This is a genomic window from Sorangium sp. So ce295 (assembly GCF_051527405.1).
In the GTDB taxonomy this organism is placed as follows: Bacteria; Myxococcota_A; Polyangia; order Polyangiales; family Polyangiaceae; genus Sorangium; species Sorangium cellulosum_B.
The window spans coordinates 10,213,878-10,329,220 of sequence record NZ_CP150324.1 but is presented as its reverse complement, the minus strand read 5'-3'; the positions used below and the strand labels follow the sequence as shown (position 1 = coordinate 10,329,220).

Sequence of the window (115,343 nt, the reverse complement as noted above, 5' to 3'; positions counted from 1 at the left end):
CCATTAGACCGCGAGAGCGGTGCAGTTTTCGGTGGTGCCCGATGTGGATATGGCCGGGGTGAAAATGATCGGCGAGGCGACGATCTACGTATGCCTCTTCTCGCGTGTCTGGACTCGGGTGGATCCGTAGCCATTCCCCAGAGCGGCCGCCTTCCGCTTGGTCGAGCTCGGGCGTGTGGACGGCGAGCGCGAGGCGAGCTCGGCGGCGTCCCCCCGGCGCTTGGCCAAGAGGGCACGGAATCACCGTGGGGCAACGCGTCAAGGTGTCGCACCCCGTCGAACCATGCAGCCGTATCTCGACCCTCGGCGCGCACATCGCCGCGCGGTGACAAGCGCGACATCGTGTCGCAGGACCTTGGCAGCCGGTGACGCTAGCCTGTTTTGCGATGATCCAGCGAGACCAGGACGGGCCTGCCAATGGCCCGGGCCGTTTCCCTCACGGCGCGCGAAAGGGAAGCGGACCGGTGGGGCTCCGGTCGCAGCGGAGCTCGCGCTGGCGCCGCGTGGCAACGCTGGCCGTCGCCCTCGCTGGTGTGGCGCTCACCGGCAGGGCCGAGCCGGCGCCGCCGACGCCCAGCCAGGCCGCCTCCGAGCTCGTCGACTCGACCCCGGTGCCTGGCGAGAGGGCGCTCGCAGCGCGTCTGCTCGCGCCTTGTTGCTGGGATCAGACGCTCGATGTCCACGAATCGGAGGTGGCGCGCGATCTTCGTCGCGAGATCCATGCGCGTCTCCGCCGGGGCGAGGTGGCCGACGCCATCGAGCAGGACCTCGTGGCGCGCTACGGCGAGCGCCTCCGCGCGGCGCCCTCGTCAGGCACGCTCGGCAAGGTCGCGCTGGGGTTGCTGCTGGGCATCGCAGTGACCTTCCTCGGGATCTTCGCCCTGCTGCGCTCGTGGCGGAGCAACGCTGCGCAGGCCGCTCCGTCCGGAGACACCCTCGCGGCTGTTCGCGACGAGTACGATGAGCGCCTCGACGACGAGCTCCGGGAGCGCGACGCATGAGCGCACCCGTCTTCCCGGTTGATGGGAGAGGAGGCTCAGCAGGGACATCTCGTTATGACCGCGGCGCAGTGGCCACGGCGGAAACCTCTTCGCCCGGATGCCGTCGACTCCCCTTGAAGGATAGCCGCAGGGTGCGACAACTTGCTGCACGCAGGAGAGCCGAGCTTCGAGTAGGCTCCGCTCCGGTGCGGTGGTGACGCCGCTGTGGCCTCGTAGCTTGAAAGGTTGCCTGATGGTTTGTTCAATGGCTCGTGTCACGTCCCTCGGTGTGGCCTGTCTCGCGGCTCTGAGCGGATGCGGCGGGAGCGATGAGGACGTCATCTCGAAGACGTTCGCGCTGAGCTTCGCCGCCAAGGTCGGCGACAGGCCGTTCTCCTGCACCGACACGTTCGACGGAGTCGGCACGACCGGATCGTCGATCAACGCGCTCGATTTTCGCATGTACGTCTACGACGTGCGGCTCGTTCGCGGCGACGGCGCCGAGGAGCCCCTCTCGCTTGAGCAGGATGGCCAGTGGCAGCGCGACAAGATCGCGTTCCTCGACTTCGAGGACGGCACGGGCTCCTGTGAGACAGGCAGCCCGGAGACGAGGACCGAGGTGGTTGGCACCGCGCCCGCCGGCGATTACGCCGGTGTCAGGTTCAACGTGGGGTTGCCCCCGGAGATGAACCACCTCGACGCGGCGACGGCCCCGGCGCCCCTGAACATTCCCGGCATGTGGTGGTCGTGGAAGGGCGGCTACAAGTTCGTGCGCCTCGACCTCATCTCGACGATGAACCCGACCTACTTCTTCCACCTCGGGGGTACGAAGTGCGAGGGTACCGTGAGCGAGGGGTACTCGTGCGCCGCTGACAACCTTGCCGATATACGCATCGACGGGGTCGACCCGGAGTCGAGCACCATCGTCTTCGATATCGCCAGGTTCTATGCCGCATCCGACCTCGACCACCAGGTCGACGGCGAGACGGATCGCACCTCCGGTTGCATGTCGTTCGAGGGCGATCCAGAGTGCCCGCCCGTCTTCAACGCGCTTGGCATGGGCTTCGATGGCGTGAACCCGTCCGCTGCGCAGACCGCCTTCCGGGTGGAGTGAGATGTACATCCTCAGAACCGCGACCTGTCTGCTCGCGTCGCTATGGGTCTGTGCGCTTGCCGGCTGCGGTGCCTCCGACGAGGACATGGACGAGCCGAGCGACGCGGAGATCCTCCCGGGGGACCCTCGCTTCGAGCGCGATCCAGCGCTCGACGTGGAGAACATCAGCGCCGCTGCGGAGAAGCGCAGCCACAACATGGGGCAGAACTGCATCGGCTGCCATCAGCCCCACGGGCCTGGCAAAGGGCTCTTCACCACGGCCGGGACGGTGTACGCGCCGTCGGGCACGACGGTGACGGGCGGAACGGTCGAGCTCCGCACGGCCGGCGGAGGCGAGGGAGATCTCGTGCTCTCCGTTGCCATCGACGGGAACGGGAACTTCTTCACGACCGAGCCGCTGCCCTTCCCGGACCAAGCGCTGTTCTTCTTCGTGCGGTCACACGACGGCGAGAGCACGAACGAGATGCCGTTTCCATCCATCTCAGGAGCGTGTAACCTGTGTCACAACGAACAGCGCCGCATTCTGCTGGAGTGATCCGCGCGAGCACGTCGGCGGCGCTCGTCGCGCTCGCGGTGGCGTCGTGCGGGGGCGAGACGGAAGCGATCTTGCCGGTCGACGGCTACGAGCTCGCCTTGCCCCTCGGCTTCCCGAGGCCGTGGGTGCCGCCCGACAACCCGATGACCGAGGCGAAGGTCGCGCTCGGGCGTGCCCTGTTCTTCGACGAGCGCCTGTCAGGCAACGGGACCATGGCGTGCGCCTCGTGTCACGAGCGCGACAGGGGGTTTGCCGACGGCAAGCCGACCCCGACCGGCTCGACAGGGGACACGATCCCGCGCAACGCGATGGGGCTGGCCAATGTCGCCTATTTCCCGCTGCTCACGTGGGGCAACCCCACGCTGTCGTCGCTCGAGGAGCAGGCGCTCGTCCCGATGTTCGGCGAGAACCCGGTCGAGCTCGGGATCACCGGCGCCGAGGATGTCGTTCTCGGCCGGCTGCGCGGCGACGAGGCGTACAAGGCCGCGTTCGCCGCCGCCTTCCCCGTCGAGAGCGAGCCGATCACGTTCGATACCGTCGTGAAGGCGATCGCGACGTTCGAGAGGACGCTCCTCTCCGGGCGCTCCGCGTACGATCGCACTACCTACGGCGGAGAGGCGGGCGCGATGTCCGATGCTGCGTTGCGCGGCATGGACCTCTTCTTCTCCGAGCGGCTCGAGTGTTATCACTGCCACAGCGGGATCAACTTCACGACCGCCTTCCGGAGCGCCGAGACGAAGCAGGCGGAGATGGATTTCCACAACACCGGTCTCTACAACCTCGGCTCGGACGGGGACTATCCCTCCGGCGGAGAGGGGCTGTTCGAGTTCACCGGCGACCCGGCGGACAAGGGGAAATTCCGCGTTCCTTCGCTGCGCAACGTCGAGCTGACGGCGCCCTATATGCACGACGGGAGCGTGGCCACCCTGGAGGAGGTCGTCGATCACTACGCCGCGGGAGGCAGGACCATCGACGACGGGCCGTTCGCGGGCGTGGGCAGCGAGAACCCGAACAAGAGCACGCTCGTCAGGGCTTTCGCCATCACGCCGGAGGAGAAGGCGGATGTCGTGGCCTTCATGAAGAGCTTGACCGATCCGGAGTTCGCAGCCGTGGTGGACGGCGCGCAGGCGCCGTGACCGGTGGGTGTCAGTTCCCTCGGTTACATCGGCCGGCCCCCGCTCGCGCGGACGATCTCCCCCGTGACCGCGGTGTTCGCCGCCGAGCACAGGAAGACGATCGTCGGCGCCACCTCCTCCGGCCGCAGCAACCGCCCCACGGGGTACGCCTTCCCGCGCTGCGCGACGAGCTCCGGTGATGCCTGCGCGCTCACCCTGTCGGTCAGCGTGAAGCCCGGCACCACCACGTTGGTCAGGATCCCGTGCGGCCCGAGCTCGCGCGCGAGCACGGACGTGAGCCCGTGGAGCGCCGCCTTGGCGGCGGCGTAAGGCCCTGCGCCCACCACCCCGTCGAGCGCCACGCCCGAGGAGACATTGACGATCCGCCCCCATCCGCGGGCCCGCATCGAGGGCACCGCGGCCTGGATGGCGGCAAAGGCGCCGTCGATGTTGTCGTGGATGACGCCCTGCCACTCCGCGAGCGGGATGTCCTCGAAGCGCGGCGCTTCCCAGGGCAAGCGCTCGCTCCAGCGGACCGCGTTGTTGACGAGCACATCGATCTGCCCGAAGCGCGCCACGGTGGCCGCGACCGCCGCCTTGACGGACTCGACCGACCCGAGGTCGAGCTCCAGCGCGACCGCCTCGCCGCCTCGCCCCTCGATCTCCCGGACGACCTCTCGGGCCTTCTCCCGCTCGCTCCGGTAGGTGAGCGCCACGCGGGCCCCCTCGGCCGCGAGCTGCAACGCCACCTCCTTGCCGATCCCCTGCGAGCCACCGGTCACCAGCGCGGCCCTCTTCTCCAGCCCCAGCTCCATGCGACACCTCGCTTTCGACAGGAAGGGTAACAAAATGGAAGAAACTTCCAAGATGAAATTGGAAGAATCCTCCAGTTGGGCCTGCTGGCCAGCGGTGCGCGGCTGGGGTAGGGGAGGGGCCATGGCCGTGGCTCGACAGAACGGCGTGGCCCGCCGGGAGGCGCTCCTGGACGCCGCGCTCCGCTGCTTCGCGCAGCGGGGACTCTTGCGCACGGGCATCGAGGACGTCCGCAAGGAGGCGGGCGCGAGCCCGTCGAGCGTGTACCACCTCTTCGAGGACTTCCCGGCGCTCGTGGCCGCGCTGCTGGAGCGGACCTTCGAGCGGCTGGTGGGGCACGTGACCGCGCGCGTGCTCGCCGCGAGGACGGCGCGCTCGGCGGTGCGGGCGCTGGTGGAGGCGCACTTGACCTGGGTGTTCGACCACGAGGCCGAGGCGCGCTTCATGTACCAGGCGCTCGCGCTGGAGCTCGACGGGCACCACCGCGCCGCGCTCCGGGAGACCAAGGCGCGGCTCAAGGCGGAGACGATCGCGCACCTCTCCGAGCTCGGCGTCTTCTCGGGGGCGCGCTCGTCCGAGGTGATGGTCGACGTCGTGCTGCTCGGGCCGGCGCACCAGGCCTGCCGCGCCTACCTCTCCGCGCCCGGCGCCGTGGACCCCGCGTGGATGAAGGCGACCCTGCCCGAGCTCGCATGCGCAGCGATGGGCAAGGTCGACCCGGCGAAACCGGCGGCCCGGACAGGGCGGCGCGCCGCTGGCGTGGAGCCGCGCCAGCAGGCCGGCGGGAGAAGGAAAGGCAAGCCGGGGTGAGGAGGTGTCCGCCCTCCAGAGCGGCGATCGTTCGCTCCGCCTCATGGTCATCCAAGTCGCGCCGGAAGTGGACAATCTGGCCTTCCATGCTCATGGCGACCCCACTCTCCGGGCGAAATCCTCCGTGGTGACCCGAAGCCCGATGATGTCGCGCAGCGCATCGATGGCCTTCGTGCGTCGCTTGTAGAGCGTAGAGAGAGGCAGCCCCGCGTCTTCCGCCACTTGGGCCATCGGGATCCCATCCAGATCGTGTGCCACGAGAACGAAGCGCAGCTTCGGATCGAGCTCGTTCACCGCGTCGATCGTGCTCGTTCTTATGTCGTCGTATTCCATCGTAGCGGCGGCGTCCGGCGCGGGATCGGCAAGTTCGATCGAATCGACGAGCTCCTCCCTGCGGTGCTTCCTGCGCTCGTGATAGTGCGAGGCGACGTGTACGGTGATCGCTTTCAACCAGCGCTCTGGCCTGCCGCGCTTCGGATCGAACCTGGGCCAGCTCTCCCAGGCGGTGAGCCAGACCTGCCCTGCCACGTCGGCACGATGGCATCGTGGGACTCCCAGCCTCCCCAGCAAGCTCAGCACGGCACGAACGTGCGCCGGGCAAAACAGGCGCGCGTGCGCGGCGGCTCGCTCGTCGTCATTCGACGGACGACCCATGGTTTCACCCTCCCCCGACGGCGATGGAGAGCCCGAGCGGCGAGACGAGCCACATCGCACCCAGCATGTCCTCCATGTTCCCTCCTGAACCGTGAGCATTCGTGTCCGACGCATGGCGGAGCGCGGCATCGTGCTGCTCGACGACAGCACCGACCTCACCGCTTGCTTGGCTGTGGATGGACAGCCGACCCGTCAGCGAAGCTGCCTGAGCATCTCTTCGCGCTCCACGGCGAGCCGACCGCGCGGGAACTCCTCCGCATGGGCCTCGAGCAACCGGTGCGCCTCGAGATCCGCCTCTGGGCTGCGAGCCTCGATGGCCGTCCGGGCCCGGCTGATCAGGCTCATCTCGCGCGCGCTGATCGCCTGCTTCGCGTGTGTCGTCGAGGACGACGCACGCGGAGCAGCCGTTACCGACGGAGGAGGCGTCTTGGTCGCACCGGCTCCATCCTGTCCGGCGCCGCGCTCCATGGGGAGCGCAGCGGCCTGCGCTGCAGGTGATGCGGAGGACGTCCCCGCCTGCCCGGCGCGGCGCTCCGCGGGGAGCGGCGCGAAGGCCTGCCCTGACAGCGCGGGCCAACCGTCATCGAGAGCCACTCGGACCCACGCCTGCAGCGTGGACGAGGAGGTCACGGCAGCGACGATGGCGCTCATGAGCACGACGCTCGCCCCCTGCGCCAGGAGCCTCCAAGTCCAGCGGAGCAGGGAGCGAATCCATATCCGGCGCGGAGTGAGCCCGAACGGAACGACGCAGGGGGTCTCGTCCCATCCGCGCGAGCGTTGCTTCGCCCTCCGGCGTTGCGCCGCCTCCTCCAGCTGCTCGAGGGCTCGACGGTGCAGCGTCTTCACGGCGTCGGGGTGAAGCCCGAGCTCCGCGGCGATCTGGGTCAGCGGGATCTCCTCGAGGTCATGCTTGATCAAGATGTCCCGGTACTTCGGCTCGACACCGTCGATGAGCTCCCACAACACGGCTTCCCGCTCGCGCCACCTGAGCAGCTCTTCCGGCGTGGGGTGATCGTCGTGAAGCTCGGGGTCGTGAGACGGCGTCAGCACCTCTCGCCGGCGGTGCGCGCTTCGAAGATAGTCGCGCGCCTGGTTGGCCGCGATCGCGACGCGGTACGGCGCCGGGTCCCCGCCTGCCTCGATCCGTCCCTCCGCGTCGAGCCCCCGGAGCAGCGCGTCCTGCGCGACGTCCTCTGCATCGCGCGCCGGGACCCCGAAGCGCGTCGCCAGGCGCCGGAAGAGCTCGAAGCTGCTGAAGGCCCCCGCTGGCTTGCCCATGCCGGTAGCACGTCTGGGCGGCCCTCCCGGGGTCAGAAAAGTGAACGGCCCGGTCCATTTTGGTGGGACAATACGCCCCAATGTGCCACCTGCGCGTTGGCTCAGTATTCGATGCCTAAAAGAGATGGCGACATTGCTGGTTCGAGCTGAAATTTCTCGCGGTAAATGCACGCGCAGGGCGATTTTACCCGCCATTGACGCCGAGCAGTTGACGCAACTACCGTCGTGAGATGCGTTGCGCTCCACAGTTCCTCTCGATTCTCCTTGCGGTCGGGGCATCGACATGCCTCACGAGCGCGGCGCGCGCCCAGGGCGGCTCATCGACGACAAGGTCGGGAGAGCGCTCGACGGTGAAGGACCATGTTCGCCGCGGCCAGAGGGCGCGCGCGGCGGGGCAATGGTCCGAGGCACACGCCGCCTACAAGGCGGCCTTCGAGGCCGCTGACCCAGCGTCGAGCACCGAGCGCGAGCGCGCGGAGATTGCCGGGGAGCTCGGCCTTTGCGAGGTCGCGTTGGGCAAATACCGCGATGCGGCCGAACACCTCGCCTGGAGCCTCGAGCAGCGCGAGGCGCTGCCGGCCGCTCTGCAGAAGCGATTCGAGGAAGGACAGCGCAAGGCAATACCGCATGTCGCGAAGCTCCGTGTCTCCGTCGACCCGCCGGACGCCGAGGTGATCGTCGACACCAAACCCATCGGCCGCGTCGCACGCGTCTACACGCTGTTCGTCGAGCCCGGCCTGCATACGGTGCGGGCCCGAGCACCGGGCCGCGAAGATGCGTTCCAGACCTTGCGCACCGTGGCGAAGGCGGAGCACGAGATCTCGCTCCATTGTCCGCGCGCGTCGGTGAGCAGCGTCAACGAGGACGCGCCGGGTTCACCGAGCGAAACGCCTCGCGCCCTGAGCTCCCCGGCGGCTGCGCAGACGCGACCTGCGAGCCCATGGGCTTCCTGGCCGGGGACGGCGCGGATAGGCGGCATCGTGGTGACGACGGCAACGGCAGCGGCCGGCGCGGTCTTTCTCCTGCGCGCTCACGTCATCCATGGCGATCTGCGCGAGCGAGACATCACGCGTCGCGCGCTGGGGTGGACGTCCCATACGTGCCGGGATGCCAGCGCACCGGCGTCGTGCGCCGGCATTCGTGACCAGGTGAACGAGCGGGATCTGTTCGCGACCCTCGGCACGGTGTCGCTGGCGACGAGCGCCATGTTCGGCGTGGCGACGGCGGCCTCGTTCTTCACGGAGGTTGCCCTTTTCGGTGGTGCGCCAAAGCCCACTGGCGTCCGCCTCGTGCCGGTGACGACGAGCGACCGGGCGGGTGTGCTCCTCGAAGGAGCCTGGTGAGGGGAAGGCAGGGTCATGCGTTCTAGAACGATGGGTCGCCGTCGAGAGGTCCTCCGTTCGCTGGCGTCTATCGCGCTCGGCTTGGCGAGCGCCGCAGGGAACACCGGCTGCTACTCCGACAGCTGTGCGGACAGCTACTGGTGCGAGGTTCCGCCGCCGAAGCCGTCTCCTTGTGACGGGGATCCGAGGACGGCGACGGCGCTCGACATGTGCGGCGTGTTCGTCAGCGAGCTGGGCGACGACAATAGCCCCGGCACGAAGGACGCGCCGGTGAGGACATTGCAGCACGCGATCGGCCTCGCCGCGCACGTTCGACGCAACGGCCAGGCGCCGACCCGGCGCGTATACGCGTGCAGCGGGTTGTTCGAGGAGGCCATCTCGCTGCCCCAGGGTGTCGATATCTGGGGCGGCCGTCTCTGTGCCGGCGGCGACTGGTCCTATGGAGGGCCGCTCGACGAGCAGAGCGCGTTGACCGTCATCGCGCCGCCTGTGGGGAGCCCGGTGCGGGTCCTCGGGGGGGACGACGGTGCGGTCATCGCGGAGGAGGATGCGACGTCGGTGATCTTCGGCGTGCGTGTCGAGGCGGCCGACGCTTCTGCGAGCGACGGCAAGTCGTCGATCGCGATGATCCTGGAGCATGGGGCCAGGGCGATCGTGCAGGGGAGTGAGATCCTCGCAGGGGACGGCAAGAACGGCGAACCCGGCGAGGACGCGCCGAGCTTCCGCGCGAAGGCCGGCGTGTTGGGGAACGACGGTGTGGACGCCTGCATCGCGAACGTGTCGCTGGGCGCCCTTCCGGTCGTGACCGCGTGCGGCGACGGGATCGAGTCGACGGGTGGCCAGGGAGGCGATGGAGGCCTCGAGACGGGCGGCGGTGGAACGTCAGGACTGCCGGAGCCGGACGGGAATCCGGACAACATCGGCCTGGGTGGTTTCGGCGCGTCGTCCAGCATGGCGTGCAAGCCAGGGGAAAAGGGAGCAGACGGCGCCCTTGCAGACCGCGCAGCGGGAGCGGTTGGCGATGGGCTCTTGGGCTTCAATGGCTGGGTCGGAGTCCGCGGGGACGACGGGAAGCCGGGCGGCGTCGGCCAGGGCGGCGGCGGAGGTGGCGGCGGCAAGGGCCGCAGCCCAATAAACGCGTGTCCGGCAGGTCGGCCCCAGGGCGGGGCGGCCGGCGGATCAGGCGGCAGCGGCGGGTGCGGGGGCAAGGGGGGCAAGGGAGGCGACTACGGCGGCGCGAGCATCGCGATCGTGGCCTTGCAGGGGAGCGCTCTCACGGTCGACGACAGCACGGTTCTCGGGGCCAAGGGCGGCAATGGTGGGGTCGGCGGAACGGGCCAGCCAGGGGGCTTTGGCGTGTCCGGCGGCCTCGGTGGGAGGCACCCTTTGGACGGCAGCTGGAACGCGTGCCGCGGCGGCGATGGCGGCAACGGCGGTCGTGGCGGAGACGCCGGCGGTGGTCTCGGTGGCCACTCGCTCGGCATCGGCTCCGTGGGCGCCTCCGTGGCCATCTTGGAGACGGCGACGGTCTTGCCCGGACAAGCCGGCACCGGGGGGCTCGGCGCCAATGCACCCCTGGAGAGCAGGCTCGGCCAGGGGCAAGGCGGGATGGCGCAGTTCTGGTATCGGTTCGATGCACCAGACCCGGGACCGCCTCAATGAACCGCTCTGTGCTGACGGCGCACATCAGGAGACGCCCATGAGGAAGACCACCGCTGCTGCCTTCGTCCTTCTTTTGTCGCCGTGGGCGGCCGGCTGCGGAACCGCGCCCGGCGTGAACGACCCTGGCGTGATGCCTTGTGAAGGCACCTCGTGCGAGCACGAGCCGCCTCCGGAGTCGGTCTGCGTCGAGCACGTCGCCACCGATATCCTCGACGACGGCTGCGGCGTGTTCCTCGCCGGAAACTACGGTTTTGGCGACGACAGGAACCCCGGCACGAAGGCGAAGCCGGTGTTCACCGTCGCGCGCGCCATCGAGCTCGCGCGCGCTGGACGAGGGCGCGTGTTCCTCTGCAACGATGGATTCATCGTGGAGCAGATCAGGGTACCCTCCGGCGTGGATCTCCTCGGGGGCTTCCACTGCCGGAAATGGGTGCGCGACCCCCTGCGCCCGCGGACCACGTTCTCTCACGCCACGGTCTTCGGCCCCATGGTGATTGTCGAGCCCGCGAGCCCCGAGGACACGGGGGCCGCGGACGGGGTGTCGACGCTCGCCGATCTCGAGGTCCCCTCGGCGGGCCCGGTCAGCGTGCTCGTGCAGTCGAGCACGGCAGTGGAGATCCTGCGGAGCGAGATCTCCGCCCGCCAAGGAGATGGAGGCATTCCCGGCGAGAAGTGGCACTACAGGCAACCGGACGGACTGGATGGCATCGTCGGTGGGGACGCGTGCTTGGCAGCCGTCGTCGCCGGCGGGCCTGCCGTCGTGAACCAGTGCGAGAGCGGGCTCACGAGCGTTGGCGGCAAGGGAGGGGACGGGCACCCCGACAGCGCCGAGGATGGAGGCGATGGGGAGCCCGCCGACCTTTTGCCGCCTGCACGCGGTGGTATCGGGGAGCAGGACAACCTCCGTTGCCGCAGCGGATCCGAAGGGGGCCCTGGGGCTTCGGGAACGCAGGGCGTGCCGGGCAAGGGCATCGGGCGCCTCACCGACACAGGGTGGGAGGGCGACACGGGGGGCGAGGGGACCTGGGGCACGCCGGGCCAGGGCGGCGGCGGCGGCGGCGGTCGTCGGGGCGGGCTCGCCGTGTGCGGCGTTGCCTCGAAGGGTGGCCCAGCAGGAGGCTCGGGAGGGGCCGGCGGTTGCGGAGGCCGAGGAGGCCGCGGGGGAGCGAACGGACAGCCGTCCATCGGCATCCTCGCGGTTCACGCCCGGCTGACCGTGCGCGACACCAAGATCACGGCGGACTATGGCGGCCACGGCGGCGACGGCGGGAAACCCCAGGACGGCGCCATAGGCGGCCGAGGCGCAGCGGGCGGAACGCTGGGAGATGAGCTCGGCGCCTGTTACGGCGGCCGGGGCGGTGACGGAGGGCCCGGCGGCTACGGCGGTCCCGGGCGCGGCGGCGACTCGATCGGCATTGCCTACCTCGACGAGGACCAGCTCACGCTGGAGGGCGTCACCATCGAGACCGGACAGCCGGGCAAGGGCGGCACCAGCTGGAACCACGATGGCAGCACGACGGTAGGAGAGAGCGGCGAGGCCCACAAGACGCTTCGTTTTTCCGAATAGCCAAAGTCACGTCATGGGAGGATCGGCGCGGAGATCGGCGACCGAGTCCACGGGCCAGCTCGCCAGGAAGCTCCGGGCCCAAGCGGCCATGGCGGCCGGCGGCTCGCCTTCACCGTCCCACGAAGCGACCAGCGCTTCGAGCTCGCGCTTGGCCGCCATGGCGCGGAGAGTCTTCGGCGATTCGTCGTGCGGACGCATGCGAGCGAGCTCCTCCAGCATTTTGGCCTTGTGTAGGAAGCCGTCTGTAGACGCCGACCGATAAAGCCCAAACGACTGTCGATAGGGCTCCGGCATCTGCTGAATCATCCTGGGCAAATCGAGTAGTATTCCGATCTGGTAGTGCGCGCGGAGCACGGTAAGCACCGTAATGAACCGTTCTGTCAAGCTACTCGGGTCGAGCGTCACGACCGCCCCGCTCTCGGGTGGCGATGGCTCCACCCACTGGCGATCTATGGTAAAAATGCAATCGTAGAGCGTCGCACCACGCATGCCAACCACCACGTCCGGCACGAGAGTGGTACCGACCTCCGGTAGCATGGGCTGACAACCGAAGGTCGACTCGATCTCATGGGCGATCCACGTCGCGAAAGGCCGTTCCTCTGGCGCCAGATCGAAGGTGATCTCATGTCGTGTGACGGTCGCGCTATGCAGCCTCTCATCCTCCGGGTTCAGCACGAGGTCGGGCCCCAAAGCACTTCGTGGAATGGAGAAGTTAATACCGTACGGAACCACGAAGCCGATAGGCGGCATAACACGATCGAACATGCGATAGCTGTAAACGACATAGTATGGGGCCAGAAAGCTCACGTGAAACCAAAGTGTTCGACGGTCGGGCGCGTTCGGCAGTTCGACTGTGAACGAATAACATGCGTCACAGGCGCCAGCGGCTAGGTGAAGTGATCGGTTCATGAGTAGCACGTCAGGGAATCGCTCTGATATGCGACGCCGCATGGCATGCCAGCGTTCGTCCTTGGATGCTTGGAGCCGCGCAGCCACGAGCCGAGCGTGTTCTTCAGTCTGTTCGCGCTGTGAGTCGTCCTGCCAAAATTGGTTCGGGTCGGGACCGCCGATCCCACGGGGGAAGTATCGGTACACGATTTCCAGTAGTTGACCGACCGCGTGCTTCATGACTTGTTGACCACCACACCAAGTTTTTTGTATTGTTCTGCAAACGTGTTCTTTACGTTTGTAAAAAACTCTGAGCAAAATATGCCAGGTGGCAGCGCAAAACGCCCCGTCCTCTCCATCTCGCCTGCGACCATATTCGTCACTTCAGCGCTGTACATTGCCGCATTGTCAGCCGATATAACTCCCCAAAGGTGATTTCTTATAGGCATTCCAATGCGAAGAAAGCACGCTGCTGCGCCATCTTCTAGGTAGATGACTAGCCCTGATTTTGCCTCCTGCCAACCACCTGCGACATCAGTCCCATCGTCCGCGACGATCGTGACAAACTTAAAGTCCGACGGCTTGAACCGCACACTTGCGCACCCCATGGTCGGAGCGCCGCCCTGCTGGCAGGGGTCCGGCGGGCTCGTCGGGCTCGCGGTTGGCCTCTCCGTGCTGTCGCTGTCGCTCGGGCGCTCCTCTTCTTCCTCTTCTTCGAGGTCCGACTCGTTGCACGCGATCTCGCGCTCGCCGCCCCCCTGCGGGTCGGCCCCGAAGTCACCGGATGCGGCGGAGGTGAAGATGGGGCGGGGCTCCGAGCCTGGACCGGCCCCTGCCCCCGAGGTCCTCTCCTCGACAGGATAGCAGTCACCGAACGTCCGGCTGCACGCCGCCAGCGCCCAAGCCGCGATGACCAAGATCAACAAGAGAGCTATTCTCGCGTTCATTTCTCACTCCATCGAAGCACAGGACCAGCAACGAGCACGACGGACATATAGCCCGGGAGCACCAGACTGCCCCGACCGACCCAATCCACGTTGACGCTCACCGACACCCCCAGCGGTCCGGCGACGTACGCGTTGGTCTGCGCGTGGCCGCCCACGGCCATGCCACCGACGCGGCCGCACAAGGTGGCGCCGCACGCCGGCATGAGGTAGAACGCGATAGACGGCCCCGCGCTGACATTGCCATCCTTCCACGCAACCCCGATGTCAACCGAGGTCTGGTTGTAGACCCCGAGCCCGTCCTCCTGGATCGGGGGTAGGATCGTGCACAGGTCGTGCACCGTGAACAGGATGTCTCGCTGGATGGGCCACGATATGCCCGCATGCGGCCCCACCGCGAGGCGCGGAATGGTACCGGCCTGGAGCCATCCGAGGCTCACTCCGGCGCTGAGCTCGGACGCCTCTCCTTGCGTGGGTACGACGACGAGCAAGGGGACGACCATGACTACCCATGGGATCCGCTGGCTCCGTGTGCCCATCGTCCCCCTCTCCCCTCTCCGCAACGGACGAGCAACGTGACGACGCGGGCGATTCTTCTGATAATGGGGATCCGGCGTCAAACGGAATCGGGACGAGAGGAACACAATGGCCGCGGGTCGTTCCGTCCAAAACGTGCAGTACTCGCAGCTGCCTGCGCGGCTCGAGTGCTCGTCCACCTGCTGGCGCCGGCCGCCGGTCCAGGTCGCAGTGAGAGCGCGCTGGCCGCCACGTGGGTTGGGCTGCACGACGTCGCGTGCGAGCTCAGCCCGTCGCGCAAAAACGTGAACAGGCGTTGGGCGAGAGGGCGCCGACGGTGGCGCGCCTGGAACTCCACGACGGCCGCCCGAGGGCCTGGATGGTGGCAAGGTGGAATGCCGCTCGGAGCTTCACGCGCACCACTCCAGGCCGCAGCGCCGAGACCTCGCTCACGCAGCTCGCCGTCGAGGGCCCGGGCTCGACAAGGTGGACCGCCCGCCGAGACGGGCTTGACACGAACCACGCCACTCGTGCTACGGTGCCCCCGAAGCCACCCGACGTTGCGATGGCGGCCCGGCCTGCGCCGGTCCGTAGCGCGTCCCTGGTGGCCTGCGCGACCCGAGACCACCGGGACGACCTTCGTGGTCGCTGAGGCTCCGCACAACATGGCTGGGACGAAGTCGGCGTCGACGACGCTGCCCCTCCTCTCGTTCGTTCTCCGCAACTACAAGAATTTCAACGCCCGCGCGACGCGCGACGCGCTCCTCGCCTACTGGGAGCACATCGAGCGCGGGGGGAAGATGTTCTGGGCCGTGGCCGGGGCGATGTCTTCGGCCCAGCTCGGCATCACGCTGGCGCCGGCCATCCGCGCCGGCCTGATCCACGGCATGTCCGTGACCGGCGCCAACCTGGAGGAGTCGCTGTTCCGCCTCGTGGCGCATGACGGCTACCGCGACTTCCCCGACTACCGTTACCTCACCAAGCAGGACGACACGCGGATCCTCGAGAACCGGATGCGGCGCGTGACCGACACCAGCATCCCCGAGGACGAGGCCTTTCGCGCGGTGGAGAAGCACATCGTCCCCATGTGGGAGCGGGCGACGGCGAGCGGCGAGCGCCGCTTCTGGCACGAGTACTTCTACGATCTGATCCGGGCGGTCGAGCCCGCGCTCCACCGCGGACCGCCCGAGGAGTGCTGGCTGCTCGCCGCCGCGGAGGCGGGGCTGCCGCTGGTCGTCCCGGGCTACGAGGACTCGACCTTCGGCAACATCTTCGCGTCCTACGTGAAGCGGGGCGAGTGCAGCGCGAGCATCGTGAAGTCGGGCATCGAGTACATGGCCGCGCTCTACGACCAGTATCGTGAGCTCAGCGCAGGCGCGGGCGTGGGTTTCTTCCAGATCGGCGGGGGCATCGCCGGGGACTTCCCCATCTGCGTGGTGCCGTCGCTCAAGTACGATCTCGAAGAGCCGGCCCGGCCCTGGGCCTACTTCTGCCAGATCTCCGACTCGACGACGTCTTACGGTTCGTACTCCGGCGCCACGCCCAACGAGAAGATCACCTGGGACAAGCTGACCGAGGACACGCCCATGTTCGTGATCGAGTCGGACGCGACCATCGTGGCGCCGCTCCTGCTCGGGGCGCTGCTCGAGTGCAAGCGCTACCCCGCCGAGGCTCGGGCCATCATCGAGGCGCGCGGCGCGTGAGCGCTGGCGGCTTTCCTTTCCCTGAAGCGAGGATGCAAGACGATGAGCAAGAAGAAGGTCCTGATCACGGGCGGCGCGGGCTTCCTCGGGATCAATCTGGTGCGGCACCTGCTCGAGCGCGGTTATGAAGTCACGTCGCTCGATCTCCTGGACTTCGACTATCCCGAGCGGTCGAGCATCCGCGAGGTGCGCGGGGACATCCGTGACGCGGCGGTCGTCGACGAGGCGGTGAAGGGGCATGACTTCGTCGTGCACACGGCGGCCGCGCTGCCCCTGTACACGGCGGAGGAGATCTACACGACCGACGTGATCGGCACGCGCGTGGTCATGAGCGCCGCGCGCCGCCTCGGCGTCGAGCGCGCGGTGCACATCTCCTCGACGGCCGTGTATGGCATCCCCGATCACCACCCGCTCTGCGAGGACGACCGGCTCGACGGCGTGGGCCCGTACGGGCAGGCCAAGATCCAGGCCGAGGTCGTGTGCCTCGAGGAGCGTGGCCGGGGGCTCGTGGTGCCCATCATCCGGCCCAAGTCCTTCATCGGACCGGAGCGGCTCGGGGTCTTCGCCCTGCTCTATGACTGGGCGCTCGACGGCAAGGGCTTCCCCATGATCGGCGACGGCAAGAACCGCTACCAGCTCCTCGACGTGGCCGATCTCTGCGAGGCGATCACCCTGTGCATGACGAAGGACGCGTCGATCGCCAACGACACCTTCAACATCGGCGCGAAGGACTTCACCACCATGGGTGAGGACTACCAGGCGGTGCTTGACGCGGTGGGCAAGGGCAAGAAGATCGTGCCCTTCCCGGCCGCGCCGGCGGTGCTCGGCCTGCGCGCGCTCGAGGCGATGGGCGTGTCGCCGCTCTACAAGTGGGTCTACGAGACGGCGTCGAAGGACTCGTTCGTGTCGATCGAGAAGGCCGAGCGGGTGCTCGGCTTCACGCCGAGGTACTCGAACAAGGACGCGCTGGTGCGCAACCTCGAGTGGTACCGGGCGCACAGGAGCGAGTTCGAGAGCCGTTCGGGCGTGACCCATCGCGTGCCCTGGAAACAGGGCGCGATCGGCCTGTTGAAAGCCTTCTTCTGAGGGGCGCGCGGCCCCGGGGAGAGCGAGATCTTCCTCACGAGTCACCCGCAGCGGACACCGGAATGAGCATCGACGACGACGCCCCCCTGCTGCAGGTGATGAGCCATCTCGGCCTGACCCGGGATGCGCTGCTCGGCATCGGCGGTGAAGCCTGCGTATTCGCGCTGGGCAGCGAGCGGGTCGTGCGCGTCCACCATCCCGGGACCGTCCGGGAGACGGTCGTTCGACGAGCCCAGCTGCTGGAGGGCTTCCACGAGGGCGCGAGCGCGGTGCCATTCTCGATCCCGCGTGTCCTGGAGATGACCGAGCTGCACGGCCGCCTCATCACCTTCGAGCCGCGGTTGCCCGGGCGGCCCCTCTTGCAGGTGCTCGGCGAGGCGGCCGGCGCCGAGCGGGAACAGCTCATCATTCGCTTCCTCGAGGCCTCGACGCGCCTGCGAGCCCTGCCCGTGAGCGCTGCCTGGTACGGCGACCTCTGCGAAGCCGAGCCGATCCGGACGCCCTCTTACCGCTCTTACCTCGAGCTGCGCGCAAGGAAGAGCCTGGCCTGCGCCGGGAGCGCGTTCGACGGCATCGATCCGGCGCCTCTGGCCGCCGCGCTGCCCGAGCCGGAGCGACCGAGCTTCGTGCACATGGACTTCTATCCAGGCAATGTGCTGGTCGAAGGCCAGGAGGTCAGCGCCGTGATCGACTTCGGGGGCCTACCCATCGTGGGAGATGCTCGGCTCGATCCGCTCTCTGCCGTCATCTACCTCACGCCGTTCATCACCACGACCGCCACGGATCGCGACCGACGCCTCGCCCGGGAGTGGCTGCTGGCCCAGCACCTGGACGCGCTGTTCGAGCCTGCAGAGCGATGGCTCGCCGCCCGCTGGTCGTTCGCGACCGACGACGTGCGCTTGCATCGATGGTGTCGTCGCGTGCTGCTCGGACACCAGGGGGAGCCGTGAAGCGGACCCTTGGACCGACGCGGCGGGCCGTTGCTCCGGCCGCCTACTCGGGGTCGCCCGCCTGCTTTGCCGATCGTCCAGGCGGGGGTGGCATCCACCTGGCGAGTCAGGGTGACGGCGCTGCGCATGAGGCCGACGCGAAGCCCGGTACGCTCCGGCGGTCGCCGCGCCGCTAGAAAGATACGGCGGAGCGCTTCGCTGACGTGGCGCTCGCTACTTTCGGTAACGTGTGAGCCGTTCGCTACTTTTGGTAACAGTGAGCCGCTCGCTACTTTTGGTAACATGTGAGCCATTCGTGCGATGCGTCGATGCGCGTGCGTCGTGCATAATCCTTTGAGCGCCTTCCGGGGGTTTTGTATCCTCACCCCATGCTCAAATCATCGCGATTCTTCCGCTTCGATAATTTTCCTGCGCCATCATCCTTGGCGCTCGGTGCGATGTTGTTGCTGGGCACGCTGCACGTCAGCGGCTGCGGCGATGACGGGGAGGACACCACCAGCGGCGGCACCACCGGTGGCCAGCAGACGACGAGCAGCAGCAGCGGCGGCACGCCGGGAAGCTCCTCCTCCAGCGGCGGGGAGCCCGGCGCGACCTCGGCGTCGGCCGGGGGGGGCGACGGCGGCTCGAACCCCGCCGGCACGGGCGGCTCGGACCCTGCCGGTGGCGGCGGCTCGGACCCCGCCGGCGGCTCGGGCGGAGCGGGTGGAGCAGGAACGGGCGGTAGCGGTGATGGAGGAGAGGCGCCCGAATCCGGCCTTCCGCCGGGGCCCGGCGCTGGCAACGTGCCGAAGCCGGCCGGCGCGGCCGGCGGGTTCAAGGTCATCGACTGGGCCGGCTTCGCGGGCGCCGTGACGTACAGCTTCGACGACGTGAACCAGACCCAGATCCAGCACTTCGATGAGATGATGGCGCTCGACGTGCCGTTCACCTTCTTCGTCTGGACCGGTAAGCAGGAAGCGAACAACGCGGTCTGGAAACAGGCTCTGATGCGCGGGCACGAGCTCGCCAACCACACGAGGAGCCACTCGAGCAACGACAGCGGCTCCGATACGGACGCCGCGACGAAGGACATGAAGGACAAGTACGGCGTCACGCCGTACACGATGGCGGCCCCGAACGGCGCGGGTGTATACGAGGGCATCGCCCGGACGCGCTTCATGATCAACCGCGGCGTGTCCAACGCCCTGATCGGCCCGAACGACAACAGCAATCCGTTCGTTCTGCCCACCTACATTCCCCCGACCAACGCCTCCAAGGCGCAGATGGACTCGGAGGTCGCGAGCGCGCGAAGCGGCAAGAAGTGGCGCACCTTCTGCATCCACGGCTTCACCGGCGGCAACGACGGCGCCTATCAGCCCATCCCGTTCCAGGCCTGGGCCGATCACGTCAAGGCCGTCAAGGCGTACGGCGACGTGTGGATCGGCACCATGGAGACCATCGGCGCCTACTGGCGCGGCCAGAAGGCGATCACCGACGGCACCAACATGAAGAACGGGAACGACACGACCTACTCGTGGACCCTCCCCACCAACTTCCCGCCGGGCAAGTACGTGCGCGTGACGGTGACCGGCGGCACGCTCAAGCAGAACGGCACCGCGCTCAAGTGGCATCCGCAGGGCTACTACGAAGTGGCGCTCGATGCGAAGTCCGTCACGCTCTCGCCGTGACGCGAGCCGCCCGGAGCCCGCGCCGTTCACCGGCGCGGCTCCGGGCGGAGCCGATCTCACCCGGGGCAGGCCCCGCAGCTGGGGCTTGACGTCTCCGGAGCGTTTGGGTCTCCTCTCCCCCAGCCAGAGCGCGTCTCATGCCTGACATCAGCGGTAGAACCATGGGGAGCTTCGCTCGGTTGCTCCGCGAGCCGGTCCTTCATTTCCTCTTCATCGGCGCGCTGTTGTTCCTCGGCCACCGGCTCGTCGCCGGCGATCCCAGGGAGATCGTCGTCAGCACGGGGCTGAAGGCGGACCTGGAACGGCAGTTCCGCGACACCATAGGGCGGGCGCCGACGGCGGCTGAGCTGGCGGAGGCGCTCGACGGGTGGAAGCGGGACGAGGTGCTCTACCGCGAGGCGCTACGGGAGGGCCTCGATCGGCAGGATGCGACGGTGCGCGTCGCGCTGGCCGAGAGGCTGCGGACACGGGCGGCTCAGCCGATGGCGGCGCGGGAGCCGACGGATGCAGAGCTGGACGCGTGGCTGGCTTCTCACCGGAGCCAGTACGAAACGCCGCTCCGGTACGATTTCGAGGTCGTGGCCTTCTCCAGGAGCGATCCGGCCGCAGAGGAGCAGCGGTCGACGTATCGACGTGCGCTGGCCGACGGCGCGGACCCACGAACGCTCGGTCGTCCGATCGAGGGTGGCAACCTCACCCGCGATTCACTCGCAGCCAAGTTCGGACCCGCGGTCGCCGAGAGCATTGGCAGCTCGCCGCTCGCCACGTGGCAGGCCCTGGAGACCCAGGACAGCCTGCTGCTCGTGCGGGTCAACCAGACAAGCGGGGGGCTGCCCAGCCGCGAGGCGATCCGCGCGACCCTCACCCTCGACTGGACCGCCGCACGGAAGAAGGAAGCCGTCGACGAGTTCGTCAAAAGCCTCCTCGCGCAGTACAGGTTCAAGGAGAGCCCTTGAATCGTTCGCGTCTGCTCCGGCTGGCTCGTTTCCTGCCGTTCTTGCTGGTCCTGCTTCTGGCGCCTGCCCCCGCGGCCGGCCACGCGCTCAACTCGGCGCTTCTTTCGCTGACGGAGGTCGAAGGTCACGACGGGCGGTTCCTCGTGCGCTGGCAGGCGAGCTCGTCCGCGCTGGCGGCCGACCTCGCGACGCCCGCCGTGTTCCCCGCGGCCTGCAAGCTCGACGGAGCAGCTCTCGACTGCGGTCACGACGGCCTGGTCGGCACCATCGAGCTCCCCTGGCTCGAGGGGACCGAGACCAACGTGATGGTCGTTGTCGAGTGGCGGAATGGAAGCCGGCTTGTCCGGGTGTTGACCGGCAACGACCCGAGCCTGGTGGTCTACGGTATTCCGGCGTCCGCCGGGCTCGGCGCGCTCCGGCCGATCATGGTCGACTACACGTGGCTCGGCGTCGAGCACATCCTGACCGGGTTCGACCATCTCCTCTTCGTCATCGCGCTCACGCTGCTCGTGAGCGGCGGCCGGAAGCTGCTCGGCGCCGTCACGGCCTTCACGGTCGCGCACAGCCTGACGCTGGCCTGCGCCGTGTTCGGCTGGTTGACGCTGCCGGCCCCGCCGGTCGAAGCGGCCATCGCGCTCTCGATCGTGCTGATCTGCGGCGAGTGCATCCGGCCGACCGACTCGCTCACCCGCCGGGCCCCGTGGGCCGTCACGTTCGCCTTCGGGCTGCTCCACGGGCTCGGGTTCGCGTCGTCGCTGCTCGACATCGGGCTGCCGGAGAGGCATGTGCCGATTGCGCTCCTGTTCTTCAACGTGGGCGTGGAGCTCGGTCAGCTCGGCGTCATCGCGCTGGTGGTCGCGCTGCGCCTCCTTGCCGCGCGCGTCCCCACGCAACCAGCGACGGTGAGGCGCGGCGTGGTGTATGCGATGGGCGCAATGGCAGGCTACTGGTCGATCGAGCGCGTCGTGGCGATGCTGACGGAAGCCAGCATGTAGAGCGGCGGCCACCCGCTTCGGATACGGGCCCACCTCGACGTTTTCGGTGCTCAGCGCACCGGAGTGCGCTTGCGCGCCGAAAACGCCGATCTGGGCCCGTCTCCTGTGCGGGAGACCGCCGCTCTGCTCGGCATGGTGCAGAGGCGGGCGGAAACCGCTCACCGCTTCTTCTCGCCGCCCGCTGGCGCAGCGGGCGCGCCGCCCCCCGGTGTCGCGTCCACCGCGCCCGGCCCGAGCAGCGTGCCGCACATCGTCTTGCACAGGATGTCGGTCGGCCTGCACTCGCACTTGCCCTGCTGCTTGAGCTCGAGCTTCCCGCGCATCTCCTCGACCGTGAACTGCGCCATCCGCTCGACGCGAGCCATGTCCCACCCCTCCTGGACTTGCCGGGGCGTCCGCGGCTCGGTGGCCTTGCCGTCGGGCTCGGCGCAGCAGCGGAAGCTCAGGAAGTAATAATAGAACCCCTCGTCATGGGTGTAGATCTTCGGCCGGCACTGGTTGCGCACGCCCTTGTACCAGGGGCCGCCGGTGTGGACGCTGTCGAACTTGCCGCGCCAGCCGCCGCTCGTCTCGCTCGCCACCACCTCGTCGGTGTTCGCGGGCAGGTCGGCGACGCCATAGTCGCTGATGCACTCGGGCTGCGACCCGCTCGGCACCCCCTTCCAGAGGCGGGCCAGCTCGCCCGGATCGCGCTTCGCGACCTTCTTCATGTCGGGATCGTCCCAGAGGTGGTCGCCGTTGCACTTCGTCGCGTCGCGCGAGTACCCGTAAGGGAACGGCTTCATCTCGGGGCCCTCGCAGGCGAGCGTCCACTCCGACTCGGTGCAGAGGCGCTTGCCGGCGGCGGCGCACTTGACCTGCGCCTGGTGGAAGCGGTTCATCACCTCGGGCCGCTCCCCCTTCTTGTTCGGCCACTCGTACGTGTCGATGCAATAGCGCTTCTTCGTCTTGTCGCCCGTGCAGCGGGCCGGGGCGGGGGCGAACTCCTCGCAGATCGTCTTCTTGTTCGACTTGTCGTACCAGCTGCGGAGGCAGCTGTGCTCGACCTCGCTGCAGTACTCGCCCTCGACGAGCTTCATGTCGGCCGGGCACGCCTGCTCCTCGGCGGCGGCGGTCTCCCCGCCGGCCGTCCCCGTCTGGGCGGCGGGCGCGCCGGCCTCCGGGGCGGCGGGCGCCGCGGCTCCGGCCTCGGCGGGGGACGCCGCGGCCGCGGGCGGGCGGCCGTCGTGCGCGCGCGGGGAGGGCAACGGCTGGGCGGGCTCCGGGGGCGCGCCGGAGCAGGCGGCGGCGAGCGTCAGGGCGGGGAGGGAGAGCGGGAGCAGGAGGCGTCGCATGCCCGGCGTCATAGTCGAGATCGCGGCGAGGGGAACCAGGCGTCGCACCCCCGGATCGACGCCGCGCGCCCCGGCCGGGCCGGAGGCGGTCCGGCGGGGGCCGTGCTCGCTCCGGGCGGCGGCGCGCCGGGCGCTCTCCGGGAGCCCCGGCTCCACGATGTCGCGCTGCGGATCTCCCCCTCTGCTCCGGCAGGCCATCGACGCGCACAGTTCGCCGTTCCCGCCGGAGGCGCGTGATATCGTGCGCCCGAAGGCAGGAGGAGTATCGCTGATGATGCGTACGGCTCGTTTCGGTTCGCTGGTCCTTGCGTTCGTCTTTGCCGCTTCGGCGGCCGCCGTTTCGTGCGGCGACGACGGCGAAGCCCCGTCCAGCGCGGCAAGTGGCAATGGCGGTGAAGGCGGCGTGGGAGCAGCGGGGGGCGGGGGAGCCGCGGGCGGCGGCGCAGGGGGAGCGGACCCTGGCGGCGTGGCGATTCCCGATCTCGACGGGGATGTCCGGGCGGTGACCGATGAGCTCGGGGTCCTTCACCTCGAGTGCGCGTCCGACGACGACTGCTTCGCCGCGCTCGGTTACTTCCACGCTCAGAACCGCTTCTTCTTCATGGATTTCATCCGCAACCTCGTCGAGGGGTCGCTCGGCGGGCTTGTGAAGGCGGGCGCGCAGGTGCTCGAGCAGGACTATCGGAACCGCCATTTCTTCACGACGCGCGACGGCGAGCCGCTCGAGAGGGTGCTCTACGAGCAGGCGAGCCCGGAGGTGAAAGGGCATCTGGTCGCGTATGCGCGCGGCGTGAACGCCTGGCTCGCCGACATGCGGAGCAAGAGGAACGGCGCGACGCTGACCGTCGAGTACAACCTCGCGCTCATGGTGAAGGACGCGATCCGCGACTGGACGCCGGAAGACAGCACCGCCGTCGGCCTCTACGTGCTCAACGACCTCTCGAACAACAGCGGGGGAGAGCTCGAGCTCGCGGCGAAGATACCGCTGTTCGACGCGGCGCTCGCCGCCGACCTGTTCTCGCCCGCGCCGGTGTTCGACGCGTCCACCGTGCCTGCGGCGCAGACGGCGGACCTCGTGCGGCCCTTCGCGCCGGTGGCCGTGTCGCGGCTCTCGCCGCACCGGGCGCTCCTCACGGGCGCGGCGGAGCGCGCGGCGAAGATCGGCGACGGCCGGCGCAAGATGGCGGGCGACGCCGGGTCGAACAACTGGGTTGTCGGCCCGGGCCGCACCGAGAGCGGCCACGCCGTCCTGGCGAACGATCCGCACCTGTTGCTCGGCAATCCCAGCACCTGGTTCCCCGTCGAGATCGACGCCAGGAGCCGGGGCGACGGCGAATACCACGTCGCCGGCGCCACGATTCCGGGCATGCCGAGCGTGATCATCGGACAGAACGAGTCCATCGGCTGGGGCGTGACCACCGCGTACTACGACCTGGCCGACGTCTACCTGGAGACGCTCACCGGGGACGGCGCGTCGGTCGCTTTCAAGGGGGGAGACGTGGCGATCGTCGAGAAGAAGTTCTCGTTCAAGGACGCGGCTTCCGGCGAGACGATCGAGAAGACCTTCCGCTGGGTCCCGCACCACGGGCCCATCGTGAGCGAGGACGCGGACGCCGGCACCGCCGTGACCATCCGGTGGCGCGGGCACGACGGCGGGACGGACCTCGACGCGCTCTTCGCCCTCGGGCGCGCCGGAAGCGTCGCCGAAGCCAGGACGGGGCTCGAGGCGGCCAGCTTCGTCAGCCAGAATTTCGTCGTCGTCGACACCGAGGGCAACATCGGCTGGTTCCCGTACAGCAAGGTGCCGGCGCGGCCCTGGGCGTCGCCCGAGGTGCCCGCGTGGCTGCCGCTCCCGGGTGACGGAAGCGCCGAGTGGGGCGACCCGATCCCGTTCGCCGAGCTGCCGCAGCTCCTCAACCCGCCTCGGGCCGCGATCGCGACGGCCAACGGCGACATGACGGGCGCGACCGCCGACGGCGATCCCACGAACGACGGGCAAGGCGCGCTCCAGGCGTGGGGCAAGGCCGACGGGACGCGCCAGCAGCGGATCCTCGATCTGCTCGACGAAGGCGGCGACGCGCATTCGCCCGACACCATGACGGCGATGCAAGGCGACACGTACTCGCTCTATGGCAGCTTCGTCGTGCCAGCCGTGCTCTCGGCGGCGGAGCTGGCGACGTTGACGGACGAGGAGCAGGCGGTCGTCGACGCGCTCGCCGCCTGGGATTACACGTGTCCGACAGGGCTCGACGGGCACGATCCGGTGGACGCGGGCAAGGTGGACGACGCGACGCTCGCCGCCGAGTCGATCGGCTGCACGGCGTTCCACGCGACGTTCTATGCGATCGTGAGCGAGGCGCTGGGCGACGAGGCGGCGGCCGCGGGCCTCGATGAGCCCGGGTTCGGGCTGACCGTCGTGGCGCGCGCGCTGCGCGATCCGGCGCGCCTGAGCTCGGGCCCTCTGCTCTGGGACGACGTGACCACCGACGGCGTGGCGGAGACGCAGGACGACATCGTGCTCCGGGCGCTCGCGAAGGCGGCCGCCTCGCTCGCGGTCATCGGCCCGGCGGACGACTGGCGCTGGGGCCGCGTCCACACGCTCACGCTCCGCAGCATCTTCGATAACTTCGGCCTCGCCGTGTACAACGACGGGCCTTATGCCGCGCCGGGCGGGCTCTTCACCGTCAACGTCGCCAACCCGAGATCGCGCGCGCTCCCGGCGGACGGCAAGAAGCCCAGCTTCGCCTTCGCCAACGGGCCGTCGATCCGCCTGGTCATCGACGCCGATCCGGCGGGCCCGAAGATGCGCTTCGGGCTCCCCGGCGGGTCGGACCTCCACCGCGAGAGCGCGTTCTACAACAACCTCCTTCCTCAATGGCTCGACAACGAGCCGCTCGAGTTCCACTTCGGGCCGGGCGCGGTGACGGATCCGGCGAGCGTGGTCAACGTCTCTCCGGCGCGCTGACCCCGCTCGCGCCGGCGCGTGATCCAGACTCCCAGGATCCCTCGGCTCCGCAGGCTCCTGGGACACCGATGATTCCATTCGAACGCGCAGAGAAGACCGTTGCGCCTAGGGTTATCCCCTGCTCGTATCCGGCCGCGCCTGGCGCCTTCTCCTGCGCTGCGATGAGGCGAGAATGAGCATTGGCCGTGAAGCGATCCCTGATTCGTGACCTGCGCCGGAGTCTGAATTACTTATCCCCCCATCGCGCGAGACTTTCCGTGTGCCTCGCGCTCACGCTCCTCTCGGGCGGCCTGCCCGCGCTCGAGCCGCTCGCGCACCGCGCGATCTTCGACCAGATCTCGGCGAGCGCCGGCGCCTTCGGCCCCGGGAGCGGGCCGGCCGCGCCCGTGGAGCAGAGCGCCCGGGCCCTCGCCTGGCTGACGCTCGCCCTGTGCGCGCTCGTCGTCCTCCGGCAGATCGCGGAGGGCCTGGGGGCGCTCGCCGTGTGGCGGGTGCGGCTCCGCATCAACCGCGACCTGCTCGACGAGACCACCGCGCGGCTGCACGCGCTGCCCCTCTCGTACCATCAGGAGAGGGGCGTCGGAGAGACGATGACGCGGGTCGATCGCGGCATCACGTCGCTCATGGACTGCCTTGCTTCGGTCGCGTTCCAGCTCTTCCCCGCGCTCGTCTACCTCGTGGTCTCGCTCGGGATCATGCTCCGGCTGAGCCCGCTGCTCGCGCTGGTCGCGGTCGGGTTCATCGTGCCTCCGCTCCTTCTCGGCAGGGCGACGACAGCGCGCCTCGTGGAGCGCGAGCGCGAGGTGCTCGACCGCTGGTGCGGGATCTACAACCGCTTTCAGCAGGTGCTCTCGGGCATCAAGACGGTCAAGGCGTTCGCGCGCGAGGCGGACGAGCATGCCCGGTTCATCCGCTCCGTCGAGGAGGCGCAGGGCGAGGTGCTCCAGAGCATCCGCCTCCAGACGCGGCTCTCCGCGGGCCGGAGCGTCTGCGTCAACATCGGCCGTGTGGCGCTGCTCGGCGTGGGGGGCCTCCTTGTCCTCCGCGGGGAGCTCGGCGTGGGAACGCTCGTCGCGTTCCTCGGCTATGTCGGCGGCCTCTATGGCCCTGCGCAGACGCTCCTCGGCGTCTACGAGACGGCGCGCCGCGCCGAGGTCGGCCTGGCGGCGATCTTCGGCGTGCTCGACGCCGAGGTCGCTGTCGCCGATCCGGAGCGCGCGTTGAGCCCGGAGCACATCCGGGGCGACCTCGAGCTCGACCAGGTGAGCTTCCGCTACCAGCACGCCGCCGGGCGGGCGGTCATCGACGGGGTCTCGCTCTCGATCCGGGCCGGCGAGTTCGTGGCGGTCGTGGGCCCGAGCGGCGCCGGCAAGAGCACGCTCGCCGATCTGCTCCTGCGGCTGCACGATCCGACCTCCGGGGCGATCCGCATCGACGGGCTCGACCTCCGGGCGCTGTCGCAGCGCGCGCTCCGGCGGAAGCTCGGCATCGTCACGCAGGAGCCGTTCCTCTTCGAGGACACCATCGAGGCGAACCTCCGCTATGGCTCGCCCGACGCGACGAGCGAGGCGCTCCACGCCGCGGCGCGCGCCGCCTGCGCGGAGGAGTTCATCGAGCGGCTCCCCCTCGGGTACCAGACCCTCGTCGGCCGCGGCGGCGTGGCGCTCTCGGGCGGGGAGCGGCAGCGCCTCGCGATCGCGCGCACGCTGCTCAAGGACCCGTCGGTCGTGATCCTCGACGAGCCCACGAGCAGCCTCGATATCGAGAGCGAGACCGCGGTGCAGCGGGCCATCGAGGGGCTCTCGCGGGGCCGCACGACGCTGCTCATCGCGCACCGGCTCTCCACCACCCTGCGCGCCGACCGCGTCGTCGTCATCGAGGGCGGGCGCGTCGTCGAGCAGGGCCCGCCCGCGGCGCTCCTCCGCCGCGGCGGGGCGTATCGCCGGATGATGGATCTCTGGCGGGCGCACGAGCCCTCCGGCGCGAGGGGCCTCGGCCACCGAGCGGGTGCGCTGGAGCCAGCGCTGATCGAGGTCGCGGCGGTGCCCGGCGCGTGAGCGGATCCCGAGGCGCCGGTCAAAGCATGATCGGGAGTTCGCCTCCGCGCGCCGGGCGCGCCCGTCAGAGCTCCGAGAACAGGCCCCAGAAGGCGCCGGGCGCGAGCGCGTCTTGCCGGTCGTGGCCCTTGCCGCTCGTCTCGCACCAGATCACCGGATAGCCCGCGTCGCAGCCCTGATAGCGAGCGCACGGCGCGGGGTCCTCCGGCACCGGCGCGGCCTCGGCGTCGCAATGGTTCAGCTCGAGGAGGCGATCGCGCTCGGCGTGATTGCGGTCGATCGTGTTGTCCTCGTCGTCCGCGTCGTGGATGAAGATGCGCGCCACCCGCCCCACGCAATCGCGCGGCGTGCCCGGCGTGCCGCCCGAGACCGTGCCGGTCGCGCGGAGTTTGTCGCCGCGCTTGCACTCGAGCATGTTGATGAGCCAGGAGCCGCTGCTGTAGCCCGCCGCGAACACGCGCGACGTGTCCGCGCAGGTGTTCGCGAGCACGTCCGCCAGCATCTCATCGAAGAAGGTCAGATCCGGTCCGTTCGACGAGGCATCCCAGCAGACGCCGTCGGAGACGCCGGCGCCGCGCACCAGGATCGCGTCGTCGCCGGTCACGTTCTGCATCGGGACGTTGTTCGTCGCGCTCGAGCAGCCGTGGAACATGAAGACGACGGGATAGGCGCGCGTCGGCTCATAGTTTTCGGGCAGCCGCACCCACCAATGCCGCTCGACCGACGCGATGGTCTTCGCGGGCTGCTCGACCCATTCGTTGAGCGCCTGGCTCGGTGCCTTTTCGCAGCCCGCGCTCGGCGTCGCGCTCATGCCTCCGCCTCCGCCGCCGCCAGCGCCTCCGTCGCCGCCAGCGCCGGAGCTGGCAGCCGTCACGCCCGACGAGCCGGCGCTGGCAGCGCCGCCGCCGCTCGTCACACCGGCGCTGCCCGAGCCGCTGGCCGAAGAACCCCCGCTGCCGGCGCCGCCGCCTGCTCCAGACACCCCGCTCGGCGAGTCTTCACTCTCACAGGCCGTGGCGAGCGCCACGGCGAAGATCGCCCCCCACGTGCTTCGGCTGATCATCGAGCTCGGCTCCTTCCCCGTCGCCCCGGACCGGCGGCGAGCGTTCCGAAGATAGCCGAATCAAAACGCTCGAAACCCGATCAATCCTGCCTCGGCGGTCTCGGTCCCGCCCTGCAAAGCCCGCCCTCGCCTCGCGCGCCAGCGCTCATGCATCAGCTCGCCGGGCGGGAGCGCAGGGCGTCGCCGCACGCCCGCCCTGAGCCGTTGCGGCGGAGGCCGGCCATCTTAGAGGCTGCCCCCCATGTCCGTGCACCTCCGCGTCGTTGGAAAGCCCCGCCCGCCGGACCGCCCTGCCGGCGCGCAGGTCACCTCACCCGACATCCTGCGCGGCCTGCACGCTCGGAACCCCGCGGCGGAGCGCCGCCTGCTCGACACCTATGCGGGCCTCGTCGAGCGGATGCTGTTTCGCATCCTGGGCGACGTCCGGAGCCTCGAGGATCTGGTCCAGGACGTGTTCGCCCGGGTGTTCTCCCGCATCGACGACGTGCGCGAGCCCGACGCGCTGAAGCCCTTCATCACAAGCGTCACCGTGTTCGTCGCGCGCGAGGCGCTCCGCAAGAGGCGCAGGCACCGCTGGCTCGCGTTCTTCGCGAGCGACGAGCTGCCGGAGGTCGCGGCCAGCGCCGATCCGGAGGCCCGGCAGGGCGTGCGTGCCTTCTACCGCGCCCTGGAGACGCTCGACGCCGACGATCGGCTGGCCTTCACGCTGCGCATCGTCGAGGGCCAGGAGCTCGCGGAGGTGGCCGCTGCGTGCAAGGTGTCGCTCGCCACCGTCAAGCGCCGGATCCAGCGCGCGGAGCTCGCGTTCGTCGAGCGCTGCAAGAAGGACGAAGTGCTGTCTTCCTGGCTCGCGGAGGGCGACCGATGGACCTGAGGACCAAAGACGTCGCGGCCGTGGGGCGCCGGGTCGCCGCGCACCAGGATGCCGCGCTCGAGCGGCGGGTGCGGCCGTCGACCACGGATCGACTCGAGGCGATCTACCGCAAGGAGGCCGCGCTCTCGCTGAGCGCCGGGGCGGCACCCCGCTCGCGGCGGCTCGGCGTCGCGCTCGCTGCGGCGTGCGTCGCCGCTTCGGTCCTCTGGTTCGTGCTCTTCCGGCCGGGAGATCCGTTGACCTACCAGGTCGCGGGGGCGCCGGGCGCCGTCGGCCGGTGGGTGGCGGCGGACGCGTCGCAGGTCGGGCTCGATTTCTCGGACGGGTCGCGCGTGGACCTCGCGCCCGGGACGCGCGCCCGCGTGACCGAGGTCGGCCCCCGGGGCGCGAGCGTCCTCCTGGAGCGCGGCTCGCTGCGCGTGCGTGTCGTGCATCGCGACGACACCCGGTGGGTCGTGGCCGGGGGGCCTTTCGAGGTCCACGTGATCGGCACCGAGTTCGACATCACGTGGAACACGGAAGCCGAGGAGCTCACGGTCTCGATGATCACCGGCCGCGTGCGCATCCTGGGCCCCTGCGTCGACCCCTCGGGGCGCGCCCTCGCCGCCCCCGAAGCGACGCGGCTGGCGTGCGCGGCTCCTCGATCCGCCGCGCCGCGGGCGTCGTCGCCGGCGCCTGATCCGGAGGCCACCCCCTCCGCGCAGCCTCCCGCGCCCCTCCCGGGCGCGAGCGCCGCCGCATCCGCGCCCGCGCCCGCCCCCGCGCCACCCGCCCTTGGCTCGCCGCGGCCCCGCGCGGATGAGCCCCTGGCCGACGCCCCCGCCGAGCGCTGGCGCGCGCACCTCGCCGCGGGCAAGCTCGGCGAGGCGCTCGCGGACGTGGAGCTCCTGGGCATCGACACGGTGCTCGGGCGCGCCGGCGGCGCGGAGCTCGTCGATCTCGGCTCCGCGGCGCGGCTCTCGCGCAAGCCGGACGTCGCGGCCAGGTTCTACGAGGCGGCGCGGCAGCGGTTTGCCGGGAGCGACGCCGCGGCCGCTGCGGCGTACCACCTCGGCCGCATGGCGTTCGACGGGCGCGGCGCCTGGGCGGAGGCCGAGCGCTGGTTCGCCGTGTACCTCGCGGAGAGGCCGCGGGGCGCGCTCGCGCCGGAGGCACTCGGCCGCTCGATAGAGTGCGCGAGGAACCTCCAGCTCCGCGCGCGCGCCCGCGAGCTCGCCGCGCGCTACCTCGCGGCGTACCCGAACGGCGCCCACGCCGGGCTCGCGGCGACGCTCGCCCATGGGGCCGATTGAGGGATCCGTTCGGCACCCTGAACGCTGGATCGAGCCTCCTCCCGCGGAGGTCGCGGCCGCCGCGCCGGCGCCGCCTGCGCTCGCCGGGGGCGCGCGCCGTGGCGAGCTCGATCGGCTGCGCGCTCGTCGCTTTGCTGGCGTTCGTGGCGTTCGCAGCGCCGTGCTCCGCCGAGGAGGCGCCGCCGATCACGGTCGTCGCCGGCGCGCGCGGGGCGCTGGCGTACCGGCTCTCGCAGGAGCTCGAAGCGGCGGGCCTGCAGGTCCACGTCCAGGCGGGCCCGGCGGCGGCTGGTGCCGGCGGGCTGCTCATCGTCATTCCCGAAGGCGAGGGGGGAGCCATCGAGATCTGGTCGGACTCGAGCGGGCGCGCGGACCTGGTCGCGAGCGTGGCGCCCGACGGCCCGCTCGACACCCGGGTGCTCCGCGCGGCTGAGCTGGTGCGGGCGCTCCGGTCGACGGCGTCGACGGCCGGGGCCCCCGCCGGAGCCGTCGCACCGGAGCCGGCGGCCGTCGCGCCGGCCCAGGTCCAGCCCTCTCCCGCCGCGCCTCCCGCCGCGTTGCCCGGTGAGGCATGGCGGAGCCCGCCGCTCCGCGCCTGGGCGACGCCCTCGCCGCCGTTCGCGGTGCCCGCGGCGCCCAGGGCCCCGCTCGTCGAGGTCGGCGTCGCGATCGCCGCGGGATGGCAGGCGCCTGGCGCCTCGCTGGCGCTCGATGCCTCGCTCCGGATCTGGCCCTCGGCCCGGATCGGCGCCGGGCTCCTGGCGGACCTGTCGATCGTCGGTCCGGACATCGAGGCGTCGGAAGGCAAGGTTCGCTTTCGCCGCTCGCTCTTCGGCGCCGAGCTCACCCTCGCGCCCATCGAGAGGAGCCGTCGGTTCGGACTCGTCCTCTCCCCCGGCGTGGGTCTCGGTTACGTGAGCGCGTCCGGCGATGCGAGACCGCCCTATATCGACAGCGACGAGTCCACGTTCACCGCCTTGGTGTACGGGCGAGGCGAGGCGCGTTTCCGGCTCGTCGACTCCGTGGTTCTCACGGCGGGTGCGCTCGGCGGCGCGGCGATCCCGCCTGTCGACATCCGGTTTGCAGGACGGGTGATCTCGACATTCAGCCCGCTCGCGTCGTTCTCGCTCGGTGTCGTCGTCCAGCGGTGAGCCGCCGCAACGACAGGCGGCCATTCATAGGAGCAAGCCACGCGCACTTCTTCAATCGAGATCGGAGAGACCTCCTTGAAACAGCTCCTCGTACCTGGATGCACCGCGCTCATGACGCTTGTCGCCGCATGCGACAGAATCCCGCTCGATCCCATACGCGATGAGGGCGCCGGGGGTGGCGCGACCGGAGCGGGCGGGGCCGGCAGCGGCGGTGCAGGCGGCGCAGGCGGCAGCGACGCCGCCGTCAGCAGCGGTGGCGCAGGCGCCGGTGGCGCAGGCGGCAGCGGCGGCGCAGGCGGCAGCGGCGGCGCAGGTGCCGGCGGCGCCGTCGGCAATGGCGATCCTCTGTGGAGCCGGCACTTCGCCGCGAACCCACGCCAACCCCACGTCTGGGTGGGCAGCCGCATCGCCGTGGACGACCCCGGCAACCTCGTCGTCGCGACGACGGTTGCCGATGGCGTCGACTTCGGCGACGGTCCGCTCTCGACCGGGGGCGCCCTGGCCTTCGCCCTCGCGAGATTCGACGGCGAAGGAGAGCCCCTCTGGCACAAGGAATTCCCCGGTTCCGTCTACCCGCATGACGTCGCGGTCAACCAGGCGGGGCTCATTGCCGCGACGGGGGTGGTTTACGGGACCGGCGTCGACTTCGGAGGTGGTTTGCTCGTGGGGCAGGAGTCGGGTGGCGACGCCTTCGTGGCCGTCTTCACGGCAGACGGAGATCACGTATGGTCGGCTCGGGTCGGCGTCGATGGTGATCAATGGGCGGACAGCCTCGCCATGGATGCAGCCGGGAACGTCGTCGTGGCAGGGACGTTCATGGGCCAGATCAGCGTCTGCGGCGCCTCGCTGACCAGCGTTGGTGACATCGACTCGTTCATCGCGAAGTTCGACCCTGCGGGGAATTGCCTCTGGAGCAAGCAGCTCGGCTACACGGAGATCCACAACGTCGCGCTCGACGCGTCGGGCAGCGTCGTCCTTGCCGGCAGCTTCGGCGCCTATTTCGCCGAGGCGATCGACCTCGGCGGCGGGCCGCTGACCACCGCGGGCAGCGAGGATATCTTCGTGGCGAAGCTCGACGCTGACGGTGAGCACGTCTGGAGCAAGCGGTTCGGCGACGAGGCGCTCCAGAGGGCGTATGGCGTCGCGGTCGACGGCGCTGGAAACGTCGTCATCAGCGGGACCTTCCTCGGGACCGTGGATTTCGGCGCAGGTCCGCTGGTGAGCGAAGGAGGGTACGGTCCTCTCGAGCCCGGCTCTGTCACGTGGGGCGGCAACGCCTTCGTGACCAAGCTGAACCCGGCGGGCGAGCTCCTCTGGGCGAAGCGCCTCGGGCAATATGGGCCGCAGACGGCGCTGGACGTCGCGGCGACCGTGGACGGCGAGCTCGCGATCACCGGCTTGATCTACGGCGACGTCGACTTCGGCACGGGCCTGATGGACTGCACCTATGGCGATGCCTTCGTCGCGAAGCTCGATGCGGCGGGCACGGTCCGCTGGGTGAAGCACACCGGCGGCAGGGAGCAACAGTACGGCTATTCCACGGCCATGGACGCGACCGGCGACGTGTACGCCGCCGGGCCGTTCCTCGGCACCATCGACTTTGGCACGGGGCCGCTGGTGGCTCCGACGTCTACCCGGGCGATCTTCCTCGCGAAGTTCGGCCCCTGAGGCCGCGGCCGGCGGCCCGCGAGGCGGCCCTCAGCGCAAGCAGGCGCCGAGCCATCGCGCGGCGTTCTGTCCGAGGGCGGGGCCGAGGAGCTCGGGGGGCAGGTGAAGGCCCTGATAGGTGCCGATGGTGCGGGCCGGCTGATCGGCGGTTTGACGAAAGAAGCGAAACTTGTCCTCTTTCAAGAGACCCATGTTCGACTCCACCTGCAGGTCCCACAGCTCCATGGACATCGGGTCGAGCCCGCTGGTCACGAGATCGGTCCCGAAAAGGAAGCGCTCGGGCCAGCGAGAGAACAGCCTGAGGAGCTGGGCGCGCTCCCGCTCGAGGCTCGCGAAGCCCTCTGTCGCCGGGCCGGCGGAGCCATGGCTCGTGTCGACGAGGAGGCGCGGAAACGCCTCCATCAGGGACTCCATGCGCGCGAGGTCGGTGCGGCTGCCGCAGAGGTGCGCGCACACGAGCTGCAGGTCGGGGAAGGCGCGCAGGACCGCCTCGAGCTCGCTCCTGTAACGGACGGTGTTGGCATGAAGCAGAACCGGAACCGCCTGATCCGCGAGCGCCTGCCACATCGCCTGGTGCGAGGGGTCGTCGAGGGGACGCTCATGGAAGAGGTTGTGCCCCTGATAAAGCTTCACGCCGCAGGCGCCTCGGCTGCGCAGCTCGGCGAGGTACGCGAGATCGTCGTGAACCAGATCCAGGGTGACGAAGGGAATGAGCTTTCCACGGTGAGCCGCCGCGGCGTCGAGGACGATGTCGTTGCCCGCGCGGTAGCCGGAGAGGCCAGCGCCGCCGCGGCCGCTGGTCAGGTCCGGGCTCGCCAGGATGACGGCGCGATCGACGTGATGCTTGGCCATGTGCGCGAGCAATGGTGCCACCGCGCTGGCCTCCGTCAGGTGCACATGGATGTCGATGACCTCCTGGCGGGCCGGCGGAGGCGGCGACGAACGGCACCCCAGGACGGCGGCGAGCGCAGCGCCCCACGCGATGCTCCGGAAGCGAGTGCCGCGAAAGGCGCGCGAGCTCATCGAATGAGGATGGTGAGGGCGGCGGCCACCACGAGCGCGATGAGAGGCGATCGAGCGATGCGGATCCATCGCCGGCAAGGATACGCCGCGGCGTGGATGGCGCCATGAGAAAGGAGAGAGTCGTGAAATATGAAGAATTGATGTGAGCGGATGATTCGCTTCTGAGCCTGCTTTGCGCGAACGCTCGATGTTCGCGCCTCGAGGGCGAAGTCTCGCCCTCGAGGTGGTTGTTCATTTGTGCCCAGTGGAGTTATCTATGTCGCTCATTCGTAGCTCGGTTCGTCTCATGGGGTTCGCGGCGCTCTGCGCTTCTTTGTTTGGAACGACATCTTGCTCGCGCTGGCTGGACGATGGCGCGGGCTCAGGCGCCGAAGGCGGCGGCGGCAGCGACGCCAGCGGCAGTACCGGCATCAGCGGCAGCGCCATCAGCGGCAGCGGCGCCACCAGCGGCAGCGGCGGCAGCGGCGCCACCAGCGGCAGCGGCGGCAGCGGCGCCACCAGCGGCGGCGGTGGCAGCGGCACGGGTGGGGCTGGTGTAGGCGGGGCCGCGACCGGGGGCGGCGGAGAGCCTGTTTGCGCAGACGACGCCTACGAGGCGAACGACGCGTCCGCCTCTGCGGCTCCGCTCGCCTATGACCATACCGACGACAGCCTCGGTCCCAGCGCGTGGTTTTCGAAGATCGACTTCGTCCTCTGCCAGGGCGACGAGGACTGGTACCTGCTCGACACCACCTCTCTCGGGATCGAGGAGGTCAACTGGAGCCTTCGTGTCCTGGCCTCCGGGGCAGGGCTGTGCGGCTCGGGTTGTGAGCAGTACACTCCGCCCCCCGGCCCGGAGAACACGTTGATCGTGGAGGTCTACAGCGCTGCCACGATGGAGCTCCTCGGGGCTGAGGAGAGCGATCATGGACGCGTATGGCTCGACGGAGGGGGCGCGGATTCGGCGAACGATCTGCTGCTCCGCGTCTATGGGCCGCCCGAGGCGAGCTACCCGTACGACATGAGCTTCGTCGCCAAGTCCTATGAAGGGGAGGACGAGTGCGAGTGCTGATCTTCACCTAGAGCGACAAACGGGTTGAAACCACGAGAAAAAGCAGGAATTTCACAGGGAGGCGGGGAGGCGGGGAGCGAGAGACAGCAAGAGGGAGAAATTCATTTCTTCTTCCTCCCCGCCTCCCCGCCTCCCTGTGAAAATTCTCCGGGTTTTGACGTGATAGGTGTTCTAGCGCCGCGACGCCCGCGTTCTTTTCTGCTTCCGTGTCCCGGGGGGCCGGGCGGCCCGGCGCTGCCCCGCGCGCCGCCGGGCACGCGCTCGGCGCCCGCTCAGCCCTGCTTCGGCGCCTTCATCCGCGCCGGATCCACGCTCACGTCCCGCGCCACCTTGCCGAACGCGATGACGCTCCGGTCGCCGTTCCGCTCCTCGATGACCACGCGCCGCACCGACCACAGCTCCGGCCCCGAGGTCATCTCGAGGCTGCGCACGTGCTTCGCGACCTCCTCGGCCCGCGGCCGCGCCGCCAGCGTGATCCCGTCCGCGCGGCTCGGGATCGACAGATCGTAGCGCGCCCGCAGCTTCCCGAGATCGCCGCCGAGCAGCACCAGGAGGTCCGACAGCACCGCCCCGAAGCGCCCCGCCGCGCCGCGCCCCGCGCCCGCCGCGCCCTTCGGCGTCGCGAAGCCGAACCCCTCGGGCGTGATCCAGTAGGTGATCGCGTCCGGCGGCTTCAGCTCCCACCGGAGCCGGTCGGGCAGCACCAGCGTCATCTCGCCGTCGCTCTTCACCGCCGTCGCCAGCAGGCCGATGCTCCGCTCCTGGGTGAACGGCGCGACCAGCGTCTTCACCGACGCGCGCGCCCGCGTGATCTCGGCGAGCGCGTCGCCCACCTCGTCCGCGCGCGCGCGGCGCGCGTGGCTGCCGATCGACAGCGCCCCGCCGCACGCCGCGAGCCCCATCAGGAAAGATCGTCGCTGCATCCTCGCCTCGTCCTCTGACATGGTCATGTCAGACGAGCGGGCCGCGCTCAATCCGCAATGGGCTTCGGCGTGTTGGGCCCGCTCTCCGGCAGGTCCGGCTTCGCGATGTATTCCTTCGGGAGATCGCCCGTCAGGGACTTGAGCCACACGACGATCTGCTCGACCTGCGCATGGGACAGGTCCTTGCCGAGCTGGTGCTTGCCCATGAGCCGCACCGCCTCTTGCAGCGACGAGACGGACCCGTCGTGGAAGTACGGCGCCGTCATGGCCACGTTGCGGAGCGTCGGCACCCGGAAGACCATGAAATCAGCCTGCTTCTTCGTGATCTCGAAGACGCCGCGGTCCATCGTGTCGGGCCACGACCGCACGAGGCCGAGCTTCTGGAACATCGTCGCCCCGACGTGCGGGCCGAAGTGGCACGTCACGCAGCCGACCTCGACGAAGGTGTTGAACCCTTCCTTCTCCGCGTTGGTCAGGGCCTCGGGCTCCCCCTCCAGGAACAGGTCCCACCGCCCGCGCGTGATCAGCTTGCGCTCGAACGCGCCGAGCGCCTTCGCGGTGTTGTTGGCGTTGACGGGCCACGGATCGCTCGGGAACGCCCTGCCGAACGCCTTCACGTACTCGGGGATGGAGCGCAGCGTCGCCTCCAGCCGCACCGGCGTCATCGCCATCTCGCTCGGGTTCATCATCGGCCCGTTGGCCTGGGCCTCGACGTTGTCGAAGCGCCCGTCCCACATGAGCGAGAAGAACCCCGCGGAGTTGTACACGCTCGGCGTGTTGCGGCGGCCGCTCTGGTGCGCGTGCCCGATCGACACCTTGGCGCCGTCCGCGCCGTAGCGGTCGAGCGGGTGGCACGAGTTGCACGAGAGGTCGTGGTTCTTCGAGATCCGCGTCTCGTAGTAGAGCATCCGGCCGAGGTTGATCTTCTCGTCCGTGAGCGGGTTGCTCGAGGACGTGATGACCGCCGGCAGCGGGTTGAAGCTCCCGAGCCGCTCCGGATCGATCTGCACGGCCGGCTCGGCCGCGGCGGACGCGCCCGGCGCCGCGGTGGGCGCGGCCGGGGCGGCGGCCGCCGGCGCGGGCTGCGTCTCGCCGGTCGCCGGGGCGGACGCGGACGCCGTCGTCTTCTGCACCAGCCAGGCGCCGACGCCGGCGCCCGTCGCCGCGACCAGCGCCGCCGCCACCACGAGCGGGGCCGCCCTGCTGCGGGGGCGCACGTGGGCGGTGGGCTGGTCGCCCGCCACGATGATCGTCTTGTGGAAGGGCACGGAGGTGCCCGAGACCGTCCTCGACGGCGGCGGGCCGTCCGGGAGCCCGCGGATCAGGAGGCCGTGCGGGGTCACGTGGTGGCCGCTCTGGGTCGCGTGGTGGTGACCGCTCTGGGTCGCGTGGTGGTGACCGCTCTGGCCGAGGGCCCCGCTGTGCGTGACGTGCTCGGGCCAGCTGCGGGGCGTCCCCACGGGCGTGGGCGGGCGCCGCGTCGAGAAGTCGCCGGGGTCCGGCCAGCTGCGGGACGTGCTCCCGGGCGTCGGCGTGCGGCTGCGGGGCGTCCCCACGGGCGTGGGCGGGCGCCGCGTCGAGGCGTCGGGGTTCGGCGGCCCCTGCGAGGGCGGCGGGATGTCGGCCTGCACCGAGTCGGGCAGGGGCCGCAGCATGCTCTCGTGGATCGAGATGCCGTGCGGCAGGAGCATCCGGCACTCGTCGAGCATCTCCGCCGCGCTCTGGAAGCGCAGGTTCCTGTCGATCTGGAGCGCGCGCTGGACGATCTCGGAGACCTCGTAGGGCACCCAGGGCGCCAGCGTCTGGATGGGCGGCGCCGGGGTCGAGCAGATCGCGACGATGAGCTCGCCGAGCCCCCGCGAGTTCCTGTAGGGGGTGCGCCCGGCGAGCATCTTGAAGAGGACGATGCCGAGCGACCAGACGTCGGTCCGGCCGTCGACGTCCCGCATGTTGCGCGCCTGCTCGGGCGACATGTAGATGGGCGAGCCGATCAGGTTGCTCGTGGCCGTGAGCTCCTTCTGCTGCTCGAAGGTGTCGTCCTGGATCTTGGCGACGCCGAAGTCGAGGAGCTTGACCGCGTACTCGCCCCCGTCGCGCCGCGCCAGGAACAGGTTGGCGGGCTTGATGTCGCGGTGGAGGACGCGCGCGTCGTGCGCCTTGATGAGGCCCATGCACGCCTGGGCCACGATGCAGAGCGCGAGCTCGGGCGGCAAGGGGCCGAGCCGCCGGAGCATCTGGTCGACGTCCTCGCCGTTGAGCAGCTCCATCACGAGGAAGGGCAGGCCGGTCGCGCGGTCCCTGCCGCTATCGAGCACGCTCGCGATGTGCTCGCTGTCGATCGCGCCGGCCGCCCTGGCCTCGCGCTCGAAGCGGGCCATCACCGCCTCGTCCTGCGCGAGCTTGCTCGTGATCACCTTGACGGCGACGCGGCGGCCGGTGCCCAGGTGCCGTGCCTCGTAGACCGCCCCCATCCCGCCTTCCCCGAGCAGCCCGAGGATGACGTACCGTTGATCGAGGGTCGTGTTGATCAGGTTGATGTCCGTCATGGTCTGGTCGACCCGGTCGCCGCTCCGATGCCGCGACCTTGGCGCCCCGAATCGCATTGTCGGACGGAAGGTCGCGCTAGGCAATCTTGCGGTAAGGCCACGCCGGACGAGAGGTGTCCCACCTCCGGTGTATGGGCGTGGGAGAGAGGGCACCCCGAAACCACGCCGAAAACTTGCGATTTCGCGCCGGGTGTGTCGCCGCTGCGCTGCGGGGAGGATCCTCGCGGGCGCGGCGCTTTCGTGCTCGCTGTGGGATGAGGCGCGTCCCGGGCGCGGGGCTGTCGCGCTCGCTCGCCACGCTTGCCACCTCCGCGTCACGGCATGGAGGCGGCGCCGCCGCGCTTGCGCGAGGGACGGAGCGGTTATTTGGTTGCGTCTGTTTATTTAAGGATTGTCGTTGCTTATTTAAGGATTGTCGTTGCCGCGCTCCCCGCCTTCGTGGGGTGAGCCCGCGCGCTCCCAGGCGGCGTAGTCGCCGCTCGTGAGCAGCGGATCCTCGGGCATGGCGTCGGGCTCGGCGGTGTCGAGCGCCGGGTCGAACGTGGGGCTGAGCAGCCGGGTGAGGTCGAAGCGCAGGAAGCGGCCCGCGAGGTGGGGGCCTTCGCTGACCCAGAGGACGCGCGCCGTGGCGTCCATGACGACCCCGTGGGTGGCGATGAGCGCGTCGATCGCGCGCCGGTCGCCGAGCGGCAGGGGCGCGCCGCCGCGCCCGCGCCGGTCGCGCAGGACGTCGATCGCCGCCTCGATCGTCGCGCCCTCGGGCAACGCCGCGAGCCGCTCGTCGAGGCGGTCGCGCCGCGGGCGGGTCGAGGTCTCGGCCTGGACGCGGAGGTTGCGCGGATCGCCCGCGAGCGGCCCCTCGAAGTGGTTGGTGAGCGGGACCTTGCCGCGGCCCCGGCGCGCGTGCAGCGGCGCGCCGGGCGCCCGCTCGGCGATCGCCGCCTCGCCGCCCGCGTCGACGAGCATCACGAGGTGGGAGACCATCGGCGCGCGCGCCTCGAGGATCGCGAGCGCCTCGTCGACGCTCCGCGCGCGGCCGAGCACCTCGCGCATCGTGTGGACGACCGGCTCGCCTGCCGCCCGCGGCTCGCCGGCCCGCCCGCCGTGGACGACGAGCGCGAGGCCCGCGGCGTTCATCCCCGTCACCGCGCCGATCAGGCCGGGCCAGGACACCGAGGCGTACGGGATCTTCCCCTGCTCGTGGACGAGGAACACCGCCTTGCCCTCGTCGAAGACGGGCCCGGCCTCGAAGTCGAAGTTGCGGGCGAGCACCGCGTGCCCGTCCGCCGAGGCCGTCCCGGTGAGCGCGAAGCTCGTGCAGCCGATGAGCGGCGAGTGCTCGAACGAGAGCGCGATGTCGTAGAGCGACTGGAGGAAGACGAAGCGGTGGTACGTGGGGAGGACGCCGTCGAACGGGTCGGGCGAGAAGGCGCGGGCCTGCGCGGCGATCTCGCGCCGCACGCCGTCGGTCATGCCCTCGTCGACGCCGCGGAACTCGAGGCGCGACAGGTCCATGATGAGCCACCGGAGCGGGGCGACCGGCACGTAGTGGTGGAACTGCTCGTAGAGGGTCCCCTCGTTCTTGACCATCTCCGGGTAGAAGAGCCGCCCGTGCTGGTGCCCGATCTCCTCCGGCGACCCGGAGAGGCGCGCCTCGAGGATCCGCCCGCGAGGGCGCACGTAGGCCGGGCCGAGCACGCGCAGCCCCCCCGGCCTCGCCTCGGGCTCGCCGGCGGCCGCGCGGATCGGGGGCGGCTCGATCCGCGTCGCGGCGGCGATGCCGAGGTGCGCGAGGACCGGCGCGGCGAGGAGCGCGGCGGCCGCGAGGAGCTTGCGGCGGTGGCGTGCGAGGCGCGGCGGCCGCAAATCAGGGAGGCGCCGTCGCCGGCTGCCGCGGGTGGGGGTCGAGCTCCGTGGCGAGCGCGCTCGCCGCGGCCGGGCGGACGGGGTCGGGGGCCAGCACCGGCTCGGTCGGCACGTGGCGGAGCCCGCGCGTGAGCGCGAGCGTCGCCACCACCCGGCGGATGATCCGCGCCGGATCGCGCACGCTGTCGAAGTGGGTGAGCCGCTCGCCCTCGGGCGGGTAGATGACCCGGATCGGCGCCTCGACAAGGCGGACGCCGGCGGCCACCGCGCGCAGGAGGATCTCCGCCTCGAAGGCGTACCCCTCGTCGCGGGCGCCGAGCGACAGCGTCGTCCGGAGCGGGTAGCGGCGCAGGCCGCACTGGGTGTCCGCGAAGGGGCGGCCGGCGAAGAGGGAGAGGAAGAAGTTCGAGATCCGGTTCGACATCTGGTTCGCGCGCGGCGCGCCTGCGCCCACGAGATCCCGGATGCCGAGCACCAGCGCCTCGGGGTCGGCGTCGGCCTCGATGAGGCGCCGCGCCTCCTCCGGCGGGTGCTGTCCGTCCGCGTCGATCGTGACCGCGACGTCGAAGCCTGCGGCGAGGGCGAACTCCATCCCGGTGCGCAGGGCGGCGCCCTTGCCCAGGTTCTCCGGGTGGCTCAGCACCGTGGCGCCCGCCGCGCGCGCCCGCTCGGCCGTCCTGTCGCTCGACCCGTCGTCCACCACGATGACGGTGCCGGCCAGGCCGTGGACCCGGAGCGCCTCCCGTGTGACGTCCCCCACGTTGCGCTCGGCCTGGTAGGCGGGAATGATGGCGCAGATCCGCATGAGACAGAGCGCGATTAGCATGGTGTGCCCTGGATGAACAGCGGCAGGCGCCCGGAGCGCCGTCCTGGCCTGTTCCTGCTCCGTTGCCGTCCTGCGTTCCGTCGCGTCTGGATGAGCGAGGTCGTCTCGCTGCTGGGCGACTGGATGAGCTTCGTCGCTGTGAGCCTGCTCGCGCTGGGGGGCGAGGGGGGCGGGGTCGTGGCGCTCGCGCTGGTGATGGTGGGGCATCACCTCCCCATCGCGCTGTTCGCGCCGGTGGCGGGGGTGCTTGCGGACCGGCTGGATCGGCGGTGGCTGCTCGTCGCGACGAGCGTGGCGCAGGGCGCGCTCACGCTCGGGATGCTGGGGGCCGCGGTCGCCGGCAGCGTGGTCGGGGTGCAGGTCCTCGTCTTCGCGCGCGCGTCGGTGGGCGCGCTGCGCTTGCCGGCGCAGAGCGCGGTGCTGCGCCATGTGGTCGAGGAGGACGAGCTGCTCGAGGCGAACGCGATCACGTCGGCGACGTGGAGCGTCATGTTCGCGGTCGGGATGGCGGTCGGGGGCCTGATCGCGGGGCTCGGCCCTGCGGCGGCGCTCGCCCTGGACGCGGCGTCGTTCGGCCTGGCGGCGCTGTTCCTCCGGGGGCTCCCCCCGATGGTGGCGGAGGGGCGGCCGTCGGAGGGCGGCATGCTGTCGGCGCTCGCGTCGGTGCGCCGCGACATGGTCCTCGCGTGGCGGCACGCGTGGGAGCGGCCTCCGCTGCTCGCCGCGGTGCTCGCGAAGACGCCGGTCCACATGGCGAACGGCGGGGCGCTCCTCTTGCTCAACCTGGTCGCGACGCAGCTCCCCTTCGCGGGCACGGGCGCGCTCACGCTGGGCGTCCTCCAGTGCGTGCGCGGCGCGGGCACCGGGGTCGGCCCGCTGGTCGGCGTCGCGCTGGTCCGCCGCGGCCTGCGGGGCGAGCTCGCGGCGACCGGGGCCGTCTGGGTCACGTTCGGGGCGATCGCGGTGTTCGCGGTGACCCGCCACCCGGCGGCGCTGCTCGCGGTCGTGCTCGTGTGGGGCCTGGGCAGCGGGGCGAACTGGGTGCTGTCGAGCACGGAGATCCAGCGGCTCTCGCCGGATCGTTTCGTCGGCCGGCTCTCGGCCGCCGACAACCTGGCCCTCACGGTGGGCCTGTGCGGGACGTTGCTCGGCGGGGCGTTCCTGGTGGAGCGCGCCGGCGCGCCCGCGGCGTCCGCCTGGCTCGGCCTCGGCGCTGGCGTCGTCACGTGGCTCGGGGCGCAGTGGATGCTGCGCCGGCGGGCCGCGGCGGTCCCGGCGGTCCCGGCGGTCTCGGCGGTCTCGACGCCTCCCTTGCCCCCCGAGACCGAGCGCAGCTAGCCTCCCGCCCCGATGATCCCGGACGTGTGGGCGCCCCTGAGCGGCCTCTCCGTGCGCCGCTGCGAGGACGAGGGCCTCATCAACGGCACCTGGCTGGCAGGCGACCCTCCGCGGTACGTGGTCCAGCGGGTGAGCCCCATCTTCGCCCCGGAGGTCCACGACGACATCGAGGCGGTGACGGCGCACCTGGCGGCCCGCGGCCTCGCGACGCCGCGGCTGCTGCGCGCCGGCGACGGCGCCCTGTGCGCGCGCGATGCTGACGGGGCGGTGTGGCGGGTGATGGACTTCGTCCCTGGCCGGACGCACCACCGGGTCGGCTCTCCTGTGCTGGCGCGCGCCGCGGGGGAGCTCGCGGCCCGGTTTCACCGGGCGGTGGACGATCTCGAGCACGTGTACCGCCACGTCCGCGCCGGCGCGCACGACACGGCGCTCCACATGGAGCGGCTGAACGGCGCGGCCACCGGGGGCGAGGGGCGGCGGCTGGCGGACGCCATCCTCGACGCGTTTCGCACGTGGCGGGGGCGGCTCGACCTGCCGGTCCGGCACTGCCACGGCGACCTCAAGATCTCGAACCTGCGCTTCTCCGAGGCGGGGGAGGGGATCTGCCTGCTCGACCTCGACACGCTGGCGCTGCAGTCGATCGACGTGGAGCTCGGCGACGCGTGGCGGTCGTGGTGCAACCCGGTCGGGGAGGACTCGACCGAGACGCGCTTCGATCTCGAGGTCTTCGCCGCCGCGGTGGCGGGCTACCGCGACGCGAGGCCGTTCGGGGCGGAGGAGCGGGAGGCGCTCGTCGACGCGGCGGAGCGGATCGCGCTGGAGCTCGCGGCGAGGTTCTGCCGGGATGCGTTCGAGGACCGGTATTTCGGCTGGGACCCGTCGCGCTTCCCGACGCGGGTCGCGCACAACCTGTACCGGGCGGCGGGTCAGCTCTCGCTGGCGCGCTCGGCGCGGCGCCAGCGCGGGGAGATTGCGCGGTTGCTCGCGGGGGGGTGACGAGCGCCGCTGCGCGGGAGCGGGCGCGCATGTCGGGAGATGGGCCGTGCCTGGCCGAATGTGCCTGAGCCACCGCCGGACCGAACTCGCGCTCGATGAACGCGACCACCTCGGGCTGAGTGCAGCGTGGATGGTCGACGAGCCACCGCGCGAAGCGCGGTCAGCACCGGCGGTTCGTTGGGCGGGAGACAGAGAAAGAGAGAGTTCACAGGGAGACGGGGAGACGGGGAGGAGAGAGATATATACAGACCAAGGTGGAGGAGAGGTGAGCCTGACGGTTCGAACGACTGATCCCCATCTCTCGTCTCCCCGCCTCCCCGCCTCCCTGTGAATCTTTCCTTCTTCCTTTTCGCCCAACATGCATTGAGGCGGAAGTCGTCGCTGAACGCTCCGAAGGGCTCGGAGGTGTTTGGTGCTAGCCCGCGGTCACGCGCACCCCCGCCGCGCCGAGCGCCTTGACGCGCTATCGTCCCAGGCGCTCGTCAGAGATCCGCCACCGCGTAGGTCATCACCGGCTGCACGCGGCCTTTGACCGTGATCTCGCTGATGGGACGTGTGTTGAAGACGTCCTTCACGAGGAGGTGCGTGTCCTCGCTGAGGAGCACGCTCACGCCGAGCTCCTTGGTCGCGCTCTCCAGGCGCGAGGCGAGGTTCACGGCGTCGCCGATGACGGTGTACTCCATCCGCGCTTCACTGCCGATGTTGCCTGCGACGACCTCGCCGGTGTGGATCCCGACGCCGGTCTTCAGCGCCGGGATCCCCCGCTTTGCGAGTCGCTCGTTGAAGCGCTCGAGCGCGGCGCGCATGCGGACGGCGGCGCGCACGGCGCGCACGGCGTCGTTCGGCCTGGGGACGGGCGCGCCGAACACCGCCATGATCGCGTCGCCGATGTACTTGTCGACGACCCCGCCCTCGTCGAGGATGATGGCCACCATCTCGGTGAAATACTCGTTGAGGAGCCCCACGAGCTCATGGGCGTTCATCCTCTCGCTGATCGTCGTGAAGCTCCGGATATCGCAGAAGAGGATAGAGACGGTGAGCGTCTCGCCGCCGAGCTGCACCTTGCCGGCGAGCAGGTGCTCGAGCACGGATTCGGTCATGTACTTGCCGAAGGTGCTGCGGAGCTTGTCGCGCTCCTTGAGGCCGTCGACCATCGAGTTGAAGCCGGTCGCGAGATCCTCCAGCTCGTCGCCGGTCTTCACCGCCTCCACATGGACGTACTGCTGTTGCTCGAGGTGCTTCAGGGCGACGTTCACGCGGGAGAGCGCGCGCGACATCGTGCTTGCGAGGCGCGCGCCGAGGACCAGCGAGAAGAGCGCCGCGACGGTGAGCACGCCGGCCGCGAACATCAGGTTCTGGCGCACGATGTTGCGGACGTCGCTCACGTCGAGCGCCATGACGATCGAAAAATCGCCGGCCTTGCCCCGGAGCGATCGGGGCGCGAACCGGGAGAGGGCCCACAGCGAGCTCGCGTCCTCGACGATCGTGGGGTGGGTCTCGTCGCCGATGACGGCGCCCTGGAGCAGCTCGGTCGGGAAGCGCGCCGTGCCCGTGACCCTCTTGCCCGACGGATCGACGAGCGCGATCTCCACGCCGAGCTTCGTCGCCACCTCGTCGAAGTAGGTGTGATCGATGGGGATGCAGGCGAGCAGCGATCCGGCGTCGCTCCTCGCATGCTGGGCGATCATGTACGCGGGCGGCGAGCCTGGCTGTCCATCGCACCCATGGACGAGCACGTCCCGCAGGTCGTCCATCTCGGCGAGGCCCGAGAGGCCCTCGGTGAGCCCGGGGACCTCGTCCGTGCTCGGCGGCGGCGCATCGAGCCCCCTGGCCGCGACCCGATTGCCGAGCTCATCGAAGGCGACGATGGCGACGTTGGGATGGGCGGCGGTGACGGCCTCGAGCGCCGTCTCCACGGCCGTCTCGTTCCGCAGCCGGAGCCCCTCGACCAGCTCGCGCGTTCGAGACGCCTGGCGTGAGGTCGCCGAGATGGCGCGCTGCTGCTGCCTGAGCTCCAGCCGGAAGTTGCGGATCGCCTGCGGGACGCGCTCGCTGATCTGCGCGAGGAGCTGCCGGTGCATCACCCACGAGAGCACGGGGAGGGCCGCGAGGGTCGCGAGCGAAGAGAGCGCGACGAGGACGGTGAGCTTGGCGCGCACGGTGCTGAGGCGGAACATGAAGACCTTCATCAAAGCAAAGTCGGCTTCCGGTGGACAGCGCGTCGACATGTCGACCTGACGTCGAAGTTCGAGCGCTCCTTGAAGGAGACCAGAAGGGCCTCGGTGTAGACGGCCAAGATGTAGCGGGCATTGGTGATGAACGTAGCGGTGCGCGTCAGCACATCTGTGAACGCGCTGCGCGCGCGGCTGTTGGCGGGGGGTGAGCGAGGCGGCGCGGGCGCTGCTGGGCCTTCCGGCGGTATGTCCGACATGGGGAAGTGCCTGCTGGCCGATGCGCCCGGGGAGGTCCGACATGGGCGGGCGCCTGCTCCGTCTCGGCTCCCGGGATGTCGCGACATGGGCGGGTGCCTCGCCGAGCAGGCCGCCGGGGATATCAGACATCGGCGGGTGCCTCGCCGAGCAGGCTGCCGGGTGTGTCGGACATCGACGGGTGCCTCGCCGCTCACGCCCCCGGCATGTCGCCGCGAGCGGTCCGGCTACAGCTCGGGATCGGCGCTTACTACGGGCGCGGCCGGAGCTGACGCGCTGGGCACCGTCGGCGGGCTGGGGGGCGTGGGCGGGGCCTGCTCGGGCGCCGCGCGCCCGCGCCCGATCCGCTCGCGATCGCTGTTGAGCTTGTCGACGTAGGCGAACAGCCGCGCCTCGTGGTCGGCCGGCAGCTTGCTGCCCTCTTCCTGGATCTCGTCCCGGAGCGCCTCCCGGAACCGCCCGAGCAGCCCGACGGCGGCGCCGCGGAGAGGGCCGGTGGCCGCGGCGTTCTCGCCCGTCGCGAGGAGCGTGGCGCGCCTGCGCAGCAGGCCATCGATGTCGTCTCCGGCGGCGACGAACGCCTTCACCCAGTCGTGCAGGGTCCCTCCGCCGGGGGTCGCGGCGGCCTTCAGCTCCGCCTTGAGCCGGGTCAGCTCGGGCCGGTTGTCGAGCGCCGCCGATGCCTCGTCGGCGTACGGGGCGCGGAGCACGTCGAGCTTCGGGACGAACGCCTGCTGCGCGGTCGCCGCCGCTTCCTTGAGCGCCGCCGGCAAGGCGGGGTGCGCCTCGACGGCCTTGCACAGGAAGAAGACGGCCGCCCCGAGGCCGTCATGCCGGGCGTCCGCCTCGGCGAGCTCCCTGGCGAGCGGCGCCTGCGTGCCCGCGGCGTCGGGGATCGCGTCGATCTCCTTCTGCTTCGCCCTGAGCCGCGGCTCATACAGCTTGCCTGTCGCCGACAGGCGCAGCTCATCGGCCTTGTCGGTCAAGAGATCGCGCAGCGCGAGCTTCAGGTCCCCTATCGTGAGATTGCGCAAGGTCACCTCCGTGAACGGCGTGATCGGCCACCCCCACGCCGCACGGGCGGTCGAGAGGGCGAGCCAAGGAGTGTTGCTTGAGCGTCACAGGATAATGAACTTCTCCGCACCCGGTAGTCCGAATTCGATGGCTCAGAGGTGCAGCGCCTTCGGGTGCGCTGAAATCGTGCTGGGAACCGGCCGAGCTTGGCGCCTTTCGTGGCGAGACCGCCCCGTCTGTTATCGTTTGTAATTGCTATTTACGATGCCGTTTGCTCCCTTCGCGCCCGCGGAGGCAAGCGATGACGTCCGGGTGGGTGAGACGGGTATGGCGGCGGTGCGCGGGTTGCGTTCTCTTGCTCATGGTGGTGAGCGCGCCCCTCGGTGCGTGGGCTCAAGCGTTGACGCTGCGCCGGATAGGCGATCCCTTGCGCGCGCGGCTCACCGGCGCTCGCGGCGGCGCCGAGCCCGCGGCGGCGCTCGCCGGGGACGCCGCCTTGCTCGCGAGCGCGGCAGAACCCGCAGGCGGCCCCGACGGCCTCGCCGTGGTCCCGATGGTGGCCTTGCCAGCGGACGTTCGCGCCGATGGCGCCGGCCCGGGGGCGGACCCGTGGGTCCTGTTCGACGGCCGCGGCGATACGGGGCTTCGCAGCGAGACCGGGGAGAAGGTGCGGATCCGGGTCTCGTTTCCGCAGCCCACCGCGCTGGAGGCGCTCGCGCTGTACGGGCGCAGCGAGGGCGCGCTCACGGTCCGTGCGGAGGACGGCGCCGAGCTTCAGGCCGTCTCCGGCCTCGCCGACGTGCCGCTCCACGACACGGGCGAGCGCTGGACGCGCCTTCCCATGGCGGTCACGGCCCAGCACGTCGTCCTCGAGTGGCTTCCTTCGGGCGAGCGCGGGCCGCAGGAGATCCTGTTCTGGAGCGCCGGCGCGCCCACGCGCGGCCTCTCGGAGGTGGAGCTCGCCGATCGCGTGCTCGCAGGGCGGCTCGCCGGGGCTTACCAGTTCGCTGCGACGTCGGAGCGGGCCACAGTGACGCGCACGGGCGGCGAGCAATCGCTGTCGCTCCATGTGGACACCGATCCACGGGCGCTCGCGCGCGCGTTCCTCGTCTACCAGCTGGAGGGCCGCGGGCACTGGTCGAGCGTGAACCGGCAGATCAACGGCACGGCCCCGCGCGGCGGCTCCCTGGCGGCAGCGCCCGCGACCGGAGGTCTGCAAGTGGAGGAGATCGCGCCCGCGTGGCTGAGGCGCGGCGAGAACGTGGTGCGGTTCCGGCCCTCCGCGGAGCAGGAGCACGGATTCACCGTGAGCGCGCTGCGGGTGGTCGGGATCCCGCACGCCGGTGTGGTCGAGGCGCGTCCCGCTGCCGAGGCGCGCGCCCGGCCGGCCGGCGGCGAGCGCGCGCCTCGCACGGAGGCGCTGAGCCTCGATTTCGGCGCGCGCGTGGCGCCGCACGCGCTCCTCTTCCAGCTGAGCAGCGCGGGCGCCGGGGAGCTCCGGATCGCGCCCAGCGAAGGAGCCGAGGGGCTGCGCTTCGACCTGAAGGACCTGCCGCCGGGCTGGCACCGGTTCGATCTCCCGCACTCAGCGAGCTGGCCGGGGGCGGCCTCCGTGCAGATCGCGCGGGCGAAGGGGAGCCACGCCGAGGTGTCGGACGTCGCTGTGGTGGCGAGCCCCGTCCCCTCCCGCGCGCGGCGGATCGCGCTGAGCACGCCGCTGCACGGCGAGTGCGCCGAGGGGAGAGCCCTTGTGCGCGGGTTCCTCGATCTGGCCGGCGAGGACGCGTCGCGAGCACGGCTGTTCGCCGGCCCGGAGCCGGTGACGCTGGGCGACGACGGCAGCTTCGAGCTCACGCTCCCGGAGCCCGAGGGGGCGAGTCACCGGACGTGGACGGCGCGCCTCGAGGCGCGGATCGAGGACGGCACACGCCTCGGTCGCGAGCTCGATCTCGGTCCGTGCGCCGCGGGCGCCGCCCCGAGCGGGCTCGTCGTGGACCACGGCGCGCCCTATGGCGCGGTGGTGAGCCCGGACAAGGGCGCGGTGCTCTCGTTCGCGGGCGCCACGCTCGATATCCCGCCTGACGCGCTGGAAGAGACGACGCGCATCACGATCCGCCCGCTGATGCCCGTCCAGGTGCAGCCGATGGGGCGCGCGATGCGCAATGTGACGCCCGAGGGGCGCGCGTTCCGCTTCGGCCCGCACGGGCTCAAGTTCAAGAAGCCGGTGAAGCTGACGTTGCCTGTCGACGCCGCAGCGATCCCGAGCGGCGCCAGGGCCAGGGAGATCTTCGGTTTCTACTTCGACGAGACGGTTCAGCGATGGACGAAGCTCGGGCGCGTCGAGGAGGGCGGGGCCCGGGAGCTCACGAGCCTGACGGATCACTTCACCGATTTCGTCAACGCGGCGATCTCCATGCCGGATCAGCCGGGCGCGCAGTCGTTCGATCCCAACGCGATGAAGGGGATCCAGCTCGCGAGCCCGTCTGCGGGCGTGTCGTTCATCGAGCCGCCGGAGGCGAACGGCCGGGGCACGGCGCAGCTGTCGTTCCCGATCGAGGTGCCGCCGGGCCGGCACGGCATCGCGCCGGATCTGGCGGTCACGTACGAGAGCGAGCTGGGCAATGGCTGGCTCGGCGTGGGGTGGGATCTGCGCGTCTCGGCGATCGAGATCGACACGCGGTTCGGCGTGTGGCGGTACACGGGCGACGAGCTCTACACGCTCGACGGCCAGATGCTGCGGGCCATCCCCGGTCAGCCGGGCAGGTACGAGCGGCGCGTCGAGGGCGCCTTCGATCGCATCGAGCGACTCGGGGCCGATCCCAAGAGCTTTCACTGGGTGGTCACCGACAAGGACGGCACCCGGTATACCTACGGGCAGAGCGCGGGCGCGCGCCTTACGGACCGGTCCAGCGAGGTCGGGATCTTCCGCTGGAACCTGGAGCTGGTGGAAGACACGTTCGGCAACCGGATGCGGATCTCGTACTTCAAGGACGCGCCCGAGGGCGAGGACTGGGTGCAGCTCTATCCGCAGCGGATCGATTACACGGAGCACGAGAGCGGCGTCCCTGGAGCGCACTATCACGTGGTCTTCTCCGTGGACGACGGAGCGCAGCGGAGAGACGTCGTGAGCTCGGCGCGCGCTGGCTTCGAGGTGCGGACGACGCGGAGGCTTACGCGCGTCGACGTGACCATGGGTCAGGCGCCCGGCGCCGAGGAGATCATCCGGAGCTATCTCTTCGCGTACGACACGCCGGACGCGCGGCACCATCACAAGTCGTTGCTGAAGAGCATCGCTGTCCACGGAAACGGCGGTGAGGAGCCGCTCTACGAGCACAGCTTCGAGTATTTCGGCCTCGAGCAACAGGACGGCGAGCTCCAGGTGTTCTCGGCGCCGACGGAGTGGAGCCGCCCGGCGGAAGGGCGCGATGGTCTCGGGGCCACGAGCTCAATCGAAGGGGGGCTCAGCGCGTTCGTCGGCGTGGGGCCGACGGTGTGTGATCCGCACGCCGGGCTGGGGGTCTCCGTCTCGTTCGGGGCGGACGATGAGGACGTCGCGTTCACGGACATCAACGGCGACGGGCTCCCGGATTTCGTGGGCAGCAACGGCGTCTGGCTGAACTCGCTCCCGGATCGGTCGAGCGGAAACGCGTTCTCGCCGGAGAGCGTGGGCAGCACGCACCAGATCACGGCCGGCCTGCAGGGGGCGATGCACCTGTTCCAGGAGCTCGGAGGGTATGGTCTCAACCGCGCCTGGAGCACCGCGACCGCGCAGAGCCTGCTGCTCGACATCAACGGGGATGGCTTCCCGGAGCTGCTGGATGGGAGCGGGGCGACGCTGAACCCGAACAACGCGCGGCTGGGGCCGGGCGCTCGCGGCGCCGGGTTCACGATCGACGAGGATTTCAGCGATGGCGAGCAGGTCGAGGCGCTCCGCAACGCGTTCTACCGGACCAGCGCGCTGGTGAAATGGACGCCGCCGATCGACGGTATCGTCGTCATCAGCGGCGGCGTGTCGCTGGCCGGGGGCGGCGCGGGAGACGGGGTGATGGCGTCGATCACGAAGACGACGCCGGCGCCGCGGCCGAATGACAAGCTGCACCGCGACCACCAGCTGCTCTGGCAGAGGGACATCGGGCCGAGCGATCCTGCGTGTGTCCCCGAGGGCCAGGCGGGGTGCGGGAGCGGCGTCCGCGTTCGCGTCCGTCCGACGGATGCGCTCTATTTCCGCGTGGACCCGAAGGAGGACATCGAGGGCGACATCACGCGCTGGAACCCGCGCATCGGTTATGCGGAGCTCTGCCTGTCGGACTCCTGCCGGCCGTTGCTTCCGCGCGACATCATGCGCCCCGACGCGCTCGGGCGTCCGATGTACACCTATACCTTCGCGGACGACTTCTCCGTGCTCGACCGGAGCGTGCCGGGCTGGGCCGCGGGGGCGGACGGGCAGGTCACGGTGCAGGCGAGCTTCGTCCGGACTGACGTGCTCGATGCGTTCGATGTGCGGCTCGTGCGCCAGGACGTCGACTCGGGGCAGAGCATCGAGCTCCATCAGACCAGGGTGTCCGGCGCGCAGCTCGGCACCGAGATCGCGTGGCAGGTGTCCGTGCTTCAGGGCGACCTCCTGTTCCTGTACGCCGAGCTCGGCGAGAACGTGGTCGACCCCTCGCGCGTGCAGTACCAGGGGTTCGCCCGGTACACCGAGGTGTGCGGCCACGACGCGGATCCGGGGAGCTGCCGCGCGGTAGGGGAGTGCGCGCCCAGGTCCGGTGGTCCGTCCGGAAAGAGGGTTTGCGGGCTCGAAGCGTTGCCCGGCGACCGCGGGCCGATCTCGGTGCCCGAGGAGTCGATCGTGGCGCCCGTGCAGCTGAGCGACAGCACGACCGGCGGGACGGCGCTTTCGCTGTCGCGGGTGGCCATGCCCGAGAGCGGGCCGGTCAGCCTGCTCGGCTCCGCCTCCAAGCGAGCGACGCAGGGGCCGGTGACCCTGCGGGTGGATCGCGGGATCGAGCGGCTGTTCCGGGAGCTGCTCGGAGCGGAGGCGATCTCGCCGGCCAGGAGCGTGCCTGGCCCGAGCGATCCGGTGGTGTTCCCGGTGACGGAGGGCGAGGAGCTCGCCTTCACGAAGTTCTTCGAGAGCGCAGCAGACATGGACACATCGCTGTCGGATCCCGGAGCGTCGGTGTCGTGGCTCCCGCAGCTCGTGTTCAACGAGACGGGGACGGTGCTGGACGTGCCCGCCGTGAACGCTCGAGCGATCCCGGATGGGAAGCTGGAAGCCCGCATGGTGGGCGGGTTCCGCGGCTTCAGCTATGGCGAGTGGACGACGGAGTACCCGTTCGACGAGAACCAGCTCCGCCGGAGGCCGGAGGAGAACAGGCCGCCTTATTTCACGCGCGTCGAGCCGCACTGGGAGGGGTACCACGCGGGCTGGTCGCCGGGCGAGGCCGGGTTTCCTCTCGTGGGCAGCGTCAGCGGCCCGGTGTTCCGGGGCTCGGGCGCGGACATGTACATCCGGGCCGGGGAGCTCAAGCCGTCGCGCGTCGGCGGCATCCGGCCGGAGGACGTGGCCAACGTCCCCGGGCTGAGGAAGAGCCACAACGGCTCGGCCTCGGGGGAGCTCGCGCTCATCGGGTCGTTCCAGGTGACGACCGGGACCACCGAGTCGAAGCTGGAGCTCGTCGACCTCAACGGCGATGGGCGGCCCGATGCCGTCACGCAGGGCGGCGTGCGCGTCCAGACGTGCGGCAGCGGCGGCCGGTGCGACGGGCAGCAGCCGGGGCAGTATGGCGCCCTGACCCTCGGGGGGCCGGGGGACATCCGGGTCATCGAGACCATGAGCGCGCGGTTCGGGTTCGGCTTCGGATCCGCGGCGTCGGTGGTCGCCGAGAAGATCGAGGCGAGCGCCGAGACCAAGGAGGTGCTCAGCGTGCTGCCCTCTCTCGGCAAGAGCTGGGGCACGTCGCAGACGACGCGCGACCTGCTCGACGTGAACGGCGACGGGCTCCCGGACAAGGTGAGGAGCGCGGGCGGTGTGCTCCATGTGCAGCTGAACCTCGGCTACCGCTTCGGGGACGAGCGCGCCTGGGCGGCGCTCGATCCGAGCGGCGATCCGTTCGAGCCGCTGCCGGAGGTCGACGGGGATCCGCTGACCGCGCTGAGCCGGGTCTGGTCCCCGGAGCAGCTCAAGTCGATGCGGGTGCAGGACAACACCACGAACAGCCTGCAGGTGGGTTATGCGGGGATCGGCGGCGGCATCGCGCACACGGTGAGCCGGACGCTCATCGACTTCGTGGATCTGAACGGCGACAGGCTGCCCGACCGGGTGATCAAGCAGCCTGGACAGGGCTACTACCGGGTCCGGCTCAACCTCGGCGACCGCTTCGGGCCCGAGGAGAGGTGGAGCGCCCCGGCGGTGAGCGGCGCGCTGCCGTGGGGCGTCGTGCTGGAGAAGGAGTTCACGAAGGAGATCAACGGCAGCAACGACGCGCTGTCGTTCTCGGAGACGACGGCGTTCAACGCGGGGTATGGCGTGCCGATCAAGATCCCGACGCCGTACGTGTGCATCGTGCTCGAGATCGCGGCGCAGCTCGGGTTGAGCGACGGACGGAGCGAGCTCGGATGGGAGGATGTCGACGGCGACGGGACGGCCGATCACGTGCTGAAGCTGAGCGAGGGGATGCTGCGCGAGAGCGACCCGGCGCTGCGGGCGCGGCTGAACCTGACGGGCAAGACCAACCGGCTGTCGCGCGTGGTGCGTCCGCTTGGCGGCAGCATGCGGCTGGACTATGCGCGTGAGGGCAACAAGGTGGCGTATGCGAGCAGCGCGGACGAGCTGAGCGTGGACATGCCCGGCGGCAAGTGGGTGCTGTCGCGGGTGGAGGTGGAGGACGGCATGGGCACGCCGGCCTACGTGCACACGTTCGATTACCACCAGAGCGGGTTCTACGACCGGGCGGAGCGCGAGGACTATGGCTTCGCGCAGGTGACGGCGACGCGGGAGGACGGCTCGCAGCTCGTGACGCGTTACCACAACCAGGACTATTACCGTCGCGGGCTGGTGGCCGAGGTGATCGAGCAGGACGCCGAGGGGCGGCTGTTCAGCCGGCAAGAGATGGTGTACCGGGCGCCCGGGGCGCAGGCGACGCTGACAGGCTCGTTCTTCCCCAGGGAAGAGCTGCGGACGATGGCGTGGTACGAGGGCAAGACGACGGACCCGAGCGCGCCCGGCAAACAGACGAGCGAGGAGCGGGACTGGGACGACCGCGGCAACCTCATCGGGGTGATCGAGCACGGCGAGCCAGGCACGCTGGAGGACGACGTCGCGACCACGATCCACTACGTGACGTACGACGGGCCGCACGTCGTGCGGGCGGACAGCGTCGAGGTGCGCGACAGCGCGGGGAGGCTGCTGCGCGGGCGCACGGCCGGGTACAACGAGGTGACCGGGGCGGTCGAGTGGATCACGAGCACGGTGATCGGCGGCAAGGATCCGGCGACGGGCGTGCCGTACACGGGAGACGCGTCGACGAATCCAACATGGGAGTTCTCGCACGACGCGTACGGCAACCTGGAGCAGGCGATCGAGCCGCGGCGCTTCACGCTGACGTACGAGTACGACGATGTGGCGGAGACGTACCTCTCGCGGGTGGACGACTCGTTCGGATACTTCTCGGAGACGTGGTCGGACTACCGCTACGGCGCGGTCAGCGCGGTGAGGGACGTCAACGGCCATGAGGTCCACTACGACTTCGACGCGTTCGGGCGCCTGCGGGCGGTGTTCGGTCCGGACGACCCGCCGACGGCGGCGGAGGCGACGATAGCGTTCGAGTATGCGCTCCAGCCGGGGGAGAGCGTCGCCCTGCCGGCGTGGGCGCGGACGCGGCACAAGGACGTGCAGCACCCGGGGGATCCGATCGACACGGTGACGTTCATCGACGGGCTGGACCGGGTGATCCAGACGAAGAAGGACCTGGAGAAGGATCCCGGGACGGGGGCCGCGCCGGTCGTGGGCATGAGCGTGAGCGGCCGGGTGGTGCTGGATGAGCGGGGGCGCGTCTGGCAGCAGGGGCAGCCGGTGTTCGCGACGGGGGAGGCGACGGCGTTCGTGGACGTGGCGCTGAAGCACCCGACGACGTTCGAGTACGATGTGCTCTCGCGCGTCGTCGAGCGGAGGGAACCGGACGAGGAGGCGGAGACCGGCGAGGCGGTGACGACGACGAGCTACGATATCGACGAGCTCGATGGCGTGGCGATGTTCGTGGCGACGGAGGTCGACCCGAAGGGGAAGGTGCGCAAGGCGTACCAGGACGTGGACAACGCGATCGTGGCGGTCGAGGAGCGCAATCGGCTGCGCGGGTCGGAGGCGTGGACGACGCTGATGACGCGGTACGGGTACAGCGCGGTCGACGAGCTCGTGCGGGTGACGGACACGCGCGGGAACGTGACGACGGCGGCGTACGACACGCTGGGGCGGATGGTGACGCTGACGAGCCCGGACATGGGGCGCACGGAGTGGCGCTACGACCGGTCGGGCAACGTCGGGGCGCGGCAGACGGCGAAGCTGGCAGCGGAGAGCGCGGGCAAGCTGATCCGGTACGAGTACGACTTCAACCGGCTCAGGCGGGTGAACTACCCGGACTCGACGGACGTGACGTATGTGTACGGCGCGCCGGGCGAGGCAGGCGATGATCACGGTAACCGGGCCGGGCGGCTGGTGGAGGAGCAGAGCGAGGCGGGGAAGAGGACGTTCTGGTATGATCGGCAGGGGAACGTGGCGAAGCTGGCGACGGAGTTCCCCCGGCTGCGGGAGCCGCACCGGGGACCGTACCAGGCGACGATGGAGTACGACTTCGACGCGTTCGGGCGGCTGCTGTCGCTGAAGTTCCCTGGCTCCGGGGCGGAGGTGGTGACGTACGGCTACGACCGAGGGGGCCTGGTCCGGTCGGCGGTGGGAACGAACACGCAGATCAACCCGCAGCACCCGGACGAGCCTGCGGTGACGCAGTACCTGCAGCACATCGGGTACGACGAGTTCGAGCAGCGGGTGAGGGTGGTGCACGGCAACGGGATCGCGACGTTGTATCGGTATTACGAGAAGTCGCGGCGGCTTCAGGAGATCAACGCGGACCACCGCGACCGGTACCTCGTGGAGCGGGGGCAGCCGGCGAGGGCATTCCAGCGGATGCGGTACGAGTACGACGTGGCGGGCAACCTGGAGCGCGTGCGGAACGAGGTGCCGTACGACCAGTCGATGCCGGGCTCGGTGCTGGTGGGGCCGACGACGCAGGAGTACGGGTACGACGATCTGTACCAGCTGCTCTCGGCGAGCGGGAGGTACCAGGACCGGAGAGACTGGCAGTACCGGTACCGGCTGTCGTTCGCGTACGACGAGATTGGCAACATCCTGACGAAGGACCAGGCGAGCTACCGGTACGTGCCGCAGGCGTGTCCCACGCCGGTTCCGGCTGGGTGCGACGGATGGCGCGAGGATCATGCAATCCGGGAGCAGACGTACCGGTCGGAGTACCGGTACCCGGGCCCGCAGCCGCACGCGCCGAAACGCATCGAGGAGCAGCTTGTGGCGGAGTCGATGCCGTGGCCGCGGGAGATGCGGTATGACGCGAGCGGCAACCAGACCGGCTGGACGTACCGTGGCTCGGACACGCGGGCGACGGACTGGAACGAGGAGAACCGGGTCACGCGGGTGACGCAGAACGGTCAGGTGCTGTCGCGGATGCTGTACGACGGCGACGGGGAGCGGCGGGTGCACCTGCACCACGTGAGCGGCGAGGAGGAGACGGCGTACCACGACCAGCACCTGACGCTGCGGGACGGGCGGTTCGTGACGAAGCACATCTATGCGGGGCAGACGCGGATCGCGAGCAAGATGGATCCGGACTGGTTCCGTGACCCGCCGACGCTGTACTATCACCCGGACCACCTGGGCAGCACGAGCTTCGCGTCGAACAACGAGCAGACGTTGACGCAGCGGGACGAGTACTTCCCGAGCGGAGAGCTGTGGATCGACGCGTCGGACTCGCGGTACGAGCTGAGGCGAGCGTACGTGTTCACGGGGAAGGAGCTCGACCAGGCGACGGGGCTCTACTACTTCGGGGCGCGGTACTACGACCCGAGGAGCAGTGTGTGGCTGAGCCCGGATCCGATCCTGGACGAGTACATGGACGGAGGGCCGAGCGGAGGGGTGTTTAACCCGGGGAACCTGGGGCTGTACAGCTACACGCTGAACAACCCGGTGAACCTGGTCGACCCGGATGGGCGGCAGGCGCAAGGAGGACACCGGAACTTCCCGCCTGGGGCCAATGGGTGCAGGCACCCGAGCTGCTTCAACGGGCCGGCGGGGCAAAAGTACCACCAGGAGCAGATGCTGCAGCGGATGAACGCTGGAGCTGCGGCGGCGGGTCGCACGTCTCGCGGTATCGGGGACGGCATGCGCCGGCTGCTGTTCAGGTTCGTCATGCAGCAGCAGCAGACTGCTCGGCCGCCGGCACAGCCAGCCGCCGCGCCGGCGCAACCGCCGCAGGCGGCACCGCCGGCGAAACCGGCGCAGCCTGCGCCTGGGGCGAAACCGCCCCAGGGGGCGGAGGCGGCGAAGCCGCCGCAGGCGGCACCAAAGGGAGGAGGATGGGCTCCGCCGGCCGAGGCTTCAGCGAAAATCCCAGGGTCGTGGGGGGCGGCGAATCCGACAAAGAAGGGAGTTGGCGTGAGATGGCAAGATCCGAAAAACCAGGGGAACGGAGTCCGGATCGATCGTGGTAACCCGAACAATAGCCAATCGCTGCAGCAGGTAGATCATGTTGTGGTTAATTCGAATGGGCGGATTATTGGGCCTGACGGGAAGCCGATTCCAGGTCCTCTGAGCGAGCATCCCAATGCGCATATCCCACTTTCGGACTGGTTGAAGTGGAAAAGCTGGAATGCGCCTTGAACGGTGGTGTCAATGAGTGACGGAAAGCATGTGCGGGAGCGTGTCCGGGAGGTGTTGGTGCTGCTGTCGAGCTTGCAGCTGCAGCGTGCATACCAGGCGCGGGTTCCTGCTGTGAACGTGGCAGAAGAGCTGTTTAATCAATGGGATGATTGGTATACGCCAGATAGTCCCCAATTTGGTGCTCTGTTCTCTGCTGATGAGATTCGTGCGCTCGGAGAGTTCTCGAAGATTATCGACGCCATCGCCGAAGAGACCCCTCAGGTGCTTCCTCCGCTGGAGGAATTCACGCAGACAGAGGCGTGGCGTCGGCTTTGTGTCGAGGCACAGAAGGCTCTGGGGGCACTGGCGGTCCAGGGGCCGTCGGACTGAGGCTCTGGCTAGATGGTCATGTCGTAGAGTGGTATTGTCGTGCCCTCTCCTCGAGGATGGTAATGTCAGGATTGGGTGGTATACGAATGAAAGTAAGATTCTGACGGTCGGCGCTGATTTGTTCCGCTCGGTTGCTGGCGAGAAGCGTTCTGTCTGCCCTCTGTGCCAACGCCGGATGAGACAAGCTTCGCCTGGAAATCTGTGGTGAGAGGGCGGAGAATGGATCGGACCCGTGCGAAGCGCATCGCTGTCCACGGAAACGGCGGTGAGGAGCCGCTCTACGAGCACAGCTTCGAGTACTTCGGCCTCGAGCAACAGGACGGCGAGCTCCAGGTGTTCTCGGCGCCGACGGAGAGGAGCCGCCCCGCGGAAGGGCGCGATGGCCTCGGGGCCACGAGCTCGGTCGAAGGGGGGCTCAGCGCGTTCGTCGGTGTGGGGCCGACGGTGTGTGATCCGCACGTCGGGCTGGGGGGTCTCCGTCTCGTTCGGGGCGGACGACGAGGACGTCGCGTTCACGGACATCAACGGCGACGGGCTCCCGGATTTCGTGGGCAGCAACGGCGTCTGGCTGAACTCGCTCCCGGATCCGTCGAGCCGAAACGCGTTCTCGCCGGAGAGCGTGCACAAGGACGTGCAGCACCCGGGGGATCCGATCGACACGGTGACGTTCATCGACGGGCTGGACCGGGTGATCCAGACGAAGAAGGACCTGGAGAGGGATCCGGGGACGGGGGCGGCTCCGGTCGTGGGCATGAGCGTGAGCGGCCGGGTGGTGCTGGACGAGCGGGGGCGCGTCTGGCAGCAGGGGCAGCCGGTGTTCGCGACGAGGGAGGCGACGGCGTTCGTGGACGTGGCGCTGAAGCACCCGACGACGTTCGAGTACGACGTGCTCTCGCGCGTCGTGGAGCGGAGGGAGCCGGACGACGAGGCCGAGGGCGGCGAGGCGGTGACGACGACGAGCTACGGTATCGACGAGCTCGACGGCGTGGCGATGTTCGTGGCGACGGAGGTCGACCCGAAGGGGAAGGTGCGCAAAGCGTACCAGGACGTGGACAACGCGATCGTGGCGGTCGAGGAGCGCAATCGGCTGCGCGGTTCGGAGGCGTGGACGACGCTGATGACGCGGTACGGGTACAGCGCGGTCGACGAGCTCGTGCGGGTGATGGACACGCGCGGGAACGTGACGACGGCGGCGTACGACACGCTGGGGCGGATGGTGACGCTGACGAGCCCGGACATGGGGCGCACGGAGTGGCGCTACGACCGGTCGGGCAACGTCGGGGCGCGGCAGACGGCGAAGCTCTTGGCGGAAGGTGCGGGCAAGCTGATCCGGTACGAGTACGACTTCAACCGGCTCAGGCGGGTGAACTACCCGGACTCGACGGACGTGACGTATGTGTACGGCGAGCCGGACGAGGCGGGCGACGAGCACGGCAACCGGGCCGGGCGGCTGGTGGAGGAGCAGAGCGAGGCGGGGAAGAGGACGTTCTGGTATGACCGGCTGGGGAACGTGGCGAAGCTGACGACGGAGTTCCCCCGGCTGCGGGAGCCGCACCGGGGCCCGTACCAGGCGACGATGGAGTACGACTTCGACGGGTTCGGGCGGCTCTTGTCGCTGAAGTTCCCTGGCTCCGGGGCGGAGGTGGTGACGTACGGCTACGACCGAGGGGGTTTGGTCCGGTCGGCCGTGGGAACGAACACGCAGATCAACCCGCAGCATCCGGACGAGCCGGCGGTGACGCAGTACCTGATGCACATCGGGTACGACGAGTTCGAGCAGCGGGTGAGGGTGGTGCACGGCAACGGGATCGCGACGTCGTATCGGTATTACGAGAAGTCGCGGCGGCTTCAGGAGATCAACGCGGACCACCGCGACCGGTACCTCGTGGAGCGTGGCCGACCGGCGCGGGCGTTCCAGCGGATGCGGTACGAGTACGACGCAGCGGGCAACCTGGAGCGCGTTCGGAACGAGGTGCCGTACGAGCAGGACATGCCGGGCTCGGTGCTGGTGGGGCCGACGACGCACGACTACGGGTACGATGATCTGTACCAGCTGCTCTCGGCGAGCGGGACGTACCAGGACCGGAGAGACTGGCAGTACCGCTACCGGCTATCGTTCGCGTACGACGAGATCGGCAACATCCTGACGAAGGACCAGGCGAGCTACCGGTACGTGCCGCAGGCGTGCCCGACGCCGGTTCCGGCTGGGTGCGACGGATGGCGCGAGGACCACGCGATCCGGGAGCAGACGTACCGGTCGGAGTACCAGTACCCTGGCCCGCAGCCGCATGCGCCGAAGCGCATCGACGAGCACCTGGTGGCGGAGTCGGCCCCGTGGTCGCGGGTGATCAGCTACGACGCGAGCGGCAACCAGACCGGCTGGACTTACCCTGGCTCGGGCACGCGTGCGACGGAGTGGAACGAGGAGAACCGCGTCAGCCGCGTGAGCCAGAACCAGCAGTTGAAGTCGCGGATGCTGTACGACGGCGACGGGGAGCGGCGGGTGCACCTGCACTACGTGAGCGGCGAGGAGGAGACGGCGTACCACGACCAGCACCTGACGCTGCGGGACGGGCGGTTCGTCACCAAGCACATCTATGCGGGGCAGACGCGGATAGCGAGTAAGATGGATCCGGACTGGTTCCGTGACCCGCCGACGCTGTACTACCACCCGGACCACCTGGGCAGCACGAGCTTCGCGTCGAACAACGAGCAGACGCTGACGCAGCGGGACGAGTACTTCCCGAGCGGGGAGCTGTGGATCGACGCGTCGGACTCGCGGTACGAGCTGAGGCGAGCGTACGTGTTCACCGGGAAGGAGCTCGACCAGGCGACGGGGCTCTGCTACTTCGGGGCGCGGTACTACGACCCGAGGATCAATGTGTGGCTGAGCCCGGATCCGATCCTGAACGACGCCCTGCGGGAGCTCGTCCAGCGCGCGCCGCGGGCCCTCCGCCGCTCAGGGCGCCGGCTGTGCCGGCACGAAGCGCTCGATGACCGCCTTGCGAAGCAGCTTCGGCGGCAGGATGCCCTGGGCGAGCACGAAGTCGTGGAACCGCTGCGCGTCGAAGCGCGGGCCCATCATGGACTCGGTCTCTTGCCGCAGCTCCATCAGCCGCGTGAACCCGTAGAAGTACGAGGTCGCCTGTCCCGGTGCGCGGAAGGTGTAACGCTCCACCTCGGATTGCGCGAGGGGCGGCGACAGGACCACCTCTTTCTCGAGGAAGGTCCGCGCGGCGGCCGGCGTGATCTTGCCCGCCTGGAGCTCCGGGTCCAGGAAGCCGCGGGCGGCCCGGACCAGGCGGTGTTGCAGGGAGACGAGCTGGCCCTCGGGCGGCATGAACGGGAGCAGGATGGCCTCCGAGTAAAGCGCCCACCCCTCCATGTTGGCGCTGTTCTCCGCGAAGACGGCCCGGGCGAGCGAGACGCCCCGCTCGACGAGCGAGGCGAACTGGAGCTCGTGCCCGGGGCGCGCCTCGTGGGCGGTGAGCGTCCATGACGCCGCGGCATAGGTGAAATCGTCGATCTTCCGCAGCTGGTCAGAGGGCCCAGGCAGGCTGAGCGGCAGCACGAACTCCCCCGCTTCTCCCTGGTTGTCGAGCAGCCGCGGCGGCAGCATGCGCGGCGCAGGCATCTCGGCGCTCTCGGCGGCGGTGCCGAGCCGGATGCGCGCCGGCCGCTCCGGCAGCGTGACGAGGCGCTCCTTCCGGAGGATCTCTTCGATCTGGGCGAGCCGCTCCTTGTAGTGCGGCACGATCGCCTCGCCCACGAGCTGCTCTTTCTTCAGGGCGCGGATCACGTCCCGGTAGTCCGCGCTCGGCAAGTTGCGCGCTTTCGCGATGGGCAGCGAGAGCTTCTGCATCTGCGCCTTCAGATCGTCGAAGGCGGCGTGGGCCAGCCGGGCGAGCTCGGTGGGCGGGATGTCGACGCCATGCAGCTCGAGCATGTACGCGTAGAGCGGCGGCGGCAGCGCGAAGTCGGTCCGCGCCTTCGGGAGGACGTCCTTGCGCAGCGCCGCGTCGTACGCCTCGAGCTGACGATTCAGCGCGGCCAGCGGCTCTTCGTGGCCGCTGATGCCGTATTTCCGGAAGAGCTCGCCGAGTCCCTCCCGCACGCGGGCGTTGGTGGCGAGGTGCCGCTCGATCTCCATCCTGGAGGGCGCCAGCAAGCCGGGCTTCCCGAACTCCTGCTCGAGCCTCTTCCTCGCCTGCTCGGCGATGGGCGCGTGGCCCGCCTCCAGCCCGGCGTACCGCCGGAGCCGCGCGAGGGCCGTGGCTCGGCGCGGCGGCGGGATGCGGTCGTCGAGCAGGGTCGAGATGCCCTCGAACACGAGCCCCGTGGCGTGCACGTAGGTGACCCGGGTCCTCTCCTCGAGCTCGGACCCGCGGACGGCCCGGTCCGCGGCGTCCAGCAAGATCTGAAGATCCTCGGCGACCGCTGGGTCCTTCTCGGCCGCTCGGCGCTTCTCCAGCTCCGCGATGGCCTCGCGGTACGCCGCGCGCAGTCGCGCCTCGACGCCGGGCGACAGATCGGAGACCTCCTGGTCGGCGCGCTCGACCCCCAGCGCGCTGGCGCGCTCCGGCGAGAACCTGGCGAGCACGTCGAGGAGGATCTTCGCATGCTGGTTGCTGCGCTCCACCCACGCTGGCCGTCGCGGCGCCGCGGCGGCCGCGCTCTGGCCCGGCGAGGCGGCCGCGCTCTGGCCCGGCGCGGCGGAGGGCGAGGGAAGGGGAGCCGGCGCGGCGGGCGGCGGCGCCTTGACGGTGCACGCGGCGACGAGCAGGGGCGCGAGGGCGCGGAGCGGGCGCAAGGTCATGAGGCACCTCTCGCACAGGCGCCCTGGAGCGCCAACCGGAAGCCGAGGAGCAACGTCCCCGCGCACCGAAGATGCCTCCCGCCGCCCGCGGCGTGAACGCGGCCCTTCCGGCGCATGGACAAGTTGTTGAATTGCACCGCTTTTCAGGGGACGTCGGAGCGCATGGAAAAGTTTCAGTCAAGCCGGGTCAGGTCCCCGCAGCTGGGGCTTGACGTCTTCGGAGACCTTGGATCTCCTTCTCCGCTGGCAGGTTTCGGTAGATGAATTCACGATGGTGAAACTGGCCCTGCGCGGCCGCGTCGACCGGCACAGCGCTGAGCCGCATGGGAAAGCGAGCGGTGGAACATGGCAGACATTCGTCATCTGGTCATCGTGATGCTCGAGAACCGCTCCTTCGATCACATGCTGGGTTACCTGCGCGGCACGGGCATGGACGTCGATGGGGTGATCGGCGCGACGAACTCGGACGATAACGGCACGCCGATCACTGGATATCATCTCGAGAGCACGAGAGTCCGGATCCGCCCGCATCACCACCGGAAGGAGGTCGTGCGGCAGATCAACGGCGGCGCGATGGACGGCTTCGTGAAAGGCTACAGCACGAACAGCCACGTCGCCGAGATCATGGGCTGGTACGACCAGCGCGATCTGCTGACGTACGATAGCCTGGCGCGACAGTACGTCGTTTGCGACCGGTGGTTCGCTTCGTTCGCGGGCCCGACGTGGCCGAACCGGTTCTTCGCGCTCTGCGGGACCAGCGGCGGGCGCACGGGCAACCTGCAATGGATCGACCACGCGACGTTCTTCGACCTGTTGCCGGTCGACTCGTGGCGCTACTACTCGCACGACATCGCGTTCTTGCGGACCGTCGAGAAATACAAGGGCCACCGCGGGCTGCCGATCGCGAAGATCTCCTCGTTCTACAGGGCCTGCCGTGAAGGCACGCTGCCCAGCGTCTCGTGGATCGACCCGAACTTCACGCTGGTCGACGTGGACGCGCTGCTGAACTGGGCGAATGACGACCATCCCCCGGCCGACGTGGCGCGCGGTCAGAACCTGATCGCGCGCATCTACAACCACCTGATCGCGAGCCCGTCCTGGCCGCACGTGGCGCTGGTCGTGACCTACGACGAGCATGGCGGGTTCTACGACCACGTGCGCCCGCCGCCGTCGCCCGCGAGCGAGGCGGCGCCGTTCGATACGCTCGGCGTTCGCGTGCCGGCCCTCGTCGTCTCGCCCTGGGCTCCGCGCGGCGTGCCGTTCCACGGAACACTCGACCATACGTGCATCGCGCGCACCGCGCTCGAGCTGTTCGCGCCCGATCGCGTGAACGCGCTGAGCCCTCGGGTCACCGCGTCTCCGAGCCTGCTCTCCTTGCTCAGCGAGCCGAGGCCACGCACCGACCAGCGCAGGCTCGATGGTATCCCGATCCTGGAGACCGCGGTCGCCCCGATCCACATGGGCTCGACCGCGCCGTCCGGCTTTCACTCGATGGAGCTCACCGACGCCCAGCAGGAAATTCTGACGCTGAAGAAGGCCGTGCTCGAGGCCGGCGTGCCCGTCGAGAACCATTGAGGCAGAGCGCGGCCATCCGCGGCCGCGCGCCCCTCAGAGCGAACCCGGCGTCGACGCGCTCTGCCTCGACGGAGAGCCCGCTCGCCGGCGAGCGGCGCCAGCTGCGCCGCCCGCGCGGTGACCTCTCCGTTTCGCGTTACGCGCCCTTCAGCGCCGCCGTGCAGTGCCCGCAGCGCACCGCCTTGATGGGGATGCTCATCGCGCACTCGGGGCACTCCTTCGTCGTCACCTCCTCCGCGTGTTGCCTCTGAAGCTTCCCCATGAGCCGCACCAGGAGGAAGACGCTGAGCGCGACGATGAAGAAGCTCACCAGGCTGTTGATGACGACCCCGTACTGGAGGAGCACCGCGCCGGCCTTCACCATCTCCTCGGGGGTCGCGTACGGACCGGGCCCGCTCGGCGACTTCAGGACGATGTAGTGCCGGCTGAAATCGATGCCGCCCGTCAGGAGGCCTATCGGCGGCATGATCAGGTGATCTACCAGCGTCTTGACGATGTTGCCGAACGCCGCGCCGATCACGACGCCCACGGCCATGTCGACGACATTGCCACGAACCGCGAACTTCTTGAAATCCTCCCAGAACATCGCTTCCTCCGGCGTCGGGGGCTCCTGCCCCCCGCGATCGCACCGCTCCGGTATCGTCTCTCCGCGATCAGGATGCTACCAGCTGCCTGTGCGGACCGCGCGGCGGCGCCGCCATCCGCGCGGCCGCCGGCAGCAGCACGAACGGTGCCACCGGGCTCGTCCGTGGGCTCACCCTGGCCAGCCGCTCGCAGCTGCGGCCTCGGCGCGGTCGCTCCCGCCCGTCCCGCTCCCCCCGCGCTCGGAGCGCGGCCGTTGCCCGCCCTCCGTGCAAGGGCGCCACACCTGGGGCCAACTGCGCCACCTCACACCGATTTCGCACATGGCGGTTCCCCGGCCCGGGGCGGCTCTCTAGGATGCGCGCCGGAGGAACCACCGAGCCATGGACCCCGACGCCGAGGCCGCCCTGCGCTACCGCGCCAAAGCCGAGCTGCGGAAGCGCGCTCGGGCCGTCCGCAGCTCCATCCCCCACGACGCCATCCTCGAGCGATCGCGCCGGATCCAGCGCGCGCTCGCGGAGCTGCCGGCCCTCGCCGCGGCCCGGCGGGTCGCGCTCTTCTACCCGATCGAGGGGCGCAACGAGGTCGACCTCCGGGAGCTCGATCCGCTGCTGCGCGCCCGCGGCGCCCGGGTCGCGTACCCCTCCATCGACCCCGAGTCGCGCGCCATGACCTTCCGCTTCGTCGAGGACCCCGAGGCCATGGAGGAGCGCGGCCTCGGCTTCCGCGAGCCCGACGCGACCGACGAGGAGGCCGCCGCGCTCGACGTCATCGTCGTGCCCGCGCTGCAGATCGACGCCCGAGGGCACCGGATCGGCTATGGCGCCGGCTACTACGACAGCACCCTGCCGCGCTTCTGCCCCCCGGCGCATGCGGTGGGCGTCGTGTTCGACTTCCAGCTCGTCGCCGAGGTGCCGGCGACCCCGGGTGACGTCCCGCTCGGGACCATCGTCACCGACGCCCGCGTGCTCGCCGCCGAACCCGCCTAGGATGCCCAGGGCGCAGGTGGGAGAGGACAGCGCGAGCGACAGGCCCGTCCTCCTCGCGGCCATCGCCTCGGGCGCGATGATCGCCCAGCAGGTCGCCGGCCGGGCGACCCGGGACGCCCTCTTCCTCGCCAGCTTCGGCGCGGCCGACGTCCCCAAGGTCATGGCCGCCGGCGCGGTCCTGTCGTTCGCCGCCGTCGTCCTGCTCTCGCGCGCGCTCCTCCAGCTCTCCCCCGCGCGCGTCGTCCCGGCCACGTTCGCTGCGAGCTCCGTGCTGCTCGCCCTGGAGTGGGACCTCGCCCGGCGCGCGCCCGGCGCCGCCGCCCTCGTCTTCTACCTGCACATCGCCGTCTTCGGCGCGACGCTCATATCCGCCTTCTGGTCGCTCGTCAACGAGCGCTTCGACCCCCACACCGCCCGCCACTCCATCGGGCGGATCGCGGGCGGCGGGACCGTCGGCGGCGTGATCGGCGGCCTGTTCGCCTGGCGCGCCAGCCGCCTCATCGACGCCCCGACGATGCTCCTCGCCCTCTCCGCGGTGAGCGCGCTCACCGCCTGGGCCACCCACCACCTGGGCGCCGGCCTCGCGCGCGCGGCCGGCGCCGCCGGCGGGGCGGGGCGCACCGAGGTTGAGGCGGGGCGCACCGAGGTTGAGGCGGGGCGCACCGAGGTTGAGGTGGGGGGCACCGAGGTTGAGGCGGCCCGCACCCAGGTTGAGGCGGGGGGCACCGAGGTTGAGGCGGCCCGCACCCAGGTTGACGCGGCCCGCACCGAGGTTGAGGTGGCACGCACCGACGTTGGCGCCGGCGGGTCGGGGCTCGCCGCGTTGCGCGACAACAGCCACCTGCGCGACCTCGGCCTGCTCGTCGGGCTCGGCGCCGTGAGCGGCGCGTTGTTCGACGTGGCTCTCAGCGCCGAGGCGGCCGCCGCGATGACCGACCGCAACGCGCTGCTCTCGTTCTTCGCGCTCTTCCATCTCTCGGTGAGCGTGCTCTCGTTCCTCGTGCAGTCGCTCGCCGCCACCTTCTCGCTCGACCGGCTCGGGCTCGCCGCCACCATTGGCATCCTCCCGGCCGCGGTCGTCGCGAGCACCCTCTCCCTCGTGGTCGCGCCGCGGCTCTGGGCCGCCTCCATTGTCCGCGCGACCGAGGCGGTGCTCCGGAACTCGCTGTTCCGGTCGGGCTACGAGCTGCTCTATACGCCCCTGCCCCCGGACCAGAAGCGGTCGATCAAGACGCTCATCGACGTCGGCTTCGACCGCATCGGCACCGCGGCGGGCAGCGGCCTCGCGATGGCCCTGCTCGTGCTCGCCCCGGGCGGGTCGCTCCCGCTGCTGCTCGGCCTCGGCGCGGCGGCCGCGGGCGTCACGTTGCTCTTCACGCCTCGGCTGCACCGGGGCTATGTCGCCGCGCTCGAGGGCAGCCTGCGCTCCGGCGCCGTCTCGCTCGACCCGACGAACGTCGTCGACGCGACCACCCGCCGCACCCTGAGCGGCACCGTCGACGCGCTCAGCCGCGACAGGGTCCGCGCCGAGCTCGCCGCGCTCCGGAACGCCGCGGCGGCGCGGCACCACGCCGGGCGCGCCTCGGCCGACGGCGAGCGCACGTCGCACCCCGGTCCGCCGCTCTCCGGCCGTTCACCGCTCTCCGGCCGTTCACCGCTCTCCGCCCCCGCCCCCGGGGACTCGCTGCGGCCTCCGGCGGGTGATCGCAGGGGCGTCGACGGGCCGCTGTCCGCGCGCGCCGCGTCGGCCGCGCTGGCGTCCGATCCGGTGCTTGCCGCCACGGCCGACCTGCGCTCCGGCGATCCCGAGCGGATCCGCCGGGCGCTCGTCCGGGAGCCGGACCCTGCGCTCGTGCCGCACCTCCTCCCGCTCCTCGAGCGCGAGGGGCTCACCTCCGAGGCGATCCGGGCGCTCCGCGCCGTCGCCCCCCGCGCGACCGGCCAGCTCACCGACGCGCTCCTCGATCCGTCCGTGAGCGTCGCCCTCCGGCGCCGCATTCCGCGGGTGCTCCAGGCCTGTCCCACCCAGCGCGCCGCCGACGGCCTGATCCTGGGCCTCGCCGACGAGCGCTTCGAGGTGCGTTTTCAGTGCGGCGTCGCCCTCGCGCGGCTCCTCCAGCAGCGCGCGCCGATCCACCTGCGGCACGACGACGTGATCGAGGCGGCGATGCGGGAGATCGCGATCGGTCGCCGGGTGTGGGACGCCCAGCCCCCCAACGTCGCGCCCCCGGTCGAGGCGCCGCTGGCCGAGCGATTGCTCGTCGAGCGGACGAGCCGCAGCCTGGAGCACGTGTTCCGCGTCCTCTCGCTCTGCCTGGAGCGCGAGCCGCTCGAGATCGCCTACAGGGCGCTCCACGCCGACGACGCCCACCTCCGCGGGACTGCGCTCGAGTACCTGGAGAACGTCCTGCCGGCGCCCATCCGCGAGAGTCTCTGGCCGTACCTGGGCGCCCGCGCGCCCGCCCCTCCCGAGCCAAGCGCCGCCGAGCCGCGCGCGCCGCGCCTGCCCGAGCACGCGCTCGACGAGCTTCGCCGCTCTGCCGCCAGCATTCCGCGGGCGTCGATCTCCGCCGCCCGCCGGCGACGAGAGCCCCGCACGTAGCCGCGTGGCCCACCGCTCGTCGCTCCAGCGAGCGACAAAAAAAAGCGTCGCCGGGGCCTAGGGGGGGAGAGGCCGCACCAGCAACGCTCGTCCGTGAATTAGCAGCTCACATGCCACCGCGAGAAGACGGAAATAGATTTAAAATTCGCATAGATGTCCCGGTCACATCCTCCCCGCGTTGCAATCCTGCGATTTCATCCTTGCAGGCGAGCATCATGTCGAGGACGTCCCCCCCATCCGTCTCAAGCCGTTCCCCCCGCCCGTCTGCCCCATCTCCACCGGTTTCCGCCCCCCTCTGCCCCATCCAGAGCACGGCGGCAGCAGAGCCGCAGCAGAGCGGCGGTCTCCCGCACAGGAGACGGGCCCAGATCGGCGTTTTCGGCGCGCAAGCGCACTCCGGTGCGCTGAGCACCGAAAACGTCGAGGTGGGCCCGTATCCGAAGCGGGTGACCGTCGCTCTAATGGAGGGGGGAGCGGTGGTGGACGCGCTGGTCGAGGTGCTCGGCGATGGTGAGCCGGTCGGCGTCGCTCATGACCACGAAGCGGACGGCGAGCAGGTTGTCGCGGTCCCAGACCGGGCGGGCGCGCAGCCGGATGGGGCGCCCGACCCCGAGGTCGAGCTCGAACGGGGTCACGGCGGGCAGCGCCCGGCCTGCCAGCGCGGGCGCGCGCTCGACGACCATCCCCGTGGGGGAGAGATCGATCGCGCGACACCGGTGCCGGTGGCCATCGACGAGCGCCGAGACGGGGAAGTCGACCTGCGCGCGCGCGCCCTGCCTCCGATCCATGCGAGCCTCCTTGGTGTCCTCGTGACGCGGCGAGCCTAGGTCGCGGGGCTCGTCCGGGCCAAACATCGGGCGGGCGAGCCGCGCGGTCTGCTCGCGGCGCCGGGGCGCGATCTCGGCGCGGTCCGCTCGCGGCGCCGGGGCGCGATCTCGGCGCGCGCGGGATCGGTGCGATATGCTGGCCCGGCGAAAGGAAGGTGTGGCGATGCCCACGTGCCGGGAATGCGATAACGAGGTCGACGAGCTCAAGACGATCAAGGTCGGAACCAAGAAGAAGAAGGTCTGTGAGGACTGCGCCGACCGCGCGGCGCAGGAGGGCGCGATCGCCGAGGAGAGCGAGGCGGTGGTGCAGCAGATGATGGGCTTCAAGGGGAGGCGCTGACCGCTCGCGCGCCCGCCGATTCCCGCCGATCTCCCCCGCGCGGCGAGCAGCGCGACGCCGCGCGGACGCCGCCGATCTCCCCGTCGAACGCCGGCCCGTCGTCCTTCTCCACGATCTCCCGCGAGCCCGTGTCGCGCGCCGACCGCGGCAGGCCAGCCGCGACGCGCATAGCGAATGCTCCGCCAGGCGATCGAGCAGGGCCGTGAGCTGTTTTCTTGCTTGCGGTGCAGCGGTGTCGCCGAGGAAGCGCGCGACCTCCCTCGGGTCACAGGCGCCGCGGCTGAGATAGCGAATGCGGGGGTAAGGTAGGTGAAGGTCGTTGACCGACATGGAGAACCCTGTCGCATTGAAGGTTTGCCCACATTTTCGGGGGATTTCGTCTGCATTCAAGCGAGCGAGCGACCACTTCTCTATACCTTCCTTACATCAGCGGACGGACTGCGCATTGCAGTTCTGCATCGAAAATTTGCAACAGTGATGTGAAAAGCGGCCGAGGTGTGCGACCTAATTGGGTGTTCGTTTCGTTTTCGAAAGCATTTCGTCTTGACCCGTCGTGTTAATCCGGGAATAAGTTGTTTCACGAGAGCGCCGGTATCCGCCCCTCTGGTGCTGAATGGTCTGCACCGATGGTTCGCGGCGCGAAGGCACGCAGCGGGAGGCTCCTCTTCTGCCCCCTGATGCTTTCGCCCGTTACGGTCCTGTTCACCACAGGGGTTCGACGACGCCGGGGGAGAAAAAGCCATGCATTCAATTTCTCAAGGCTTTGGGTCGCGGTCGTTTGCCGCCGGTAAGTTCATCGCCTCGCTCGTGGCGATGTCGATCGTCGGCTTCGGCTGCGCGCCGCTCGACGAGGACGTGACTGCAGAGGAGCTGGACGCGGAGGAGCAGGCGGCCGGCACGACCTATCAAGTCGGTCCCACGCGCACCTACAAGACCATCGGTGAGGTAGCCAGCAGACTGCAGGCGGGCGACGTGGTGGAGGTCGACGGCAACGCCACGTATTCGGGCAACATCAGGCTCACGAAATGGGGCACGCCCACCTCGAAGATCACGATCCGCGGCGTGCGCGTCGGCGGGAAGCGCCCCGTCCTGAAGGGCGGCACCAACACGATCGAGATCAACGCGAACCACATCGTCTTCGAGGGGTTCGATGTGACGGGCGGCACCTCGAGGTGCATCTTCCAGCACGGGCACGATGTCACGATCCGTGACTCCGTGATCCACGATTGCCCAGCGCACGGGATCCTGGGCGCCGACAGCGATTCGGGTTCGCTGTTGGTGGAATACGTGGAGGTCTATAACTGCGGTAACGGTACGCAGAAGCACCCGATCTACATCGCGACGGATGAGTCCGCCTACCCGGGCTCCGTGTTCCGGATGCAGCACAGCTATGTCCACGATGCAATCGGCGGCAACGCGGTGAAGACCCGCGCGGAGCGGAACGAGATCTATTACAACTGGATCGAGGGCGGGCTCTACAAGGACCTCGAGCTCATCGGCCCCGACGGGCAGGATCCGGGGCTCGCGCGGGAGGACTCCGATGTGGTCGGCAACGTCTTCCGCAAGACGCACACGCAGTACGTGATCCGCGTCGGCGGCGACGGCACGGGCGACACCAACGGGCGGTATCGGTTCGTGAACAACACGTTCCTGCTGATGGCGGGGTCGAGCGCGGCGATTCACCTGTTCGATGGCATCGAGAGCATCGAGCTGCACAACAACATCTTCCATCGCGTCGGGGGCGGGAGCGTTCAGGTCTTCCGTGACGACGCGAGCTGGACGACCGGCAGCCCGCTCATCAAGGGTGTCAACAACGCCGTGCCCACGGGCACGACGGTGCCTTCCGGCTTCACGGGGACGCTGATCGTGAGTGATCCTGGCTTCACGAGCATCGGCAACCGCGACGTGACGCTGCTCTCGACGAGCGCGCTGCGGAACGCGGGTGTCAGCTCGACGACGGGGATCTCGGGGCGCACGTTCCCGTCGCCGCTCGCGATGCCGCTGTACCACCCGCCGAAGGCGGCGGTCGCGGCCGTCGGCTCCGCGCAGCGGCGGACGGCCGTGGGCGCGGTCGACATCGGCGCGTTCGAGTTCGGGACGACGACCACGACGCCGACGCCCACGCCGACGACACCGACGCCCACGCCGACCACGCCGACGCCCACGCCGACCACGCCCACGCCGACGGCGCCGGTGTGCTCGGTCGTCAACGCGGGCAAGTGGTTCAATTCGCAGCTGCCTTCGACCCAGCGGGGCACCTTCACGGCGACCTGGGACGTGACGCCGAGCGCGTCGAAGATCGACGCTGTGGTCGGCCTCTCGAGCGGCTCCGCGAGCCAGTGGACCCAGCTCGCCGCGATCGTCATCTTCGACGAGGAAGGCAATGTCCGCGTCCGGAACGCCTCGAGGTACCAGGCGCTCCGGGTGTTCCCGTACACCGGCGGGACGACCTATACCGTCCGGATGGTGGTCGACGTGGCGGCGAAGCGGTACTCGGTGTACATCCGGCCGAAGAACGGCACCGAGGTGCAGCTCGCGAGCAACTACGCGTTCAGGTCCGAGCAGGCCAGCGTCGCTTCGCTCGCGAACTGGGCGATGACGCAGACGATCGGAACGGCCACGCTGTCGGCCTGCAACTTCAAGATACAGTGATCCCACGGGGGCCCGGCGCGAGGAGACCGTGTTCTTCGCGCGGCGCGGGGACCCCGCCGGACTCACCTGAGACAAAGCTCCTCCGGCTTCGCCGGAGGAGCTTTGTCATTTGGGCTCAGATATCGGCCCTCCCCGCGCCGCGCGAAGAACACGGCCTCCTCGCGCCCACGGAGGTGGATGGGGAGTAGGCCCTAACCAAGCTTCGCGCCCTGAGCGTGACCGAACGAGCCTGCTCAACGCCTCACGAAAGCGCCGTTCGGTCACATGGCCAGAGAGGGAGTCTGGGGTGTAGCCGTGATGGATGAGGCGCCGGGCCGCCCCGGAGGCTCAGGCGAGTCCGCTGCGCTGGAGCAGGGCGTCGAGGGTGGGCTCGCGGCCGCGGAAGCTCCTGTAGAGATCCATCGGGTCCTGCGTGTCGCCGAGCGCGAGGATCTGGCTCCGGAACGCGTCGCCCACCTTCCGGCTGAACAGGCCCTCTTCCTGGAAGCGGGAGAAGGCGTCGGCGTCCAGCACCTCGGCCCATTTGTACGAGTAATAGCCCGCTGCGTAGCCCACCGGGCTCGAGAAGAGGTGCGAGAAGCCGGCGATCATGGCGTAGCCCTCGGGCAGCGGGACAGGCGAGTAACGCCCGAGGACCTCGCGCGCGAACTCGACGACATCGCCCTGCTCTCCGGTCCAGTCCATGTGGAGCGCGAGGTCGATCTCGGCGAAGCCGAGCTGCCGCATCGTCGCAGCGCCGGCGCGGAACGTGCGGGCCGCGCGCATCCGCTGGAGCAGGTCGTCCGGGACCGGCACGCCCGTCTCGTGGTGGCGCGCGAAGAGGTCGAGCGCGTCCCGCTCCCAGCACCAGTTCTCCATGATCTGCGAGGGGAGCTCGACGAAGTCCCAGGCGACGTTGGTGCCGGCGAGGCTCCGGATCGGCACCCGGCTCGAGGCGTGGTGCATCATGTGGCCGAACTCGTGGAACAGCGTCTCGACCTCGCGGTGGTTGAGCAGCGCGGGGCGGCCGCCGACCGGCGGGGTGAAGCTGCCCGCGAGGACCTCGAGGTGGCGCGCGTCCTCGCCGGCCGCGCGCCCATTCTCGCTCGGCGCGCCCGTGACGAGCCCGTGCATCCAGGCGCCGTCGCGCTTCTGCTCGCGTGGCACGAAGTCGAGGTAGAAAGCGGCGCTCTGGGCGCCGTCCGGCTCGACGAGCTGATAGGCGCGGACGCTCGGGTGCCACGTGGGGGCGGACTGCCAGGGCGCGATGCGCACGCCGTAAAGGCGGTGGGCGATCTCGAACAGGCCGGAGACGACGCGATCCAGCGGGAAATACGGGCGGAGCGCCTCGTCGTCGAAATCGTAGCGGGCGCGGCGGAGCTTCTCGGCGTAGTAGGCGACGTCCCACGGCGCGAGCGGCGGCGCGTCCGGGCCCTCGATCTCGCGGCGGAAGGCGGCGAGCTCCTCCTTCTCGCGGGCGAAGACCGGCTCGGTGCGCGCCCGCAGCGTGTCGACGAAGCGCCGCGCCGCGGCGCCCGTCTTCGCCATCCGGTCCTCGAGCACGAGATCGGCGAAGCTCGCGTAGCCGAGCAGCCTCGCCTTCTCGCCGCGGAGCTCGAGGATGCGGCGGATGAGCGGCCGGTTGTCGTGGTCGCCCTCGGTCGCCCGCGTGTTGAAGGCGCGGTAGAAGCGCTCGCGGATGGAGCCGTCGTCGAGGTGCGTGAGCACGGGGATGTAGCTCGGCGCCTGCAGCGTGAAGCGGTACCCCTCGATGCCCCTGTCCTTCGCGCCCTGACGGGCCGCCTCGACCGCGCTCGGCGGCAGGCCGGCGAGGCGGGCGGCGTCCTCGACCACGAACTCGAAGGCGTTCGTCGCGTCGAGCACGTTCTGGGAGAAGCGCAGGGTCAGCGTGGCGAGCTCGACGTCGATCTCGGAGAGGCGCTTCTTGCCGGCCGGGTCGAGCTCGGCGCCGCTCCTCCGGAAATCGTCGAGGGTCTTCTTCAGGAAGCGGTGCCGCGGGCTCGTCAGCGCCGCGGCCTCGGGCGTGGCCGCGTACGCCTTGAGCGCGCCGTAGACGCCCTCGTTGAGGGCGATGCCGCTCAGGAACTCGCTGACCTCCGGCTGGACGGCGTTGTACGCGGCGCGCAGCGCGGGGGTGGTGGACGTCGATTCGAGGTGGGAGACGACGTTCATGGCGCGGTCGAGCCGCTCGGTGACGGCCTCGAGCGCGGCGAGGGTGTTGTCGTAAGTGCGGGGGCCGGGCGCCGCGACGAGCGCGTCGAGCCGGGCGCGGGCGTCCTGGAGCAGCGCGCGCACCGCGGGCTCCACGTGCTCGCTCCGGATGCGATCGAACGGGATCTCGAAGCCGAGAGTGAGCAGGGGATTGTCGGTCGCTTCGGTCATATCGTTCCTGGTTGGGCTTGAAGGGCCGGCGGACGGGCGCGGGCCGGCGACCCTCGGCCGGCCCGCGCAGCCCTACCTTGGTAAAGGCGCCGGCGAGGGTTGGCCAGTAGTTCGTCGTCGGGCGAGCGGCTAGACGCCCAGCCACCGCGCGACGATCGTTGCGAGCACGTCGGACGTCCCCGAATGGATGCTGCCGCCCAGGGCGTCATCGATGGCGGAGGGGAGGCCGCTCTCCTCGAGGTAGCCAGCGCCGCCGCGGAGCCGGAGGTCGTCGAGCGCGGACGCGACGGCCGAGTCCGCCGTGTGCCACTTCGCGAGCGCGGCCTCGGCCTGGCCGCGCTCGCCCTGGTCCAGCGCCCACGCGGCGCGGTAGATGAGCAGCCGCGACGTCTCCAGCCGCAGCTTCATCTGCGCGAGGCGGTGCGCGACGGCCTGGTGGCGGGCGATCGCCTGGCCGCCGATCTCGCGCTCGCGGGCGAAACGGACGGCCTCGCCGAGGGCGCGCTCCATGGCGCCGAGGCGGAAGGCGAGGATGAGCGCGCGCTCGAAGGTCATCGCGATCTGGAAGACGGCAAGGCCGGCGCCGGCGCGGCCGAGGAGCGCGTCATGGCCGACCTCGCAGCCGGCGAACGAGACGGGCGCGAGCCGCGCGCTCCGGAGGCCCGCGGTCGCGAGCGGCGCGCCGGGGAGGATGCGCGCGGCGCCCTCGCCCGCGGCGCGGGGGACGAGCAGCGCGGTGAGGCCGCGCGCCGGGGTCCCTCCGGCGCCGCCGCTGCCGTCGCGCGCGATCGCGAGGTACACGTCGGCCCGGTCGGCCCAGGTCACGTACCGCTTGTCGCCGGTGAGCCGGTAGCCGGCGTCCGTGCGGTCGGCCCTTGCTTGCACCGACGCGACGTCCGAGCCCGCGCCGGCCTCGGTCGCGGCGACCGTCGCCATGCTCGCGCCGCTCGCCATCCGCGGCAGCCACGCGCGCTGCTGGGCGGGCGTGCCCACCCGCGCGAGCAGGAGCGCCACGCCGAAGAGGTGCGCCCCCGCGGCGAGCAGGACGCCGCCGTCGCGCAGCGTCGCGCCGAGGCCCTCGTAGGCGAGCGCCGTCGTGACGAGGTCGAGGCCCTCGCCGCCGAGATCGCGGGCGATCGGCAGGCCGAGGGCGCCGCCCCGGGCGAGGACGCGCATGCGATCGTCCGGGGCCGCGGCGTCGGCCTCGGCGCCGAGGGCGCGCATGCGGTCGTGGACGGCGCGCTGGGAAGGGTTCCACCCGAAGTCCATCGCCGCTGCGATACCAGAGCCGGCGAGGGGCGGGGAGGAGACGAGGACGGCGCGCGCGCGTCGTCGACGACGCGCGCGGGCTCAGTAGGGGCGCTCTCCGACGAAATTGCCGGGAGGATCGTAGTTGCACACCCAGATCTGCCAGGTGCCACCGCCGAACGGCGAGCCGGTCGTGCAATCGGCGACCCCGCAGCCGAGCCGCAGGGAGTCGGCCCATACCACCTGAGTGTAATGGCCGCAGGTGGAGCTGCAGGCATTGCTCGCAAGGTCGTAGTTGGCCGCCTCGTCGACCCACGAGGCCACAACATCCTCCGGTGTGGGTGACGAGCCGGTCGACGCGAAGATGTTTTCTCCATAATCGCTCGCGCTATGGCCGAACGTGCACTGGGCGGCATAGGCCTGAGCCACCGCGGCGATCTCGGGCGACCACACGAGAGGGGGCACCGGCTGATCGGCGGGCGGGTCGACGGCGGCGCGCGCGGCATTGTGGGCCGCCGTCATCCCGGTCATCCTCGGCGGCTCGCCGGCGGCCTGGCCGCTCGTCGGGCTCTCGTCGTCGGACGAGGCGCCGCAACCGGCCGTCAGGGCGAGCAGGAGAGAGATCTGCACGAACCGGGGGAGCCGTGGGCCGAGCGTCATCACGGGGCCATTGTCCTACGGCTCGGCCGAGCTCTGCAACGGCGATTCGATGAAGGCTGGTTGAACCCACGACGTGCCGTGTCATGGCGCGCCCTCAGCTCTCCCCTCAGCCCTCTCCTCAGCTCTCCCCCTAAGCCCTCCCTGGACGGCCGCGTCCAGGCGTTCTTCCAACGTCTGCCGTCGACATGAACATCAACAGATCTCGTCGTGGATGGCTCCCGTGCTGACGGGCTTCGCCCTAGGGTGACGTCGAGACGAGCAACAATTCCGCAGCATGGGCCTTGTCATGTGGGTCGATCTATGAGCTATTGTCGCCCTGCTTCGGAGGCGGCTGCAGTCCGAGCTCGGAGGCGAGCGTGCTCCCTCATGGGGTTTCACCGTTCTCCGTGGCAGCCTGGTACCAGCGGCGCGCCCGACAAAGAACCAAGGAGTTTCCCGATGAATATCCGTGTGACGTGGCGAATCGCGACATTCCCGCTGGCGCTGGCGGGGCTCTCCGTCTTCCCGGCGATGGGGTGTGACAAGGTCTCGGAGCTGCAGAATGACGTCTGCTGTCGCGACTTCACGCCGGGCGCCGATCTCGCCACGGTGGAATGGGGTCTCGAGGGCGAAGCAGAGCTCAATTATGGTGCCTTCATGCAGTCCGTGTCGGACTTCACGGGCGCCGCGGGCGCGATGGTGGCCGACGTGAGCAACGCCTGTCAGGCGATCGCGCTGGATCTCGGCGCGGACCCCTCGACGATCACGGCGACGAAGCCGAGCGAGCGGGCGACGGCGTGGTGCGAGCTCGCGATCGACGCGCTCGGGGACGCGACGGCCGATCTGTCCATCTCGTTCCAGCCGCCGGTCTGCACCGTCGATGCGAGCGTGCAGGCGAACTGCGAGGCGCGGTGCAGCGCCAACGTCGAGTGCCAGCTCACCCCCGCGGAGGTCATCGCGCGCTGCGATCCGGGCCAGCTCACGGGGCGGTGCGAGGGGCAGTGCAGCGGCTCGTGCGAGGGGTCGGCCAACCTGTCCGTCAACTGCGAGGGTACGTGCCATGGCTCCTGCGAGGGCACGTGCGACGGCGAGTGCGCCGCGACGACCGCCGGCGGCGACTGCCGCGGGCAGTGCGACGGCACCTGCACGGGCCAGTGCCGCGGCACGTGCGAGATCGCGGCCGACGCGGCGGTGGAGTGCAACGCTGATTGCTCGGGCTCGTGCGACGTCCAGTTCAAGGCGCCGCGGTGCAAGGCCGAGCTCAAGCCGCCGAGCGCCGAGTGCCAGGGGAGCGCGGAGTGCAGCGGCTCCTGCGAGGCGAGCGCGAGCGCGAGGGCGAGCTGCAAGGAACCCGCGGTCAGCATCGCGGGCGCAGCAGGGGCCGAGGCGGTGCTCGCGACGCTCCAGACGAACCTGCCGCGGCTCCTTGTCGTCGCTCATGCGCGCGGCCAGCTGCTCCTCGCCAACGCCGAGGCGGTGGTCCAGGCCGCGGGCAACCTCGAGGGGGCGGTCACCGGCAGCGTGAAGGCGGGCGCGTGCATCATCCCGGCCACCAATGCGATCACGCAGGCGGTCGAGAACCTCGAGTCGAGCCTCACGGCCAGCGCCAACGTGATGGCCAAGCTCGAGATCGCCCCGGCGGGCCAGTGAGCGCTCGCCCGGCGGCGGCGCGGGCCGCGGCCGGGCCAGCCGCTCACCGCGGCTCAGCGCCCCTGGTCCGGGCGCGGAACGCCTCCGGCGTCACGCCGGTCCAGCGCCGGAACGCCCGGTGGAACGCGCTCGGCTCGGAATAGCCGAGCAGATACGCCACCTCGCCGATCGCCATGTCCGCGTCGAGGAGCGCCGCAGCGCGGCCGCGCCGGACCTCGTCGAGCAGGGCGTGGACCGACGTCCCCTCGTTGCCGAGGCGGCGCTGGAGCGTGCGCGGGCTCATCCGCAGGCGCGCCGCGAGCGCGCCCAGGTCGGCTCCCTCGCGCAGCCGCTCGCCGAGGAGCGCGCGCACGCGGTCGGACAGCGCGGGCGGCGCCGCGCCCGGCAGGCGCGCCGCAGCGGCGCTCATGTGGCGCTCGAGGAACGCGGCGAGCGCCTCGTTCGCGTGCGGCAGCGGACGAGCGAGCTCTTCGACCGGCAGGACCAGCTCGGTCGCCGGCGCCCCGAACAGCACCGGCGAGCCGAGCCGCCGCGCCTTCTCCTCCGGATCTCCCGCCGGCGCGTGGCGAAAGCGCACCGCGAGCGCCTGGAGCGGCGCGCCGCACATGCGCCCGGCGTTCACGAGCGCGTCGAACGCGAACATCTCCGCGAGCTGGCCGTGGGCCGGCCGGTCGGGCCCGAAGGGCACGAACCCGAGGTGCGCGCGGCGCCCGCGGATCTCCAGCGTGTAGCGCTCGCCCTCGTTCCAGATCTGCTGGTAGCGGAGCATCCGGCGGAACGACTCTCCGAGCGTCGGGCTGCTCATGGCCAGGAAGCCGAGCGCGTCGAAGTGCTCCGGCTCGAAGCGCGCCGCGAAGTCGAGGCCGAGGTGCGGATCGGCGGTCGCCGCCGCGGCCGCCTCGATGAGCGCATAGAACGCCGCGAGCGGCACGCGGGCGTCCGGATCGGCGAGCGCCGCGCCGGCGAGCCCCGCGGCCTCGAGCAGCGCCCGCCGATCCGCCCCGCGCTCCGCGGCGTGGTCCGCGAGCTGCGCGGCGGTGCGGGCCCAGATCGTCGGTGCGGGCGCCCGCGGGGCCTGGCGCCGCATGTCAGCCCTTGTGGCGCGCGCTGTCACTGCTCCCCGGCCGGGCCGGCCCCAGGCTTCCGGGCGATCGGAGGAGCATCATGCGAAAGCACGGCATCGAGGAAGGGCGCGGCGCGTTCGTCGAGGGCGCCTGGTACATCATCGCGGACGCGGCCTGCGTGGGCAAGCGGCCGGTCGCCGTCGAGCGCTTCGGGACGCGGCTCGTGCTGTTCAGGGACGAGCGCGGCGCCCTGGTCGCGGCGCGGGCGCGCTGCCCGCACCGCGGCGCGGACCTCGGCCTGGGGCGGGTCGTGGACGGGGCGATCGAGTGCCCGTACCACGGCTTCCGGTTCGCCTCCGACGGGCGCTGCGTCGCGATCCCGTGCGAGGGGCGCGGCGCGATCGCGCGCGGCGCGGGGGATGCGCTCGCGCTGACCCGGTACGAGGCGCGGGAGCACCGGGGCTTCGTGTGGCTCTTCTGGGGCGAGCGGCCGGCCGAGCTGCCGCCGGTGCCCTGGTTCGACGGCCTGCCGCCGGACGAGCGGCACGCCCACACGGCGTCGATGGACTGGGACGTGCCGTTCGCGCGCGCGATGGAGGGCATGCTCGACTTCCACCACCTGCCGTTCGCGCACCGCCCCTGGTTCCCCGGCGTCGGCGCGATGCTCGACCCTTGCGAGGTCCGCGTGGAGGGCGACGTCATCCATGCCGAGGCGGTGCTGCGTCACGACGACGGGGAGCCCTGGGACGGCTGTCGGGGGTGGAGGTTCGAGATGGAGGTGCGCTTCCCGGGCGTGCTGCGCCTCTCGTTCGGGAAGCGCGTGGTGGGCGTGGCGGGGTGCGCGCCGATCGACGCGGAGCGGACGGCGATCGTGGGGCGGTACTACATGCCGATCCCGGTGATCGGGCGGCTGCTCGCGTGGCTCGGGTTGCGGGCGGAGTTCTGGCTGATCCAGCCGGGCGACGAGCGGATGCTCGCGTCCTCGGAGCCGCGCGACGCGGATCTCGACGCGTGCCGCTTCGTGCGCGCGGACGCGGGGATCCTCGCGTGGCACAAGATGCGGCGGGCGCGGCTGAAGGCGCAGCGCGCGGGGGAGCCGCGCCGGCTGCCGATCGAGGCGGGGTGAGGCGGCGCCGGGCGACTCACGATCGCGCGGATCTGCTCCACGACGAGGTTGAAAGCCTATCCAACGGTCAACTGGCGCGCTCCCGACAAGGGGCGTGTGTAGGCCAGCCGCTCGTCGATAGGGGTCCACCTACGCGCCATCTCGTGATGTCCGTGATCGCGAGATGCTCTCCAGCGGCGTGGTGCGTCAGCCGCGCATCGAGACGAGGGTCTGGACCACGAGCCGCAGATCGTCCACGTCGAGCGGCTTGTCGAGCACCGCGTCGGCGCCCAGGCGGTAGGCCTCCGCGTGCGTCTCCGGGTCGCCGAACGCGGTGATGAGGACCACGGGCGTCGTCCAGTCGTCGCGGCGCAGCCCGGCCAGCAGATCGAGCCCGCTCGCGCCTGGCATCCGGATGTCGCTCACCACGACATCGACCGGGGCGCCGTTCCCGGAGACGAGCGCTTCGCCCATCAGCTCGAGGAGGTGCTTGGCGTCATGCGCCTCCAGGACCTCGTAGCCGTCGCGGCGGAGGGCGGTGGCGAGGAGCAGCCGCAACTCCCTGTCGTCTTCGGCGAGCAGCACGCGGATGGGGATCGGGCCGTGGTGGACGCGCGGCACCGGCTCAGGGGGCGTATTCAGGATCGAGGCAAGACCGCGCATCGAGTCGGGGGGCATCGGGCTCTCTCCTTGGTGAGGGCCCTGTGTTGCAGGCCGCGTGCCGCCCGCCGGCGGCCGTCTCGAACCGACCGAGGTTGGGGTGGCCGGAACCGACCGAGGTTGGGGTGGCCGGAACCGACCGAGGTTGGGTGGCCGGAACCGACCGGGGTTGGGGTGGTTGGCCGCAACCGACCGAGGTTGAGGCCGCAGGCGACCGGGGTTGGGTTGGCCGGAACCGACCGGGGTTGGGCCGGAACCGACCGGGGTTGGGGGGCTTGGCCGGAACCGACCGAGGTTGAGGCCGCAGGCGACCGAGGTTGGGGTGGCCGGAACCGACCGGGGTTGAGGCCGCAGGCGCCGACCCAGGTTGCGGCGGACGGGCGGGTTACAGCGGGACTGGCGGGTTGCAGCGGGACTGGCGGGTCGCAGCGGGACTGGCGGCGACCCCCCGTGGGCCATCCGGGGTGGGGCGTCGTTCCCCGCCCGGGGTATTCCTCCGCGCCTCGGCGTGGGCTTCGAGCTCCAGGTCGCCCGACCCACTCCGCCCGCCCTGTCAGCTCCCCTTCGTCCCCCCGGCGCCCGGCTCCCACCGCTCCAGCTTCCGGTGCAGCGTCTTCCGGTCCAGCCCCAGGATCCTCGCCGCCAGCGTCTTGTTCCCGCCCGCCGCCTCGAGCACCCGCAGGATGTACCGCCGCTCCACCTCCTCGAGCGGCACCAGCTCGGACGGGTCGTCCCCCGCCACGAGCACGTGCGACGGCCGGTGCTCCCGGATCTTCGCCGGCAGGTCCTCCACCGTGATCTCCGGGTACCCCGTGAGCGCCACCGCCCGCTCCATGCAGTTCTGGATCTCCCGCACGTTGCCCGGCCACGTGTACGCGAGAAGCCGCTCGGCGGCCGCCGGTGACAGGCCGACCACCTCCTTGCCCCAGCGCGTCGCGAAATCCTCGATGAAGCGCTGCGCGAGCAGCAGCACGTCGCTGCCCCGCGCCCGCACGGGCGGCAGCTCCACGTGGAGCACGTTGATCCGGTAGTACAGGTCCTCCCGGAAGCGGCGCGCCTCGACGGCCTCGTCCAGGTCTCGGTTCGTCGCGGCCACGATGCGCGCGTCGAACGGCACCTCCGCGCTCCCGCCCACCGGCCGCACCCGGCGCTCCTGGAGGGCGCGGAGCAGCTTCGGCTGCACCGCGAGCGGCAGCTCCCCGATCTCGTCGAGCAGCAGCGTCCCGCCGTTCGCCTCGACGAACAGCCCGGAGCGCGCCGCGCGCGCGTCGGTGAACGCCCCCTTCACGTGCCCGAACAGCTCGCTCTCGATCAGCGACTCCGGCACCGCCGCGCAGTTGATCGCCACGAACGGCCCCTCCTTGCGGCGGCTCCGCGCGTGCATCGCCTTCGCGACGACCTCCTTGCCCGTCCCGCTCTCGCCGGTGATGAGCACCGTCGCGTCCGCGTCGGCGATGCGCTCGATCAGGTCCTGCACGCCCCGCATCGCCGCGCTCCGGCCGATGAGGTCCGGGAACCCGCCGGGCCCGGCCACGGCGCGGCGCAGCCGCCGCACCTCGGCCTTGAGCGCGTGGTGCGCGATCGCCCGCTCCAGCGCCAGCGCCAGCGCCTCGATGTCGACCGGCTTGGTCACGTAGTCGTACGCGCCCGCGCGGATCGCCTGCACCGCGGTCTCGATGCTGCCGAACGCGGTGATCACCACGACCGGCACGTCCGGCCGGATCTCGGCAGCCCGTCCGCAGACCGCGATCCCGTCCATCCCGCGCATGTTCAGATCGGTCAGGATGACGTCGAAGCCCTCGTCCGCCTCGAGCAGCGCGAGCGCCTCCGCCGGTGAGGTCCGGGTCGTCGCCTCGACGCCGCGCGACTGCAGGTCCGCCGAGAGCCACGCGCACATCGCCTCGTCGTCGTCGATGATCAGCGCTCGTCTGCCCATCGTCACCTCGATGGCTCGCCCGCCATCTCTCCTCGATGACTCGCGTAGTACAGCGCCACGCCCGCGGCCAGCCGCGGCGCTGCGGCCGCCCCGCCGAGCGCGCCCTCGCCCTCGGCCCGCGGCCGCCGGGCTCGCGTCATCCTGCGTCATCCTGGCCGCTCGGCGGGAGGTACACCGTGAACGTCGAGCCCTTGCCGAGCTCGCTCTTCACGTCGATCCAGCCCCCGTGCTCGCGCACGATCCCGTAGGACACGCTCAGCCCGAGGCCCGTGCCCTCGCCGACGTCCTTCGTGGTGAAGAATGGCTCGAAGATGCGGAGGATGTTCTCGGGCGCGACCCCCTCCCCGCCGTCGATCACCCGGACGGCGACGTGCTCGCCCTCGGCGCCGCCGTGGTCGGCCGGCGGGCGCGCGCGGGCGCGCTCCACCCGCACGGTGAGCTCGCCGCCCCGCCTCATCGACTGCATGCCGTTCATGATGAGGTTCGTGAGCACCTGCTGCATCTGCCCCGCGTCCACCTCGGCGCGCGCCGCCCCGCCGCACGCCTCGTCGAGGTGGAGCGTCACGCCCCGCTTCCGGGCGAGGGGCTCCAGCAGCGCCAGCGTCTGGCGCGCGATGTGCGCGAGATCGGCCGGCGCCTTCTGCGCGACCCGGCGGCGCGCGAAGTCCAGCAGCTGCCGGATGATCTTCGTCATCCGGTCCGCCTGCTCGGCGATGATGCGCGCGCTCTCCGCCGCCTCCTCCTGCGGCAGGCCGCGCGCGATCATCTTGGCGCGGCCGCCCACCACGTTGAGCGGCGTGCCGAGCTCGTGCGCGAGCCCCGACGCCAGCTTGCCCACGGTGGTGAGCCGATCCGCGTGCCGGAGCTGCTCCAGCGCCGCGATGCGCGCGGTCGTCTCGCGGCCCGCGCGCTCGCGCGCCTCGGCCAGGTGCTCGCACATCGCGTTGATCTCATGGGCGATCCGCCCGAGCTCGTCGCGCTGCGGCAGGAGCAGCGGCCCGCCGAGGTCGCCCTCTCCGATCCGCCGCGCCTTGTCGACGAGCCGCCGCGTCGGGCGCCCCACGAGGACCTGCCCGAAGGTCATCGCCAGGAGCCCGCTCAGCGCCGCGAGGGCGATGATGGTGGCCACGGTGTTGACCACGCTCGCCTGGACGTACGCTTCTTCCTCCTCGAGCGACTCGGAGATCTCGATGGCGCCGACGCGCGAGGGCTCCACCCCGACGGGCGCGTACGTGTAGAAGCGCCCGCTCTTGTCGCCCTTGCGCTCGATCCGGAACACCTCGGTGCCCCGCGACAGCTCCTCGATCTCGGCGGCGGGCAGCGCGGGCGCGAAGCGATCCCCGGCCGGCGCGTCGAGCCACACCCAGCGGAACCGCACGCCGTCTTCTCGCTCGCTCATCTCGTCGAGCAGCTGGAGCGCCTCCCCCATCCCGTCCCGGCGCCACGTCTCGACCACCGCCGCGCGGAGCGCGATGCCGATGAGGTGCTCGTCGCGCCGCATGTCCGCCTCGAAGAGCGCCCGCTCGCGCCGGACGGAGAGGTAGCCGTACAGGCTGAGCGCCGCGCACATGACGAGGACGAGGGCGAGGGTGAGCTTGCTGGCGAGTCGCATGAGGTCGCCGGTAGGATGCAGGACGCGTACGCGTTCTCAAGGTGCCCGTCCGCACGCTGACGCGCCCGGGCCCGCCCCGGATCGCCCCGATGGGGCAAAACTCCCCTGGACGGGCCCCGCGGGCCGCGGCGTCACCTGCGCGCCACGTCCTCCCACGAGCCGGTCGCCGCGAGCTGCGGCGCGGGCACCGGCGCCGACCAGCGCAGCGGCAGCGCGTCCTCCCGCCAGGCGCCCTCGGCCACGTGGAACCGCAGGAGCCGCTGGGCGCCGGCGAAGGCCGAGAGCTCCGGCCCGTCCCAGAGCACCTCGGCCTCGCCGGTCAGCGACAGCACCCCGCCGGAGGCGAAGTCGACGAAGAGCACCCCGGCGCGCGGGCAGAGCGCCAGGTTGCCGAGCGTGTTGAACGCGAAATTGCCCGTGAAATCCGGCGAGGTCAGGACGGTGTGGCCGTCCTCCTCGGTCACGCGCACGAAGCCCGGCTTGCCGCCCCGATGGGACACGTCGGCGCCCTCGATCGCGTCGCCTCCCCGCGCGGCCGGCGCCGCGGTCGCGATGAAGAACGTGTCCGCGCGGCGGATCAGCGCCGCCGCGCCGGCGGACAGCGCCGGCCCTTCCGCCTGCGCCGGGGGCGCGGCGGCCGCCTCCGGCGCCCTCACGAGCTCCGGCGCTCGCGCCTGGATGTACTGCGGGCAGTTCCCGAAGCTCTGCCCGACCTCGACCACGAAGCCTCGCTCGTCCGCCGCCGTGATCGTCCCGTTCATCCGGTTTCGGCGGCGGGTCTCCAGCTGGATGCCGAGGAGGCCGACGGGCGCGCCGGCCACGAGGTGCGGGCCGAGCGCGTCGCCGGCCCCCGGGCGAGCGTTCACCGCGAGCGTCCGCGGATCCGGGGACGAGATGAACCCCGGCGGCCCCACGACGATCGAGGCCCACGGCCGGCGCTCTGCGTCGAGGGCCCCGACGAGCAGGAACGGCAGCTGCGCGAACAGCTCGCGGTGCTGGTCGGGCATGAAATCCCGGATGATCCGGCGCCCGGCCTTCTCGGCGCGCTCGCGCGCCCCGGCCCGCGCCTGCACGGCCATCTCGCCCGGGTGATAGGGCGAGCCCTCCCTGGTCCACCCGGGCAGGGAGGTCACGACAGCGCCTTCTTCATCGGCACGAAGCCGGGCAGCGCCTCCACGCGGGCGAGCCACGCGCGCAGGTTCGCGTACGGATCGAGCGACACGCCGCCCTCCGGCGCGTGCGCCGTGTAGGTGTAGATCGCGACGTCCGCGAGGGTCGGCTCGTCGCCGGCCAGGAACCGCTGGTCCGCGAGGTGCTGGTCGATCACCGCGAAGAGCTGGGCGGCGATCCCCCTGGCCTGCTCGACATCCAGCTTGCGGCCGAACACGCTCGCGATGCGCGCCGCCGCGGGCCCCGCCGCGAGCTGCCCGGCGGCCACGGAGAGCCACCGCTGCACGTGCGCCGCCGCCACCGGATCGCGCGGGAGCCAGCGCCCCGACGGGTCGTACCGCGCGGCCAGGTACACGAGGATCGCGTTGCTGTCGGCCAGCGTCACGTCGCCGTCCTCGATCACGGGCACCTGACCGAACGCGTTCTTGCTCAGGAACTCGGGCGTCTTCTGAGCGCCGCCCTTCAGGTCGACGTCGATCCTCTCGAACGGCAGCCTCAGCAGCGACAGGAACAGCTCCACGCGGTGCGCGTGTCCCGAGAGCGGATGGCGGTAGAGGCGGATGGGGCTGGCAGGGAGGGTCATCGAGGTGTCCTTTCGGCTGTGGATGTCGGCGGGGAGCGGCACAGTCCGCGTGGGGCTCCCGCGCTCGCCGAGCCAGGATGCCCATTCCCGCGGCCAAGGGTAATGCTCGTCCTTGACAAGGGACCATTCCGGAAACTGGAATAATCCGATGGACCGCCTCGACTCCATGCGCGTGTTCGTCGCCGTCGCCGAGGAGGAGGGCTTCGCGCCGGCCGCGCGGCGGCTGTCCATGTCGCCGCCGGCGGTGACCCGGGCCATCTCTGCGCTCGAGGAGCGCATCGGGACGCGGCTCCTGCACCGCACAACGCGCGTCGTCCGCCTGACCGAGGCGGGCGCCCGGTTCCTCGCGGACTGCAAGCGGATCCTCGGCGAGATCGAGGAGGCCGAGGCGTCGGCGGCCGGGTCCCACGCCGCGCTCCGGGGGCAGATCGGCGTCACGGCGCCGGTCCTGTTCGGGCGGATGTTCGTCGCGCCCGCCCTCTTCGATTTCCTGGCTCTCCATCCGCGCGTGTCGGCGTGGACGCTGCTCGTCGACCGCATTGTCGACATGGTCGACGAGGGGCTCGACGTCGCCGTCCGGATTGCCCATCTGCCGGACTCGTCGCTCAGCGCGATCCGTGTCGGCTCGGTGCGGTGGGTGGTCTGCGCTTCGGCGGAGTACCTCGCCGCGCGGGGCGAGCCCGAGGCGCCGGCCGATCTGGCGCGTCACGACACCATTGCTTTCTCTTCGACAGGCTCCCCGGTGGAATGGTCGTTCGGGTCGGGCTCGCGGGTCGAGAGGGTCTCTCCGTCATCGCAGCTCCTCGCCAATACGGCCGACGTCGCCATTGCAGCGGCCGTGGCCGGGCGAGGGCTCGCGCGGGTGCTCTCGTATCAGATCGACCCGGAGCTGCGCGCCGGCCGCCTCTCGATCGTGCTCGCCGCGCACGAGCCCCCGCCGGTCCCCATCCATGTCGTCCACCCGGAGGGCCGGCGGGCGGCGGTCAGGGTGCGCGCGTTCGTGGATTTCCTTGTCGATCGGCTCCGGTCCGAGGCGTGGCTGAGCTCGTGATCGCAGGCGGGTTCGCGCGTCGAACCTCGGCCGGAGGGCGCTCAGTCCGCCGGCGCGGTGGCGCGGATGAGGTGCTCGAAGGCCCCGAGGGCGGCCTTCGCGCCGTCGCCGAGGGCGACGACGATCTGCTTGAACGGCGTCGTCGTCATGTCGCCGGCGGCGAAGAGGCCGGGCACCGACGTCTGCCCGCGGTCGTTGACGACGACCTCGCCGACGCCGTTGAGCTCCACCGTCCCCTTGATGAACCCGGTGTTGGGGAGCAGGCCGATCTGCACGAACACGCCCGCGATCTCGATCTGGTGCTGCTCCTTCGTCTCTGTGTGCTCCCAGCGGAGCCCGACGACCTTCTGCCCGTCGCCCACCACCTCGGTCGTGCGCGCGCGCGTGACGATCTCGACGTTGGGCATGCTCTTGAGCTTGCGAACGAGGACCGCGTCGGCGCGGAGGGCGGGGGCGAGCTCGAGCAGGGTGACGTGGCCGACCACGCCCGCGAGATCGATCGCCGCCTCGACGCCGGAGTTGCCGCCGCCGATGACGGCCACCCGCTTGCCCTTGAACAGCGGTCCGTCGCAGTGCGGGCAGTACGTCACGCCCTTGGTCCGGTACTCGGCCTCGCCGGGGACGTTCATGTCGCGCCACCGGGCGCCCGTCGCCAGGACGACGCTCTTCGCGCGGAGCGTTGCGCCGCTCGCCAGGCGCAGCTCGAACGGTGAGCCGGGGGTGATCGACGTGACGCGCTCGTGCTTGAGGAGCTCCACGGGATACGCGCGCACGTGTTGCTCGAGCGCCGCCGCGAGCTTGGGCCCGTCGGTCTCCACGACCGAGATGAGGTTCTCGATGGCGAGGGTGTCCATCACCTGCCCGCCGAAGCGCTCGGCGACGATGCCGGTGTCGAGGCCCTTGCGCGCCGCGTAGATGGCCGCCGAAGCGCCGGCGGGTCCGCCGCCGACGATGAGCATGTCGAACGGCTTGCGCTGGTCGAGCGCCTCGGCGCGCTTCTTCACGGCGGAGCCGTCGTCGAGCTTGGCGAGGATCTGCTCGATCTCCATCCGACCCTGGCCGAAGGGCTCGCCGTTCAGAAAGACGGTCGGCACGGCCATGATCTTCCGCTGCTCGACCTCGCCCTGGAAGAGGGCGCCATCGACGGCGACGTGGCGAACCCTCGGGTTCCTGGCCGCCATCAGGTTCAGCGCCTGCACGACGTCGGGGCAGTTCTGGCACGATTGAGAGAAGTAGGTCTCGAACCGGAGCTCGCCGTCGAGCCGCGCGATCTGCTCGAGCGCCTCGGCGCTCACCCGCGGCGGATGGCCGCCGACGTGCAGGAGCGCGAGGATCAGCGAGGTGAGCTCGTGACCGAGCGGGAGCCCCGCGAAGATCACGCGCGGCTCCTCGCCGGGGGAGTGGATGCCGAACGACGGCGTGCGCTCGGCTCCCTCGCGCCGCTCGTGGAGCTCGATGAGGGACGAGGCGCTCGCGACGTCGCGCAGGAGCGCGCGCATCTCCTCCGACCCCTGCGAGTCGTCGACGAAGGCGGTGACCGCGACGGGACGGGTCAGCCGTCCGAGGACGTCGCGGAGCTGGTTCTTGATGGAGTCTTCGAGCATGGCTGCGTTCCTTCCGGCGAATACGAGCGGGTCACGAGCGCTGACGGGCGTCGCCGCGGCACGCGCGGCGACGCCCGAGCACCTCAGATCTTGCCGACGAGATCGAGCGACGGCTTGAGGGTCTTCGCACCCTCGTCCCACTTCGCCGGGCAGACCTCGCCCGGGTGCGTGGCGACGTACTGGGCCGCCTTGACCTTGCGGAGCATCTCCGCCGCGCTGCGGCCGATGCCGAGGTCGTGGATCTCGTAGACCTTGATGACGCCGTCGGGGTTCACGAGGAACGAGCCGCGGAGCGCGAGGCCCTCCTCCTCGATGAGCACGCCGAAGTTGCGCGAGAGGGTGGCGGTCGGATCGCCGACGAGCGGGTAGTTGACCTTCTTGATCGCCGCGGACGTGTCGTGCCACGCCTTGTGCGCGAAGTGCGTGTCGGTGGAGACGCCGTAGATCTCGACGCCCAGCTTCTTGAACTCGCCGTGGAGGTCCGCGAGGTCCTCGAGCTCGGTCGGGCACACGAAGGTGAAGTCCGCCGGGTAGAACACGAAGAGCGACCACTTGCCGAGGACCGACTCGTGCGAGACGTCCACGAACTTCCCCTGGTGGAACGCGGTGGCCTTGAACGGTTTGATGCGGGTGTTGATGAGCGACATTCTCTTTTCCTCGTTTCGGGGCGGGGGCGTCTCGTGCCTCCGCGCCAGCGAGAGGCAACGTGGTCGTTCTGCGCCCGCGGTGCCAATCGAACGATTTTATGAATCGTTCACTTTTTGTGATACTACTCCGGCGATGGACCTCGAGCAGGTGACGCTCACGCAGCTCCGCTACGCCGTGGCGGTGGAGCAGACCCGCAGCTTCCGCACCGCGGCCGAGCGCTGCCACGTCTCGCAGTCCGGGCTCAGCATGCAGGTCCAGAAGCTCGAGGAGCTCCTGGGCACCGTGCTGTTCGACCGCAGCAAGAAGCCCGTCCTCGTGACCGAGGAGGGGGCGCGCGCCATCGCTCAGATGCGCGAGATCCTCCGGGAGACGGAGCGGCTCGGTCAGATCGTCGCCGGCGACGACGCTCCGGCGGGGCGCTACCGGCTAGGGATCATCCCGACCCTCGCTCCGACCGTGCTGCCCCTGTTCCTCGATCCCTTCGTGAAGGCACACCCGCGCGTCGAGCTGTTCATCGAGGAGCTGAAGACCGAGGAGATCATCGAGCGGCTCGCCGCCGACACCCTCGATGCGGGGCTCGCCGCGACGCCGCTCCACGCCCCGGGGCTGAGCGAGATGCCCCTCGGACACGAGGCGATGGTCGCCTATCTCCCCGAGGGCGACCCGCTGCTCGACCGCAAGACGGTCACGCAGGCGAACCTCAGCGATCGCGAGCTGTGGGTGCTCCCGGAGGGGCACTGCTTCCGGAGCCAGGTGCTCTCGTATTGCAGGAGCGGTCAGGCGAGGCCCCCGCGCGGCGTTCAGCTCGAGAGCGGCAGCTTCGAGACGTTGATCGGCCTTGTCGACACCGGGCTCGGAGCGACGGTGCTGCCCGCGCTGGTGGCGCAGGGGCTGCCGGCCGAGAAGCGCCGCGCCCGCGTGCGGCCCCTCGCCCGGCCGATCCCGCTCCGGGAGATCGGGCTCGTCACGTCGCGGACTCAGCTGCGCAGGCGCGTCACCGAGTCGCTCGCGGCCGCGATCCGCGAGCACCTCGGCCGCGCGCTCGGGCCCTCGCCCCCGGGCGGGAGCGTGCTCGATCCGCTGCCCCCCGAGGGCTGACGAGGCAGGCTCGGAGGTCATCGACGCATCGACGATGAGGCAGCCTTCGCCGCACAGCCGGCGGGAGCTCGTCCAGCGGCGGATGCCAGCGCGCGGAAGGTGTTGACCGGATGCACGACCGCTGGAACGTTCGTGGCCGGATGATCACCCCCGATGCTCCCCGCGGCTCTCCCACGGCGCCCGCGCAGCGCCCGACAGCGGGGCTCGTGCCGCTCGAACGCCCCGGCTTCGGCGCGGGCCTCAAGGCCCTGCTGGGCGGTTACGGTTACCTCTTTCGCACGCCGGACCTCTGGCCGCTCGCGCTCGTCCCCACGGGCATCGCGCTGGTGCTCATGGTCGTGCTCTCCATCGTCGGCGTGAAGCTCGCGCCTTCGCTCGTCGAGCTGATCGTGAGGGAGCCGGGGACGGGGTGGCCCTGGACCGTGCTCATGGCCGTGCTGCAAATCCTCTCGCTCGCGGTGGTGCTCGTGGCCGCCCTCGTCCTCTCGTTCGGGCTCGCGAAGCCGCTCTCGGGGACCGCGCTGGAGCGGATGGTGCGCAGGGCCGAGGCCGATCTCGGGGCGCCCCCGTGGCCGGAGGTCGGCTTCTTCGCGGACATGTGGCGCGCGCTGCAGTCGTCGCTCGTGGCGCTCGCCTTCACGCTCCCGATCCTCATCGTCCTCGGTCTGGTGGGTCTCCTCTTCGCGCCGGCGAGCGTCGTCGTCGTCCCGCTCCAGCTCGCGGTGACGGCGCTCGGGGGGGCCTGGGACCTCTGCGACTGCCCGCTGTCGATCCGCGGCGTGCCCGTGGCAGCGCGGATCGATTTCGTGCGCCGGAACCTCGCCGCGGTGATGGGCTTCGGCTTCGGCCTCGCGCTGCTCTCGTTCTTGCCTTGCGCGCTGCTCATCGTGCTCCCGGCCGGCGTCCTCGGGGCGGCTCGACTCGTCGTCACGCTGGAGCAGTGGGAGGCCACGAACCGAGCGCCGCGCTGAGCTCGGGCTGCCCGGGGAACCGAACGGCAGGGCGATCGGCTACGTCGCCCAGAGCACCGAAAGATCGAGCTCGACGGCCTCGAAGGGCTCGACTCGCACGCGCGCAGCGTCGCGATGGACGGAGGCGGGCCCCCAGCCCCGGCCCGAGACGAGCGAGAAGGCCTCCAACGTCCGTGCGATCGGGTCGACCAGCCATGCGTGACGCACGCCTTCGCGCGCGTAGATAGGCATCTTCTCGTCACGGTCGACAGACGCGGTCGACGGGCTCAGCACCTCGCAGATCCAGTCCGGAGCGAGCGGGAAGAAGGCCGTCTCCGGCAGCGCCGGCATCCGCTCGCGTCGCCAGCCGGCGAGATCGGGTACGAGCGCGTCGATCTCGGCTGGCGCGTCCGGGTCGGGGATATGCAACTCCGGCTCGTCCAGGATCCACCAGCCGCCCGGCCCACCATCGCCGAGGCCGAAGGGGCCGCCGATCTTGATCCCCAGGACCGAGCTCGCGTTGGCGTGGCGGGGCGCCGGGCGGGGGAGGACGTGGAGCACGCCGCCGATGAGCTCCGCCACCTTGTTCGCCGGGACGGCTTCGAGGTCGGCGTACGTGGCGCGGCGCTGCTTCTCGGCGGGCTGGCCCATGCCCGAAGCCTGCCCGGGGGTGGGCGGCGGGGCAAGGCAGCGATCTGCTCAATGATGCGCAGCGTCGGGGGGCGATGGCCGCCTGTTCGAAGCCCGACGCGGCGCCGGAAACTGAACGGCGCGGCGGCGACCTGCTACGTCGCCCAGAGCACCGAGAGATCGAGCTCGATGGCCTCGAAGGGCTCGGCTCGCACGCGCGCAGCGTCGCGGTGGACGGCGGCGGGCCCCCAGCCCCGGCCCGAGACGAGCGAGAAGACCTCCAACGTCCGTGCGATCGGGTCGACCAGCCATGCGTACCGCACGCCTTCGCGCGCGTAGATGGGCATCTTCTCGTCACGGTCGACAGACGCGGTCGACGGGCTCAGCACCTCGCAGATCCAGTCCGGAGCGAGCGAGAAGAAGGCCGTCTCCGGCAGCACCGGCATCCGCTCGCGGCGCCAGCCGGCGAGGTCGGGCACGAGCGCGTCGATCTCGCCCGGCGCGGTCGGATCGGGGAAGTGGAGCTCGGGCTCGGGGAGTATCCACCATCCGCCCGGACCACCACGACCGCGGTGGAAGGGGCCGAACAGCTCTCCCTGGAGGGCTCCCTCGGCGTTCGCATGGCGGGGCGCCGGGCGGGGGAGGACGTGGAGCACGCCGCCGATGAGCTCCGCCACCTTGTTCGCCGGGACGGCTTCGAGGTCGGCGTACGTGGCGCGGCGCTGCTTCTCGGCGGGCTGGCCCATGCCCGAAGCCTGCCCGGGGGCGGGCGGTGGGGCAACCGAGCACGATCCGGCCGGCGGGCCCGCGCTCCGGCGCGGGGAGGTCCGTCGCGTCGCCGCTACATCCAGAGGCGCGCCACGATCCCGTACGTCCCTGGACCTGGCACACCCCCCTGGTTCTCGCCGCAGACCACGACCTTCTGGCCCGGGTAGACCGCGGCCCGCTGGATGCCGCCGGAGTCGCCGACATACAAGGAGAGCACCCCGCCGGCCCCGAAGTTGGGATCGAGCCTGCCGTCGCGCAGGTAGCGCGCGAGCACCGGCCCAGGCGTGACGCCGCCGGTCGCATTGCCCACGACCAGGATCCGGCCGTCGGGGAGCACGATGGCGTCCTCCGCCACGTCGTCGCCGTCGGTGATCGGGAGCGCGACGACGCCCGACGCGCCAAAGCTCGGGTCGGCGGCGCCGTCTTCGAGGAAGCGGCGGACCTCGAAGTCGGAGCTCCCGTCCTTGCCGGCGCTGCCGCCCACGAGGATGCGGCCGTCGTCGAGGACGGCGATCGCCGCCGTGCGCTCGCTGCTCGCGGACGCACCGAAGACCTGCTGGCCGCCGGTCCCGAAGGTGGTGTCGGGCTGCCCGGTCGCCAGGAAGCGGGCGAGGATCCCGTCGGACTGGCCCCCCGTGTCCACCTCACCCACGACCAGGATCCGGCCCTCGCGGTCGACGGCCACGGCCCTCGCGGTGGAGCTGCGGTCGAGCGCCCAGAAGCCGTTCGGCGCGGCAAAGGCGGTGTCGAGCCTTCCATTCGAGGAGATCCGCGCCACCATCATGCGCGCGTCGCGAGCGCCGGCGACGAGGATCTTGTCGTTGGCCAGGACGAGCCCGTCCACGACCGTCTCTTCGCCGCCCGTGTCGACCAGCGCCTTGCCGTTGTTGCCGAACTCCGGGTCCGCGGTCGCGCCGTTTGCTCCGACGCGCCAGAGGGCGATGTCACGCGGCTCCGGGGTCTCGTGCCAGCCCATCGCGATGATCTTGCCGTCCACCTGGTGCCCCACCCCGAACGCCTGGGCCTCGGCGCCCGAGCTGCTCCCGATCCTCGTCGACAGCATCGCGCCCTCGGCGAAGTCGGGATCCAGCGCGCCGGCGCTGGTCAGGCGCGCTATCTTCATCGACGAGCCGCCGAGGCCGCCGATGCCCCAGCCGGTCGCGACGATCCGCTCGCCGACCACCTCGATATCGGTGAAATAGCCGCCGTCGTCGTTGCCGAAGCGCACCGGCGCGATGCCGGTCGCCACGCCGAACGTCGCGTCCAGGGAGCCGGGGCGGCCGGTCACGACCGCGTTCGTCACGGCGGCGGTGCTCTCCAGGGCGCCGGCGGTCGCCGCCAGGGTGAAGGAGATCGTGTTGCCCAGGGCGAGCGGCGCCTGGGCGCCTATCACGATCTCGGCCTTCGTCTCCCCCTGGGCGACCGTGATGGGATCGACGGCGAGGCCCACAGGAGGGCTCACCGCCGCCACCGTCACCGCGCCATCGAAGCCGCCGGTGCGGCGTATCTCGATCTCGACGAGGTTCTTTCCCCCGAGAGGCACTGTGACGTTGGGCGTCAGGACGACGAGCGCGAGATCCATGACGGAAGGGGCATGACCGCCGCCGCCGGCATCGCCGCCGCCGGCATCGCCGCCGCCGGCATCGCCGCCGCCAACCCCGGAGGGGGCGCCCCCGCTCCCTTGAGGCGTCTGGCCGTCGGGCCTGACCGTGTCGCGGTCGTCGCTCACGTCATGAATGCCCAGAACCTGCTGGCAGCCCGCGAGAGCGAGCGGGAGCCAGGGCACGCACAGAAGCGGGAGTAAGGCGGCGAGCCGCCGGCGAGGACGCATCGCCGCCATCGTCGCACCCCCCCTCGCGACGTCAACCGCTGCTCAGGCCGGCCGGCGCTTGCCCGGCGCGCGGCGCTGCAGCACAGCGGGCGCGCTCGCGCCGTCGGCGCCGATCACCCGTCGCGCGGATCGCGCGTCCCCTCCGCGTCGTCCGCGCGCTCGCGCCCCGCCCTGCGCTTGCGCCGCCGCTTGACCGACACCCCGCTCGACTGCATCGCGAAGAGCAGCGCCTCCCGGAGGTTCGAGAGCGTCTTGATGTTCGACAGATCGAGCCCCAGCGACACCACCGTCTGCGCCACCTCGGGCCGGATGCCGACGACGATGCCCTGCGCCCCGAGCAGCGCCACGGCGTCGATGAGCCTCAGCACGTGATCGGCCGTGGCCGCGTCCACGGCGCTCACCCCGGTCAGATCGATGATCGCGTGGCGGCAGCGGGTCCGCGCCACGGCCTCGAGCAGCACCTCCATCATCTGCTGGGCGCGCTCCTCGTCGAGGACGCCGAGCACCGGCATCGTCAGCACCCCCCTCCAGACCTCGATGATCGGCGTCGACAGCGCCCGGATCGCCTCCTGCTGCTGCTCGATGATCGCGAGCCGCTCGTTCAGCACGGCCTGCTGGCGCTTCTTCTCGGTGATGTCCGTCGCGCCGCCCGCCATCTGGAACGGCACGCCCTTGTCGTCCCACTCGGCCATGCCGCGGGCGAACACGTCGCGGTACTCGCCGTCCTCGCGCCGCAGCCGGTACTCCACCTCGAACGGCCGCCGCTCCTCGAGGTGAGCCCTCAGCGCGGCCTGCACCGCCCTCTGGTCGTCGGGGTGCACGCGCTCGAAGAAGCTCGCGAACGTCCCGCCCCACGCCTCGCGGCGGACGCCGATCAGCTGGAGCATGCGATCGCTCCACTCCACCGTGTCCTCGCGGAGGTTCCAGAACCAGACGCCCTCGTTCGACGCCTCCGCGAAGAGCCGGTAGCGCGCCTCGCTCCTCCGGAGGGCGGCCTCGGCGCGGCGCAGCTCGGCCACGTCGGTGGTGCCGCCGATCCACCGGAAGATGTTCCCCGCGGCGTCGCGCTGCGGCATCGCGCTGACCACGTGCTCCCGGTACGTCTGATCGCTCGCCCGCTTCAGGCGGAACTCCGTGTGGTACGGCTCGCCCGCCGTGAGGCTCCGGGTCCACGCAGCCACCGTCTTCGGGACGTCGTCCGGGTGCAGCACCGCGAGCCAGCCCTCGCCGATCATCTGCTCCTCCGTGCGGTCGAAATAGTCGAGGACCGCCCGGTTCACGAAGTTCAGCTGGCCGTCCGGGCGCGCGGTCCACACCTGGAGGGGCATGGCGTTCCCGAAGAACCGGAGCTGCGCGTCCAGGTCGCTGAGCGGCGCGTCCAGCAGCCCGGCCCCGCTCGCCGGGCCGCCGGCCCCGCGCACCCGGCTCGGCGGCGGCGCGTCCCGCCCGTCCGGCTCCTCCATCTCCTCCTGCCCCGCCCAGGAGGCGCCCCCGAGCGCGCGGAGGAGCGGCTCTTCCAGGTCGAGCGTGCGCTCCGCGCGGCTCTCCGCGACCCGCGCGCGCACGAGGCGGAGCAGCTCCTTCCGCACCTCCTCCTCGATCCGGCCGCGCAGGTAGTCCTTCGCGGAGGCCCGCGACTCGGCGAACCTCACCGACTCCGCCGGCAGCTCCGCGACGTCCAGGAAGATCCCGAGCGGCGCGCAGGGCCTCGGCGTGATGCGCAGCGCGAGGGTCGCGTCGAGCCGGTGCTCCTTCGCCTCTCCCTCCGCGTCGACCCGCACCGTCACCGCGTGCGGGATCGCGACGTCGAACGCGCCGCTCATGCTCCGCGTCGCCGCCGGTTCGCCGACCTCGAAGTCCACCGTGAGCCGCGACGGCCTGCCGAGGACATCGAGCTCCCGCTCCGCGCGGCGCCCGACCGGGAGGAGGGCGATCACCTGGCGGCGTATCACGTCCTCGGTCATCGCGAGATCGACGATGCTCCGACCCAACTCCTCGAGCGTCAGCCCTCCGTCCTTCACCGCGTCTCCTTCCCAGTCCTTCCCGATTCCGCTCTCCCCCCGGTGTCCGTTAGCCCTCCTCGCGCCCGGAGGGCAATCGTGTGACGTTAACGCACCGCGCCGCTCGCCGGAAGCCCTCGCGAGGCTCAGCTCGACGCCGATGTATACCGGCCTATCGCCCGCTTCCACACGCCGCGCGCGACGGCGCCGAAGGTGAGCGCGCCGAGCGCCGCGGCGGCGGCCGTGCGCGGTGCGATGGTGCCGAGCATCGCCTCCGCCGGGTACGTGGTCATCAGCCCGAGCGGGACGATCACGGTGAAGACGATACGCCAGAAGCCGCTGAAGATCGTGACCGGCCAGCGCGCGAAATCGAAGATGGAGTTGAAGAGGTAGGCCAGGTTGTCGAGGCGCACGACCCAGAACGCGGCGGAGATGACCAGGATGCACATGGAGTAGAGCACCAGCGTCGCCGTCACGAGCAGGCAGAGCGCGAGCGCGACGTGGGCAGGCGCGGGGGCGCGCCCCATCTGGGCGAACGCGTAGACGAAGATCGCCACCGCGGCGGCGGCGTCCACGACCTTGCGGATCTCGAACCGGGCCGTGGAGACGAGGAACTGCGCGTCGGCCGGCTTGAGCAGCGTGAAGTCGAGCGTGCCCTTGCGGATCTGGTCGACCACGCTGATGAGCGACGGGTTCACGGCCCCCTCGAGGATGCCCTTGAGCAGCGTGAACCACCCGACGACGACGAGCGCCCGCTCGTACGTCCAGCCCTGCACCGGCGGCCGGGCCACGAGCGCGATGTGGAGCGGGACCAGCCCGACCACCGTCCACACGACGGTCATCACCGCGCCGAGCAGGAAATCCCACCGGTACTGCATCCCGAGCGCGATCGACACGCGCAGCTGCGTCGCGAGCAACCGGAGGTAACGCACGCCGCTCACCCGCCGAACGCCGAGAACCGCCGGATCCCCGCGCGCCACGCGATGAGCGCGGCGGCGGCGGACGCGGCGGCGAAGGCCCACTGCACCGCGAGCTCGGTGAGCGCGCGGCCCGGGTCGAGCAGGCCGGTGATGAGCTCGACAGGGAACGCGAGGCTGTAGCGGAACGGCAGGACCCGCGCGAGATCGGCGAGCCACGAGGGGAACAGCTCGATCGGGACGAGGTAGCCGGCGAAGACCATGAAGGCCGCGAGGTAGACGTCGAACACCGCGGTCGAGCTGTCGATCACGAACGCCAGCGAGCCGATCAGCGCCATGGTGAAGAAGTTGATCGCCCAGGCGCCGGCGAGGGAGACGACCCAGAGCCCGAGCTCGAGCGCCGTCGGCTGGAACCGCTCGCCCGACGTCGCGATGAGCGCGATGACAGCGATGGGCAGGCAGAGCGCCGCCCGGAGCGGCAGCGCGGCGAGGTTCTCGGCGGCGTACGAGAAGAGCGGGTGGATCGGCCGGAGCAGGCGCTGCGAGAGGGCGCCGCTCTTGATGTCCATGTTCATCTCCCAGACGAGCCACGAGCCGGTCAGCTGCCGGACGATGAGGATGGCCAGGAAGTACGCGGAGAAGTCGCGCGCCTCGAAGCGGCCGACCGGCGCGCTCGCGGCCACCGCCGACCAGAGCGCGAGGCTCACGAGCGGCATCGTCGTCGTGAGCATCCAGATCAGCATCTCGGCCCGGTACGCGAGCGCGGCCGCGACCCCGACGCGGAGCAGCGTCGGGAACGCCCGGGCGGCCCGAGCGAGCCCGCTCATGACGCGGCCCCGCCCGTCGAGCCCGCGGCCTCGCCCTCCGGCGCGCCTTCCGGCTCCGCCGAGGGCTCCACGCCCGAAAAGAGCTCGCGCATCACCTCCTCCAGGGGAGGATCCTCGACCGTGAGATCCGAGATGTCGGTGTGGCCGAGCAGCCAGGACATGGCCTCGCGCAGCTCCGCCTGCGGCACCTGCAGCACCGCGCGGCCAGGATCGAGCGAGAGGACGGCGCCCACCCGCTCGAGGAGCGCCTGGTCGACCGGGGTCTTGAAGTGCAGCGCGATCCGCTTGTGGGGCCGCATGCTGCGGACGAGCGCCGCGAGGTCGCCGTCGTACCGCAGCCTGCCCTTGTCGATGACGATGACCCGCGGACAGAGCGCCGCCACGTCGTCCATGTAATGGGACGTGAGCACGATCGTCGCCCGCCGTCGCTCGTTGTAGCGGCGGATGAACTCGCGGACGCCGAGCTGCATCGCCACGTCGAGCCCGATCGTCGGCTCGTCGAGGAACAGGATCTCCGGCCGGTGCAGCAGGGCCGCGGCCAGCTCGCACTTCATGCGCTCGCCGAGCGAGAGCTGCCGCGTCGGCTTCGTCGCGATCTCGGCGATGCCGAGGAGGTCTTCCAGCTCACCGAGGGTCTCCTTGAAATCCGCGTCGCCGATCCCATAGATCGCTCGGTTCACCGCGAAGGTCTCGGCGGGCGGGAGGTCCCAGAGCAGCTGCTGCTTTTGCCCCATCACGAGGGTGATCCGCTTGAGGAAATCGGGCTCACGGTGCCGCGGGACGAAGCCGGCGACCTCGACCTTGCCGCCGGACGGGTGGAGGAGCCCGGAGAGCACCTTCAGCGTCGTCGTCTTCCCGGCGCCGTTCGGGCCGAGGAAGCCGACGCGCTCGCCGGGCGCGATCGAGAACGAGAGGTCCTCGACGGCGTGGACGACCTTGGTGCGGCGCCGGAAGAGCGAGCGCACCGAGGCCGAGAAGCCGGCGGCGCGCTCGTGGACCTGGTACGTCTTGGAGAGCGACTCCACCACGATGGAGCTCGACGCCTCTGCCATGGGCGGCGGAGACTAGCACCTCCGTGCTGGAGCTCCCGCGACGGTCGGCGCTCGACCGGCCGATCCCGTGGGCTAATCTCGTGACGCGGGGGGCAACGGCCGCCGGAATTCCCCTATGCCGCAGAGCTTCAAGGACGACACGATCCACGACCTCCCGCTCGCGGCGAGCGGCGCGCGGCAAGCGGCCGACTCCGCGGACGCCGTCGCGACCGGCCCGCGGCAGGTCCTCGCAGGCCGGTACGAGCTCCTCGGGCTGGTCGGCATCGGCGGGATGGGCAGCGTGTACCGCGCCCGCGACCTGGAGCTCGAGGAGCTCGTCGCGGTCAAGGTGCTGCGCCGGGAGCTCAGCGTCGCGCCGGAGGTGACCGATCGGTTCCGGCGCGAGGTGCGGCTCTCGCGCAAGGTCACGCACCCGAACGTGGCGCGGGTCTTCGACATCGGCGAGCACGAGGGCGACCGGTTCCTGACGATGGAGTTCGTCGACGGCGAGCCGCTCGCCGCGCTGCTCGCGCGCGAGCGGCGGCTCGGCATGACCCGCGCGCTGGACGTCGTGGAGGGCGTCTGCGCGGGCCTCCATGCCGCGCACCGGGCCGGCGTCATCCACCGTGACCTCAAGCCGGACAACGTGCTGCTCGGGCGCGACGGGCGCGTCGTCCTGACCGACTTCGGGATCGCGCGGGCGGTCGCGAGCGGCGAGGCGGGCAAGACGCTGGGCGCGGTCATGGGGACGCCGGCGTACATGGCGCCCGAGCAGGTGCAGGGCGCCGACGACGTCGACGCGCGCGCCGACATCTACGCCCTCGGGGCGATGCTCTTCGAGATGCTCACGGGCGAGCGCGCGTGGCAGGGCGACGCGCCGCTCGCCGTCGCCGCGGCGCGGCTCTTCGCCGACCCGCCGGATCCGCGGCTCCGGCGCCCCGACCTGCCCGACGCGCTCGCGCGCGTGGTGCTCCGCTGCATGGCGCGCGAGCGCGGCGACCGGTATCCGTCCGTCGAGAGCGTCGTGCACGACCTCGCCTCGCTCACCCGCCCGGCCACGGTGACGCCGCCGGCGTTCACGCCGCCGCAGGAGCGGACGGCCGTCTCCGGGGTGACCCCGGGGGCGAGCTCCGGGGTGGCCGAGCACGGCGGCAAGAGCGTCGTTGTCCTGCCGTTCGCGAACCAGGGACCTGCGTCGGACGCGTACCTGGCCGAGGAGCTGACGGACGATCTCGTCGACACGCTCTCCATGACGCCGGGCCTCCGGGTGAGGCCGCGCGGGGCGCTCGGGCGGCGCTCGTCCTCCGAGATCGATCCGCGCGAGGTCGGGCGCGAGCTCGGGGTGCAGGTGGTCGTCGGGGGCTCGGTGCGGCGGCGCGACGGGACGGTGCGGATCAACGCGCGGCTCATCAGCGTCGCCGACGGGTTCCAGCTGTGGGCGAAGCGCTTCGATCGTCCCGAGGCGGAGGTGCTGCGGATCAACGACGAGGTGGCCGAGGCGGTCGCGGAGGCGCTGACGCTCGACGGGGCCGCGCCGAACCGCACGGCGCCGAGCGATCCCGTCGCGCTCGACCTGTTCCTGCGCGGGCGCCACGAGTACCGCAGGTTCTGGCCGGAGCACCAGGAGCGGGCGATCGCGCTGTTCGAGCAGGCTCTCTCGCGCGCGCCCGAGGATCCGATGATCCTGTCGGCCTACGCGCTCGCGCGCTCCCGCTTCTGGTTCTTCACGGACCGCGGCGGGGAGCTCGCCACGGAGGCGGCGTCGCGCGCCGTCGCCGCGGCGCCCGGGCTGCCGGACGCGCGGCTCGCGATGGCGTCGGTGCGGTTCCAGCGCCTCGACGTGGTCGGCGCGATGCGGGAGCTCAAGGCGGCGCTCGCGACCCGCTCGGGCAACGCCGAGGCGGAGGGCCTCATCGGCCACATCCTGCTCGAGTGCGGCGCCTTCGAGGAGGGCGCGCGGCGCGCCCGGTCCGCGCTGGCGCGCGATCCCGAGGTGGTGCTGGCGGCGCAGGCGCTGGCGCGCGCGTACACGCTGCTGGACAGGTGGTCGGAGGCCGACGACGTGATCCGGGCGCATCCGATCGTGGGCAGCGGATCGGGCTACACCGTCCTGCGGATGCGCCGCGCGCTCTGGCAGCGCGACCCGGTGGTGGTCGAGAAGCTCTCTCAGAAGCGCGTGAGCGAGGCCTTCCCGGACCTCCCCACGCCGTTCGCGCAGGTGATCGAGGACCTCATCGCGGGGCGGCTCTCGGACGTCCGGCCCGTGAAGGTCGAGGGGGAGCGCCCGGCCGTCACGGCGCTGCGGCGCACGTCGTTCATCCGGCAGCTCCAGGCGGAGTTCGCGGCCTTCCTCGGCCAGCGAGAGCTCGCGCTGGCCGCGCTCGAGCTCTCGCTGGACGACGGCCTGTTCGACCTGATCTGGCTCGAGCGCTGTCCGGTCCTCGCGCCCCTGCGCGACGAGCCGCGGTATGCGGCTGTCCACGCGGCGGTGCAGCGGCGGGCCTCCGCGGTGGTCGCGGTCTACCGCGAGCGCTGAGGCGCGGCGCTCGGCTCGACGCGCGGAAGAGCGCTCGGCTCGACGCGCGGAAGAGCGCCCAGCTCGGCGCGCGAAAAAGCGCTCAGCTCGGCGCGCGGAAGAGCGCGAGCACGCCGGTGTAGAGGGAGAGCTTGGCCTGGCCCCGGGCCCAGGGGGCGATCTCGAGGCTCGAGTGCATGCCGGCGATCGGGAGGTCGGCGAAGCGCTGGCGCAGGATGCGCGCCTCGACGTCGGGCGTCCCGTACAGGCCCTGGCCGCGCCCGGCGCAGGTCAGGTAGAGCGCGAAGCGGGGGGCCGACCCGAGCGCGCTCCGGGACACCTGCCGGGCGATCCCCTCGAGCCCGGCGCGGCCGATGGCGGCGTCGCGCACCGCGAAGGCGAGGCGCGCGCCGGGCCTCGCTTCGTCGCCGAGCAGGAGCCCCCGCCGCGACGGATCGATGCCGCGGACCGGCCGCAGCACGTAACGCACGGAATCGAGCGCCTCCGCCTCCGCCTCGGCGTCGCCGCGGCCGGCGCCTGGCGCGGCCGGCGGATCGAGCGGTGGGTCGGCCAGCGCGGCGAGGATGAGCTGCTGCGCGCTGGGCGGCTCGCCGAGCGTGGCGGTCGCGGCGGAGAGCAGGTCGAGCGCCGGACGCCCGCCGGCGCGGAGCACGACGCCGCCGCTCGCCTCGTCGATGCGGTGGAAGCCGGAGAGCAGCCTGGCGGCGGGCGAGGCGTCGACGAGCGGCGGGGCGAACCCGGTGATGGCGAGGCCCGTCGCCGGGCCCTCGATGAGCTCGCCCTGCGACGTCACGCCGATGGCGGAGCCGGAGGCCGTCCCGGCGCCGAAGAGGCACGTGTTCGGCGCGGACAAGGAGAGCGCCTCGAGCCGCTCGGGCGCGAACGCCCCGGGCCGGGCGAAGAGGATGGCCGTCGCGGGGCGCTGGCCGACGGTGCGGGCGAGCGCCTCGCGCAGGAGGCGGCTCGGCTCCTCGGTGCGCTCGGGCAGCGCGAAGGGGGTGACCTGCCCGCCGGACCACAGCACCCCGCTCGCGCCGGTGTCCCCCTCGATCTCGCCGCGCTCGCTGAGCACGCCCGCGGCCGGCACGACGCAGGCGGGGACGCCGCGCCAGGCGCCACGGACGAGCTCGGCGACGCCCGAGGCGCGCTGGGCGAGCTGTCCGGAGACGAAGACGACCCCGCCCGACGGCGACGGGACCGCGCTGCGCAGGTCCGCCAGGTGCTGGAGAAGGCCATCCGGCCCACAGGTCGCGGAGAAGCTTCGTGCCATGGCTGGCTCGCCCATCCTAATGGAGCCTCCGACCACTCGACAGGCCCCGCTTAAGAAGTTTATCGTGCGACAGTCGCGCCGGCGCCTCGGGGATTTCCTCACGGGACGGCGAGCGAAGGACCGGGCAAGCTCGATGAGGATCCAATCATTTGGCCGCACCGATGTCGGGCGCCACCGGCGCGCCAATGAGGATGCGTTCTTCCGGGACGACGAGCTCCGTCTCTACATCGTCGCGGACGGCATGGGCGGGCACGCGGCCGGCGAGGTCGCGAGCGCCGAGGCGGTCGAGACGATCTACGGCATGGTGAAGCGGGGCCTGCCCGCCATCGGCGATCCGAACGAGCCGCTGACGCAGCCCAAGGCGCGCGCCGTGCTGCGCATCCTCGAGGGCGCGATCCAGGCGGCGACGTACATGGTCTTCGCGATCGCCGAGCTCGATCGCGACAAGAGCGGCATGGGCACGACGATCAGCGCGGCGCTCATCGTCGGCGGCGCGCTCGTGACCGGCCAGGTCGGCGACAGCCGCATCTACCAGGTCCGCAACGGGACCGCGGTGCAGATGACCGAGGATCACACGCTGATCGCGTGGCAGATCAAGAACGGCCTCATCTCCGTGGACGAGGCCAAGAGCTCGCCCCACCGCAACGTGATCACGCGCGCGGTCGGCAACCGGGACTACGTCGAGGTCGACACCTCGATCGTCGCCGTGGAGGAGGGCGATCGATACCTGCTCTGCTCCGACGGGCTGCACGGGTATCTCCACGCCGAGGAGGAGGTCGCGAGCATCGCCTCGAAGGGCGGCGACGCGGCGGTCGATCTCTTCATCGACCTCGCGAATCGGCGCGGGGGGCGGGACAACATCACGGCGGTGCTTGTCGAGGTGGGCTGACGCGCCCGCGCGAAAGTCGGCTACGCTGCGCGCATGGCGCTGAAGGACAGACTGGTCACCGAGGGCATGAAGCTCGCCGCGAACCCGAACGTGGCGAAGCTGATGCAGGACGAGCGGTTCATGCGGCTGTTCATGACGGCGATGAGCGTGCCCGGCCGGGTCTCCTCGTTCACCGCGGAGCAGAAGGAGACGTTCGCCAAGGCGATGGGCCTGGCGTCTGTCGAGGAGGTCCGCGACCTCAAGCGCACGGTGGCCTCGCTGGAGCGCGAGGTCGCGACGCTCGAGCGCGAGCTCGCGAAGCTCCGGCGGGACGGGGAGCGCGAGCTCGCGAAGGTCAGGCGCGAGGGCTGAGCCTCAGGGCGGGTAGGATCGGAGGGGGCGAGTAGTTGGCGGCGCGGCGAGCGGCGCGGCGCGCTGCCAGCAGCGCCGCCGCGCCCCCGCGACGCATCACTTCGTGTCGCCGCGCGCGTAGATGCTGGCGACGTAGTCGAGCACGTCGCGCGCCGAGACCTCGTTGTACCCGAAGTACTTGATCATCCGGGTCTTGATGATGTCGATCTTCTCCTGCGTCTCCTTGTCGATGACGCTCGACACGAGGGTCTGGAGCTTGATCGCGTCCTTCTGATCCTCGAACAGCTTGAGCTCGAGGGCGCGGCGCAGCCGGTCGTTCGTGTGCCACTCGAACTTCTTGCCGTCGACCGCGAGCGCGCCGATGTAGTTCATGATCTCGCGGCGGAAGTCGTCCTTGCGGTTCTCGGGGATGTCGATCTTCTCCTCGATCGAGCGCATCAGCCGCTCGTCGGGCTCGACGTCCTCGCGGGTGAAGCGGTCCTTCACCTTCTCCTTCAGGGTGTAGGCCTTGATCGAGTCGATGTAGTTCGCCGCGAGCTTCTGGATCGCGTCCTCGTCGGCGCTGATCGCCCGCTGCACCTCGTTCTTGACGATCTCCTCGTACTCGCGCTTCACCATGCCGATGCACTCGGTGTAGCGCTTGCGCTGCTCGTCGTTCGTGATGAGCGAGTGGTGCCGGAGGCCCTTCTCGAGCTCGCTCATGACCATGAAGGGGTTGATCGTCCCCTCGCCGAGGTCGTTGACGAGCGCGTTCGAGATCTTGTCCTGCACGTAGCGGGGGCTGATGCCCTCCATGCCCTCGCGCGACGCCTCCTTGCGGAGCTCCTTCACGGTGTCCTGCGTGTAGCCGGGCAGGACCTTGCCGTCGTAGAGCTTCATCTTCTGGACGAGCGACAGGTTGTGCTTCTTCGGGTCCTCGAGCCGGGTGAGCGCGGCCCACATCGCGGCGACCTCGAGCGTGTGCGGGGCGATGTGCTTGCCGCGGATCTTCTCCTTGTTGAAGTCCTTCTCGTAGATCCGGATCTCCTCCGACACCTTCGTGATGTACGGGATATCGATCTTGATCGTGCGGTCGCGGAGGGCCTCCATGAACTCGTTGTTCAGGAGCTTCTTGTACTCGGCCTCGTTGGTGTGGCCGATGATGACCTCGTCGACGTCCGTCTGGGCGAACTTCTTCGGCTTGATCTTGTGCTCCTGCGACGCGCCGAGCAGGTCGTAGAGGAACGCGACGTCGAGCTTCAGCACCTCGATGAACTCGACGATGCCGCGGTTCGCGATGTTGAACTCGCCGTCGAAGTTGAAGGCGCGCGGGTCCGAGTCCGAGCCGTACTCCGCGATCTTGCGGTAGTTGATGTCGCCGGTGAGCTCGGTCGAGTCCTGGTTCTTCTCGTCCTTCGGCTGGAAGGTGCCGATGCCGACGCGGTCCTTCTCGCTGAGCACGAGGCGGCGCACGCGCACGTGCTGCATCACCTTCGACCAGTCGCCGCCGTACTTGTCCATCAGGCGGTTGAAGATGAAGCGGCACGCGGGGTCGAGGTCGCCCTCGGTGCGGACGTGGTGCTGCGCGCTCGACAGGCCGAGCTCGCGGAACGCGCGGTCGCGCCACGCCGGCGGGACGAGGCGCAGCGGCTCCTCGTGCATCGGGCACTTGAAGCGGGCGCTCTCCGTCCCGGCCATGCCGACGTCGTCGAGGTTCACCCAGTCGAACGTGTAGAGCGCGCCGTCGGGGGTCGTCGAGTAGTGCTCGATGCCCTTCTTGAGGAGCCGGGCGATCGTCGACTTCGACGAGCCGACCGGGCCGTGCAGCAGGATGACGCGCTTCTCCGGGCCGTAGCCCTCGGAGGCCGCCCGGAGCACGTGGACGAGCCGCATCAGCGGGATGTCGAGCCCGTACACGGCGTCGGCGCCGCCGTGCATCTCGTCCTTGAAGAAGTTGTACCGGATGAGCTTCTTCTTGTTGTCCGTGTACTCCTCGATGCCGTAGCGGATGATCATGTCGTACGCCCGCTGGAACGCGTTGCGCGTCACCTGCGGGTTCTGGCGCACGATCTGGAGGTACTCTTCGAACGTGCCCTCCCACGCGAGATCGCGGTAGAGCGCGAAGTCCTGCATCGCCGCGATCTTCTCAACCATCCCTGTCCGCAACTCGCCCATTTCGCACCCTTTTTCTCCAGGGCGACCGCGGGGCGGCCTTGGCCGCCGGAGGTGCGGGGGACAGATCTCGGCTCGCCGAGCTCCGCCCCCGTCTCGCGTCGCGCGCCCAGGGGGAAGACGCCAAGCTTAACACCGATCTCGGGGAGGCAAGTCACCGCGCCCCGAGGCGCGCGCCATCATCCGGAACGGGAGCGCGCGGCGGAGCAGCCGGTCGCGCGGGTGGAGGTGCGAGGTGCGAGGGCGACCGCGGGGAGGCGACGTCAGCGAGGCGCGGCCCCGCCGGGGCGCGCTCCCTGCGCGCCTCCCCAGGAGAGCCCGCCGCTCTCGACGACGCCGGGCCAGGAGTCGACGTATTCCGACGGCTCGCCGGGGCCGGAGATGTCGATCCAGAAGACGCGCCCGGCGCCCGGGCGGCGCACGTCGACATGGACGAACTTGCTGTTCGGGTAGAACCCGCAGCCCACGTCGTCGAGCGTGCGGCAGAACTGAAACAGCGCGGTGTTCGGGACGCCCATCACGAGGATGTCCATGGCGCGCCCCTCGGCGTGCTGGCTGTGGTGGGTGCCGGAGGTCGGCCTGCGCGTGGCCGGCGCGTCGCGCGTCGTCGGCGCCCGCGGCCGGTACCCGCTGAAGATGTGGATCCCGCGGCGCGGGAAGGCGTCGGCGATCTGCTGGAGCAGCCAGAGCAGGCGCGGGTGGACGAGGCGGACCTGGGGCACCCACTCGAGCGCCCGCTGCCAGGTGTCGGCGTCGGGCTCGTCGGGGAGCTCTGCGCCCGGGTCGGGCGCGTCGGGCGGACGGGCCATGATCGACAGGCGATCCAGCGCGCCGGGCGCGACGGAGCCGTCGCAGCGCACGAGCTCGAAGGCGTCGTGCTGGCCGCCGTACCGGGCGAACTGGACAGGGCTCCTGCGGCAACGCCAGTCGAGCGGCTGCTTCTTCGGCGGATCCCAGAGCAGATCGAAGCCGTTCGAGGAGAGGCTCGGCCCCGTGGTCGCGAGCACCGGCGGGCTGAGGATCGGATCGAGCTGGCGGAACCACGCCGGCGCGGCCGGCTCGAGGTGGAGGGTGCCGGGCGGATCGAAGGGGGTGAAGGGGGACCAGGCGCTCGCGAACGCCGTGGAGCCGAGGGCAGGGGAGGCGAGCGCGTGCTCGCCGAGCGCGTCCGCGGCGTCCGGCCGCGCGCCGCCCCAGGCGAGCTGCCACCACGGCTGCTGCCGCCATTTCCCGTAGGCGCTGCTCAGGTAGAGGCGGAACGGTCCGGGGCGCTCGACGGCGGCGTTGTGGAAGGCGCGGAGGAGCGGCAGCTCCGGCGCGACCGTCTCGTTCAGGTTGAAGCTCGCGCGCTTCGGCGGCTCGTCGAGCAGGCTGGCGCCGGCGCGCTGGGGGGCGGCGACGAGCGACGCAGCGAGGCCGAGGGCGGTCGCGAGGGTATGGACGGCGGCGCGGGACGTTGCCGGCATGGGATCGACGAGGGGCGCGAGTCGAGCGAGGAAGGTAGCTCACCCAGCGGGCGGGCGACCCTGATTTGCCACAAACCGCCAGCTCGGGGGATGAAAACCCACCCGCGGGGGGAACCTTGGGCGTCAACCAAGCTTCGCGCCGCGTTCTCCTACATCCGAACGTTTACGTGGTCGTGGTCGTGGTCGTGGTCGTCAACGGTAGGCCGTGAACGACCACGACCACGACCACGTTCACGACCACGTAAACGTTCACGACCACGTAAACGTTCACGTTGGTGACCCGATGGGCGGGCTGAGCGTGGCGGCGCTTGCTCAGGGGGCCGCGGAGGCGCGCGTCAGCCTGTCGCGCACTGCGTCCCACGCGGGATCCTCGGGGACGGCGCCGATGACGATCACGTCGCAGCCGGCGTCCTCGAGCCGGTGCAGTGCGGCGTAGAGCGCCGCGGCGTAGCCGGCGGGATCTCCTGGAAGGAGCTCGGCGTGCGGCCCGGTCGCGGTGCGGCTGCCGTGCTCGACGGCGCCGGCGCGCGACCCGGCCTGCGCGGCGCGATCGAGCTCGCCGCGGACGGCCTGGGCGGGGACCAGCGCGACCTGCGCGCGGGGGGCGTAATGGCGCGCGTGGGTCCCCGGGGACGGGGCGCGCTCGGCCGGGGCGGTGATCAGCCCGGCGGCCGCCTGGAGCGGCACGAGCGCGGCGATCGCCTCGGCCGTGACGTGCCCCGGGCGGAGCACCCGCGCCGGCGCGCGCGTGACGTCGACGATGGTCGACTCGATGCCGACGGCGGTCGGCCCGCCGTCGAGGATCGCGTCGATGCGCCCGCCGAGGCTCTTCTCGACGTGCTCGGCCGTGGTCGGCGAGATCTCGGTGGATCGGTTGGCGCTCGGCGCGGCGATCGGCAGCCCGACCGCGTCGAGCAGGGCGCGCGCGACCGGGTGGACGGGGATGCGGATCGCGACCGTCGGCCCGCCGGCGGCGACCACGTCGGCGACGCGGTCGGGCCGGCGCGCGACGATCAGGGTGAGAGGCCCTGGCCACATGGCCTGCGCGAGCCGCTCCGCGTCCGGCGGCCAGCCGTCCGCGAGGGCGCGGGCGGACGCGACATCGGGGACGTGGACGATCAGCGGGTTGCCGGGCGGCCTCCCCTTCGCCTCGAAGATGTCCCGCGCCGCGCGCGCGTCGTCGGCGCGCGCGCCGAGGCCGTACACGGTCTCCGTGGGGAAGGCGACGAGCCCTCCGCGGCGGAGGATCTCGGCGGCCCGTGCGATGGATGCCGCGTCAGCGGCGAGCCGCTCGGTTCGCATGCGCCGCGGTCCATGTTGCCCGGGCGCGCGGGAGGCAAACGAAAAGCGATCCCCTCCGGCCGCTCGTTTGGATGCCCCCGCGAGGTCGCGATCTGGCGCGGAGGCTGCTCGTGAGCCGACGGCGAGGCCGCGATCTGGCGCGGAGGCTGCTCGCGAGCCGACGGCGAGGCCGCGATCTGGCGCGGAGGCTGCTCGCGAGCCGACGGCGAGGCCGCGATCTGGCGCGGAGGCTGCTCGCGAGCCGACGGCGAGGCCGCGATCTGGCGCGGAGGCTGCTCGTGGGCAGTGGTCAATTTTGACCAACCGAGCCCAGGCGACCTTGACGGCCAGACGCCGACCGGATGGTCAGATCATGATCCATGACATGGATGTCATACCATGCCGACGCATGGCGTCGTGCGACCGGAACGGCCCGCCTGACTGCCTTACGGTGCGCCGTACAGTAGCAGTGTACGCAGGCGCGTACACTGGAGCGCACACTTGAAATGTGCGGAACCGGCCGGGTTTTCTGGCTCGCTAGCCGCAGGTGACGCAAGTGGATTTCTGATACGCCGTGGCGTATATCATACGACCGTATAACAAGCGCGAGGTGGAGCATGGACGGCAGTACGAGGACGGCGGCTACAAGCCAACGGCGGGACAGCGCGACCAGCGCAGGGGAGGACTCTCCTGAGCGACGTCGTCCACGCAACCACGCAGCGATCGCCCGCCTGGATGCCATGTTCGCCGCTGCGCCGCCGGAGTGGCAGGAGTTCTTCGACGAGCTTGACCGGCGCGATCCGAAAATGAGATAGCGCACATGGATGCTTGAGCTCGACGAACTGCTTGACCTGTGCGAGCAGGCTGAGCTCCGGTCTAAGTCTCCGTGGGATAATCATCCGTCCAGTGACGACCTCCGTCGATGCCTCGACGAGGCGGAGAATCTGGCCGGATTTGCGCCCACGGTCGCGGAAGAGGTCGCCGCGCTCTTCTTCTCGCTCAGCTTCCACGACAAACTACTTGGTGACGCTGCTGCGCAGTTGCCTGGTCGTGCGTTCTACCAACAGGCAGGCGTAAACGGCATGTACCTGACGCGAGCCGAGTTCAAGCGGCTCCGCGACATGCAGGACGAGATCGCCGACCAGGAGCTGACCTGGGAACAGGTCCGCGACTGGTTTGAGGCGCACCTCCGCGCTCGTTAGCCTAACCGAGCGCAGTTAGACCCGTCGACACAGAACACGCGTCAAACAGGCTGCAATCGCGCCTGTCGGGTGTGACAATCCGTGTCCTATCCGCACGAAACCCCGGGAAACATAGGCTTTCCGTGCTATATTGCAGGGTACTTAGCAAAGCGCCCTGCCCCCGGCTGGTCCCCGGAGACAGGGCTGCGGAACACCGGACGGTGGCCCGTCCAGCGCACTTCGCACGTGCAGCATGGGCCGCCGTTCGGGGAGAGGCAAGGCCCTGCATGGCACACGTGCTGCCGATGGCGAAGCGCGTCGAGGTCGTCGCGCATCTTGTCGAGGGGGCGGGTATCCGCCCGACGTCGAGGCTCACCGAGGTGTGCAAGCCGGCGATCCTGGCGCTGCTGCTGCGCGTCGGCGAAGGCTGCGAGCGGCTGCACAACCGGCTCGTGCGCGACGTCGACTGCCGGACGGTCCAGGTCGACGAAATCTGGAGCTACGTGCAGAAGAAAGAGGCGCGCGTGAAGCCTGGCGACTCGCCCGAGGCCGGCGAGGCGTACGTGTTCGTCGGCATGGCGAGCGCGTCGAAGCTCGTGATCGCCTACCGCGTGGGGAAGCGCGACGAGGCGAACACGTCCGCCTTCATCAAGGATCTGCGGAGCCGGTTGGTGTCCGTCCCGCAGCTCTACAGCGACGGATGGGCGCCCTACGTCGCCGCGGTCGGCTCGTCGTTCGCGGGCTCGGTCGACTACGCCCAGGTGATCAAGCGCTACAACCGGAAGGCCCGCAAGGACGACGACCACCGGTACGAGCCGCCCCGAGACCCCTTCATCACGAAGACGCCCGTGTTCGGGGTGCCCGACATGAAGGCCGCCAGCACGAGCCACATCGAGCGGCAGAACCTCACCATCCGCATGCACATCCGGCGGTTCACCCGGCTCTGCAACGGCTTCAGCAAGCGCCTCCCGCACCACAAGGCGGCCGTCGCGCTGCACATGGCGTTCTACAACTTCTGCCGCCCGCACGAGGCGCACCGCGTGACGCCCGCGATGGAGGCCGGGCTGACCGATTACGTGTGGAGCGTGGAGGAGCTCGTCGCGACGTCGCTCGCCGAAGCGCCGGGGGAGCCCCCGAAGCCGAGGGCGCTGCGCCTGCCGGAGCCGCCGCCGGGAGCGCCTACGGCACCGGCTAGGGCGCTGCCGAACGGCAGGGGCTGGCTTCGGGTTGTGGACGGCGGGAAGGGTTCAGCGGCCCCTGCTCCGGCGCCGGCGCCGGAGCAGGGGCCAACCCCAGCGGCGCCCGTGGCCACCCCTGACGGTGGACAAGGTCCGATCCACGAGGTAGTGGATCGAGGTTCTACCCAGCTAGACCTGTTTGCGTGGAAGCCGAAGCCGCGCAAGCCGGTTCAACTCTCGCTCTTCGGCGAACCAGAGGAATGAGCTATGGGAAGCGGCATTTCCGACGCCGACCTAGAGAAGATCGAGCGCATGTCGTGGGACGCGTATGTGTCTAAACGCCTAACGCCCGTGCGCGATCCTGATGAACTTCTTGTGAAGTTCCCTGGCGCACGCTTCGTAAAAGCGATCGCGAGACTCCTGCGCCTCGGCCGAGTTATCCGCGTCATCAAGCGTGACATTGACGGAGTACCCTCCGAACACTGACACGCTAAACTCATTGTCTCTCGCGAAGACGACCATCGGCATCTCTACATGCCGACCGTCGATCTCGAACTTGGCTGTGCCTACGGCCTGGTTCTGCTGGCGTTCGTTTTCCTGGAAAACTCCCTTCATGGCTGCTTCGTCGTGCTCGGATGGCTCCCATTGGCCTGTGGGCCATTGCAAGTAATCAGCCAGGCCATCGAGCAGGGCGCACCACGCCACGTGTTCGGGGGACGTGCGCTGCGCTTTGGCTAGCTGCGACTGACGCCTAAACGAGCGCTGCGTCTCTTCAAATTTCGTACGTGCCATAGCCACTCTCCTTGAACGAGTTGGCGCACGTCCCCCTTGACGCCGAGCTCAAAGCGTGAAACGCTTTGGCTGTAACGCTCAGCGCGTTTCCGCATGGGGGACCGTCCCGTGCGCTAGGAGCCCCGTCCCCGTGCCACCGGGGCGGGACTCCGTCCTACTCGCTCGAGCCGAAGGCGCGTGCAAGCCCGATGTGGATCGGGCGAGATCCAATCCGGCGGCGGATGCACAGGAGTAGGCCAGAAGTCAAGTGGGTTTCGCTGCGAAAATCAGCCGGTTTTACACGTGTAGAATGGGAAGAGCCGCGCGGGCGGCGTAGACCCGGCATTCCCGGTGGGCGCTCACCGCCGCCGCAACTTCCGAGCAAGCCTGGCCCGCGCGAGCCTGAGGCGACTGCCCGCGGTGCCGAGCGGGATGCGGAGCAGCGCGGCGATCTCGGTACCGCCATGCCCGAGCGCAGCCAGGACCAGCACCTCGCGAGCCCAGACCGGCATCGCAGCGATCGCCATGAGCGCCTTGGCGGCGTCGATGCGCTCGCCGACGTGCCATGGGTCAACGCGCTCCCCTCCCGTGGCGGTCCATGGGTCGGCGACGGACACCTCCCGGCGTCGGAAGGCGCGCTCGTGGTAGTGCGTGCAGTGGAACCTGCACACGCCGAACAGCCAGCGCTTCAGCGCGTCCAGAGGCTCGCGCGCAGGGTCGGGTCTGTAGCGACCGGCCTGCGCGCTGATCCATGCCCCGAGCACGACGTCCTGGAGCACGTCGTCGATGTCGACGGCGGGCACGCCGAGACCGCGCAAGGCGCTGCGGATGTGCGGCTCCTGCGCTGCGATTTCGGCGATGGTCAGGACGTGAGCGGGGCCGTCGTACGGGCCCCACGGGTTCATGGGTCACCCCGGCCGCACGTCGGGCAGCGGTCCGCCGCCGCGAGACCGCCCAGGAGCTGCTCCACGGTGATGCCGGCAGCCTTCGCCGCACGCTGCGCGGTTCCGGGCGAGCCGTGGTCACGCCCGCGGGCGATGCCTTCGAGGCACGCGACGGACACGCCCATAACCTCGGCGAGGCAGGACCAGGAGCCGTACGCGGCCCGCAGGTTCTTCAGCGCCGCCCGCAGGCGCTTGCGCTGGGTAGGGGTGAGGGAGAGACAGGAGGCGGATC

General features: G+C 70.7%; 86 protein-coding genes and 1 pseudogene (2 of these 87 cut by a window edge). 42 read left to right on the top strand and 45 right to left on the bottom strand.

Annotation, left to right across the window (positions count from 1 at the left end):
• From WMF11_RS39155 to WMF11_RS39135, 5 genes are all read left to right on the top strand, one after another.
• Positions 1-7, top strand: the 3' end of a protein-coding gene (locus WMF11_RS39155) for a hypothetical protein (RefSeq protein ID WP_437974426.1). Its footprint begins 188 nt before the window's first position; the window shows 7 of its 195 coding nt (coding positions 189-195); its start codon lies off the left edge, out of view; the stop codon is at positions 5-7.
• Between the two features lie 496 nt (positions 8-503).
• Positions 504-1,001, top strand: coding sequence for a cytochrome c-type biogenesis protein (locus WMF11_RS39150; protein ID WP_437974425.1), 498 nt, complete (start codon positions 504-506; stop codon positions 999-1,001).
• Between the two features lie 244 nt (positions 1,002-1,245).
• Positions 1,246-2,094, top strand: coding sequence for an MbnP family copper-binding protein (locus WMF11_RS39145; protein WP_437974424.1), 849 nt, complete (start codon positions 1,246-1,248; stop codon positions 2,092-2,094).
• A 1-nt stretch (position 2,095) separates the two neighbouring features.
• Positions 2,096-2,629, top strand: a complete 534-nt coding sequence (locus tag WMF11_RS39140; protein WP_437974423.1) for a hypothetical protein — start codon at positions 2,096-2,098, stop codon at positions 2,627-2,629.
• Positions 2,626-3,765: an MbnH family di-heme enzyme gene (locus tag WMF11_RS39135; protein ID WP_437974422.1), complete on the top strand. Its 1,140-nt coding sequence runs from the start codon at positions 2,626-2,628 to the stop codon at positions 3,763-3,765. The genes WMF11_RS39140 and WMF11_RS39135 overlap by 4 nt, the downstream gene beginning before the upstream one ends.
• Before the next feature lie 23 nt (positions 3,766-3,788).
• On the opposite strand, the gene WMF11_RS39130 is transcribed toward WMF11_RS39135, so the two are convergent.
• Positions 3,789-4,559, bottom strand: coding sequence for an SDR family NAD(P)-dependent oxidoreductase (locus tag WMF11_RS39130; RefSeq protein ID WP_437974421.1), 771 nt, complete (start codon positions 4,557-4,559; stop codon positions 3,789-3,791).
• A 121-nt stretch (positions 4,560-4,680) separates the two neighbouring features.
• Here WMF11_RS39130 and WMF11_RS39125 point away from each other — a divergent pair, with 121 nt between their 5' ends.
• Positions 4,681-5,367 (top strand): TetR/AcrR family transcriptional regulator, encoded by a 687-nt coding sequence (locus WMF11_RS39125; protein WP_437974420.1) that lies wholly within the window; start codon positions 4,681-4,683, stop codon positions 5,365-5,367.
• 90 nt (positions 5,368-5,457) lie between these two features.
• Here the strand turns inward: WMF11_RS39125 and WMF11_RS39120 are convergent, their stop codons facing one another.
• On the bottom strand, positions 5,458-6,021 hold the full coding sequence (locus WMF11_RS39120; RefSeq protein WP_437974419.1) for a sigma-70 family RNA polymerase sigma factor: 564 nt from the start codon (positions 6,019-6,021) through the stop codon (positions 5,458-5,460).
• 192 nt (positions 6,022-6,213) lie between these two features.
• Complete coding sequence (locus tag WMF11_RS39115) at positions 6,214-7,299, bottom strand: RNA polymerase sigma factor (protein ID WP_437974418.1); 1,086 nt, start codon at positions 7,297-7,299, stop codon at positions 6,214-6,216.
• Positions 7,300-7,649: 350 nt separating this feature from the next.
• Between WMF11_RS39115 and WMF11_RS39110 the strand changes: the two genes are divergently transcribed.
• From WMF11_RS39110 to WMF11_RS39100, 3 genes are read left to right on the top strand one after another with little or no spacing between them, the layout of a single operon-like run.
• Positions 7,650-8,642, top strand: a complete 993-nt coding sequence (locus WMF11_RS39110) for a hypothetical protein (RefSeq protein ID WP_437974417.1) — start codon at positions 7,650-7,652, stop codon at positions 8,640-8,642.
• A 15-nt stretch (positions 8,643-8,657) separates the two neighbouring features.
• Entirely contained in the window at positions 8,658-10,304 is a 1,647-nt protein-coding gene (locus WMF11_RS39105; RefSeq protein ID WP_437974416.1) for a hypothetical protein, read from the top strand.
• Positions 10,305-10,341: 37 nt separating this feature from the next.
• Positions 10,342-11,871 carry a hypothetical protein gene (locus tag WMF11_RS39100; RefSeq protein WP_437974415.1) on the top strand — a complete coding sequence of 510 codons (1,530 nt, stop codon included), beginning with the start codon at positions 10,342-10,344 and terminating at the stop codon, positions 11,869-11,871.
• Between the two features lie 6 nt (positions 11,872-11,877).
• Here the strand turns inward: WMF11_RS39100 and WMF11_RS39095 are convergent, their stop codons facing one another.
• From WMF11_RS39095 to WMF11_RS39085, 3 genes are read right to left on the bottom strand one after another with little or no spacing between them, the layout of a single operon-like run.
• Complete coding sequence (locus tag WMF11_RS39095; protein WP_437974414.1) at positions 11,878-12,999, bottom strand: hypothetical protein; 1,122 nt, start codon at positions 12,997-12,999, stop codon at positions 11,878-11,880.
• On the bottom strand, positions 12,996-13,706 hold the full coding sequence (locus WMF11_RS39090; RefSeq protein WP_437974413.1) for a hypothetical protein: 711 nt from the start codon (positions 13,704-13,706) through the stop codon (positions 12,996-12,998). The genes WMF11_RS39095 and WMF11_RS39090 overlap by 4 nt, the downstream gene beginning before the upstream one ends.
• Positions 13,703-14,242 (bottom strand): hypothetical protein, encoded by a 540-nt coding sequence (locus WMF11_RS39085; RefSeq protein WP_437974412.1) that lies wholly within the window; start codon positions 14,240-14,242, stop codon positions 13,703-13,705. The genes WMF11_RS39090 and WMF11_RS39085 overlap by 4 nt, the downstream gene beginning before the upstream one ends.
• Before the next feature lie 642 nt (positions 14,243-14,884).
• Between WMF11_RS39085 and WMF11_RS39080 the strand changes: the two genes are divergently transcribed.
• From WMF11_RS39080 to WMF11_RS39055, 6 genes are all read left to right on the top strand, one after another.
• Positions 14,885-15,922, top strand: coding sequence for a deoxyhypusine synthase family protein (locus WMF11_RS39080; RefSeq protein ID WP_437974411.1), 1,038 nt, complete (start codon positions 14,885-14,887; stop codon positions 15,920-15,922).
• A gap of 42 nt (positions 15,923-15,964) precedes the next feature.
• Positions 15,965-17,008: an NAD-dependent epimerase/dehydratase family protein gene (locus tag WMF11_RS39075; RefSeq protein ID WP_437974410.1), complete on the top strand. Its 1,044-nt coding sequence runs from the start codon at positions 15,965-15,967 to the stop codon at positions 17,006-17,008.
• Between the two features lie 62 nt (positions 17,009-17,070).
• A complete protein-coding gene (locus WMF11_RS39070) occupies positions 17,071-17,958 on the top strand; it encodes a phosphotransferase family protein (protein ID WP_437974409.1) in 888 nt (295 codons plus the stop codon).
• 437 nt (positions 17,959-18,395) lie between these two features.
• Positions 18,396-19,625: a polysaccharide deacetylase family protein gene (locus WMF11_RS39065; RefSeq protein ID WP_437974408.1), complete on the top strand. Its 1,230-nt coding sequence runs from the start codon at positions 18,396-18,398 to the stop codon at positions 19,623-19,625.
• A 137-nt stretch (positions 19,626-19,762) separates the two neighbouring features.
• A complete protein-coding gene (locus WMF11_RS39060; protein ID WP_437974407.1) occupies positions 19,763-20,581 on the top strand; it encodes a hypothetical protein in 819 nt (272 codons plus the stop codon).
• A complete protein-coding gene (locus WMF11_RS39055) occupies positions 20,578-21,576 on the top strand; it encodes a HupE/UreJ family protein (RefSeq protein WP_437544833.1) in 999 nt (332 codons plus the stop codon). The genes WMF11_RS39060 and WMF11_RS39055 overlap by 4 nt, the downstream gene beginning before the upstream one ends.
• Before the next feature lie 158 nt (positions 21,577-21,734).
• Here the strand turns inward: WMF11_RS39055 and WMF11_RS39050 are convergent, their stop codons facing one another.
• Positions 21,735-22,910 (bottom strand): SUMF1/EgtB/PvdO family nonheme iron enzyme, encoded by a 1,176-nt coding sequence (locus WMF11_RS39050; RefSeq protein WP_437974406.1) that lies wholly within the window; start codon positions 22,908-22,910, stop codon positions 21,735-21,737.
• Positions 22,911-23,376: 466 nt separating this feature from the next.
• Between WMF11_RS39050 and WMF11_RS39045 the strand changes: the two genes are divergently transcribed.
• On the top strand, positions 23,377-25,875 hold the full coding sequence (locus WMF11_RS39045; protein ID WP_437974405.1) for a penicillin acylase family protein: 2,499 nt from the start codon (positions 23,377-23,379) through the stop codon (positions 25,873-25,875).
• Positions 25,876-26,132: 257 nt separating this feature from the next.
• Positions 26,133-27,932, top strand: coding sequence for an ABC transporter ATP-binding protein (locus WMF11_RS39040; protein ID WP_437974404.1), 1,800 nt, complete (start codon positions 26,133-26,135; stop codon positions 27,930-27,932).
• 64 nt (positions 27,933-27,996) lie between these two features.
• Here WMF11_RS39040 and WMF11_RS39035 read toward each other — a convergent pair whose 3' ends face one another.
• The gene (locus tag WMF11_RS39035; RefSeq protein WP_437974403.1) at positions 27,997-28,995 is read right to left on the bottom strand and encodes an alpha/beta hydrolase family esterase; all 999 of its coding nucleotides are present in this window, start codon (positions 28,993-28,995) and stop codon (positions 27,997-27,999) included.
• A 241-nt stretch (positions 28,996-29,236) separates the two neighbouring features.
• Here WMF11_RS39035 and WMF11_RS39030 point away from each other — a divergent pair, with 241 nt between their 5' ends.
• The 4 genes from WMF11_RS39030 to WMF11_RS39015 all read left to right on the top strand — a co-directional run bounded on the left by WMF11_RS39030 (position 29,237) and on the right by WMF11_RS39015 (position 33,980).
• Positions 29,237-29,869 (top strand): RNA polymerase sigma factor, encoded by a 633-nt coding sequence (locus WMF11_RS39030; RefSeq protein WP_437974402.1) that lies wholly within the window; start codon positions 29,237-29,239, stop codon positions 29,867-29,869.
• Positions 29,860-31,161, top strand: coding sequence for a FecR domain-containing protein (locus tag WMF11_RS39025; RefSeq protein WP_437974401.1), 1,302 nt, complete (start codon positions 29,860-29,862; stop codon positions 31,159-31,161). The genes WMF11_RS39030 and WMF11_RS39025 overlap by 10 nt, the downstream gene beginning before the upstream one ends.
• 98 nt (positions 31,162-31,259) lie before the next feature.
• A complete protein-coding gene (locus WMF11_RS39020; protein WP_437974400.1) occupies positions 31,260-32,312 on the top strand; it encodes a hypothetical protein in 1,053 nt (350 codons plus the stop codon).
• A gap of 75 nt (positions 32,313-32,387) precedes the next feature.
• Entirely contained in the window at positions 32,388-33,980 is a 1,593-nt protein-coding gene (locus WMF11_RS39015; protein ID WP_437974399.1) for a hypothetical protein, read from the top strand.
• A 30-nt stretch (positions 33,981-34,010) separates the two neighbouring features.
• On the opposite strand, the gene WMF11_RS39010 is transcribed toward WMF11_RS39015, so the two are convergent.
• The gene (locus tag WMF11_RS39010) at positions 34,011-35,003 is read right to left on the bottom strand and encodes an amidohydrolase family protein (protein WP_437974398.1); all 993 of its coding nucleotides are present in this window, start codon (positions 35,001-35,003) and stop codon (positions 34,011-34,013) included.
• Positions 35,004-35,259: 256 nt separating this feature from the next.
• Here WMF11_RS39010 and WMF11_RS39005 point away from each other — a divergent pair, with 256 nt between their 5' ends.
• Positions 35,260-36,054 (top strand): hypothetical protein, encoded by a 795-nt coding sequence (locus WMF11_RS39005; RefSeq protein ID WP_437974397.1) that lies wholly within the window; start codon positions 35,260-35,262, stop codon positions 36,052-36,054.
• Between the two features lie 272 nt (positions 36,055-36,326).
• On the opposite strand, the gene WMF11_RS39000 is transcribed toward WMF11_RS39005, so the two are convergent.
• The 4 genes from WMF11_RS39000 to WMF11_RS38985 form a co-directional block, all read right to left on the bottom strand.
• Positions 36,327-36,977, bottom strand: a complete 651-nt coding sequence (locus WMF11_RS39000; RefSeq protein ID WP_012239600.1) for a LolA family protein — start codon at positions 36,975-36,977, stop codon at positions 36,327-36,329.
• A gap of 47 nt (positions 36,978-37,024) precedes the next feature.
• Positions 37,025-39,523, bottom strand: coding sequence for a cytochrome c peroxidase (locus WMF11_RS38995; protein WP_437974396.1), 2,499 nt, complete (start codon positions 39,521-39,523; stop codon positions 37,025-37,027).
• 405 nt (positions 39,524-39,928) lie between these two features.
• A complete protein-coding gene (locus WMF11_RS38990; RefSeq protein ID WP_437974395.1) occupies positions 39,929-41,389 on the bottom strand; it encodes a C45 family autoproteolytic acyltransferase/hydolase in 1,461 nt (486 codons plus the stop codon).
• A gap of 1 nt (position 41,390) precedes the next feature.
• The gene (locus tag WMF11_RS38985) at positions 41,391-42,215 is read right to left on the bottom strand and encodes a glycosyltransferase family 2 protein (RefSeq protein WP_437974394.1); all 825 of its coding nucleotides are present in this window, start codon (positions 42,213-42,215) and stop codon (positions 41,391-41,393) included.
• 12 nt (positions 42,216-42,227) lie between these two features.
• Here WMF11_RS38985 and WMF11_RS38980 point away from each other — a divergent pair, with 12 nt between their 5' ends.
• Both WMF11_RS38980 and WMF11_RS38975 read left to right on the top strand, forming a co-directional pair.
• Positions 42,228-43,553, top strand: a complete 1,326-nt coding sequence (locus tag WMF11_RS38980; protein WP_437974393.1) for an MFS transporter — start codon at positions 42,228-42,230, stop codon at positions 43,551-43,553.
• Between the two features lie 12 nt (positions 43,554-43,565).
• A complete protein-coding gene (locus WMF11_RS38975) occupies positions 43,566-44,549 on the top strand; it encodes a phosphotransferase enzyme family protein (RefSeq protein WP_437974392.1) in 984 nt (327 codons plus the stop codon).
• Between the two features lie 482 nt (positions 44,550-45,031).
• On the opposite strand, the gene WMF11_RS38970 is transcribed toward WMF11_RS38975, so the two are convergent.
• Both WMF11_RS38970 and WMF11_RS38965 read right to left on the bottom strand, forming a co-directional pair.
• Positions 45,032-46,738 (bottom strand): adenylate/guanylate cyclase domain-containing protein, encoded by a 1,707-nt coding sequence (locus WMF11_RS38970; protein WP_437974391.1) that lies wholly within the window; start codon positions 46,736-46,738, stop codon positions 45,032-45,034.
• Between the two features lie 467 nt (positions 46,739-47,205).
• Positions 47,206-48,018 carry a hypothetical protein gene (locus WMF11_RS38965; RefSeq protein WP_437904199.1) on the bottom strand — a complete coding sequence of 271 codons (813 nt, stop codon included), beginning with the start codon at positions 48,016-48,018 and terminating at the stop codon, positions 47,206-47,208.
• Between the two features lie 335 nt (positions 48,019-48,353).
• Between WMF11_RS38965 and WMF11_RS38960 the strand changes: the two genes are divergently transcribed.
• The 3 genes and pseudogenes from WMF11_RS38960 to WMF11_RS38950 all read left to right on the top strand — a co-directional run.
• Positions 48,354-58,937, top strand: a complete 10,584-nt coding sequence (locus WMF11_RS38960) for a SpvB/TcaC N-terminal domain-containing protein (protein ID WP_437974390.1) — start codon at positions 48,354-48,356, stop codon at positions 58,935-58,937.
• A 12-nt stretch (positions 58,938-58,949) separates the two neighbouring features.
• Positions 58,950-59,306, top strand: a complete 357-nt coding sequence (locus WMF11_RS38955; RefSeq protein WP_437974389.1) for a hypothetical protein — start codon at positions 58,950-58,952, stop codon at positions 59,304-59,306.
• Between the two features lie 379 nt (positions 59,307-59,685).
• A pseudogene (locus WMF11_RS38950) lies at positions 59,686-62,202 on the top strand (RHS repeat domain-containing protein); the annotation flags it as partial.
• Between the two features lie 63 nt (positions 62,203-62,265).
• Here WMF11_RS38950 and WMF11_RS38945 read toward each other — a convergent pair.
• Positions 62,266-64,122, bottom strand: a complete 1,857-nt coding sequence (locus tag WMF11_RS38945) for a DUF885 domain-containing protein (RefSeq protein WP_437974388.1) — start codon at positions 64,120-64,122, stop codon at positions 62,266-62,268.
• A gap of 345 nt (positions 64,123-64,467) precedes the next feature.
• Between WMF11_RS38945 and WMF11_RS38940 the strand changes: the two genes are divergently transcribed.
• Positions 64,468-65,697 (top strand): phospholipase C, encoded by a 1,230-nt coding sequence (locus WMF11_RS38940; RefSeq protein ID WP_437904193.1) that lies wholly within the window; start codon positions 64,468-64,470, stop codon positions 65,695-65,697.
• A 136-nt stretch (positions 65,698-65,833) separates the two neighbouring features.
• Here the strand turns inward: WMF11_RS38940 and mscL are convergent, their stop codons facing one another.
• Positions 65,834-66,283 carry a large conductance mechanosensitive channel protein MscL gene (mscL, locus tag WMF11_RS38935; protein ID WP_437544785.1) on the bottom strand — a complete coding sequence of 150 codons (450 nt, stop codon included), beginning with the start codon at positions 66,281-66,283 and terminating at the stop codon, positions 65,834-65,836.
• Between the two features lie 379 nt (positions 66,284-66,662).
• Between mscL and WMF11_RS38930 the strand changes: the two genes are divergently transcribed.
• Positions 66,663-67,268 carry a 5-formyltetrahydrofolate cyclo-ligase gene (locus WMF11_RS38930; protein WP_437544784.1) on the top strand — a complete coding sequence of 202 codons (606 nt, stop codon included), beginning with the start codon at positions 66,663-66,665 and terminating at the stop codon, positions 67,266-67,268.
• Positions 67,269-67,284: 16 nt separating this feature from the next.
• Positions 67,285-69,870, top strand: a complete 2,586-nt coding sequence (locus WMF11_RS38925) for a hypothetical protein (RefSeq protein ID WP_437974387.1) — start codon at positions 67,285-67,287, stop codon at positions 69,868-69,870.
• A 458-nt stretch (positions 69,871-70,328) separates the two neighbouring features.
• Here the strand turns inward: WMF11_RS38925 and WMF11_RS38920 are convergent, their stop codons facing one another.
• Entirely contained in the window at positions 70,329-70,658 is a 330-nt protein-coding gene (locus tag WMF11_RS38920; protein WP_437544781.1) for a PilZ domain-containing protein, read from the bottom strand.
• A gap of 202 nt (positions 70,659-70,860) precedes the next feature.
• Between WMF11_RS38920 and WMF11_RS38915 the strand changes: the two genes are divergently transcribed.
• Positions 70,861-71,037 (top strand): hypothetical protein, encoded by a 177-nt coding sequence (locus WMF11_RS38915; RefSeq protein WP_437904191.1) that lies wholly within the window; start codon positions 70,861-70,863, stop codon positions 71,035-71,037.
• Here the strand turns inward: WMF11_RS38915 and WMF11_RS38910 are convergent.
• A complete protein-coding gene (locus tag WMF11_RS38910) occupies positions 71,021-71,206 on the bottom strand; it encodes a hypothetical protein (protein WP_437974386.1) in 186 nt (61 codons plus the stop codon). The genes WMF11_RS38915 and WMF11_RS38910 overlap by 17 nt on opposite strands.
• A 572-nt stretch (positions 71,207-71,778) precedes the next feature.
• Between WMF11_RS38910 and WMF11_RS38905 the strand changes: the two genes are divergently transcribed.
• Positions 71,779-73,689, top strand: coding sequence for a hypothetical protein (locus tag WMF11_RS38905; protein WP_437974385.1), 1,911 nt, complete (start codon positions 71,779-71,781; stop codon positions 73,687-73,689).
• A gap of 327 nt (positions 73,690-74,016) precedes the next feature.
• Here the strand turns inward: WMF11_RS38905 and WMF11_RS38900 are convergent, their stop codons facing one another.
• The 3 genes from WMF11_RS38900 to WMF11_RS38890 all read right to left on the bottom strand — a co-directional run bounded on the left by WMF11_RS38900 (position 74,017) and on the right by WMF11_RS38890 (position 77,979).
• Positions 74,017-76,071 (bottom strand): M3 family metallopeptidase, encoded by a 2,055-nt coding sequence (locus WMF11_RS38900; RefSeq protein WP_437974384.1) that lies wholly within the window; start codon positions 76,069-76,071, stop codon positions 74,017-74,019.
• A gap of 129 nt (positions 76,072-76,200) precedes the next feature.
• Positions 76,201-77,340: an acyl-CoA dehydrogenase family protein gene (locus tag WMF11_RS38895; RefSeq protein WP_437974383.1), complete on the bottom strand. Its 1,140-nt coding sequence runs from the start codon at positions 77,338-77,340 to the stop codon at positions 76,201-76,203.
• Between the two features lie 81 nt (positions 77,341-77,421).
• The gene (locus WMF11_RS38890) at positions 77,422-77,979 is read right to left on the bottom strand and encodes a CAP domain-containing protein (protein ID WP_437979379.1); all 558 of its coding nucleotides are present in this window, start codon (positions 77,977-77,979) and stop codon (positions 77,422-77,424) included.
• Between the two features lie 438 nt (positions 77,980-78,417).
• Between WMF11_RS38890 and WMF11_RS38885 the strand changes: the two genes are divergently transcribed.
• Positions 78,418-79,608, top strand: a complete 1,191-nt coding sequence (locus WMF11_RS38885; RefSeq protein ID WP_437974382.1) for a hypothetical protein — start codon at positions 78,418-78,420, stop codon at positions 79,606-79,608.
• A gap of 43 nt (positions 79,609-79,651) precedes the next feature.
• On the opposite strand, the gene WMF11_RS38880 is transcribed toward WMF11_RS38885, so the two are convergent.
• A complete protein-coding gene (locus WMF11_RS38880; protein ID WP_437974381.1) occupies positions 79,652-80,695 on the bottom strand; it encodes an AraC family transcriptional regulator ligand-binding domain-containing protein in 1,044 nt (347 codons plus the stop codon).
• A gap of 77 nt (positions 80,696-80,772) precedes the next feature.
• Here WMF11_RS38880 and WMF11_RS38875 point away from each other — a divergent pair, with 77 nt between their 5' ends.
• Positions 80,773-81,798, top strand: coding sequence for a Rieske 2Fe-2S domain-containing protein (locus tag WMF11_RS38875; RefSeq protein ID WP_437974380.1), 1,026 nt, complete (start codon positions 80,773-80,775; stop codon positions 81,796-81,798).
• Positions 81,799-81,984: 186 nt separating this feature from the next.
• On the opposite strand, the gene WMF11_RS38870 is transcribed toward WMF11_RS38875, so the two are convergent.
• The 6 genes from WMF11_RS38870 to WMF11_RS38845 all read right to left on the bottom strand — a co-directional run bounded on the left by WMF11_RS38870 (position 81,985) and on the right by WMF11_RS38845 (position 87,738).
• On the bottom strand, positions 81,985-82,455 hold the full coding sequence (locus WMF11_RS38870; RefSeq protein ID WP_437544773.1) for a response regulator: 471 nt from the start codon (positions 82,453-82,455) through the stop codon (positions 81,985-81,987).
• A gap of 535 nt (positions 82,456-82,990) precedes the next feature.
• Positions 82,991-84,373, bottom strand: coding sequence for a sigma-54-dependent transcriptional regulator (locus WMF11_RS38865; protein ID WP_437544771.1), 1,383 nt, complete (start codon positions 84,371-84,373; stop codon positions 82,991-82,993).
• Positions 84,374-84,375: 2 nt separating this feature from the next.
• Positions 84,376-84,513 carry a hypothetical protein gene (locus WMF11_RS38860; RefSeq protein ID WP_437904184.1) on the bottom strand — a complete coding sequence of 46 codons (138 nt, stop codon included), beginning with the start codon at positions 84,511-84,513 and terminating at the stop codon, positions 84,376-84,378.
• Positions 84,510-85,985 carry an ATP-binding protein gene (locus tag WMF11_RS38855; protein ID WP_437974379.1) on the bottom strand — a complete coding sequence of 492 codons (1,476 nt, stop codon included), beginning with the start codon at positions 85,983-85,985 and terminating at the stop codon, positions 84,510-84,512. The genes WMF11_RS38860 and WMF11_RS38855 overlap by 4 nt, the downstream gene beginning before the upstream one ends.
• Positions 85,986-86,116: 131 nt before the next feature.
• Entirely contained in the window at positions 86,117-87,118 is a 1,002-nt protein-coding gene (locus WMF11_RS38850) for a flavin-nucleotide-binding protein (protein WP_437974378.1), read from the bottom strand.
• A complete protein-coding gene (locus tag WMF11_RS38845; RefSeq protein ID WP_437974377.1) occupies positions 87,115-87,738 on the bottom strand; it encodes a glutathione S-transferase family protein in 624 nt (207 codons plus the stop codon). Before WMF11_RS38845 ends, WMF11_RS38850 begins: the two co-directional genes overlap by 4 nt.
• A gap of 148 nt (positions 87,739-87,886) precedes the next feature.
• On the opposite strand from WMF11_RS38845, the gene WMF11_RS38840 reads away from it, so the two are divergent.
• On the top strand, positions 87,887-88,789 hold the full coding sequence (locus WMF11_RS38840; RefSeq protein ID WP_437974376.1) for a LysR family transcriptional regulator: 903 nt from the start codon (positions 87,887-87,889) through the stop codon (positions 88,787-88,789).
• 41 nt (positions 88,790-88,830) lie between these two features.
• On the opposite strand, the gene ahpF is transcribed toward WMF11_RS38840, so the two are convergent.
• Positions 88,831-90,393 (bottom strand): alkyl hydroperoxide reductase subunit F, encoded by a 1,563-nt coding sequence (gene ahpF, locus WMF11_RS38835; RefSeq protein ID WP_437974375.1) that lies wholly within the window; start codon positions 90,391-90,393, stop codon positions 88,831-88,833.
• A gap of 83 nt (positions 90,394-90,476) precedes the next feature.
• Positions 90,477-91,040, bottom strand: coding sequence for an alkyl hydroperoxide reductase subunit C (gene ahpC / locus WMF11_RS38830; RefSeq protein ID WP_437710813.1), 564 nt, complete (start codon positions 91,038-91,040; stop codon positions 90,477-90,479).
• A 133-nt stretch (positions 91,041-91,173) separates the two neighbouring features.
• Here ahpC and WMF11_RS38825 point away from each other — a divergent pair, with 133 nt between their 5' ends.
• Together WMF11_RS38825 and WMF11_RS38820 are read left to right on the top strand one after the other, a co-directional pair.
• Positions 91,174-92,139, top strand: a complete 966-nt coding sequence (locus WMF11_RS38825) for a hydrogen peroxide-inducible genes activator (protein WP_437904178.1) — start codon at positions 91,174-91,176, stop codon at positions 92,137-92,139.
• A 110-nt stretch (positions 92,140-92,249) separates the two neighbouring features.
• Complete coding sequence (locus WMF11_RS38820) at positions 92,250-93,110, top strand: EI24 domain-containing protein (RefSeq protein ID WP_437974374.1); 861 nt, start codon at positions 92,250-92,252, stop codon at positions 93,108-93,110.
• 39 nt (positions 93,111-93,149) lie between these two features.
• Here the strand turns inward: WMF11_RS38820 and WMF11_RS38815 are convergent, their stop codons facing one another.
• The 7 genes from WMF11_RS38815 to WMF11_RS38785 all read right to left on the bottom strand — a co-directional run bounded on the left by WMF11_RS38815 (position 93,150) and on the right by WMF11_RS38785 (position 101,114).
• Entirely contained in the window at positions 93,150-93,740 is a 591-nt protein-coding gene (locus WMF11_RS38815; protein WP_437974373.1) for a Uma2 family endonuclease, read from the bottom strand.
• 134 nt (positions 93,741-93,874) lie between these two features.
• On the bottom strand, positions 93,875-94,465 hold the full coding sequence (locus tag WMF11_RS38810; RefSeq protein ID WP_437974372.1) for a Uma2 family endonuclease: 591 nt from the start codon (positions 94,463-94,465) through the stop codon (positions 93,875-93,877).
• 95 nt (positions 94,466-94,560) lie between these two features.
• Positions 94,561-96,216, bottom strand: a complete 1,656-nt coding sequence (locus WMF11_RS38805; RefSeq protein ID WP_437974371.1) for a hypothetical protein — start codon at positions 96,214-96,216, stop codon at positions 94,561-94,563.
• A gap of 215 nt (positions 96,217-96,431) precedes the next feature.
• Positions 96,432-98,339 carry a PAS domain-containing protein gene (locus WMF11_RS38800; protein ID WP_437974370.1) on the bottom strand — a complete coding sequence of 636 codons (1,908 nt, stop codon included), beginning with the start codon at positions 98,337-98,339 and terminating at the stop codon, positions 96,432-96,434.
• 125 nt (positions 98,340-98,464) lie between these two features.
• Positions 98,465-99,250: an ABC transporter permease gene (locus WMF11_RS38795; RefSeq protein ID WP_437544755.1), complete on the bottom strand. Its 786-nt coding sequence runs from the start codon at positions 99,248-99,250 to the stop codon at positions 98,465-98,467.
• A 5-nt stretch (positions 99,251-99,255) separates the two neighbouring features.
• Positions 99,256-100,062, bottom strand: coding sequence for an ABC transporter permease (locus tag WMF11_RS38790; protein WP_437974369.1), 807 nt, complete (start codon positions 100,060-100,062; stop codon positions 99,256-99,258).
• Complete coding sequence (locus WMF11_RS38785; RefSeq protein ID WP_437974368.1) at positions 100,059-101,114, bottom strand: ABC transporter ATP-binding protein; 1,056 nt, start codon at positions 101,112-101,114, stop codon at positions 100,059-100,061. Before WMF11_RS38785 ends, WMF11_RS38790 begins: the two co-directional genes overlap by 4 nt.
• 115 nt (positions 101,115-101,229) lie before the next feature.
• Between WMF11_RS38785 and WMF11_RS38780 the strand changes: the two genes are divergently transcribed.
• Positions 101,230-103,629 (top strand): protein kinase domain-containing protein, encoded by a 2,400-nt coding sequence (locus tag WMF11_RS38780; RefSeq protein WP_437974367.1) that lies wholly within the window; start codon positions 101,230-101,232, stop codon positions 103,627-103,629.
• An 82-nt stretch (positions 103,630-103,711) separates the two neighbouring features.
• Here WMF11_RS38780 and WMF11_RS38775 read toward each other — a convergent pair whose 3' ends face one another.
• Positions 103,712-104,899, bottom strand: coding sequence for an FIST signal transduction protein (locus WMF11_RS38775; RefSeq protein ID WP_437974366.1), 1,188 nt, complete (start codon positions 104,897-104,899; stop codon positions 103,712-103,714).
• 133 nt (positions 104,900-105,032) lie between these two features.
• Between WMF11_RS38775 and WMF11_RS38770 the strand changes: the two genes are divergently transcribed.
• Positions 105,033-105,788 carry a PP2C family protein-serine/threonine phosphatase gene (locus WMF11_RS38770; RefSeq protein ID WP_437764615.1) on the top strand — a complete coding sequence of 252 codons (756 nt, stop codon included), beginning with the start codon at positions 105,033-105,035 and terminating at the stop codon, positions 105,786-105,788.
• 33 nt (positions 105,789-105,821) lie between these two features.
• Positions 105,822-106,139 (top strand): hypothetical protein, encoded by a 318-nt coding sequence (locus tag WMF11_RS38765; protein ID WP_437544745.1) that lies wholly within the window; start codon positions 105,822-105,824, stop codon positions 106,137-106,139.
• A gap of 96 nt (positions 106,140-106,235) precedes the next feature.
• Here the strand turns inward: WMF11_RS38765 and WMF11_RS38760 are convergent, their stop codons facing one another.
• From WMF11_RS38760 to WMF11_RS38750, 3 genes are all read right to left on the bottom strand, one after another.
• Positions 106,236-108,293 carry a PrkA family serine protein kinase gene (locus tag WMF11_RS38760; RefSeq protein WP_012239556.1) on the bottom strand — a complete coding sequence of 686 codons (2,058 nt, stop codon included), beginning with the start codon at positions 108,291-108,293 and terminating at the stop codon, positions 106,236-106,238.
• A 260-nt stretch (positions 108,294-108,553) separates the two neighbouring features.
• Entirely contained in the window at positions 108,554-109,756 is a 1,203-nt protein-coding gene (locus tag WMF11_RS38755; RefSeq protein ID WP_437974365.1) for a YcbK family protein, read from the bottom strand.
• A 312-nt stretch (positions 109,757-110,068) separates the two neighbouring features.
• Positions 110,069-111,058 (bottom strand): L-threonylcarbamoyladenylate synthase, encoded by a 990-nt coding sequence (locus WMF11_RS38750; RefSeq protein ID WP_437974364.1) that lies wholly within the window; start codon positions 111,056-111,058, stop codon positions 110,069-110,071.
• Between the two features lie 803 nt (positions 111,059-111,861).
• Here WMF11_RS38750 and WMF11_RS38745 point away from each other — a divergent pair.
• Together WMF11_RS38745 and WMF11_RS38740 are read left to right on the top strand one after the other, a co-directional pair.
• Positions 111,862-112,239, top strand: a complete 378-nt coding sequence (locus WMF11_RS38745) for a hypothetical protein (protein WP_044964907.1) — start codon at positions 111,862-111,864, stop codon at positions 112,237-112,239.
• A 266-nt stretch (positions 112,240-112,505) separates the two neighbouring features.
• Complete coding sequence (locus tag WMF11_RS38740) at positions 112,506-113,660, top strand: IS1 family transposase (protein ID WP_437974363.1); 1,155 nt, start codon at positions 112,506-112,508, stop codon at positions 113,658-113,660.
• A gap of 78 nt (positions 113,661-113,738) precedes the next feature.
• Here WMF11_RS38740 and WMF11_RS38735 read toward each other — a convergent pair whose 3' ends face one another.
• The 3 genes from WMF11_RS38735 to WMF11_RS38725 form a co-directional block, all read right to left on the bottom strand.
• Positions 113,739-114,188 carry a hypothetical protein gene (locus tag WMF11_RS38735; protein ID WP_437974362.1) on the bottom strand — a complete coding sequence of 150 codons (450 nt, stop codon included), beginning with the start codon at positions 114,186-114,188 and terminating at the stop codon, positions 113,739-113,741.
• Positions 114,189-114,526: 338 nt separating this feature from the next.
• Positions 114,527-115,072 (bottom strand): RNA polymerase sigma factor, encoded by a 546-nt coding sequence (locus tag WMF11_RS38730; protein WP_437974361.1) that lies wholly within the window; start codon positions 115,070-115,072, stop codon positions 114,527-114,529.
• On the bottom strand, positions 115,069-115,343 hold the 3' portion of the coding sequence (locus tag WMF11_RS38725; protein ID WP_437974360.1) for a transcriptional regulator. Its footprint extends 67 nt past the window's final position; the window shows 275 of its 342 coding nt (coding positions 68-342); its start codon lies beyond the right edge, outside the window; it ends in the stop codon at positions 115,069-115,071. The genes WMF11_RS38730 and WMF11_RS38725 overlap by 4 nt, the downstream gene beginning before the upstream one ends.

Excerpts from the sequence above, each read along its gene's own strand:
- WMF11_RS38760 (WP_012239556.1), bottom strand. The coding sequence starts at position 108,293 with ATGGGCGAGTTGCGGACAGGGATGGTTGAGAAGATCGCGGCGATGCAG.
- WMF11_RS39005 (WP_437974397.1), top strand. The coding sequence starts at position 35,260 with ATGTCGCTCATTCGTAGCTCGGTTCGTCTCATGGGGTTCGCGGCGCTC.
- WMF11_RS38905 (WP_437974385.1), top strand. The coding sequence starts at position 71,779 with ATGCATTCAATTTCTCAAGGCTTTGGGTCGCGGTCGTTTGCCGCCGGT.
- WMF11_RS38895 (WP_437974383.1), bottom strand. The coding sequence starts at position 77,340 with ATGGACTTCGGGTGGAACCCTTCCCAGCGCGCCGTCCACGACCGCATG.
- WMF11_RS38870 (WP_437544773.1), bottom strand. The coding sequence starts at position 82,455 with ATGCCCCCCGACTCGATGCGCGGTCTTGCCTCGATCCTGAATACGCCC.
- WMF11_RS38775 (WP_437974366.1), bottom strand. The coding sequence starts at position 104,899 with ATGGCACGAAGCTTCTCCGCGACCTGTGGGCCGGATGGCCTTCTCCAG.
- WMF11_RS38970 (WP_437974391.1), bottom strand. The coding sequence starts at position 46,738 with ATGAAGGTCTTCATGTTCCGCCTCAGCACCGTGCGCGCCAAGCTCACC.
- WMF11_RS39115 (WP_437974418.1), bottom strand. The coding sequence starts at position 7,299 with ATGGGCAAGCCAGCGGGGGCCTTCAGCAGCTTCGAGCTCTTCCGGCGC.
- WMF11_RS38995 (WP_437974396.1), bottom strand. The coding sequence starts at position 39,523 with ATGACGGACATCAACCTGATCAACACGACCCTCGATCAACGGTACGTC.
- WMF11_RS39070 (WP_437974409.1), top strand. The coding sequence starts at position 17,071 with ATGAGCATCGACGACGACGCCCCCCTGCTGCAGGTGATGAGCCATCTC.
- WMF11_RS38885 (WP_437974382.1), top strand. The coding sequence starts at position 78,418 with ATGAATATCCGTGTGACGTGGCGAATCGCGACATTCCCGCTGGCGCTG.
- WMF11_RS38820 (WP_437974374.1), top strand. The coding sequence starts at position 92,250 with ATGCACGACCGCTGGAACGTTCGTGGCCGGATGATCACCCCCGATGCT.
- WMF11_RS38915 (WP_437904191.1), top strand. The coding sequence starts at position 70,861 with ATGCCCACGTGCCGGGAATGCGATAACGAGGTCGACGAGCTCAAGACG.
- WMF11_RS38945 (WP_437974388.1), bottom strand. The coding sequence starts at position 64,122 with ATGACCTTGCGCCCGCTCCGCGCCCTCGCGCCCCTGCTCGTCGCCGCG.
- WMF11_RS38785 (WP_437974368.1), bottom strand. The coding sequence starts at position 101,114 with ATGGCAGAGGCGTCGAGCTCCATCGTGGTGGAGTCGCTCTCCAAGACG.
- WMF11_RS38860 (WP_437904184.1), bottom strand. The coding sequence starts at position 84,513 with ATGACGCGAGCCCGGCGGCCGCGGGCCGAGGGCGAGGGCGCGCTCGGC.
- WMF11_RS38920 (WP_437544781.1), bottom strand. The coding sequence starts at position 70,658 with ATGGATCGGAGGCAGGGCGCGCGCGCGCAGGTCGACTTCCCCGTCTCG.
- WMF11_RS38875 (WP_437974380.1), top strand. The coding sequence starts at position 80,773 with ATGCGAAAGCACGGCATCGAGGAAGGGCGCGGCGCGTTCGTCGAGGGC.
- WMF11_RS38840 (WP_437974376.1), top strand. The coding sequence starts at position 87,887 with ATGGACCGCCTCGACTCCATGCGCGTGTTCGTCGCCGTCGCCGAGGAG.
- WMF11_RS39035 (WP_437974403.1), bottom strand. The coding sequence starts at position 28,995 with ATGATCAGCCGAAGCACGTGGGGGGCGATCTTCGCCGTGGCGCTCGCC.
- WMF11_RS38985 (WP_437974394.1), bottom strand. The coding sequence starts at position 42,215 with ATGCTAATCGCGCTCTGTCTCATGCGGATCTGCGCCATCATTCCCGCC.
- WMF11_RS39120 (WP_437974419.1), bottom strand. The coding sequence starts at position 6,021 with ATGGGTCGTCCGTCGAATGACGACGAGCGAGCCGCCGCGCACGCGCGC.
- WMF11_RS38740 (WP_437974363.1), top strand. The coding sequence starts at position 112,506 with ATGGCACACGTGCTGCCGATGGCGAAGCGCGTCGAGGTCGTCGCGCAT.
- WMF11_RS38810 (WP_437974372.1), bottom strand. The coding sequence starts at position 94,465 with ATGGGCCAGCCCGCCGAGAAGCAGCGCCGCGCCACGTACGCCGACCTC.
- WMF11_RS39145 (WP_437974424.1), top strand. The coding sequence starts at position 1,246 with ATGGCTCGTGTCACGTCCCTCGGTGTGGCCTGTCTCGCGGCTCTGAGC.
- WMF11_RS38975 (WP_437974392.1), top strand. The coding sequence starts at position 43,566 with ATGATCCCGGACGTGTGGGCGCCCCTGAGCGGCCTCTCCGTGCGCCGC.
- WMF11_RS38765 (WP_437544745.1), top strand. The coding sequence starts at position 105,822 with ATGGCGCTGAAGGACAGACTGGTCACCGAGGGCATGAAGCTCGCCGCG.
- WMF11_RS38940 (WP_437904193.1), top strand. The coding sequence starts at position 64,468 with ATGGCAGACATTCGTCATCTGGTCATCGTGATGCTCGAGAACCGCTCC.
- WMF11_RS38890 (WP_437979379.1), bottom strand. The coding sequence starts at position 77,979 with ATGACGCTCGGCCCACGGCTCCCCCGGTTCGTGCAGATCTCTCTCCTG.
- WMF11_RS38735 (WP_437974362.1), bottom strand. The coding sequence starts at position 114,188 with ATGGCACGTACGAAATTTGAAGAGACGCAGCGCTCGTTTAGGCGTCAG.
- WMF11_RS39130 (WP_437974421.1), bottom strand. The coding sequence starts at position 4,559 with ATGGAGCTGGGGCTGGAGAAGAGGGCCGCGCTGGTGACCGGTGGCTCG.
- WMF11_RS38845 (WP_437974377.1), bottom strand. The coding sequence starts at position 87,738 with ATGACCCTCCCTGCCAGCCCCATCCGCCTCTACCGCCATCCGCTCTCG.
- WMF11_RS38780 (WP_437974367.1), top strand. The coding sequence starts at position 101,230 with ATGCCGCAGAGCTTCAAGGACGACACGATCCACGACCTCCCGCTCGCG.
- WMF11_RS39010 (WP_437974398.1), bottom strand. The coding sequence starts at position 35,003 with ATGAGCTCGCGCGCCTTTCGCGGCACTCGCTTCCGGAGCATCGCGTGG.
- WMF11_RS38790 (WP_437974369.1), bottom strand. The coding sequence starts at position 100,062 with ATGAGCGGGCTCGCTCGGGCCGCCCGGGCGTTCCCGACGCTGCTCCGC.
- WMF11_RS39125 (WP_437974420.1), top strand. The coding sequence starts at position 4,681 with ATGGCCGTGGCTCGACAGAACGGCGTGGCCCGCCGGGAGGCGCTCCTG.
- WMF11_RS39100 (WP_437974415.1), top strand. The coding sequence starts at position 10,342 with ATGAGGAAGACCACCGCTGCTGCCTTCGTCCTTCTTTTGTCGCCGTGG.
- WMF11_RS38730 (WP_437974361.1), bottom strand. The coding sequence starts at position 115,072 with ATGAACCCGTGGGGCCCGTACGACGGCCCCGCTCACGTCCTGACCATC.
- WMF11_RS39000 (WP_012239600.1), bottom strand. The coding sequence starts at position 36,977 with ATGCAGCGACGATCTTTCCTGATGGGGCTCGCGGCGTGCGGCGGGGCG.
- WMF11_RS39140 (WP_437974423.1), top strand. The coding sequence starts at position 2,096 with ATGTACATCCTCAGAACCGCGACCTGTCTGCTCGCGTCGCTATGGGTC.
- WMF11_RS39065 (WP_437974408.1), top strand. The coding sequence starts at position 18,396 with ATGTTGTTGCTGGGCACGCTGCACGTCAGCGGCTGCGGCGATGACGGG.
- WMF11_RS38865 (WP_437544771.1), bottom strand. The coding sequence starts at position 84,373 with ATGGGCAGACGAGCGCTGATCATCGACGACGACGAGGCGATGTGCGCG.
- WMF11_RS38755 (WP_437974365.1), bottom strand. The coding sequence starts at position 109,756 with ATGCCGGCAACGTCCCGCGCCGCCGTCCATACCCTCGCGACCGCCCTC.
- WMF11_RS38815 (WP_437974373.1), bottom strand. The coding sequence starts at position 93,740 with ATGGGCCAGCCCGCCGAGAAGCAGCGCCGCGCCACGTACGCCGACCTC.
- WMF11_RS39095 (WP_437974414.1), bottom strand. The coding sequence starts at position 12,999 with ATGAAGCACGCGGTCGGTCAACTACTGGAAATCGTGTACCGATACTTC.
- WMF11_RS38825 (WP_437904178.1), top strand. The coding sequence starts at position 91,174 with ATGGACCTCGAGCAGGTGACGCTCACGCAGCTCCGCTACGCCGTGGCG.
- WMF11_RS39050 (WP_437974406.1), bottom strand. The coding sequence starts at position 22,910 with ATGCGACGCCTCCTGCTCCCGCTCTCCCTCCCCGCCCTGACGCTCGCC.
- WMF11_RS38910 (WP_437974386.1), bottom strand. The coding sequence starts at position 71,206 with ATGCGCGTCGCGGCTGGCCTGCCGCGGTCGGCGCGCGACACGGGCTCG.
- WMF11_RS39025 (WP_437974401.1), top strand. The coding sequence starts at position 29,860 with ATGGACCTGAGGACCAAAGACGTCGCGGCCGTGGGGCGCCGGGTCGCC.
- WMF11_RS39105 (WP_437974416.1), top strand. The coding sequence starts at position 8,658 with ATGCGTTCTAGAACGATGGGTCGCCGTCGAGAGGTCCTCCGTTCGCTG.
- WMF11_RS38900 (WP_437974384.1), bottom strand. The coding sequence starts at position 76,071 with ATGACCGAAGCGACCGACAATCCCCTGCTCACTCTCGGCTTCGAGATC.
- WMF11_RS38855 (WP_437974379.1), bottom strand. The coding sequence starts at position 85,985 with ATGCGACTCGCCAGCAAGCTCACCCTCGCCCTCGTCCTCGTCATGTGC.
- WMF11_RS39030 (WP_437974402.1), top strand. The coding sequence starts at position 29,237 with ATGTCCGTGCACCTCCGCGTCGTTGGAAAGCCCCGCCCGCCGGACCGC.
- WMF11_RS39080 (WP_437974411.1), top strand. The coding sequence starts at position 14,885 with ATGGCTGGGACGAAGTCGGCGTCGACGACGCTGCCCCTCCTCTCGTTC.
- WMF11_RS38980 (WP_437974393.1), top strand. The coding sequence starts at position 42,228 with ATGAACAGCGGCAGGCGCCCGGAGCGCCGTCCTGGCCTGTTCCTGCTC.
- WMF11_RS39090 (WP_437974413.1), bottom strand. The coding sequence starts at position 13,706 with ATGAACGCGAGAATAGCTCTCTTGTTGATCTTGGTCATCGCGGCTTGG.
- ahpC (WP_437710813.1), bottom strand. The coding sequence starts at position 91,040 with ATGTCGCTCATCAACACCCGCATCAAACCGTTCAAGGCCACCGCGTTC.
- WMF11_RS38930 (WP_437544784.1), top strand. The coding sequence starts at position 66,663 with ATGGACCCCGACGCCGAGGCCGCCCTGCGCTACCGCGCCAAAGCCGAG.
- ahpF (WP_437974375.1), bottom strand. The coding sequence starts at position 90,393 with ATGCTCGAAGACTCCATCAAGAACCAGCTCCGCGACGTCCTCGGACGG.
- WMF11_RS39085 (WP_437974412.1), bottom strand. The coding sequence starts at position 14,242 with ATGGGCACACGGAGCCAGCGGATCCCATGGGTAGTCATGGTCGTCCCC.
- WMF11_RS38750 (WP_437974364.1), bottom strand. The coding sequence starts at position 111,058 with ATGCGAACCGAGCGGCTCGCCGCTGACGCGGCATCCATCGCACGGGCC.
- WMF11_RS39075 (WP_437974410.1), top strand. The coding sequence starts at position 15,965 with ATGAGCAAGAAGAAGGTCCTGATCACGGGCGGCGCGGGCTTCCTCGGG.
- WMF11_RS38880 (WP_437974381.1), bottom strand. The coding sequence starts at position 80,695 with ATGCGGCGCCAGGCCCCGCGGGCGCCCGCACCGACGATCTGGGCCCGC.
- WMF11_RS39060 (WP_437974407.1), top strand. The coding sequence starts at position 19,763 with ATGCCTGACATCAGCGGTAGAACCATGGGGAGCTTCGCTCGGTTGCTC.
- WMF11_RS38770 (WP_437764615.1), top strand. The coding sequence starts at position 105,033 with ATGAGGATCCAATCATTTGGCCGCACCGATGTCGGGCGCCACCGGCGC.
- WMF11_RS38745 (WP_044964907.1), top strand. The coding sequence starts at position 111,862 with ATGCTTGAGCTCGACGAACTGCTTGACCTGTGCGAGCAGGCTGAGCTC.
- WMF11_RS38955 (WP_437974389.1), top strand. The coding sequence starts at position 58,950 with ATGAGTGACGGAAAGCATGTGCGGGAGCGTGTCCGGGAGGTGTTGGTG.
- WMF11_RS38960 (WP_437974390.1), top strand. The coding sequence starts at position 48,354 with ATGGTGGTGAGCGCGCCCCTCGGTGCGTGGGCTCAAGCGTTGACGCTG.
- mscL (WP_437544785.1), bottom strand. The coding sequence starts at position 66,283 with ATGTTCTGGGAGGATTTCAAGAAGTTCGCGGTTCGTGGCAATGTCGTC.